Source organism: Phaeobacter porticola (assembly GCF_001888185.1).
Lineage (GTDB): Bacteria > Pseudomonadota > Alphaproteobacteria > Rhodobacterales > Rhodobacteraceae > Phaeobacter > Phaeobacter porticola.
Genome location: NZ_CP016365.1, coordinates 1 through 115343 on the forward strand (window position 1 = coordinate 1; position 115343 = coordinate 115343).

Genomic DNA, 115343 nt, shown 5'->3' on the forward strand with positions numbered 1-115343 from the left:
TCAAGACAGAATCGTTAGCATTTCTACATCCGCATCGATGTCGTGACAGGCAGCTAGCAATCTCTCTTGCAGATTTGCGGTAACATAGTTGGCGTGGAACCGACTGGGCGCGCGTAGAATGAGACGGCCTCCCGCCCTGCTCTCACGCGTGAGAGCCTGTATCCAGGCAGTGTACGTCGCAGCGTCCTCTTGATGTAATACAGTCTTTGCAAGGCTCCATTCGCTGCCATCACTAATGTCCGGCGCAGCGGCTTGGGTGCCGGTCATCAGAGGGACCACATTTTTCTCGGGTGCGTTGTTGCTACCGCTCATCCTGTGATCAAAGTCAGGCCCGACAGCAGCCCAGCAACTGCGGGTGTCCGCAAGGATACGTTCCAGATCAAATCCATATTCCGTCACTCGGCCACGGGCACCTTGCCGTTTCACCAGCAGCCATCCTAGTGCGCGCAACTTTGCCATCTCACGCTTGACGGTGCGTTCATCGACAGACCACATCCGGGCGATTTCACGTTGGCCGACGGCCAGCTGGTCCCGTTGCCAATTGTAGCGGGCTGTCATCAATGTCATGAAGCGCAGGACCAGACGTTGGGGTCCCTTTTCAAGAGATAGCGCATAGGTCCCCATTGCTGTGAGGATATCATATTTTAATGCCGGAGCTTGACGCCCGACGGGTTTGCTGGCGAGCATGGCTGCCCTCTTGTCTCCATCCCTTTTTGGATGGCTGCCTCGGTCGTCTCATGTTTGCCATGAGATCCTGTTGGTTTTTCGTTGCGGATCCTGACGAGTCATCATCGTTGGTGTTTCGGCGATATTGACCCGGTTTCGATCCAAACTCAACGTTATTGGGTTTCTCTACCTGATTTGCGTCCGGATACCCGATTCTGTCAAGGGTGCTATTGCCAGAGACCAATCCTAATCCCATTTTTGAATCAAAAATTGGTATTCAAGGTATTGGGTGACAGTATGGATGTCCCCTATTTCGGAGAAAATGTCCCCCAATATGCAGTAGGTCCCAATATTGTGTCACCCCATATCAGCCTCTTGTACCCAGGTTTTTATCCATTTTTCGGCGCTCACTTCGAATCGCCGCGACCCTATAAACAAGGGCTTTGCCATGTTATCGCCGGGAGCGTCCCCGTGGGGACAGGACGCTTATTCTAATGATATTAGGTTTTGCGTTTTTTGCAAATTCCGCGTAAACGAGTTCCCAGGTAGGAAAAGCGTCCGCTGAATCAATAAGGACGCGCTACAGAGCATGAGGAGCGGAGATGTTCACCCATCAAGACCTAGCGAAAATGCAGGCACAATCCCTAAAGATGCAGAGTTGGATCCGGCAGCAGACCTTCTCTCCCAAGATGGAGAAGACGCTGCGGCGGTTCTCCAGTTGGGAAGTTGCGGAGTTGATCTTTAAGGTCAATCAATCCACGCTGCGTGGCCGTCTGGCTGCGGACCCCAGCTTGCCTCAGGGCCATGTCGAAGAAGATGGTCGCCAGCGTTGGTACTCTCTGGAAGAGATCAACGAGCTGCGCCGCCGGCTGAAGGTAAACCGCAAGTCGCTGATGCCAGAACGCCCGGCGGGCAAACGCGCGCTGCGGGTTGCTATCTCAAATTTCAAAGGCGGTGCCGGCAAATCCACTGTTGCGCTGCACTTTGCCCACGCCGCCGCGTTGGATGGCTATCGCGTGCTTTGCGTTGATTTCGATCCGCAAGCGACACTATCGCATTCCATGGGGCTGAGTGATGTTACCGAGGACTACACGGTCTGGGGCATCATGGCACGGGATCTGGTGCGCGAAACCGAACGGATGAACGCCAGCGCCCGTGGTGCGGAATCAGGGGCTGCCCTGCCCGAACGTCGGCTGCCCGAAGCCATCACGGGTATGGGGTTGCAGGATCTGCGCATCAGCGATTTTGTAAAGCAGACCAGCTGGCCCACCATCGACGTGATCCCCAGCTGTGCCAACGCGGCCTTTGTCGAATTTGCCTCGGCGCAGTATCGCCATCTTAATCCTGAGTGGTCGTTCTTTGCAGCGGTGTCGCGCTACCTGGATCAACTTCCATCTGACGATTACGATATGATGATCTTCGACTGTCCGCCCGCGATTGGCTATCAATCGATGAATGCGGTTTTCGCGGCTGACATGCTCTATATCCCGTCCGGTCCGGGCTATTGGGAATACGACAGCACCACGTCGTTCATCGGCCAGCTCTCCGAAGCGTTGGAGGATTTGTCGGCGTTTAATGGTGTTGTCCCCGCAGGGACGTTCAGTCTGCCAAAAGTGTTCCAAGAGGTGCGTTTTCTGCTGACACGTTATGAATCTGGCAATGATCTACACAGGGCCATGCGCGATGCTTTCGTGAATGTCTTTGGCGAACGTATGACTGAACATCCAATTGAGATGACCCGCGCGGTCGAGCAATCCGGGCGGTTCCTCAGTTCCATCTACGAAATTGATTACCGCGATATGACAAGGGAAACTTGGCGACGGGCGCGGGCGTCCTTTGATCAGGCCTATGTCGAGTTTAAGGCCAATGCCCTGACCGCATGGTCCCAACTGGAGGATGAGGCATGAGCAAGCGTCGTGTTTTTGACATCAACTTTCCATCTGATCCTGAACCGACAGCGGCAGCGGCCCCCTCCCCTGCTGCATCACAGCAGCCTGTGCATGCGCCAGAAACCAAATCCGCGATCCGATCGGGCGAACCGCGTCGTGGTCCGATGGCAACCGCGATCAGCGAGAATGCCGACGCACTGCGTACGCGGGCCGAGGTGGAGCAGAATATTCGTGCCGAGAATGATCGGTTGGCGCATGAGTTTGTACGTCTCAAGATGCTTGGCCTTGTGGTGGACCGAATTCCGCTGGATAAGATTTCGACCAGTAAACTGATACGAGACCGGGCTGTTAACCGGGACCCGGAATTGGGTGAGTTGACGGAGTCCATTCGTGACCTTGGCCTGTCAAACCCGATCCGTGTCGAAGAGGACGGCGACGGCTACCAACTGGTCCAGGGGTTTCGCCGCCTCTCGGCCTATCAGGCACTATATGACGAGACAGGTGACGACCAATATCGGTTGATCCCGGCGGGTCTAGTAGCCCGAGGTGAGACGCTTCAGGGCCTATACAGACGAATGGTCGATGAAAACCTTGTGCGCCGGGATATCTCCTTTGCCGAAATGGCGCAGCTGGCGCTGTCTTATGCGCAGGATCCAGAAACGGATACCGGCTCTGTCGAAGACTCTGTTGCGGTGCTTTATGCCTCTGCCGGGCGTCAAAAGCGCAGCTATATTCGCCATTTCGCGGAGCTACTGGAAATCATCGGTTCCGACCTCTGCTTTGCCGAGGCTATTCCACGCGCTTTGGGTTTGGATTTGAAGAAACATCTTACAGAGGCACCTCAGGCGCAGGAACAATTACGGGCCGCGCTGCGTGATCGCAGTTTCTCGAACGCCGAGGAAGAGCTTTCAGTGCTGCGTCAGGTGTTGAAGATGTCATCGGCAACCACAAGCGAGGCGAGCGTGAGTAGTCGCGCTGGAATGGCAAAAACGACGCTGCGTTGTGCTGTCCCTGCAGGGACAGTGCGTTGTCTTGCACGCGACGGTCGGATCGAAATGGCGATGGAACGTGATTTTTCTGCCGTCGATCAAAAGCGACTTGAAACTGCGATAGCGGCCTTTTTTGAGGCTTTGGATGGCGATTGAGGCCTAGCTTGGAACAACATGAACAAAAAAGGCCGTCCTGTTGGGGCGGCCTTTTTTCTGGCTATGGCATTTCGATTGTGACTAGATGTTAACCATGTTCTCATGGCAGCGATGAGGGACTACAATTTGAAATGTCCCTGCGGGGACATCTACTGCGACATGGTTTGCCGTCGGGTGATCCCGGTTGGCACATTGGGGGATGTGCTGTGTCGTCGTGCCTTGGCTGCCTATTGGACTGGTCTGAACTGCCTTGGCAATTTTGCTAAAAAACAACCCTCTAAAACTGTTCTTGAGTTTGCGTTAAACTGTATGAATGGGGCATTAATGCGCGATAATTAGGGCACAATCCTGCCATCGTTCGCCCCGACAACCAAACCCAAGACAACGCCGTCCGAGAGCGGCACAAAGGTTTGGAGTGATCAATATGACGTCTACCGACACCGCACAAAAGACAGCGACCCCGGCGGTGGATCTGCGGGTTCCAGGTCAGGTACGCGACAGCGACGATTGGTTGGTGTCAACGTGGAACGCGGGTCAGTCCAGCGACACCAAATGGTCTGCCGACAATGTTCAAATCAATGATCATGGTGCGGTGGAGCTTCATCTGACCTCGGACAATGGCGTGGGTGATCGCAGCTTTATCGGCGGCGAAATGCAGTCTGAAGCGGCCCATGAAACGGGCAGCTGGAGTTGGACGGCTCAAGCCCCGGAGATGCAGGACGGCACGGTCTTTGGCATGTTCCTCTTTCAGGAGGACTATCAGAATGATCGTTGGTTGGAGTTTGATTTTGAATTTGTAGGTGCCAATACCAGCCAGGTGCAGCTGAGTATCCACATGGAGACGGATGACGGCAGCCGTGTTCGATTGGCTGATGGCCCCGCGGGGACACTGGTGGTTGATCTCGGTTTTGATGCGGCGAAGGGGATGCATGTCTATGAAATCGAGCTGACCGGAACCAGCGCGATCTTTCGCGTTGATGGTCAGGTGCTGGCAGAATTAAGCGGTGCCGATATGCCAGGGGGGCTTTGGTATTCTGGTGCAGTGAAGAGTTTCGCCGATCTCTGGGCGGTGTCTGAGAAACAGGCAGGATGGGCGGGCTCACCGGATCCCGACGCGCCACCATTGGTCGCGGTGATTGAAGATGTGTCCCTGCCGGGACAGTCCGTTCCGCAGATACCTCATTTCGCAAGAGAGCTGACCGGTACGGATCAAGCCGAAGACCTGTTTGGTGGTGATGGCGCCGATCTGATCCATGGTGGAGCCGGGGCAGATCAGCTGGTTGGAAACTTGGGCGCGGATCACCTATACGGCAACAAAGGGCGGGATATCCTACGGGGTAAAGGTGGGGACGACTTTCTATTCGGCGGGCATGGCAAGGACAAGCTGACGGGTGGCGGTGGCGATGACCATCTAGATGGCGGCATTGGCCGTGACCAGCTTCGTGGCGGGGGCGGTGCGGATGTGTTCATTTTTAGCAGGGGCGGGCCTGCCGACCGGGTCAGCGATTTTAACCTGTCCCACGGGGACGCGCTAGATCTGACGGGATTTCAACTGCACGGTGCCGAGCAGCTCCGCTGGCTGGACGCAGAGCGAGGACGTGGGACACGTGATTTATTGCAGGTCGAAGGCGAGGATGGTTGGATCAATGTTGCGGTGATTGACGACAAGGCAGAGGCGCTAAGTCTGGATCTGCTGATCGCTCAGGATGCAATTCTTTTCTAGACATATGTGTACATTAGGTGTCATTGGCATGTACTGCGACCCAACTGTCCCACGGCAGACTGTCTCGCCGCAGTAGGGCGGGCAACTGACGGAGATCTTCTGCGAAATAGGCGCGCAAATTGGTTATGTCAGTGTCTGAGAGGGGCGGAACTACCTCGCGCATATTCTGGCTGTTGGCGCGCAATATTGCTGAGACTGGACCCGTGGTTTTTAGCCGTGCCAACGTATCCTCCAAACCTGCCTTGCGCAGATGATCGCCACCTGCGCGCAGCACCTTGCGCAGGGCAGGAAGACGGGCGCGATCACTTTCGTTGCGTCGCTCGTGCAGCACCGGTGAAGTGTGGTCGTCGTCAAGCCCGGCAAAGCGATAGACCTGCTGTGCGGCGCTTACGGGATCAGCGCTGATTTCCTCTGCCAGCATCACCAGAACACGATCTGGTCCTACGGCTGCAAGCCAACGCCCCAGATGACGGCTGTACAGTCCCTGCTCCAGATAGGCAGGATTGTCGGCAACCGCGTCGCAAAAGGGCAGGGGGGGAATGTGCCCCTTGATCACTTCGTGCAGGTGATTGGAATAGGCGCGGGCCACGGGGTCACGCAGCAGGCAGATAACTTTGATTGATGGATCAAAGGCGTTCAATCGTTCTGGGCAGCGGGGGTCATAAAAATAAGAAGGGGAGGCCTCAAACCTGACGGGCTTGTCGGCACCATGGGCAAAATGGCTGCGATACCACTGATAGCCGCGATCAAAATAGGCGCTGAAGAAATCCAGTTCTTTGGGATCTGAAACAGCTGCATCCGGGTGCGCCCCAAGGGCTGTGTGTATAAAGGTGGAGGCGCATTTCTGCGCACCGATACCTACCAGTGTGGGACCAACCTGCGTATGTGGGTTTAGCGGCAGGGTTGAGGGCGTGTCGGACATGATCTGACCTTTCATTACGGTACAAAGCAGGCTGCACCTCATGCGAGACTCATATCAGTTTGCCCCTGTCACGCCACGGGAAATGCCAGAACGGTGATCTGTTGATCGGCGGCTGTAGGGATCTGGTCTCACCCCGGTGGCCCATGCTAGATCTGGTTCAAATAGAGCGGGCGAGACGATGCAGGAACCGGTGGGGCAGGGGCCGTTGATTTCGATCATCATGGCCAATCATCAGGGTGCGGCCTATCTGAAGGCAGCGCTGCATTCGGTGCTGGCGCAAACCTATGCCAACTGGGAATTGATTTTTGCGGATGACGCGTCTCGGGATGGATCGCAGGACATCATGCGGGAGGCAGCCAAACGTGACAATCGTGTGCGTGTGCTGTTGCATGATAGGCTAAGTGGCCCGGCGGCGGCGCGCAATAGGGCGCTGGCTTCCGCGCAAGGTGATTGGTTGGCGATATGCGATTCCGATGATGTGATGCACCCGGACCGACTGCGGCGGTTGGTGGCCGCAGCGGAGAAGCTGGGGGCGGATGCAGTTGCTGATGACATGATACATTTCGCGACGGAGCCGCTGGCTACGCCGCGTAGTGTCCTTGGTACGGATATGCCGGATCAGCCGCGCAAAATCGGCCCCGTTGACATGCTGCGCGTGCCGGAACCTGGGGAGCGTAGCGGGCAGCTTGGATATTTAAAGCCGTTGATCAGTCGATCCGCGCTGGGGGCGTTACGATACGACGAAGGGTTGCAGATCGGGGAGGATCAGGACCTCTATCTGCGGTTCCTAATGCAAGGCGCGCAGATGTGGGTGTTGCCAGAGGCGCTGTACCTCTACCGTCGCCACCCGGCGTCACTGTCCTATCGTTCAAGCCACGCACAAGTGGCAGCGGCAGTGGCCGCGATGGAGGCGTTGCGTGATCGGCTGATGGGTGAACAAGATGTTGAAATTGAAAAGATATTGCTAAAAAGGCATAGAGTTTTACAAGGGCGGCTACGGTTCGAAACTTTGGTAGAACACCTGAAAAAACGTCGCTTTGCCGTGGCTGTTCTGCAGTTGTTGCGGCGTCCCTCACTGATCCTGCGATTGGCCCAGATCATCACAGTCAGGGCGCGTGCCAAGGCGGCTGGGGACGGCGCGCGCAAGGCCAGTAAGCAGGCGGTGGAGGTGGTGCATCTTGTTGGCCCCAACGGCGTCATGCCCAAGTGTGTTAGCGGTCGTTGCATGGAGGTTCCGGATCCAGTCGCAGACGTTGGATACAGTGATCTCTGGGCAGAACTGTGTCAGCTGGCATCTCGCACCACGCTGACACTTACCTATGGCGATGCGGCTGGGCTGTCAGCGGCCTGGCGGGTTCCCGCCGCGGTGCATATACTTGCGCGCTGCAATGTGGCGTCAGAGCTGCCACCTCCGCCACAGGTGATTGGTGATGACTAGCGCCAAGCGGCCAATGATCTCGGTCATTATGGCAAATCGAAACGCGGCCGCGCATCTGCCCTTGGCGATCCGCGCCATATTGGCGCAGAGTCTGACGGATCTGGAGCTGATCATCATTGACGACGCGTCACAGGACAACAGCTGGGACGTGATTGCAGCGGCTGCGACGGCTGATCCGCGTGTTCTGGCGCAGCGGCGGGAGACACCCGGTGGCCCGGCAGTTGCCCGCAACCAAGCACTGGCAATGGCGCGGGGAGAGTGGTTGGCGATTTGCGACAGCGATGACAGCCAACACCCCCATCGACTGGAGGCGATGTTGGCTGCGGCCGAGGATTTGGGCGCTGATCTGGTTGCAGATGACCTGATCCTGTTTTCGGATCAGCCTATGGCGCGGGCTGAGACGATATTGGGTTCGCACGCCCCGCAGGCACCGCGTCTTCTGACCCTGCGCGATGTCATGTTGAGCGGTGTGGATCCGAAAGGGATCACGCATATCGGATATTTGAAGCCATTGATCCGGAATAGATTTCTGGGAGATCACCGTTATGATACCTCGTTACGAATTGGCGAGGATCACGACCTTTATCTGAGGCTTGTACTGGCTGGCGCGCAGATGTGGGTGCTGCCAATGGCGGCCTATCTTTATCGACGGCATCCGGCGTCGATATCATACCGCAATGTGCCGAGAGACCTTACGGCGCAGATTCAGGCGCTAGACGCGCTGGCTGCGCGGGTCAACAACGATGATATGCCGTCGTTAGCGGCCGTTCGGCGGCAGGCATTACGACGTCGGCACGCGCAGTTGAAATTTGCCAAGGATGTGCGAGAGGACCGCCTCATGGCTGCGCTGATACGAGGGCTGCGGCGGCCGGATTTTCTACCTTGGCTGGTATCGGTCCTGTGCAATCGCTTGGAGCAGAGAATGCAGGCTGCGATGTCTCGCCTTTGGCGCAGGCCAGAACACTGGCAGTTAAATGCAGATGACGCGGATAGGGCAGATGATATCACAATTCCTGTTGGTGCAGCTGGCGAAGTCGACCTCAGCGCCAAGGCAGCGCCACGCTGGGCGCGGCTTTGTGCTGAGGTGTCTCGCAGGGAAATCCATTTGCAGGTATCGGGTTCTCTCGGGACCTCAGCCGTTTGGATGTTACCCGGCGCTAGCGTTACGATATCGGGTGAAGCCGCTGTTGCCACGGAGACGGGCGTGCGCAGCACGAATTCACCAGAGTCTGGATTGGTGGATAGGAAGGGGGTAGCCGTAAGTGAACCCTTGGATCCGAGATCTGGCATCGGGTCATGGGCCACGACGGGGGAACGAGATGACACTGACGGTTGACCCGGACACGCCTCCACCGCGCACCCGGCACTCTGTGCTGCGACGGCGGATGTCCGGTGGCTGGTGGTTGACGCGCGGCCATCTGCATATGGCCTATCTGATTTTGGCGGCGATGTCGGGCACCGGGGTGGTCTATCGGCTGGGGTTTCAGTCCCCGGGCTGGATGGCGCTCTATGCGTTGACGATCCTGTGGTATCTGCGCGACTGGCGGCAGAGTGCTGCGATCCTGTGGCAAGCCTGGCCGGTGCTGATGCCCTGCGTTATTGCTATGGCCTCCACCCTGTGGAGCGTTAACCCGCCAGTCACCGCCTACCGCAGTTTTCAGCTGACGATGACGACGTTGATCGCGGTGCGCATCGCCTCTGCCATTCCAGCCCATCATACGATGATTGTGGTCAGCCTGACCTCCGCCGTAGGGGTGGCCCTGTCCTATCTGAATTCCATCGTGACGTTTCTGTCGCCAGCGTTTCATCCCAATGGGGCGTTGAAGGGCATTTATATGCACAAAAATTCCCTCGCCAAGGCGACAGTGAATGCGGCGCATGGGCTGGTAACGCTGGGGTTCTACTGGCGGCTGTCGATATTGGGCATGCTTGCGGCGGCGCTGATGATCCCGGTGCTGGGCATGGCACAATCAGCGGGGGCCTATGTGACCTTTGCTATCCTCGCGATCTATGTGCCGGTGCTGTGGATCCGCCGCTGGGGCGGGACAGCGCGGCGGGTTGCGCTGCTGTTTTCGCTGATGGTGCTGTTTCTGGTGCCGCTCGCGATTTATATCTCAGGCATTGACGCGCTGGGGCTGCTGCTGGAGCGTTTGGGCAAGGACAGCACGTTGACCGGGCGCACGGTGATCTGGGCCTTTGGGCTGGAAGAAATCGCCAACGCGCCGATTGGGGGCGTTGGGTTTGGGGCCTTCTGGTCGGTGCCGTCTTATGCGCGGCTGTATATTGAGGCCTATGTTGACGAAGGGCTTTATTGGTTCCACAACAGCTATATCGAGCTGATGGTCGGCAATGGCTTACTGGGGGCGGTAACCTTCTTTGGCCTGCTGATCGCCGTCGTGATCCGTTGTTTCCGCTGGTACTTGCAGGACGGTAGCGTGACCTCCGGGTATTACCTGTTCTACGTATTGATCAATCTGGTCGCGGCGCTGTCTGACAATGTGATTTATAACGAACATTCCATCCGCCACATGCTGATCGCCATGGCCTGGATTTATGCCGGGCGGGCATTGGGACGCTGGCGAGATGTGCCGCCTCGGATCTGATCAGGCCCGTATCTTAATATAAAACGCGTTAAACGACGGGCTCAGAGCCAAGCGGCAGACCCATCGCGGCCTCAAGTTCTGGATCAAGTTGAGCAGTGATCCAGGCGCGGTCGTCCGGTGTGATCAGGCGGCCTGGCGTTTTCGGTTTCACATCGCGATTGGACCATGACCAGCCATAATGCCCCTGCGGGACCTCCAGCCGCGTGTTACGGGGCACCGGGCTTTCGGCAGCGACGCGGGCGATGATCTCTTCCGGGTTTTGGCTGATGGCCGCGTGGGTGGTGTAGAGCACGCGCGCGCCGCGCTGTGGCAGGGACAGTAGTGCCTCGGCCTTGGCCTGCCGCAAGGCCAGCAGATTGGCAAAAGGCGCGCCGGTGATCGGGTGCAGATCCTGATTGAGCGGCTGGCCTTTGCAGGGGCTTGTCTTTGGCAGATCGAACCATGCAGGCACGTCTATTTCGCTGCGCCATTCGGCGCGGATGAACGCGGAGAAGGAGAGATCGCGAAGCTCAGGCACGCTGTGCCAGGGCTTGCCGTACATGCTTTCGAGCCACTGGAACGGATCACGGAAGACCACCACATAGAGCACATCAGCAGGCAGCGCGATGAGGTTGGGGAACGCGTGTTTCCACATGTCATAGCGCGGGCGCGCTGCCGCGAAATTTTGCTGGATCAGCTGGTCAAGGAAATTGGTGCCGGAACAGCGCTCACCCAGAACCTGATAGTTCAGCACCGGCTGGCTGAAGCAGCGGCGGCGGGCAATTCTGACTTTGCGTGTGAGCGAGGACAATCGCATTAGGTGGTTTTAGCCATGGTAATAGCGATCGCGCGAACGTCGCGTTGCGCCATAAAGCGGCTTTGCCGTGGTCTTGACCTTGGTCAGCACGATACCATCCGGGCTACGCCCGCCCTGTTCCAATTGACGCAGGGCATCAACAAAGACGGACTGTCTAGTGGTGTTCCACTGCGCCAACAGGATCAGTAGATCGGCATGGTGACCGATGATCCGTGCATCCGGCACGACCGAAACCGGCGGTGTGTCAAAGATGATGATGTCCCAATGGGTGCGCGCCAGCGCCAGTAGTTCTGTCAGACCGCCTTGGCTAAGCAGATCAGCGGCGCTGCCCGAAACCGTGCCCGCAGGTAGAATATCAGCCTGTCCAAGTGCGCCGGGTAACACCGCATCGGCCAGCGAGGACTGGCCTATCAACACATCAAACAGTCCCGGTTTGCTGTTGCCATCGGCGAGTGGGTTGGACAGGTAGTGGCGGCGCAAATCGCCATCAACCAACAGCACGGACTTGCCGATCTGCGCCATATTATGCGCCATTGCAGCCGAGAGTGTTGATTTGCCATCGCCGCTTTCGGCGGAGGTGAAGACTACAACCTGTGGTGGGGCGTCTCCCTGTGCCATCAGGAGTGAGGTGCGAAGATTGCGAATGGCCTCGCCATCGCGGGTCTGAGGTCCAAGCGCGCTGGCCTGTTCCGGTTTTATTTTTTGCGAAAACTGGTCGAGCACCGCAATCACAGGCACCGTGGTCAGCCCAGCGATTTGCGCGGCCGAGTGCAGGCGTGCGCGAGAAAGTTGTAGAACAACCACCAGAACGGTGCCAAGAAACCCACCGAGAAACACTGATATGACAAGGATTTGCCCTTTGTTGGGCAGGGCCGGGCGGTCGGGCGGAAAGGCGCGGGAAATCACGCGGCTGTCGGCGCGTTGTAGGCCAACCTGCATAGAGGTTTCGCGTAACCGGTTCTGGAAGTTCTCAAACAGCAGGCGGCTGGCCTCAGCGTCGCGCTCGGCCTGGACGACCTCTGTCAGGGCGTCGCTTTGGGTGGCGATGGTGATTTCCAGATCCGCCATGGACCGGCGGATGGCTTGTTCCTTTGCCTCTGACTCGCGCAGATCCCGGGCGGCTTGTGCGAGCACTGCGCGCCAACCGGCTTGCGGATCTTCGGCACGCGATAGCAGCGGGCCATAGCCGTAGCGCCGCGCGGCCGCGCGTTGATCTTCTTCGGTCTGCAAGGCGCTGAGGCTGGCTTGTTTGGTTTTTTGCAACGCGACATCTTCGGCGCGTTCTGCCAACGCGCTACGCAGCGAAATCAGCCGGTTTTCCAGACCAATCAGCTGCGCCGAATTGGTGACATCGGCCTGGGCGCGGATTTCGGCAACCCGGCGTTCGTTGGTCTCTAGTTGACTGCGCAGCTCGGTGACCCGTTCGGCGAGCCACCCGGTGGCCTGTTCGGTCACGTTCAGTTTCACGGCCACCTGATTTTCGATGTACGTATCGGCAAAGGCATTGGCAATATCCGCCGCCTTAAAGGGGTTTTCGCTCAGCACCCAGATCGAGAAAATATAGGTATCGGGGATGTTCACCACATTGGTGTTGGCGAGCAATGTCTGGATCACCTTTTCCCGCAGGAAAGCAGGATCAGGCGTCGCATTTAGGTCATAGATCTCCATTCCCAGAATACGTTTGATGGTGTTTTTCAAGCTTTGAACCGGGCTAAAGCCCGGATCGCGCAGCATTCTGTTGAATTCGGCGTCAGAAATCAGGTTGAGCCGGTCAACCACCTGCCCCCCCAGCTCCCGACCGCCAAGGATATGGACCTCGGTACGGATCACCTCATCCGTGGCGGACAGGCTGCTGACCACGCTTTCGATATCCACCACCTTTTCGTCGCGGGTGTCGAGCACCAGTTGCACTTCTGCGCCATAGAGCGGGGTAGAGGCGATATAGCCGCGCCATATGCCAAGGATGAGACCCATCAGAATGCAGGCACAGATTAACCAACGGCCGCGCCAGATGATTGCAAAAATGGCCCCGAGATCGAGCACCTCCTGGCCGTCATCTGCGGCAAAGGACGTCTTAGGCGTGGACACGTTGGTTGACCCCATCGTTGTTGGTTTGCCCACGGCCGGCCCCAGCGCTGCGCGATGCCGCAAAGGGTGGCAAGTAGGTGGCAGTTCCAAGTTCATCAAACCGCGCGCAAAAATCAATCTGTCGCAGCATAATCAGATCCGCTAGACAGGTCCATAACACGGAATGGAACAAAGACCATGGTCACGAGCGGGCAGAAAGGCAAACCCGGTGCTGGGAGCAGCGCTGCTGTGATCTTAGATGTGACCGACGTCCATGCGGCCGGTGAAATAGGCGCGGAGCGCATTCTGGTTGTGATCCCGACTTTGAACGAGGCGATTGCGATCCTGCCCTGCCTCAAGAGCCTGCAGCGGGATCCGGTGTTGCGCGACCCTGGCCGCTGTACTGTTGTGGTGGTCGATGGGGGCAGTGAGGATGATACGGTCGCAATTGTGCAATCCTATGCAGAGACTGCGCCCTGTGCCATCCACGTGCTGCACAATCCTGACCGCATTCAGTCCGCAGGCATCAATCTTGCTGTTGCGGAATTTGGCACCGGGTTTGATTTGCTGCTGCGCTGTGATGCTCATGCGATTTATCCAAACGATTACGCAACGGCATTGCGGACTGCGTTACGTGCGGACGACGACCGTGCGTCAGTGGTGGTGGCGATGGATTCAGAAGGGCGCACAGATTTTGGCAAGGCCGCTGCCTGGGTGGTTGACACCCCGCTTGGATCTGGTGGCGCGGCGCACCGAGGTGGCACGCGCTCTGGCTATGTTGATCATGGTCACCATGCGATGATGGATTTGCAATGGTTTCGCAAAGTGGGCGGCTATGATCCATCGTTCAGCCACAACGAGGATGCTGAATTGGACTGGCGGCTGAGTCAGGCCGGTGCCCGGATTTGGTTGGCAGGGGAGGTGCGGCTTGGCTATGTTATGCGGGACACCGCAGCTGCGCTATGGCGGCAGTATCTGAACTATGGTGCCGGTCGGGCAGCAACCCTGCAAAAACACCAGATGCGCCCACGGCTGCGTCAGATGGTGCCGGTGGTGAATTTGATCCTATGTGCCTTGGCGTTGCTGCTTGCGCCTGTCTGGCCGTGGGTATTGCTGTGGCCTGGCGTCTATCTCGGTGCCATATTGGCCGTCACGGCGCTGGCCTGCTTGCAGCTGGGCGCGGTCGGGCTTTGGTCCGGAGTGGCGTTGGTGGTGATGCATATGGGCTGGGCCACCGGGGTGCTGCGGTCGGCTGTGCGATATGGTTTGCGCAACGGTCAGAACCCAAGCGGCGCGACACAGCGGGACGGAGGCTGAACAGATGGCACAACGGATTTCTATTCTTCTGTGTACGTTCAAGCGACGCAGCGTAGGGCGGACGCTAAAGAGCCTAGCGCATCTACGTGCGCCAACGGGCTATGTGATCGACATTATTGTTGCGGATAATGATGCCACGCCGTCGGCCGAACATCGGGTGCGCAGCTGTGTCGCCTCATGGCCGGTCAGCTATATCCACGCACCAGCGTTCAACATTTCGGTGGCGCGCAATGCCTGTCTGAAAATTGCGCGTGCGCGGCGCTCTGACTGGGTGGCTTTTGTTGATGACGATGAAGTGGTGCCCGTTGATTGGATTGAACGGTTGATCAGCTGCGCGGTCAGCACCAGCGCGGATGTCGTGTCGGGGCCAGCACGCGCACGTTACCCCGAAGGAACGCCGCGCTGGATGGTCGAACAGGATTGGCACAGCAATTGGCCCGAGCTGCGGGGCATTGGTCAGGGCGTTGCAGGGCAACCACAGACTGCACATAGCTGCAATGCGCTGATGCGGTTGGCAGGGACGCGGTGGGAGAGCAACGACTTTGAGCTGGATCGCGGTGTCAGTGGTGGCGAGGATACGGCTTACTTCTTCGCCCTGTCGCGCATGGGTGCGCAGTTTTCCATTTGCAAAGAGGCTCAAGTTTTTGAAGAGGTCGCACCCGAGCGCCTGAAGCTACGCTGGTTGGGCAGGCGCCGGTTCCGTATGGGGCAGAGTTATGCAGCCAGTGCGCCTGGGTTTCTGGCGCGTGTGCGGCTGGCGGTGATGGCGCTGGCCAAGGTGGTTTACTGTGCGGTGGTGACCCTATCCGTACTGCCATTTGAGGCGCGTCGCAATTTCTGGTTGCTGCGTGGGGTGCTGCATCTGGGGGTTCTGGCGGGGTGTTTTGCGCTGCCGCAACCACAGATCTACGGTGCCGCTGTAGATGACGGTTACCCGCCACAGCGGGCTAACGGATAAGTCATGGCGCGGTTGGTCTGCTTTGCCTCTGACCTGACGGATGTGGCGCAGCTGCGTCGGTTGGCGTCTTTTCAGGCGCAGGGCCATGAGGTGATCTCGGTTGCGTCGCGCAAGGGGGCCATGCCGCCGATCAGTTGGCAGAACATTGATCTGGGGGAAATCGGCCAACATGGGCTGTTGCAGCGGGGTCGCCTGGCGCTGATGTCGGCTCTGCGGGAACCGATATTGGTACCGCTTGTGCAGCAAGCAGATCTGCTGGTCGCGCGCAATCTCGATATGCTTGCTCTGGCGTCAGCCCTGCGGCTGCGTAGCAAGAGCCAGGCCGCGCTGGCCTATGAGGTGCTCGACATCCATTCGCTGTTTGAGGGCGCGGGCGCCAAGGCCAAGCTGGCTCGTTGGGGTGAACGCCGCCTGATGGCGGGGGCGGCGGTGCTATGGGTGTCGTCGCCGGGATTTCATTCCGGGTATTTCGTGCCAGTGCAGGGGGTTACCGGTCCCTGGCATCTGGTGGAGAACAAGATGGTTGTGCCCGCCGACATGTCACGGCCGATATCAGCCAGTCTGAGCGGTTCACAGTCCAAGGTGCTGCGGGTGGGTTGGATCGGTGCCATCCGCTGCCGGCCTAGTTTTGAGCTGTTGCTGAAGGTTGCCGCGTGTATGGGTCCGGCCGTCGAGTTGCATATTCACGGCACGATTCATAACCATGTCCTGCCGGATTTTCACACCCGGATCGCGACGATGAACAACGTGATCTTTCACGGAAGCTACCGCTATCCCGATGGGTTGGCAGCGTGTTACGCGACTTGCGACGTGGTTTGGGCACAGGATCTCTGGCAGTCGGGGGGCAACTCGGATCTGTTGCTGCCCAATCGGATCTACGAGGCAGGCTGGCATGGCTGCCCAGTTGTCGCTGTGGCAAATACCCAGACAGGCCGCAAGATCGAAGAGATGGGGCAGGGCTGGACCGTCGCGGAAGCTACATCCGCGGCCCTTGTTCAATTGTTGCAGACATTAACAGCCGAGCAGATCGCGGTGTGCAGAGCGCAGATCGCGGCGCTGCCTGAGGCGACGTTCCGTCAAAGCTCTGACGATGTGGCGGCCTTGCTACTGTCAGCGGGGATCGACCCAGTCACCCCCGCCGAGACAACCCCGTCACAAAGTGGTGCATAGAGTGACATGAACCGTTCCGCGCCACGTCGCAGGGATAGATTATCGAGCACGTAGTCACGGGGACGGTAATCGGGCAGCGCCGCCCAGAACTGGTCGAGCTGTTCTTCGATGTTGGCCAATTTGAAACGCAATCCACAGCGCTCGTCGAAATATGGCACAGCGCTGGGGGCAACATCCCCAGTTGCCAAAGCGCGCTGTGACGGATCAACCAGCTCTCCCTCGTCCCAGGCCAGCACTGGGAGATTGGCAGACATGGCCTCTTGATAAGCGAGGCCCTGCGTTTCATGTTCGGTGCAAAAAAGTACCGCACGACTGCGGCTGACCAAATCGCGATATTGCGCAGGCGTATGGCTGCCGTAATTCAGTTCCTGCCAGCTCAGGCCGCGGGCGGTCAGCATATTGCGCAGGGGCTGGATCAAATCCGTCTCACGTTCCGCTTTGCGATGCCAACGCACCTTATTATAAAGCAGCAGGTCGATGGTCTTGGGGTGTCTAGACATATCAGGCCAGGCGTCGGTGTCGATGCCGACAAACATAGGCGAGAACTGAGCGCGGGTCTCTATAGGGTTGAGCTGGATTGGCCAGGCCGATGGGTAGGTCAGGACCTGTAGGTTCAGCTTGCTCCGCAAACGTGTGAGATCCTTTGGATCGGGCACCCGACCGGGACCGTAAATTGCAGGATTTCGCAGCTCAAAGCGTGCCAGCGGCGGTAGATATCCGCTTAGCCCGATGGGGTGATCCGGATTTCTGCGCGCAAAAGCAAAGTCATTTATCAGCACTTCATGGCCAATCGTCTCTAGGCTTTTGGCGAGATTTGTAAATGCGGTGTAAAACCCGGTACGGGGCTGCGCCCCTTTTATCAGCCGGTAGCCATAACGGATCCGTTCGCGCAGTTGTGAGAGGGATTGCCCGCCCGGGAAATCATAGGCCTTGAGGTCGTAGCCATCAAAGAACAAAGGGATTTTCACGAATTCAAGGCTCCCGATGTCCGATCCGGTTTTGGTCGCAGCGACGTTATCATCTGCCCGTCAGCCCGTCGATGGATATCGGCGCGAACCTCTACCGGACGTCACCGCGAGAGCCAGCCTGCGATCAAAATTTCATTAAAAGACTGCCTAGTTTTTTGGTCGGTTCTCTTCGCAGTTAGGGGGTTTGTTAATCGCTGGTGGTCAGGGTTTCCGTTGTATTCTCGAAGGTGGAGTAAGTCGAATGTTGTTACGAAAAGTTATTACCACTGCCGCACTTGCTGCAGTGTTGCCAACCCTGGGTTTGGCAGAACAAGGAGTGACTGAGACAGATGTCACCTTCGCTCAAGTTGCCGCACTTGATGGTCCAGCGGCCGCGCTGGGGCAGGGCATGCAACTTGGACTGCAAGCCGCCTTTGCCGAAGCTAACGCAGCAGGTGGAGTTCATGGCCGCACACTTATCCTTGACAGCATGGATGACAGTTATGAGCCTGACCGTTCGGTTACGCTGGTCAAAAAGGTGATCGCCGATAATCAACATATTGGTTTGATCGGTGCTGTTGGCACGCCGACCGCGTCGGCGACGCAGCCGATTGCGACCGAGGCAGGCTTGCCATTTATCGGGCCCTTCACCGGGGCGGGTTTCCTGCGCGACGCCAGCCATGGCAATATCCTGAATGTCCGCGCGACCTATGCTGCGGAAACAGAGGCCTGGATTGCCCATCTTGTGGATGAGCAAAATATGAAATCCATTGCACTGCTATATCAGGATGACGGGTTCGGCCGTGTTGGCCTGTCGGGGGTCACCGCGGCGCTGGAGAAGCGTGGTATGACATTGGTCGCCGAAGGCACCTATACACGCAACACCACAGCGGTGAAAAAGGCACTGCTGACGATCCGTAAGGCCAAACCCGACGCGGTTGTGATGGTTGGCGCATACAAGCCGGTGGCCGAGTTCATCAAACTGTCGCGCAAGCTGAAATTCAACCCGACCTTCGTCAATATCTCCTTTGTGGGCTCTGATGCGCTTGCCAAGGAACTAGGCGATGCAGGGGAAGGTGTGATCATTAGCCAGGTTGTGCCATTCCCGTGGGATCAGTCAATTCCTGTGGTCGCGCAATATCAAGCAGCGTTGAAGACTGTGAACGCCGACGCTGCCCCCGGTTTCGTGACCCTTGAGGGGTATCTGACCGGGCGGCTTGCAATCCGCGCGCTGGAAGACGCCGGTGCCGATTTGACTCGCGAGAGCTATCTCGCGGCGATGGTCGGATTGCGTGATGTTGATTTTGGCGGCGTGTCGATGACGTTTGGTCCGGACGACAACCAGGGCATGGATGATGTGTTCCTGACTCATATTACCAAGGATGGCGGGTTTGAACCGGTCGTTAGCGGCGGCGAATCCTAAGGTTCGCCCTGGGTTGAGGCGCGGTTGGTGCCTCGACCTTCCTGTGTCTGTCCGGTCACCGGGCAGAGTCTGGTAGTTTAAATGACTTATAGGAATAACCATGAAGACGCAGACACGTAGACGCGCGACGCGACGGTGGAATCCCCTGTCCAGTATTCGTGCCAAGATGTTTCTTATCTTGCTGGCCATGGCAGGGACGTCGGCGGCCATCGGGTTCGCTGTGATACTTGCGTTCGAGCGCGTGTCTGCGGAGATGCACACGCTGTCCGAGAAAAAACTACCGGAGTTGGAACTGAGTGGCCAGATGACCGCTGCCGCAAGCCGTACCAAGGATGCGATGGTTGCTGTGATGCTTGCTGATACGCCCGGTGCATTGGATTTTGCCGAAAGCGATGTGGCTACCGCAGTTGCGGCACTGGATGGGGCTGTCAGTAGGCTGCCAGAAACCCTGCGCGATGAATTCAAACCAGATGTGATTATGGTGCAAGAGGCACTGGACGCCTCTATCCGGGCGCGGACCATTGCCTTTAAGAATGCATCAGAGGTGATCGCGCGAACCACGCAGCTGCAAGAGCTGAGCAGCGCATTGCAGGCTACCCTGGCGGAAATGGCTGACGAGGCCTATTTGAATTTGACCACGGGTGGGGAGCAGACGATGTCAGCGGTTGACGCCACGCTGGTTGATCTGGTCGAAGTGAAATTCGCAACCTTGCAGGCGTTGTTGCAGGCGCGTGCTGAAATCAATCTGATTTCTGGTATCGCGTTGGCGATTGGCGAGACGGATGATCGTGCAATGCAGTCTATTCTGACCGATCTTGCCAAGGCATCGGATGGTCGCTTGGCTGAGGTGATCAATACGCTCGAGGTCGAAGCGCCGGGTGTCGTTCCTATCTTTGCCATTCGCGATGCTGCAGCAACCCTGCAAAATGCGGTCTCACGTGGACGACTCCAGTCCAACGCCATGCGTCAAGATGTGCTGAGCGCCCGCCTGTCTAGTGATACTGAACTGGCAACGGCTGTTGATGACATGGTGTTTGAGGTCACACTGGCTGCCGAAGATGCAAGCACCGACAGCAAGAACGCAATTCAGGGGCTGCTGACCAATGAAGTCGGGTTTCTCAACACGCTCTTGGAGATCAACACCTGGATTAGCAATTTCCAAGTGGCAGCGTTGGATGTGGTAACCGCACAGGGCGTTCTGCAAACTCGTGCCGCTGCCGAAGCGATGGAACGCGCTGCCGCAGCTCTTGCCGACTACAAAACATTTGATAACGGCAGACTGGCTGCCCAGCTGGAAAACATCATCTCGCTGGCGCAACCGGATCAGGGCTTGGCGATTTTTCGGATTGCCTCGCTCACTGCGGATGCTGACGCAACAAAGGAAGCGAACGCCACCGCCAATGCTGTGCTACAGATTGCCAGCCGCGCATCACTGCTAGGCTCGGGCAGCCGAGGCGAGATTGCGTATATGGCCAGCGACATTGCAGCCGCGGTTGATGCCGCCCATACCAATATAGAGCGATTGCTGATGGTGGCCGGCGCGCTATTGGTGGCGGCATTGTTGCTGACACATTGGTTGGTTCAACGGCCATTGAATGCCATCAGTCGCACCACCGAAAGGTTGGCAGATGGGGATCTGAGCCCAATCAAGGGGTTTAAACGCACAAGCGATGAAATTCATAGAATTGCCCAAGCCCTGACCGTTTTCCGGGACGGGTTGGTTGAGAAAGAGACGTTGTCCAAAGCCGCCGAGGAAGAGCGCGCCGCGCATCAGGCCGAGCAAACGGCGGCTGTCACGGCAATTGGCAACGGGTTGGCGCGACTTGCACAGGGGGATCTTTCGGCGCGCATCAACGAAGAATTGACTGAAGGCTACGCGCAGCTGCAGGCCGATTTTAACCTGACGGTTGAGACGCTGAACAGCACGGTGGGTGACATGGTTGATGTGGCGTCCTCTATCCGCAATGGCGCCGATGAGATCAGCCAAGCCTCTGATGATCTTTCCCGCCGCACGGAAAGCCAGGCTGCGACGCTGGAAGAGACTGCCGCCGCGTTGGACGAGCTGACAGCCAGCGTTAAATCCGCCGCTGAGGGGGCTCGATCTGTGGAAACCACAACACAGGACGCCAAGACTGAGGCAGTCAAGAATAGCAGTGTTGTTAGCAGCGCGGTATCGGCAATGACCGAGATCGAGGAAAGCTCCAAGCATATTGCGCAGATCATCGGGGTCATTGACGACATTGCGTTCCAGACCAATCTGCTGGCGTTGAACGCAGGGGTCGAGGCTGCCCGTGCCGGTGATGCCGGTCGTGGATTTGCGGTTGTTGCATCAGAGGTACGCGGGTTGTCGCAACGCACATCTGAGGCGGCGATGGAGATCAAAACGCTCATCAGCGAAAGCTCCAAGAAGGTCGACGATGGTGTTGAATTGGTTGGCAAGGCCGGTGCCGCGCTTGGCGCCATTGTGGAGCAGGTCGGCCAGATATCGCAGCAGGTTTCTGGCATCGCTGACGGAGCTGCATCGCAATCGACAGGCCTGCATGAGATCAACATCGGCATGTCGCAGTTGGATCAGGTGACTCAGCAAAATGCCGCGATGGTTGAGGAATCCACGGCCGCCAGTCACATGCTGCGGGGCGATGCGGCCAAACTGGCCGAACTGGTGTCCAATTTTACCGTGGCGACGATGGGCTCTGCGCCACCAGTGGAGACAGCAGATGCGCAGGATGCCGACATGGATGACTGGGAGATGTCGGCCTAGCCATCAATCTGCAGATACACCTTGATACTTCTATGATCGTATCGGCTAGCGCCGATGCGGTCATCCGCGTTTTGGCGGGTCAAAATACATGCTTAATCAGATGATTACGTAAGAGAGCACGGCATAGCCCAATACTCCGCCGATCATTGTCCAGATAACATCGTTCGTCAGGAGGGCGATACCTAAGGCAATGACAGCGGCGCCCCAGGTCAGAGGTGGTTGATTGGCCAGGGATGCCGCCACGAGCGAGATAACGATCAAACCCGGCAGCTCAGTTAGGAGCGACGCAAAACGTGACTGCTGCAACCGATCGCCGGCCACCAGCCCAAGCAGCCGGATACCAAAGGCAGCGACAGCAAGCGCGAGGATCATGCCCCATTGTTCATATGTCATTATGCTGGGACCTTGCTACTGGGACGGAAGAGGACCACGGCGACGCCAAGCAGGGCGCCGAGTACGATGGCATAGGCGGTCGGCAATCCGACGCTCGCCAATCCAAAACTGGTGGCAAAGCTGGCCAACCACGGTGCCAGATCTCCGGTTCCTTTCCACAACCCGCGCGCCATGGCGATGAATGCGGCGGTAAAGGCAAAGCTGAGACCGAATTTCTCCAGGTCGCCAACTGCCGATCCGACCAATGCCCCAAGAGCCGTTGAAGCGGTCCAGACGGTGATCATCACGCATCCGGATCCAATCAGGAAACCAGCGCCAATTTTCGGGTCCTTGGCGCGCCGCGACATGGTCAATGCCCAGTTTTCATCACCGGTCAGGTGAATCGCGAGCAGCTTTGTCGCTAGTGGCTGACCGCGCAGAAGCGGTGTCAGAGAGGCGACGATGCCAATGTAACGCAAATTCAGGGCACCACCCGCCAAAACTGCGCCTAACACGCCAGACCCGCTTGAGAATTGTTCTGTCGCAATGATCTGAGATGATCCTGCATGAACCAGGCCGCTCATCGTGGCAATACCCCACCAGGGGAAACCGATCTGTGCCGCGAGCACACCGAATGCAAACCCGTAGAGGGCTGCCCCGAATGCCAGTGGCAGGATTGCGAGAGCACCCTTGCCCAATGAGGTGGTCAGTCGATGAGCTTGTTGATCTGTCATGACAGAGTAGTAGCAAGGCCGCGTGATTGACGGAACAATGCATTTAGGCGCATATTGATCGCACTAAGTCACATATTTGGAAAATATGATGCATAGCAGTCAGGTTGATACAGCAGATCGTGCGCTATTGGCGCAATTGCAAAAGGATGCGCGTACCACCGTGCAAACGATGGCGGAGAAGTGCGGCCTGTCAACGGCGTCGGTTCAGCGGCGATTGCGGCGTTTGCGCGAGAGAGGGGTTTTGCAAAGAGAGGTCGCCCTTGTCGATCAGCACATGGTCGGATTGGGGGTGACGGCCATTGTCTCGGTCGAGTTGGAGCGTGATCGGCTGGACCAAATCGATGCGTTCAAACGCAAGGCGCGGGTCGATCCGCAGGTGTTGCATTTCTATTGCATCGCTGGTGATGCCGATTTTGTCATGGTTGTGGTTGCGCCTGATATCGCAGGCTATGAGGCCTTTACCCACCGCTTTTTCTTTGCCGATAGCAATGTGCGTAAATTTCGCACCTCGATCGTCGTCTCTACCGAGAAAAGCACGCAAGAGCTGCCACTGGACCTGTAGAGATGTCCAGAATTGCGGAGCTTGTGATCAGGCTTGTTCACGGCGTTAATGAAGATCATCGGCTACTGCTGGGTGGCGATGAAGTGGACCATGGCCATGGGCCGCCAGGTGTGGGTGATCTGCGGGCAGGTCCGGATGCTCATGTGGGATGGCCTCGTCAAGAGCGGTTGGTGTCTGATCGCTACGCCAGAGTTTTGCCGCCAACAATAATCCGCAAAGGGCAAGCGCTCCCAGCAACAGAAAGGCAGTGTCGAAACCGGCTTGGGCACCGATTTGCCCCGCCAGCGGGTAGGTCACCAGCCAGCAAGCGTGGCTGAGTGCGAACTGTGCCGCAAATAAGGTTGGGCGATCCGCTGGCACAGCGGAGCGACGCAATAACCGCCCAGTTGGGGTTAGTGCCAAGCTAAAACCAAAGCCCAGCACCGCCCAGAGTATAGTCAGCAGAAGAAAACTGTTCGCCAATGGGCCAAGCAGTAGTCCCAAGGTCAAAATAGCACCACCTGCCAGCATAGGCGGGCGATCCGGTAAATGATCCAGAACGCGCGGTAGCAGCAGCGCGGCACCCATGGAACCACCGCCAAAAGCGGCCAGAGCGATTGCGACCTGCGGTTCAGCCAGCTGTAAACGGCCCTTGACCATGACCACCGTGTTGACGATGACCATTGAGGACGCCGAGGCCACAACGATATTCAGGGCAAGCAAGCCGCGCAGTCTGGGCGTTGCAAGATAGAGGCGAATGCCTCGTGTGGTGCGATCCCAGATGCTGCTGGGTTTGGTTGATTTTGGTGACGGAATCGAAACGGAAACCACCAATAGGGCCGAGGCGAGAAACCCGATCACGGTGCCGCCAAACAATACCGGAAAGCTAACAATCGTTAGCAACGCAGCCGCCAACATTGGCGACAGCAGACTTTCCAGATCATAGGCCAGCCGCGACAGCGACAGGGCGCGGGTATATTGCGCCTCGTCCGGCAGTACGTCAGGGATAGTTGCCTGAAACGTCGGGGTAAATCCGGCAGAGGCCGCTTGCATCAGGAAAATCAGGCAGTAGATTTGCCAGACCTCGCTGACAAAGGGGAGCGCCAGGGCAACACAAGCGCGAATTATGTCCAGGGAAACCAGCATGGTACGACGCGGCAACCGGTCAGCCAATGCTGCAGCGATGGGGGCCAATCCGACATAGGCCACCATCTTGATTGCCAGCGCGGTTCCAAGCACAACGCCGGCGCCCGCGCCCGCGATCTGCCAGGCGAGCAGCCCAAGCGCGACCGTTGCCAGACCCGTGCCAACGAGGGCGAGGACCTGAGCGGCGAAAAGATGGCGATAGGTGCGATTGGCCAGCACTGACAGCATGGTGCCTATTGTCCCGTGGCTAGAGCGCATAGGTCAGCAAAAGGTACTGGATCCATGCGGCTGCTTGATGTCCCGACGCTACCTGTGCCACGCCGATCAGGCAACCGTGTGAAGAGCGGTGCCTGAACCTGCCTGTGACTGTAGCCAGGTGACGAGGTTGCTGACCTCAGGTCGGTGGCTGTTGCGATCTGAGGGAAGGACCAGATAATGTCCGTGCTGGGTCGACAGTGCCGTGTCGCTGGCACGTATCAATGTGCCACGCTCCAAGTAGGGGCGGGCAAAGACATCAGCGATTAGCGCGATCCCTAGACCCCGGCTCGCCAGTTCAAGTGCGATCAGGGATTGATCGACCTTATAGGTGGGCTCCGGGATTGTGACTTTTGGGTCATGTAGGGCAAAAAAATGCCGCCACGTGTCCACGACACCCGTCATTTCGATCATGGGCAGATTGTGTAGGTCAGAATGCGGGACAGAGCCGAGTAGGCTGGGTGGCGCAACGGCGATCACCTCGTTGTGCATAAGAGGCAGAACCGCTCCGTCCGGCCAATTGCCGTCGCCATAGCGGATATCAACATCAATCGATTCTCCTAGGGACGGCTCGCTCCAGGACGAGGACAGGACGCGCAGACGGCTGGCTGGGAATTGCGCTTTGTATTCTCCGAGCAGTGGCATCAACCAAAGCAGGTTCAAAGAAGTGAGGCAGCGCAGAGTTACCTCTTGTTCGAACCCTTTGCCAAACAGGTTCCACGTGGATGCGTCGATATCGGCAAATGCCTTGGCGACCACAGGCAGGTAGGCATGGCCCAATCGAGTGAGGTTGAGCAGTTTATGTTCGCGGCGGAATAGCTTGTGCCCCAGTTGCGCCTCAAGTCCGCGCACCTGGTAGCTGACGGCGGACGGCGTGAGGCCAAGCTCTTCGGCGGCAAGGGTAAAGCTGCCGTGGCGGGCACTGGCGTCAAAGGCGCGAAGCCAGTTCATCGGAGGAAGCTCGCTATACATGGGATCAGTATAGGTTACCTGCGAATTTTTTTAAGGTAGCGACGAATTATTTTTCGTTTTTAGAATTGGCGCCAGCTTTGTAACGCTTTGGTGAAAGAAATACAGTGGGCGTTTGGGCAAGTGACGACATTTGACTACATCATCATCGGAGCCGGGTCTGCTGGCTGTGTGCTGGCAGAAAGGTTGAGCCGGTCTGGTCGCCACAAGGTGCTGATCCTAGAGGCCGGTGGTCGTGGCCGTTCCCCTTGGATCGCGTTGCCTTTGGGCTATGGAAAGACATTCTTTAACCCGGCAATGAACTGGAAATACGAAAGCGAGCGCGAAGATACGCTTAATGGGCGCAAGGGCTATTGGCCGCGCGGTAAGGGGGTTGGTGGATCGGGTGCGATCAATGCACTGATCTATGCACGGGGCGTGCCGCAGGATTTCGACGACTGGGAAAGTGCTGGTGCCACCGGCTGGGGTTGGGACACCGTTCGCCAGACCTATGAGGCGATGGAAACTCAGACCGCCCCAGACGGCCAGAGGCGGGGCAATGGGCCACTACATGTGCAGGATGTGTCAGACCAGATCCACCCGGCGAACCGACATTTCTTTGCGGCGGCGTCACAGCTGGGGCTACCCAGCACAGCGGATATCAATGACCCTGACAGTGAAGGCGCAGCAGTTTACCGCATCAATACCAGTGGTGGCCGACGCATGCATTCGGCGCGGGCTTTTCTGTCGCCTGCGCTGAAGCGGCGCAATGTTACGCTGATGACCGGGGCGCTGGTCGAGCGGATCCTGTTCGAAGGTCGACGGGCCTCCTCGGTGCAAGTGCGACGCGGCGGTCAGTCCAGCCTCCTTCATGCAGGACGCGAGATCATCCTATCGGCGGGGGCTGTCGCGTCGCCATGTTTGTTGCAGAAATCCGGCATTGGGCCCTCAGGTCTGTTGCGGGAGCGGGGGGTCGAGGTTGTCCATGATATGGCCCAGGTTGGGGCCAATCTACAGGATCACCTTGGTATCAATTATTACTTCCGCGCCACTGAACCGACGTTGAACAATGTGCTGTCTCCGCTATCGGGCAAGATCCGCGCGGCTCTGCAATATGCGGTTCAGCGGCGGGGTCCTTTGGCGCTATCGGTAAACCAATGTGGGGGGTTCTTTCGCAGCGCGCCGGACCTGGGACGACCGGATCAGCAGCTCTACTTCAACCCGGTGACCTATACGACAACGCCGCAGGGCAAACGCGAGGTGATCCAGCCGGATCCTTTTGCGGGCTTTATCCTTGGCTTCCAGCCCGCGCGCCCGACCAGCCGTGGCCGGATTGATATTCGCAGCACCGACCCGGAAGCCGCGCCTTTGATCCGTCCGAACTCGCTGGCGACTGAGGAGGATCGGGCGCAGGCAGTTGCTGGAGGGCGTCTTTGCCAGCGCCTGGCGAACACGCCCGCGATTGATGGGCTGATTGAAGCAGCGATGGATCCCGATCTAAGGCGGATGTCCGATGCAGATATCCTGGCTGATTTTCGTGAGCGCTGCGGCACGGTGTTTCATCCCGTCGGCACCTGCCGCATGGGTGCTGATGCTGCCACCGCCGTTGTCTGCCCAAAGCTGAAGCTGCATGGGCTGGCAGGTTTGCGCGTCGTGGACGCCTCTGTTTTCCCGAATATCACCTCTGGCAATACCAATGCCCCTACGATGATGCTGGCCCACCGGGCAGCTGATCTGATCCTGGAGAGCCTATGAGCACACCATATTCCGCTTCTGGCGCGGTGCCAGTCAACCGTGATCGTGGACAACAACATGATACCGGGCCGCACATCCGCCGGATTGAGACGTTTTCCACGCCGTTGATTGGTTTTGTCCGGGTGACATCCGAAGATGGTCAACAAGGGTGGGGTCAGGTTTCTACCTATAACAGTGATCTGACCTGCGAGATCCTGCATCGACAGGTTGCCCCTTGGGCGCTTGGACGGGGCATGGATGCGTTAGAGGCGGTGGTTGCCGAAATCCCGCTGCGTGAACATAAGTATCCGGGCACCTATCTGCGCCGGGCTATGGCTGGGCTGGACACGGCGGTCTGGGACTGGCGCGGGAAGGTGGCTGAAAAACCGGTAGCTGAAATCCTGGGCGGGTCTGCCGGCCCAATTCGCGCCTACGGGTCTTCGATGCGGCGCGACATCACTCCGCAGGCCGAGGCGGACCGACTGAAACTCTTGCGCGACACACACGGGTTTGACGCCTTCAAGGTGCGGATCGGTGCTGAATGCGGTGAGGACCGGGATGAATGGCCGGGCCGAACCGAGGCGATTATTCCGACCATCCGCAGAGCGCTTGGCGATCAGGTGGCTTTGCTTGTCGATGGCAATTCCGGATTTTCACCCCAACGCGCGATTGAGCTGGGCCAGCGGTTGCAAGATCACGGATACGAACATTTCGAAGAGCCTTGTCCCTATTGGCTGTTGGAGCAGACGGCAGAGGTCACCCGTGCGCTGAACATAGATGTGGCGGGCGGAGAACAGGATTGGGACCTGCAGCAATGGCATCGCATGATCGATATGCGCGCGGTTGATATCATCCAGCCTGATATCCTCTATCTGGGGGGCATGACCCGCAGCATGGAGGTGGCGCAGTTGGGGGCGTCAGCGGGGCTGCCCTGCACACCGCATTGTGCCAACCTGTCGCTGGTGACCCTGTTCACAATGCACATGTTGCGCGCGGTCGATCGGCCGGGCCGCTATCTCGAGTTTTCGATTGAGGGCGATGACTATTACCCGTGGCAGCGCGACCTGTTCGTGAACGACCCGTTCCAGATCATTGATGGGCACGCCACGGTCACGGATCAGCCTGGTTGGGGTGTTGAGATACGCCCGGAATGGCTCGCTAAATCCAAATACACGTGCAGCGAGGACGCGCAATGACTGCTGATCAATTGATTGCTACTTATTTTGAAACGGGCAGGCCTCCTGACCTGCCGAGGGACCATTTTATTGATGGGCGACCAGCCGTGGCAGAGGCCGGTGATCGTATGGAGAGCTTTGATCCCGGTCGAGGCGTTGCGCTTGCAGATTTTGCTGTCGGCGATGCGGCGGACGTGGATCGGGCGGTGACCAGTGCTGTTGCAGGATTTGGCATCTGGGGCGCGACACCACCAGCCCAACGCTGTGCCATTCTGAATGAAGCCGCAAGGCTGATGCGAGCAGAAGCGGAGCAGCTTTCAGTTGTAGAGGCGCTTGACAGTGGCAAGACTCTGAATGAGGCGCGTGACGACATAGCTGGATCTGCGCGCCTGCTGGAGTATTATGCTGGCGCTGCCGATAAACTTGACGGGCGCAGCGTCAACCTGGGTAATGACAATGCGGCGTTTACCCTTCGCGAACCGGTTGGGGTGACGGCGCATATCGTGCCGTGGAATTACCCAACATCCACTTTGGTGCGTGGAATTGCGCCAGCACTTGCTGCGGGGTGTTCGGCAGTGGTGAAGCCAGCGGAGACGACGCCGTTCACCGCCTTGATGATTGCTGATCTATTGGTCCGCGCTGGATTGCCCGCCGGGGTGGTCAATGTGGTGACGGGCACAGGTATCGCCGCCGGGGCGCCCTTGGTACGTGATCCGCGGGTTCGACATGTAACAATTACCGGTTCGGTGGCGACCGGCGTCGGTGTGATGCAAAGCGTTGCGCCCAATGTGACGGGCCTGACGCTGGAATTGGGCGGAAAATCTCCGCTCATCGCCTTTGGTGACGCGGATGTGGACAAGGTGGTTGATGGGGCACTTTGGGCGATCTTCTCCAATGCGGGGCAGATCTGTTCGGCCGGATCGCGATTGCTGGTGCATCGGAGCATCCATGCCGAGGTTCGTGACAAGCTGGTGATCAAGGCTCGTGCTCTACGGATCGGCCACGGTCTGCGCAATCCAGACATGGGGGCGATCAATTCGGCCCGGCACCTGGCGCAGATTGCAGACCACGTTGAAAACGCCCGGAAAAGAGGTGTGGAAATCGTCTTGGGTGGTACAAGGGTTGTAGATCCTGACACCGGTGAGGGCTGGTTCTACGCGCCCACTATACTGGATGATTTGCCCGAGTCTGATGATGCTGTGTTGCGAGAGATCTTTGGCCCTGTTCTGGTAATTCAGGTGTTCGATGACGAAGCGGAAGCGCTTACTCTGGCCAATGGTACCGAGTTTGCGCTGGCCGCCGGGATCTATACGAAAGACATCTCGACCGCCCTGCGGATGGCGCGCCGGGTTGATGCGGGACAAGTGACCGTCAACGACTATTGGGCGGGCGGTATCGAACTGCCATTTGGTGGAAATCGAAAGTCTGGCTTTGGACGCGAGAAGGGACTGGAGGGGCTAGAAGCATATACCCGGTCCAAGGCGGTGACGCTGGCGGTGTAGCCATGAGGGCTGCGTCGGTTGCAGAGCAATGAGAATTGGAGCAATACCTGCCGGGTTGGTTGTGTAACCCTCCGCGCCGCCCCATCTTTGAGTAACGCAATAGGTTCAAGATGCCCAAAACACCAAGCCCCTGTATCGACGTCTGCAAGTTCAAACGTGAAGGCCACTGTATTGGCTGTTCAATGACCAAAGCGCAGAAATCGCTCTTTAAGGCGTTGAAGAAGGACAGTCATCGGCGCGCCTTTGTCAAAATGCTGACCGCGCAGCAGGGGCAATTGGGTAAATACACCCATTGGGACATTGCCTATCGTAGAAAGCTGATAAAACGAAAAATCGCGGTCGAGGATGTCCTCTGACCGCGATTTATATGGCGACCCTGGTGGGCTGATTCAGTCAAACTGAGCCTATGGCGAATTAGCCCGCTAGATGTGAGCGCAGGAACCACGCGAATTTTTCGTGTGTCTGTCCACGCGCAATACACAGATCTTCGGTCAGCGTATCGCCATGATCGGCGGCCAGCGCGCCAGTGCCTGCCAGGGTTGCGGCCAGCGTTTCTTGCGCATTCATCATGATACGGATCATTTCCTGATCGGTTGCGTGGCCATCGTGTTCGGAGACCTTCGACCGTTTCAGCATACCCGCCAATGTCCCCTCAGCGTGGACATCAAGCGCGCGCACACGCTCAGCCAGGTCATCCTGCCCGATAAAGTGATCTTCGTAGATCTTTTGGAACAGGTCGTGCAGGGGGCCAAATGCCATCCCTTTGACATTCCAATGAAAGTTCTGGGCCAGCATGGTGGTGACAGCGGTCTCTGCGACCGATTGATTTAAGGCATCGGCGATTGCGGTTTTTGCATCGGTCGATAGTGCGGCAGCAGTCTGTGTCATCGTATTCCCCATTGTTCCATTCCAGAGATAGCGGGCTGGCGAAAAGCTGGCTTGCTGTGGGAACATCATAGCCAATACGATGTATAGATCAAGCGCATTTAGAATTGTTCTAAGTTAAGATTGAATTGTCTCTGAAATACGCCCCAGTAAGAACCCGATATATCGACGTTTTGAAGGTTCAATGCGCGATGCGAGAAGAAACTTCAGACTGTCTAAATCCTCGTCCGCAATGCGGCAGAGGCAGCGCAATACCCAAGCTTCATCGAACGAGATCTCTACTGTCCCAGGGCGGAACCATTTGATTCGGCGTGTCAGTGCCTCGGGCAAGCACTTCACAAGGGTATCCACATATGTTCTCTTTGCGTCCTCTCCATCTACAAAGAGCAAAGCGCAGGCCTCAAACAGATCGGTTCGCGAAGCGACCCGGCAGTCCAACGCAGCCAGCCGCAACACATTGAGGATATTGTATTCTGCTGTGTCGAAGAGGGGGGCGCGGGCTGGGCAATCATGAATATATGTAGTCGTTGGGGATAGCGTCTGCATGGGTATCCTAAAGGCGGGTCCGCTGGGGTAGGCGCGCGTTCTTCGGCGTCCGGGTTAATTCCTGACTAAATACATAAGTTATTGATGCGCGGCAAGACTGACAGCGGTGCACTTGACCAATTCTGTACGTGCTATTGGCAATCGGGGTTTGGTTGGTCCATCCTGTCGTGTCGTCGGCGCGCGCCCGGTTCTCAGCGTCTAGGGTCAGGAGTTCTTCCTTGGTGCGTGAGATATGTTGGGTCAGTGCGGCGCAAGCATCATCAACACAACGTGCCTCCGCGAGGGTGAGCAGGTCTCGGTGCTCGAATTTGGCGGGTTCGCGGAGCGAGTTTTTTGTGACTGAGGCCCCGCGGTTGGTCGCGACCAGAACCAGACCCTCGGTGTCCAATCGTTTCAGCGCCTCGCGGATCGGCAGGTGGGACACATCGTATTCCTCTGCAAGCGCTTCCTGCCGGATCGCCTCGCCCTCGGCCAACTCACCACTGAGAATACGCTCACGCAGGTCATCTGCGATGCCATCAGCTAGAGAGCTGCGGGAGATGGCCGTTTGTCGACCATTTGCGCCTCGTAAATATGAGGGCTGCTGCTGATAGTGGCGCGTCTTAGTTCGTTTTAAGTCCACGGGGGGCCGGTGATTAACCGCAGTCGGTTGTCAGGCTCCCCAGGTGCCGCTGAGGCGATAGCCGCTTGGCCAATGCGAGACAGGGGTGTCTCTCACCGCGCAAGTTGGATCACTCGGATGTTTCTGATGTAGCATTACAATAAATATTAGTATACTTTTCTTGATGTTGTTTGGTCCAATCCCCACTCGACAGTGCGCAAACTGTGCTATGCGAGCGGGATGACGATGGTTCAGGTCGCTGAAGAAAGTGAGCTGACACCGAGTTTCATTTTGCAGGTGGAGCTCTGGTCAGTACCATGCCCATGAAGAACGCCAGCCACTAGTGCTATGTCTGCGTTTCGGGAACCGTTTGCGGCGGATCGGTAAACCTTACAATCCTGTCGCTCTTGTTCCTGGCATGGTTGTGTCAATTGAGCCGGGATACTACGAGGCAGAGCGTTTTGGTATTCGTATTGAGAATGTCTTTGAGATTGTGGAGAAAGTCGGCGGGTTCCTTGCATTCAGAAATATGACGCTGGGACCCATTCAAGCCGAAATGTTAATTCCTGCCAGGATCTCCGGCGTTGAGCGGGCCTGGTTGAATGCGTATCATGATGAAGTGTCACGCAAGTTGTGGCCATTATTAAGCAGGCAAGCCCGACACTGGCTGTCGTCTGTGACGGCGCCGGTTTAGTGCTGTCTACGTATCTAAAGCCTGTTGTGCCGCCGCGAGAAGCGGTGGAGATTTTCGTGTTAATCTGAGTGAAATTTAGCGGGTAATACCGTTATGATGCGCGTTTCGAAACGGGTGATCAACACTTTGTTCAGGCGGATATGAGAAGGGTTGGTGATTACGAGCCTTCCAAGTGGAGATATCAATGCCAGCTCTGTTCAATACCATTTCAGGCAAGCTTCTTGCCGCGACCACGGTTGTCATCACCGGGTTGATGCTGTGCTTCAGTGTCTACACTGCCCTGAATGAATCCGCGAATGTCAGGGAGCGCGTGCTTGATGGGGCGTCACAACGCGCATCAGACGTTGCCCAAAGTCTGTCGTCACAATTGATCGAAGCAACTTCGGCTGCGGCGGCACTGGGGGGGGCGCTGTCTGGATATATCGAAGATGGGGACGCCTCTACCGCAGATCTGATCAAGATCATGGAAGGGGTGCCCGGTCGATACGATCTGGTGTTTTCCTCCTGGATGTCTGCCATCCCCGATGGAGCGACCGAAGACTTCATTTCTGGCCCCGACGGCCGAAATGCAGACGGTATCTTCGCGGCATATTGGACCAAGAACGATACTGGTGGTTTGAATTTCGAGACTTTCAATGTGGACCCCACTGATACATCGGAATGGTATCGCCTTCCCATCGATACTGGTGAAAGCGTCATTACCGAACCCTATCTTTCCAATGAAAACCGCTTGCTGACATCTGTATCGGTCCCTGTAACGGCGAAAGGGCAGATTGTCGGCGTGGCGGGTGTGGATATTGTGCTCGATAACCTCGGTGAATTTGTGAGTGGGCTGTCTGTTTACGATGGCGGGCATGTGATGCTGCTGGGTCAAGGTGGTAAATGGTTGTCACATCCAGATCCAGAATTGCTGATCCAGGATTTTGAAGGTGACGAAGTCGCGAAATTTCAGGCGGCGATCGAGACTGGTGACACACAGATTGTTGCTGATCGTGCTGATGGATCCACCCGGCTGTTCTTTCCGTTCACTGCTTACGGCATGAACAAGACCTGGGTGGTTGTTCTGGACGTGCCGCGCCACGTTTTTGTCAATCCGGTGAAGGAGAGCATTTATGAGCAGTTGATCACCAATGTTCTGCTGCTTGCGCTGACGCTTGCGACCATCTTCTTTTCAGTGCGTTCTCTGGTGCGCCGCCCTCTGGGTAAGATGCTTGGCGTCATGAATGATTTGTCGGCTGGCAAAGTACATGATCCTGTCAGTATGCCGAAACGTAAGGATGAAATTGGCGCGATGGCCGTTTCCATTGAAACTCTGCGCCAGGGGCTTGCAACCAAGGAGGAGCTTGAGGCAACCCAGCTGCGTGAACAGCAACAGCAGGAAGACGTTGTTCGCACACTTGCTCAGAATCTCCAGCAGCTTGCAGGCGGCCGCCTAGACGTAAAAATTCACGACGAAATGCCAGGGCAATATGAGCCGCTGCGCCAGGATTTTAACAATACTGTTGAACAGTTGAGCAAGCTCATCACAGCTGTGAACGACTCCGCAGGGTCGATTGATACGGGGCTGACAGAGATTTCGTCGGCGACCAATGACCTTTCTCAACGAACCGAACGCTCAGCGTTGCAGCTTGAAGAGACAGCAGCATCGCTAAGTGAACTGACGCGAAACGTACAGCATGTCGCCAGCGGCGCGCGCGAAACCGAAGCCTTGGTCACATCGGTAAGCCAGAACGCGACAAACAGTGCTGCGGTTGCACGCGAAACCGTAGAGGCAATGGACTCGATTGCTGCAACGTCGGAGCAGATTACACGGATTACCGGGATGATCGACGATATCGCTTTCCAGACAAATCTGCTCGCCCTCAATGCGGGAGTGGAAGCCGCACGCGCAGGGGAGGCAGGTCGTGGCTTCTCTGTCGTCGCTGCGGAGGTTCGTAGTCTAGCGTTGCGTTCGTCTGAATCCGCTCTTGAAATCAAGACGTTGATTACATCCTCTGGTGCACAGGTTGCACATGGGGTCGATCTTGTGGGCCGTACCAACGACTCCCTCACAACAATCATGGACGCAATCGGCAGCATCTCGGACCATGTGGGCAATATCGCCAAACAGGCAGATGAGCAGTCCAGTGGCATCTCTGAACTGAATGGCGCCATGAGTACGTTGGAAGCGGCGCAGCAGCAGAACGCAGCCATGTGCGAAGAGACCGCTGCGGCTTGTAGTTCGCTGGATCACGAAACCACGAACCTGTCGAGGTTGGTTGCGGCATTCCAATCAGGTGATAGTCGCCAGCCTAACCAGGCCTCACAGCAGGCCAACTATGTGGCGGCAGCCTAGCCTTTACGAGATCACTGGGTATCAACGTCGCAATGACGTAGGTATTGGGCGACGACGAGTTCGGTTTTTTATATCGTTGTCAGGAGCGGCACGTCGTTTGGCGTGCCGCTCCTTGGCGATGTAACGTGCGTTTTGTGGGCGCGTTCACTCTAGATACCGTTGTTACGACCAACCCGATGGGTGGTTTATGCTAGGTATTGACCGCATGGAAACGTTGAAAACCTTGTTGCGTGTCAAATTGACCAAATATTGAGGTTGGTTAGATGCATGACGTCCGAACCGGGGGGCGTCACTCTATTAGTGCTTGATGACTGGGTCGATGCAAAGTGAGTGATCTGCTCTGGGCAAATTCTCTCACCGTGAAGAAGATTCTGGCCAACCGATTTTGGAGCAGACGAATGCGTAATAGCCGTTTCACCGAGGCGAAAATCATCGGGATGATCAAAGAGGAGGAGTTCAATCGCTGTGGAATTGATCTAGCAAATCAATTGTAGTGCCGAACGGGATACCGACAACTGAGGTGGCCCGTCGGCGAGCCGTGGACTGAGCTCGATAGTATCGCTCGAACGCGCGACTATCCCTGCATGGTGGTCAGCGACAATGGGACCGAATTGACGTCGAATGCCATTCTGAAATGGCAGGAAGACCGGAAGGTCGAATGGCATTACATCGCGCCAGGCAAGCCCATGCAGAACGATTTTGTCGAGAGCTTCAATGGCCGCCTCCGAGACGAGTGCCTCAACGAGCACCTGTTTGCCAACCTGCGCCACGTCCGAGAGCTGATCGCGGCCTGGCGTGACGATTACAATCACCATTGCCCCCACACGAGCCTCGACGGGCTCACTTCGTGGGAGTATCACCAACGGTCAATAGAGGACCAAAGACTGAACAGAGCGAACTAATAAGCGCGGACTCCAAGGGGAGCACGTCTGGGGAACAAAATGCCAAAGCGAACGCGCTAGGCGCTTGAGATGTTTGAGGACTCAACGCCTGCTGCGCTTGTCAAGCCCGAGGCCGACGACCAATATAAAATCAAACCCACGGATCCCTCGTCACGAACGAGGGGTCCGTGGGCGGCAGGTCATGAGCGGGCATGCCCGAAGATGTGTCCTGCTGTTTGGTTGACTGCAAACTGGCACGCTGCTTGTAAGTCCCGAGCGAAACTTCGCTTTGGATTCCTTCCATAATCTAGGCCAACTGGGAAGGCGACGCTTAGGTCTCGTGGACTGCCGTGCCGAATGAGCAATACGCTTTAGGGCATCAGGGATCTTATTCTCAGGGAGCACCCCGATTGCTGCTACCGCGAATTCTAGCACGGATTTGCTGCAGGCGATCGCCACCGACCAGAAATATCATTATGAGATACGTTGGGATGGAAACCGCGAACTGCGCCAAGAGCTGTGGCGTGCCGTACATGGGGGGACCTAGTTCACGCAGGGCAAAAAGCGCTATTGCCATCATCGAAACCGAAATTAGGGCAGGTCGCAAGGCGTCGAACAGATAGGTTGCGGCTGATATTTCAAGGATTTGCAATGTTTTGCGCGTCGCAATCGGCCAGAGTAGGAAAGAGATCCCGACCAGTGCAGTCATGATCTGGTTGAGCCCATCGGGTGCGAAGATCAAAATCGCGGCGAAGCCAGAGAGACTGACCACGAGCTCGAAACCGAACCACCACCCAGCATGGCCGGAAAATCGGACCAACGAGGCCTGCATGACCCCAATGCTCATAAGTAGACCCAGCATTGAAAAACATTGGAGTGGGTAGATCGATGCCAGCCATTTACTACCAAAAACAAACGGGATTGCAGTTGGTGCCACAATGATAAATCCGATGAACAACGGAAAGGCTGCGGTCGCGGCGGCAAAACTGGCGAGGATAAACGCTTCGCGTCGCTGCTCTTTCTCGGCCTGTAGGCTTGCAAACAACACGCGTGTCACCGGCAGAAGGGTGCCAGTGGTCAGTTCCTGAAGGATTTCGTTGATACGGCGTGCAAAGAAAAAGACACCGAGGACAGCAGGACCGGCAACGATTCCAAGAAGGATTTGGTTGATTTTGGTCGGTTCAATCATGCGCCCGCCCATGGTGAAAAGGGTAAAGCCGCGCAAATCAGCCAAAGCATTCCGCGACAGTTGCAGGCCAGGACGCCAGTGGGCTGTCGAAAAGGATACAACGCAGCCCACGACGGCCGTGATCACTTGCGCCATGATCAACGCCCAAATCGCATAGCCTTGCAGAACGAGTAACAGACAGCCCGCAGCACCCAACCCATTGGCAAGCGTGGTTCGCAGTGCGATTTTGCGAAACTCCATTCGGCGATTCACCAGCGCGGCGGGGATGTTTCCGAGCGCGATGAACAGAATACGGAGCGATAGAACTGGTAAAATAATTGCGAGGCTGCTGAGGTTGGTCCAGGACGCGATCAGAGGAGCGCCGAACACCAGCCCGCCAATGCAAGCCAAAGCGATCAACATGGTTAACCAAAAAGCACTGTCCAGATGGGCCTGTCGCAGGTCACTGCGTTGTATGATTGCGTCACCGAGTGGCAGTGGCACCAGCGTCATGACCCAGATTACGATAGAGGTGGCAAGCGCCACCGCGCCAAAATCGGCAGGCTCGAGTAGCAGCGAGGTGACGAGAAACACGACCACGGTCAGACCATTGCTGACCATGATATTGACGAACGACCAGAATACGCCAATCAACGCGAGACGGCCGCGGCCCTGCGAGATATGGCTATGTGTCGACGCGTCAGTATTGCTGTCGTGCATTATGCATCTTCCCGGTTTGCATTTAGGGACTGCGATCTTGCGTGGGCCATATGTAGATGGCACCCTCTGTTCCCTCGACTTCTTGGGGATGGTATAGCATAGCTCTTAACGCGGTCTTTACCGTCCGGTGCGCCCGACAACAGATAGGCCGGTGAGAAGGATCAGTTTGATATCAAAACCAAATGTCTGTCTTTGTTGATAGTCGATATCAAAGGATACCCGATCTTCATAGCTTACGTCGTTGCGGCCCGACACTTGCCACAGGCCGGTGATTCCGGGCCTCTGGCTCAAGTAGACTTTGGCGGCCGGGCCGTATTTGCTCAGTTCACATCGTACAATGGGCCGTGGACCGACAAAGCTCATATCACCACGCAACACGTTCCAAACTTGCGGCAGCTCATCCAGACTGCTCCGGCGCAGGAATTGACCGAAGCCGGTGATACGCGGATCGTGGCTGAGCTTGCGATCACGGGCCCATTCCAGAGCGGCAGTGGCATCGGTTTTCAGATGGTCTGTCAGGATATCTTCGGCACCGTGGATCATGGTCCGGATTTTCCAACAAGTGAAAGGGGTTCCATCTTTGCCAATCCGCGTGTGCCCAAAAAAACCAGGGCCGCCATCTCTACGACTGAGCAACCAGAGGCTGGCGATGACCGGTGCCAGCATCGGCAACAGTGCCAAGGCCAGCACGATATCCAACAGGCGTTTCCCGACCGTCGCATAGACGCCGATGCGATCCTGAGCATTTCCACATCCACCGGTTGGCGGGCGCAGGTGGTCCAGATTTGCGAAATCGCTCATGTCTTACCTCAGTCATTTGCCTCGTGGTGCCGACATTCGTGTCGACCGGGTCATCTGTCGTCTTGTGTGACTGTGACCTCTTCCGCTTTTCCTAAGATTTGATTTAAATTCGTGGCAAGAATTTGTCTTAATCAGAGTATTGCTAGGGCTTTGTTGGAAAGTAGAAGCAAATTTCGATCATTCTTTTCGATGCGTTTTGTATGTGTCATGGCAAGATTGGCGTTGGACAGCTGGTTCCCTGCATGGCTCCACCCATTCATGGGTTTGGTAGTTCCTGCGTCGAAAAACAGGATCGTTTGATCGGGAATTGACAGTTTCCGGTCAGCATATTAATTTGAATGATGAAATAAATAATCTGCAAGACACCCGGGATTTTGTGACAGAAGGATTCCCCACAATGTCACCGCCATGTCCAACCCCACCCACAACGCTGCTACAACATTCTCATTTACCTAAAGATGCAGCCCAGCAACTGCGTTGGCTGGACTTGCAAAATGACCACTTGCGGATGCGAGTTCTAAACTTTGGTGCAATCACTGCGCGATTGGATTTACGAAGCGAAGATCATTGGCAACCCATGGTGCTGGGGTATCGTGATGCGGCGGCATACCTTGGCGATCCTTTCTATCTGGGCGCAATCGTTGGCAGGTTGGCCAACCGGGTTGGTGGAGCAAGCTTTCATGTACTGGATCAGCGAATTAGCCTAGATGCGAATGAGGGAACCAACCAATTGCATGGTGGTACAGCAGGTTTGGGGCGCGTATTTTGGGATATTCAGCAGGCAAATGAGGATACCGTTGAGCTGCGGTATGTGTCCGTGGCTGGTGAAAATGGGTATCCTGGTCGGGCCGAGATTATGATGCAAATCAAGCTGTCAGAGAGCGGTGTCACCTATGACATGTCGGCCACTGTTGATCAGGCCACTCCGATCAACCTTGCTCAGCACAATTATTACACGCTGGGCGTCAATGGGGATATCTGGGGGCATCGACTTTATTGCGAGGCTGAACATTATCTGAGACTGCGCCAGGATGGGACACCCACAGGTGAGATGGCGTCAGTTGTGGGTAGCAGGTTTGATTACTCCACGGGTCGAAGCTTTGGTCGGCTGGATCCCATGCGCCAGGGTACGGATACTCATGTGATCTTTCCAAAAGCCGCTGTCAGTACAGGTGCGGATCAGCAGCGCGAAGTCGCCCGTTTGGTTGCTCCGAACGGGATGGGTCTGCGGGTCTGCTCTGACCAGCCTGGGGCGCAGATCTACACCGCCCGTCATTTGGATAGCACGTTGGCTGCGCAGGAACAGCAGCGTTTGCGGCCATTTTCAGCAGTCTGCATCGAACCTCAGGGGTTTCCTGATGCCGTCAATCAGCCTGGTTTTCCTAGCGTTATGGTCCACCCGGATGCGCCTTATCGCCAGAGCCTGACATTGACGTTCACCCAAGGTGAGGATGTGCAGAATGATTGAGCGTTTGGCCATGATCGGGGTGTTTAGCGGTGTGTTGATTTGCGTCAGTGGCGCAGTCGTGGCTGATGGCAGCAGTCAAATTCCAGACCTGGGGCCGCGACCGGAGTTTGCCCCGGTTGATCCGGTGGCGGCGGAGTTGGGGCAGTTGTTGTTCTATGACCCGATCCTGTCAGGCAATCGCAATATCAGCTGTGCCAGCTGTCATCATCCACGATTTGGGACGGGCGATGGGGTGTCGCTGTCACTGGGGGAAGGTGCGGCTATTCTGGGGGCGGGTCGACGGGTGAATCCTGACAACGTGCCTGAACAACGTATACCGCGAAATGCGCCAAGCCTGTGGAATTTGGGGGCCGAGGGAATGAACGTCATGTTCCATGACGGCCGGTTGGAGGCCGATCCCGCCTATGAGGCAGGCATTCGCACCCCGCTAGAGGGCGATATGGTTGCCGGATTTGATTCCGCGCTCTCGGCGCAGGCAATGTTTCCGGTGTTGTCGGCTGATGAGATGGCTGGTCACTACGGAGAGAATGACATTTCGCGCGCCGTACGGCTCGGACAGCTAAGCCATCCGGGCGGGGCTTGGGATCTTATCGCCGCACGGGTCGCTGAGGTTGCCGCGTATCGGCAACGCTTTGACGAGGTGATCGGGACAAATGAACCGATCCGTTTTACCGATATCGGCAATATGCTTGCGGCTTTTATCCGCTTCGAATGGCGGGCAGATGATAGCCCCTTTGATCGCGCCATGATGGGGCATGGGGATCTGCCGGTTGCGGCGGCGCGTGGGCAGGCGTTGTTTTATGGCGTAGCTGGTTGCAGCGCATGTCATTCCGGCTGGTTGCAGACAGACAACGCGTTTTACGCCATCGCGATGCCACAGCTTGGGCCGGGAAAGGCCGCGCGTTTTGAGACACATGCCCGTGATGACGGGCGCTTGCGGGTGACTGGGGATCCTGCTGATGCCTATCGCTTTCGTACGCCATCGCTGCGCAATGTGGCCTTGACGGCCCCCTATGGTCATAGCGGTGCCTATGCTACGCTAGAGGCCGTGGTGCGTCATCATCTCGACCCTGTTACTGGGTTAGACGCCTATGATCGCAGTCAGATCGTTCTGCCAACGCTTGCAGGTGCGTATGACTGGGTGGTGATGGATGATCAGGTCGAGCGTGATCGCATTGCTGCCGCGAATGATCTGGCACCTGTTGTATTGAACGAGAGGGATCTGGCTGATCTTGTGGCCTTTCTTGGGGTGCTCACTGACAGCGCTGCCGCAGCGGGGCGGCTAGGGGTGCCGGAAACGGTACCCTCGGGATTACCGGTGGAGCATTGATCTTGCGGCGCAGGGGCTAGCGTGAAAGCGCGATGTGCTGGTTGGCGGAGATGGTCTGCCAGTTGGTTGTCACGCCGTCGGGCCAGATGATCCGCAGTCGGAGCGTGTGTGCCTGACCCAAACCAAAGTGCAAATCCCCAGCGGATCCACCGGCATGGCCGCCACCAACGGTGATCTCGCGAGTCTGTGTCCGAGTGCCATCGTCCAGCTCAACAAAGGCACCAATGGCTTGGGTGTTTGGCGCAGGGGCGCGCAAGGCGAGGGTGAGCCAGGCCCCGTTCGATGGAGTTGTGTTTTCAAGCAATTCCAACGGTGCACGGCGATTTGAAACGGCCAGATCAAGACGGCCATCCAGATTGAGATCGCGTAAGACGGCCCCGCGCGAGCGCGCCATGCTGGCGATGCCTGCTGTCGCCCCCATGTCAGAAAACCGCCCCTCGACGTCCTGAATCAACAACGTATTCGGATCACGCATCGCGGCGTCTGGCATCTGTTCGACATTGCCCTTGGCCACAAAGATATCATCGCGACCATCGTTGTTCACATCACCAAAATCCGCATGCCATCCGGTTGAGGGCCTGCCATCGCCACCGGTTGTCGGCCGATGCGCGGTGGTGCCGTAGTCATAGGTGACATCGCGGTAGGCCGGACCGCCGGGGCTTGGGTCAAACAGCTGAAATTTTTGATCGCCCATCGACGTGAGATAGACGTCTGGGAACCCGTCACCGTTGATGTCACGCGAGGCAATGCCCATTCCCCAGAGGTGATAAGATGCCCAGCCGTCTTCTGGCTGGTATAGTGCTGGGGGGGTGGTCATCTGCCACATCTGTTCTTGTCCGTTGCGTACATAGTAGTGCCTGTCATTGCTGATGCGCAAATCCGCACGACCACGCGCTGGTCCCTCTGTGGCGCGTTGCCAATTGGTAAATAACATGGACAGTGCACAGTAGCCGGGTTGCAGCCGGGTGGGCGGCGCGTACCGGTTGCCGTCTGGTCGGTAGAGCAGCGTTGCGTCGCAGGCCTCAAACGGGCCATCGGGCTTGCTTCGATCAACGTAGGTGCCAAACGCGAGGGTTGGCAGGCTTTGCCCTGCTTCCCAAGTGGCAGAAAAGGCGGTGGTCCAGTGATTGCCGCTGACAAAGTCAAGAGTATCAAAAGGTTCGAATTGGCAATCGCCAACCCCGCGCAGCAGCTGATCCGGGCCGACACGCAATAGGGCCAGGTCCAGCAGGCCATCACCATCGATATCCAGTGGGTAGGCACCGGTTACACCCATCTGCGCCAGCGTTTCGGGTGTCTCGGCGCGAAATGTCAGCGGCGCGCCAGGGCCTGCGGTACGGTTGACCATCAGTTGCACCGGATTGCTGCCACCTGCAGCGATCAGATCGGGCAGCCTGTCGCCGTTGCAGTCCAATGAGGCAAGGCCGCCCCCGACGAAATGCTCCCATCCACCGTCGTAGACGTGTTTGGGGATAGGGCGTTGCTCAAATAGGGGTTGCTGGGGATCACTCGCCAGGGCGATTTGAGGGAGGGTGACAATAGTCGCAATAATGAGCAAAGCTCTAGCTGACATGGCTGGCCACCTCGCGGATGGTCAGCGCAGATACTTCTTCGATTGCATAAGCGGCCGCGCCTTTGGCCCACATCTGGTTGCCCCAGCCATGCACGCGGACCTCGGGTAGGGGGCCATCCACCTGAACCACCCAGCGGCGCATTTCCTCCACCACTTTGTCGGAGGACAGATAGCCAAAGGCCAATTGCGCCCCTGCCAGAACAATCATCTGGGGATCAAAGATATTGACGATGTTCGCCAGCCCCATCGCAAACATGCGCCCGGCGCGGTCGAGGATGGATTGTGCCATCGTGTCCCCATCGGCCACTGCCGCATATAGCGAGGCAAGATCCTTGTGACGTTCGACGCCGCTGGTGATATTGGCTTCGCGCAATAGCGCGTAGTCGCCGACATAGGCCTCTAGGCAGCCGCGTTGTCCGCATTGGCACAGCGCGCCTTCAAGCTGCACCTTGATATGGCCAAACTCTGCACCGCAGCCGCGCGCGCCGCGATAGATCTGATTGTCGATTACAATGCCCATCCCCACACCATGCTCGACCGTAACCACGACGAAGTTACTGCGGGTGTCGCCTTCGCCAAAAAGATGCTCGGCCTTAGCGACCAGATTGGCATCATTGTCGATAAAGACCGGCATGGTCAGAGAGCGACTAAGATGGCTGCCAAGATCAATGTTGCGCACATTGAGGGACGACGACCAGTAGATGAAGTTGCGTTCCGCATCCATCACACCTGCCATTCCAATGCCGACGCCAGAGATCTGATCACGGGCGAAGCCACCTTTGGCGCAGCTCTGATCCAAGGCCGCAACGATTTTTTCACATAGAGCATCTGGCGACATTTGTCCGCCACGTAGGGGCATCTCGTGGCTGACCAGTTCGGTGCCCTCAAAATCGGTGATCAGTGTTGTAATCGCATGATGGGACAGCTTCAGCCCAGCAATGCGGTGTGCGCTGCCGCGAACCCTAAGCGCGACACGAGGGCGTCCACGTTTGGCGTCGCGGGCGAGATCGGGGCTGACTTCCTCAATCAAGCCAGCCGACAAAAGCTCGGCGGTGATGGCGGTGACTGTCGCAGGGCTGATGCGAGTGATTCGGGCGATGTCGATTCGGGCGATCTGGCCCGCGGCACGAATGGTGTCGAAAACTTGCAAGCGACTGCTTTCGCGCAACTCGTCCGAATGTGAAAGCCTAGCCGATTTTGCCACTAAATTTCCTCCATGTTGTCAGGCCAGTTATCGCGTGGCGCGTCCCGCCGACAAGATATCCATCCGCATGATACATTATTTAATTTGAGTTTCAAAAAAAATAATGTTAGAGATAGCAGGACGGACATGCGGCACGGAGGCACGTAAGTGTTGCAGCAGTCCGCAACGATCCGAGGGAGGAATAACAATGAAGTTTCTGAGTGGAATCTCCGCGATCGCCTTTGCCGCGACAGCTGGCATGGCCTTTGCCGAGGATGTGACCGTTGGCGTGAGCTGGTCGAATTTTCAGGAAGAACGCTGGAAAACTGACGAGGCTGCTATCAAGGCTGCGCTGGAAGCCAAGGGGGCAACTTATGTTTCTGCTGACGCTCAATCATCGTCGGCTAAGCAATTGTCGGACATCGAAAGCCTGATCGCACAGGGAGTTGATGCGCTGATTGTTCTGGCGCAGGACGCCCAGGCTATTGGTCCGGCGGTTCAGGCCGCAGCTGACGAAGGCATTCCGGTTGTCGCATATGACCGCCTGATCGAAGACGGTCGCGCGTTTTATCTGACCTTTGACAACGTCGAGGTGGGCCGGATGCAGGCGCGCGCGGTGCTTGAGGCGCAGCCGAGTGGCAACTATGTGATGATCAAGGGTTCGCCAACCGATCCCAATGCTGATTTCCTGCGCGGTGGTCAGCAAGAGATCATTCAGTCTGCAATCGACAGCGGAGACATCAAGATCGTTGGCGAGGCCTATACTGATGGCTGGCTGCCGGCCAACGCACAGCGCAATATGGAGCAGATCCTGACAGCGAGCGACAACAAGGTTGATGCCGTTGTTGCCTCCAATGACGGCACTGCCGGTGGTGTTGTTGCTGCGCTGACCGCGCAGGGTATGGAAGGCATCGCAGTCTCGGGTCAGGATGGTGATCACGCAGCGCTCAATCGCGTTGCCAAGGGCACACAGACAGTGTCGGTCTGGAAAGATGCCCGCGATCTGGGCAAGGCTGCGGCTGAAATCGCGGTCGAGATGGCCGAAGGCGCCTCAATGGGCGACGTTGCTGGTGGTGCCGCATGGACCTCACCCGCGGGTACCGAACTTACGGCCCGCTTCCTAGAGCCGATCCCGGTCACGGCTGGCAATCTGTCGGTAGTCGTTGACGCAGGTTGGATCACCCAAGAATCACTGTGCCAAGGCGTGACCAACGGTCCGGCGCCATGCAACTAAGCAACGGCTAACCTGCCACTCGCTTTGTTTTAAACCAGCGCGCGCCCGTGAAAGGTCCAAATGGGGCCGGGCGCGCGTCCCCTTCAATACCGCTGATCACTGGAGTTCGGATATGACCGAAACCACGTCTCAGCCGATCCCCAAATACAGCAAGCGTGGCCTCTTCCAGCAATTGGAACTGGACGTCCGCCTATTGGGAATGATCGGTGCCTTTGTCATTTTGTGCGTTGGATTCAACATCCTGACGGATGGTCGTTTCCTAACGCCGCGCAATATCTTTAACCTGACCATCCAGACGGTTTCGGTGGCGATCATGGCCACGGGCATGGTGTTTGTCATCGTGACGCGCCATATTGATCTGAGCGTCGGGGCGTTGTTAGCAACCTGTTCTGCAGTGATGGCCGTGGTGCAGACTGATGTACTGCCGGATATGCTGGGGCTTGGTCTCAATCACCCGGCAACCTGGATCATAACCATGGCGGTTGGTCTGACGGTCGGCACGCTGATTGGCGCCTTTCAGGGTTGGATGGTTGGTTTCCTGACCATTCCGGCCTTTATCGTGACCCTTGGTGGGTTTCTCGTTTGGCGCAACGTTGCATGGTATCTGACGGACGGGCAGACGATTGGCCCGCTCGACAGTACGTTTCTTGTTTTTGGCGGCACCTCAGGAACGTTGGGCACCACGCTCAGCTGGGGGGTAGGTATCGTCGCAACCATATTGGCGTTAGCCGCCTTGTGGAGCAGTCGCCGTGCAAAGCAGGGGCATGGCTTTCCGGTGAAACCCGCCTGGGCCGAAGCTGTGATTGCCGGTACTATTGCGACCGCGATCCTTGGCTTTGTGGCGGTGTTGAACGCCTACCAGATCCCTGCCCGCCGTTTGGCACGGATGTTGGAAGCACAGGGTGAGACGATGACTGAGGGTCTGGTCGTCGGCTACGGCCTTCCGATTTCAGTGTTGATCCTTATTGCGACTGCCGTTGTAATGACCATTGTCGCGCGCCGCACCCGGTTTGGGCGCTATATTTTTGCAACTGGTGGAAACCCTGATGCGGCAGAGCTATCGGGCATCAACACACGCCTCCTCACAGTGAAGATCTTTGCCCTGATGGGTTTCCTTTGTGCGTTGTCGGCAGTTGTAGCTTCGGCGCGATTGGCCAACCATTCAAACGACATCGGGACATTGGACGAGCTGCGCGTGATTGCGGCAGCCGTGATCGGAGGCACCGCACTGTCAGGCGGATTTGGTACCATTTATGGCGCTATCCTTGGCGCACTGATCATGCAGAGTTTGCAATCAGGTATGGCTATGGTTGGCGTTGATGCGCCGTTTCAGAACATAGTCGTCGGCACTGTGCTGGTGGCTGCTGTCTGGATCGACATTTTGTATCGCAAACGTGTGGGGGCCCGGATATGAACACTGCAAAAGAGCTGCGCGCCTCGGGCGCTACCCCGCTTGTCGAAATGAAGGATATCTCGATCTCCTTTGGCGGCATCAAGGCTGTGGACCATGTCAGCGTCGACCTATACCCGGGTGAAGTCGTCGGGCTGCTCGGCCATAATGGCGCTGGAAAATCCACCTTAATCAAGGTTCTGTCCGGCGCCTACCAGATGGACGTTGGTGAAATCCGGGTCAATGGCGACAAGGTCGAGATTACCAATCCGCGGGATGCGCGAAGCCACAACATCGAAACCATCTATCAGACCTTGGCGTTGGCAGACAATCTGGATGCGGCATCAAACTTGTTTCTGGGCCGTGAGCTGGTGACACCGTTCGGTCTTGTAGACGACTCCGCGATGGAGGCCGAATGCCGCAAGATCATGAACCGTCTGAACCCTAACTTTCAGAAGTTCTCAGAGCCAGTGTCTGCTTTGTCAGGCGGGCAGCGTCAATCGGTAGCCATCGCACGGGCGGTCTATTTCAACGCCAAGATCTTGATTATGGACGAGCCGACTGCAGCACTGGGACCGCATGAGACGCAAATGGTTGCAGAGCTAATCCAACAGCTAAAAGCGCAGGGGATTGGCATCTTTTTGATCGACCATGATGTGAATGCGGTGATGGAGCTGTGCGACCGGGCCTCTGTCATGAAGAATGGCCAGCTGGTCGGTACCGTCGAGATTGAAGATGTGACCGATGATGATTTGTTGAGCATGATTATCCTCGGCAAACGCCCGGGCGAAGCGGCAGCCTGAACCGACAAGCAGACGAAACATTTCTGCAAGGGGCTGTCGTTGGCGGCCCCTTTCCTGTTCCAGATTGGTTGTCCTGATCAACACTAAAACCTACATAAGATGTAGATTTTGGAGAGATTGTAGATGCTGACGATTGGGACATTGGGAAAACGGACTGGTACCAAGGTACAGACCATCCGCTACTATGAGCAGATTGGCCTGATGCCAGAGGTTGGGCGCACGGCTGGCGGGCAGCGCCGCTATGATGAGAGCGAATTGGACAGACTGTCGTTTATTCGGCATGCAAGGCAGCTTGGGTTTGGACTGGAGGCTATCCGCGAGCTTCTGGATCTGACAGATCATCCGGGTCAGTCTTGCTCACATGCGGATTCTATCGCGCAGCGTCAGCTTAAGGACGTCGCGGATCGGATCGTCCGGCTTGAAGCGTTGCAAACCGAATTGCAACGGATGGTTGCTGATTGTGCAGGCGGCACAGTTGCTGAATGCCGGGTACTGGAGGTGCTGCGCGATCATTCGGAGTGTCTGACCAATCATCAGGAAATTGGCGCATGATCAGGGGGTTGTCAAATCTTGATCAGGCTTGAGCGCGCGTAACAGCATTCTTCGCTGATGATCCTGCCCGCCAAAGAATACAGCCAGTACACGCAGGCGTTGCGCCGCATCGTCTAGATCAAAGTAGAAAATTGCCCGACCTTTGGTGACACTGCGAAGACCGGTGGCGATGTCGGCGCGTAGGGAACCCTGGTGAGGCGCTTTGCCAAGCGCCTCCATTGCAGTGTCAATTTCGTTTAGGCGTGCAGCGGCGCGGTAAAACGCAGTCTCTCTATCCTCGCCAAAACGGAGTGCCGCATCGAATAGAAAATCGAATATCGCCTCCAGATCACCATCGATCGCTTCAGCACGATCAACTTGGTAGATCATGTTCCGCTCGTTTTTTGGCCAATAGATCGGCTGTCCGATTTGGGCCCTCAGCGGCGCTGACAAAATCACCTGCACGTCGATCCGCGATCAATGCGCGCAGGGCGGCCGTGTCAGCTGCGCGTGCATCAGTCTCTTCGCGCAATAATTCCAATCCTTGTTGGAGTACAGCACTGAGGCTTGCATACCGGCCTTCGGCTACCAGCGTGCGGGCAAAATCATCCTGTGCATCGGTCAAGGAAATCGAGGCTTTGACGCTCATAGTTGGACCTTGTCAGGTTGTTACGTTCAATATGAAGTATATGCTACTGAGTAGTATTTATCAATCCGGCGCCAAACGCGCCGCGCAGCGCAAGCAGGATCCAGCCAAACCCTGCGAGTGCCAGGATAACCCAGTTGCCGCTGCCCCATTGGTTGATGATGATCCCACCCAGTGCCCAGCAAATGGCGATGGTATAGGTCCAGGCTGTCGGGCTGCGTGATTGGACCATCAAGGCCACCGCCAGCGCTGCAATAAGGCAGAGGATTCCGGCCAGCTGTGCATTGACCAGACCGTAGCCGGGTGCCACGACGCTGACCGAAACAGCTGAGGCCGCAGTTAGCCAGCCGGCATACAGGCCAACCGGCCCGCGCTTCCAGATCCGCAAATGCCCGTCGGCGCGGTGCGTTGCTGAGATTGCGGTCACAGCCATGGCAATGATCATCACGGTGGCAAGGATTGGCGATGTGTTCGCGGCCCATAGCCAGAAGACCCCCAATGCTAGGCTGATTGAAAGCGGTTTGCGCATTGCGTGCCAAACTGGTCTTTCTGGGGCCTTGATCGCACCGAACCCAGACCCGACAATCAGCCATAGATAGATCACGCCCCAGATCGAAAACGTGGCCCCGATGGGTTGGATTACAGGATTTTGCTGCGGGTAAGGCAGTTGATCAGCCGTATAACCCGTAAATGGTTGCGTGATCAGCGGCGCTGCGGCGAACGCAACGGCAAGCGCTAGAGTAAGGTAGGCCAGTAGTGGTTTCTTCATGGGTATCACGACGTGCTTTCATTGAATGCAAGATGTGCTGGTAGTACAAAATTCTGGTATTTGATTTTCATATCAAAGTGTTAAAGGAAGTTTTCCAACTCCTCCAGCGATCCCGCTTCTAACGCTGGTTTATCGGTTCTTATGCGATTGATCCGTGGAAATCGCATGGCCAATCCACTTTTGTGGCGGCTGGATTTATTCAGGCCTTCAAAAGCAACTTCGAGCACCAGCTCGGGTTTGACAGCGCGCACCGGGCCAAACCGATCTGTGGTGTTGTTGCGTACAAAACGATCCAGTTTTCTCAGCTCTGCATCCGTGAACCCGAAATAGGCCTTGCCCACTGGGACCAGTTTATCGCCGTCCCACACACCGAAGGTGAAATCAGAATAGTAGCCCGAACGCTTGCCGTGCCCGCGCTGTGCATACAGCAAAACCGCGTCTACCAGCATCGGGTCGCGTTTCCATTTGAACCAGTGCCCTCGTTTACGTCCAGCGATATAGGCGCTTGCGCGACGCTTTATCATGATACCTTCGATCACACTATCCGGCGGATTGGCGCGCAGTTGTGCCAGATCTTCCCATGTGTCGAAGCGCAGCTGGTGGGACAGGTCAATGCGCGGTTCATTCAGTGCTGTGATGCAATCGTGCAGGGCGGTTTGGCGGTCGCAGAGTGACCGGCTGCGCATGTCCTCGCCATTCCAAATCAGAAGATCATAGACCCGCAGCGCGGCTGGATGGCTTGCCAACATGGCTTTACCGACTTTCTTGCGGCCCAGGCGTTTTTGCAGGTCTCCGAAGGGAGCAACATCATCGCGACGTTTGACCAGCAACTCTCCGTCAAGCGTACCGTCGAAATTCAACGCATCGATCACATCGGGAAAGGAGGCTGAGATATCTTCACCGGTGCGGGAGTAGAGCCGTCGAGTACCGTTGTCATTCACGGCCTGCACGCGAATACCGTCCCATTTCCATTCAGCGATAAAGTCAGCAGGTGCCAGGCTGGCCAGACCGTCAAGATCGGTGGCTGTTGATAACATGACCGGGCGGAATGGGGCAGCTGCAAGATTGACAGGTTTGTCGCCACCTTCGAGCCAGCCAAATAAGGGAAGATAGGGCGCCGTCAGTCCGTGCCATAGCTCCTCAATCTCGGTGACATCGACGCTGCCGAATTGCGCCAGGGCGCCGCGCGCAAGTTTAGCTGACACGCCAATCCGCAAACCGCCTGTGGCAAGCTTAAGATAGGCGTAGCGCTGTGATGGCGTCATTTGGGTGAGCCGCTGTGCGATAAGTGCGGGAAGCTGTGTCTTTGCGGTGGTTGCTAGTTCATCAACAGCTTCGCTCAGCTTAATAGTCGCGGACAGGCTAGAATGCGGCCATATGAGAGCAACGGTTTCCGCGAGGTCGCCGACGAAATCATAGGACAGGCGGAACAGTTCGGGGTCGGTTTCTTCGGCCACCAGCCCGCTCAGCAACGACGGTGTCACATTGCGCAGGACGAGGCCCCCGGTCAGCGCTGCAAGCGCATATCCACGTTCCGGGTCGGGGGTGGTTCGAAAAGCGCTTACCAGATGCGCGATTTTGCCATTTCTAGATGGGGTAAAAGCAAGTTGTTCGAGTAGATCAGCGAAAGCCTGCATCAATCGGCCTCCTCTTCATAGCCAACCAATCGTAGGGGGCGGGCGGCAATCTGGTTCAACTCACACCAACGAACTAATGCATCCTCGCGGCCATGGGTGACCCAGACCTGTGTTGGCGCCAACTCTTGGATGGTCCTGGTTAGGTCCGACCAATCCACATGGTCGCTCAGGATCAGCGGCAGTTCAACTCCGCGCTGGCGGGCGCGGGCACGAACCTGCATCCAGCCGCTTGCGAAGCAGATCACGGGTTCGGGAAACCGCTGCGCCCAAGTCGCGGCAAAGGCTGACGGCGGGCCAAGAATGATCTGCCCCTTAAAGGCGGCTTTGCCGTCCTTGGTGGTGGCGGGGCGCAAGTCGCCAAGATCAACCCCCTGTTCGATGTGGTAGTCGCATAGTCGTTGCAAAGCCCCATGGATATAGATTGGCTGATCCCATCCTGCTTGTCTGAGCAAGGCGATCACCCGTTGTGCTTTGCCCAGGGCATAAGCTCCAACGAGATGACACCGCTCTGGCTGGGCGGCGACGGAGCGCAGGAGTTTGTTGATCTCAGCGCGGGGCGAGGGGTGGTTGAAGACGGGCAGGCCAAAGGTTGCTTCGGTCACAAAGACGTCACAGGGGGCAAGCTGGAACGGCGCGCAGGCCGGATTGTCGACGCGGGCATAGTCACCAGATACTGTGATGGCTGTATCGCCATCATCCACCGTGATTTGGCACGAGCCCAGCACGTGGCCAGCGGGTGTGAAGCAGGTCTTTATGCCAGAAACCATGGTGCTGTCTTGCACCGGGATGCGGGTGTCGCAGAATGACTCGCCGTAGCGGATCGCCATGATGTCCAGAGTTTGTGGGCTGGCCCAGACGGTGCCATGACCTGCTCTGGCGTGATCTGCGTGCCCGTGTGTGATCATCGCGCGTGCTACCGGGCGCACCGGATCTATGTAGAAATCGCCCGCCGGACAGTACAGCCCTGCGGGCTGCGGATGCAGCAACTCTTCTGGCAGGCGGGGCGCTGACACGGGGTGTGCTCCTTCACAGCATTCGTAGGTATGTCGCAAAGAAATTAAGGCGCGCAGGGGTTTGGACAAGGGGGCGAAGGGGGAAGCAAACCGATGTCGCGGCATTTCCTGAAAATAGGAACCTTTGAACGTCTCTGAACGTTTCCACCTCTGGGGTGCGAACAACACAGCGAAAGCGCCGACCACCGAAAATAAGGAGATTGCCTGTGGCGCGGATTGATTTGACGCAGGGACCAGTCTGGCGTGCACTTGCAACTGTATCGGCCCCTATGTCGCTTGGCATTTTGGGGGTGCTGAGCGTCGGGTTAGCGGATGCGTATTTCCTTGGTCAATTGGGAGAGGCGCCTCTTGCAGCTGTGGGGTTCATTTATCCCGTAACAACCGCGGTGACATCGCTGTCAATCGGGCTTTCGGCCGGGGCCAATGCGGCGATTTCCCAGAGCGTCGGTCGCGGTGACAGCGAAGCAGAAACAAACCGTCTGGCTGTACATGCAATCTTGCTTGGAGTAGTGATCGCGTTGTTGGTCGCGCTGATGTTTCACCTCGGCGCAGGGGCATTGTTTTCGCTGATGGGCGCCAAGGATGATGTTCTGAAGGAGGCACAATCCTATGCGCCGTTCTGGGCGCTTTCCTTTCCCTTTTTGGTTGGTATGGCCCTGCTGAATGCGGTGTTTCGCGCGCATGGTGACGGTGCAACCGCAGCCGTAATTATGCTAATCGCTGCGCTTCTCAATATCGCCCTGGATCCCATTCTTATATACGGGCTTGGTCCGATACCTGAGATGTCGACTGCCGGGGCTGCGCTGGCGACTGCATTGGCACGTATCTTCACTCTTGTGGTAGCGTTCATCTACGCGTTGCGCGTCGGAGCGATCAGCCGGCCCAAGATATTACTTGATGGGATCGGCAGCTCCGTCTGCGAGGTGATCCGTGTTGGCTTGCCTGCGGCATTTTCCAACGCGATCAACCCGGCCGGCATGGCGATGGTGACCGCGGCTGCGGCCACATTGGGAGACACCGTCGTGGCCGGGCTTGGTGCCGCGCAGCGTGTGCAATCGGTTGCTCTGGTGCCTCTGTTGGCTTTGTCAGCTGGAATAGGGCCAGTGGTGGGGCAGAATTGGGGAGCGGATCAAAACGGACGCGCCCGTATTGCGGTGTTGCGATCCTGGCAATTCTGCTTGTGCTACGGTCTTGCTGCAGCGGTAGTATTGACCATATTTGCACCACAGATTTCTGGGTTCATCGCCTCTGATGTTGCCGCTGCTGACAGGGCAGCACAGTATCTGCGCATCGTCAGTTGGAGCTTTCTAGGCTACGGCGTCCTAGTGACTGCGAATGCTGCTATGAATGCACGTTCGAAGGCGGTCTGGTCCATGGGGTTGAGCCTGGCGCGGATCTTTGTCGTCTACGTCCCATTGGCCTGGCTGGGGGTTTGGATGTTTGGCTATCCGGGCATCCTTGGGGCTGCTATTGCGGCCAATTTTGCTGCCCTGCCCGGTGCCTATTTCGCGGGCCGCAAAACTGGGTTGGTCGGGGAATGATACGCGCTCGTCGGGACGTGGCGGTTGGACAGCACGTATGTCGAAGATTGAGGTATTCAGGGGCCTGCTCTGCCCGCCAGCCAATGTCTCATCTGAGTATCTGGATCGGCCCGAAACGAATTGGCCGCCCACGAGAGTGGACGGCCAATCACCTGCTAGCTCATCACCATGATCGATTTCACGTTCACGAACTCTTTCATGCCAAATCCACCATGCTCACGCCCATAGCCAGAATCCTTGACACCACCGAAGGGCATGTTGGGGATCGCCAAGCCAAAACCGTTGATAAAGACCATGCCAGTGTCGAAATGGTCGCGCGCCAGCGCGATTGCCTTGTCAGTATCTGTTGTCATAATGCCACCGCCGAGGCCAAAACGGCTGTCATTGGCGATACGCATCGCATCATCGGCATCCTTGGCACGGATCAGCGCGGCGACTGGACCGAACAGCTCGTCATCGTAGGCGGGCTGGCCGGGGGTAACGTTGTCCAGGACAGTGGCGGGGTAGAAGAAGCCGTCGCCGATGGGTATTTCGCCACCGCAGAGAATTTTGGCACCAGCCCCGACGCTGTCTTCTACCTGCTGATGTAACTCTTCGCGCAGATCTTCTCGGGCCATGGGTCCAATGTCAGCCTCATCTCCTGTAGGGTCGCCGGGTTTCAGATTTCTCATCGCCTTTACGAAGGCATCGCGGAACGTATCGTAGATCGCATCGACTACAACAAAGCGTTTGGCTGCAATGCAGGTTTCACCGTTATTGTAGGTCCGCCCGCTGACGCAGGTTTGAACGGCGGCCTCGATATCGGCGTCCTCTAAGACGATGTATGCATCGTTCGAGCCCAGCTCCAAAACGGTTTTCTTGACCGCTTCGGCAGCCTTGGCACCGACCTTGCGGCCAGCGCCGTCACTGCCGGTCAACGTTACGCCGCGTACAAGATCGTGGCCGATCAGATTGTCTGATTGATCATGCGAGATTACCAGAGCCTGAAACAGCCCCTTGGGCAGATCTGCGGATTCGTAGATTTCTTGTAGCAGCTGGCCGGAGCCTGTCACGTTGGAGGCATGTTTCAGCAGCACCCCGTTGCCCGCGATTAGGCTGGCGATAGAAAAGCGCACAACCTGATAGGCCGGAAAGTTCCATGGTTGAATGCCGTAGACAATACCCAAGGGCGAGTAGTAGATATGCCCCGTCTTGCCGCCTTCGATATTACGCTCCTCAGGGGCAAATGCCTTTGGCGCTTCCCCGGCACTGTAGTCGCAGATTGCGGCGCACAGGTCGATTTCCTGATGGCTTTGGGTCAAGAGCTTGCCCATTTCATCGGTCATCAGTTCCGCAAGCTCTTCCTTTCGCTCGCGCAGGGCTGTTCCGATTGATTTGATAATCTCGGACCGCTCTTCTACCGGGGTCTGGCGCCAGACCAGAAAGGCCTTGTGGCAGCTTTGTACAGCATCTTCTACAGCGTCGTTGCTCAGAATTGGGTAGCTGTTCAGAGTTTCACCTGTGGTTGGGTTCACTGTGGTGACGGTATCAGACATGATTGGCCTTTCCATTTGGCGGCAGAGGAGGATGCCTTTGCCTAATCTCATGGGCACAACGTGAGGTGGCTGGCAGAGTTCCCGAAAATCGCGAAGACGTGAGGTCGTCTGATTTTGCCGCCCTAATTGTGCAACCTGCGCACGACCAAGGATTGCGTTGCTGATCGCGGGAACATATAGTGAACAAATGACAAAGCAAACACTGGATCAGAAGCTCGCCATATTAAGCGATGCCGCTAAATACGACGCGTCCTGCGCATCGTCAGGGTCGATAAAACGTGACTCTCGCGATGGTAAGGGGCTTGGATCAAACGAAGGTACGGGTATCTGCCACGCCTATGCGCCCGATGGTCGCTGCATCAGTCTGCTGAAGATTCTGATGACGAATTTCTGTATCTATGACTGCACTTATTGTGTAAACCGAGTGTCGTCGAACGTACCACGTGCACGATTTTCCGTGGATGAGGTGGTGAAGTTGACCATCGAATTCTACCGGCGCAACTATATCGAAGGGCTGTTTCTCTCCTCTGGTATCATCCGCTCGCCGGATGCCACCATGTCGGATATGGTGCTGATCGCGCGCAAGTTGCGGCAGGAAGAGAATTTTCGCGGTTACATTCACCTCAAAACGATCCCGGATGCCACGCCTGAATTGATCGCTGAGGCAGGCCTGCTGGCGGATCGGCTGTCTATCAACGTCGAGATGCCAAGCGATGCAGCCGTGCGTGAACATGCGCCGGAGAAGGATCCAAGCCAGATCCGCAAGGCGATGGGTGATGTTCGTCTGCGCAAAGAGGCGGCAAACGATAAAAGCCATACGGGCAAACGCCCGCCGCGTTTTGCGCCGGCGGGTCAGTCGACTCAGATGATTGTGGGGGCGGACGGGTCAAACGATGCTCAGGTTCTGGGCCAGTCCACCCGGCTCTATTCCAGTTACAAACTAAAGCGGGTCTATTATTCTGCGTTTTCTCCGATACCGGACAGCTCTGCCAAACTGCCTCTGATTTCGCCCCCGCTGCAGAGAGAACACCGGCTGTATCAGGCAGATTGGTTGTTGCGGTTTTATGATTTCCAACTGGATGAGATCACATCGGTCACGCCAGATGGCAATCTGGACCTGGATATCGATCCGAAGTTGGCTTGGGCCTTGGCGCACCGTGAGATGTTTCCGTTCGATGTGAACAGAGCGAGCCGGGAAATGTTGCTGCGGGTGCCGGGGTTCGGGGTAAAGACCGTAACCCGGATCCTGACCACCCGACGGCACCGAATGCTGCGCTACGAGGACCTGATCCAGATGGGGGCTTCGATGAAAAAGGCGCGGGCATTTGTGGTGGCGGGCGGTTGGACACCCGGCACGCTGACCGATAGCGCCAATCTGCGTGCACGGTTTGCGCCGCCGCCGGAGCAGCTGGCATTATTCTAATGTACCGTGCGGAAATTTCATCCATCGGAGCGGCGATCGCCTGGCGCAAGGCGGCACGTGGGTTCCTGTCAAATGCAATCCCGCCCGAAGAGATCCTATGGGGAGAGGGTGCGGTCGTGCCTGACCTTTTTGGACAGGAGGCTACAGCGCCACCAATAGGCGAGTTCAAGGTACCACGAAGCTTTGTCGCGTTGGCGGATCATGTCGTTTGGCACAGCGATCCCAGCCGCTTTGCGCGGCTATATGCGTTGCTCTGGCGCATGAGGCGCGAGCGCGGCCTGATGAGCGACCGCGGCGACAGTGAATTGGCGCATCTGCGGCGTATGGAAAAGGCGGTTTTGCGCTGCAAACACAAAATGAAAGCCTTTGTTCGCTTTCGTGAGCTGGGGGATCCCGAGGCAGCGCGCCGGTCCTTTGCGGCCTGGTTCGAACCTACGCACCACACCGTAGAGCCTACAGCCACTTTTTTTGTCCGCCGCTTTGCCGATATGGATTGGCGCATTCTTACATCTGATGTGTGCGCGATCTTTGAAAGCGGTGACTTACGGTTTGAGCCGGGGCGCCCGAAACCTAACCTGCCCGACGACGCCAACGAGCAGCTTTGGGTCACGTATTTCCGTAATATTTTCAATCCGGCGCGTCTGAACGTACAGGCGATGCAGTCGGAGATGCCTAAGAAATACTGGAAGAATATGCCTGAGGCGGCTGTCATTCCCGATTTGGTCGCCTCAGCGCCTGCGCGGGCCCGCGCTATGGCTGAGGCGGCACCAACGCTGCCACCGCTCCGCGCGGCACGGGTACAGGCGCAGTTGCCTGCAGCCAATCCGTGGTGGCAGGGCACTGTAGGAGACCTGCCAAACGCGATTAATGCGTGTACGCGCTGCCCTTTGCACGAAAATGCGACACAGGCAGTACCAGGCGAAGGCCCCCCAAGTGCAGATCTGATGATTGTGGGTGAGCAGCCGGGAGATCAGGAGGATCTTATCGGGCGTCCATTTGTTGGGCCTGCGGGACAGCTGTTTGACCAGCTTGCGGCTGAGGTCGGCCTGTCAAGGACAACCGCCTATGTGACCAATGCCGTGAAGCATTTCAAATTCACTGCAAAGGGACGTCGACGACTGCATCAGCGTCCTAATGGGGCGGAGATTGCTCATTGTCAGGTGTGGCTGCGAGCTGAGCTGGAACAGGTCCAGCCAAAACTGATCCTGGCACTTGGAGTAACTGCTACCGAGGCGTTGCTTGGGTCAGGCGAGGATATCCTGCGGCGACGAGGCAGTATCGAATATCGCGCCGACGGGCAACCAGTGCTGATTACGCTACACCCATCTTATATATTGCGGCTGCCTGACCCAACACTGCGGGCCCGTGCAATCGAGAACCTGCGCGCAGATTTGCGACTTGTGGACGGCTGGTTGGCAAAGTCCGTTTCCGACCAACAAAAGGCGACGGTGTAGTAAGCTAGTCGGTGCTGGTTGTGCTTGTCGATCCAGACGAGCCGATCCCCGCGATCAGTGCCAACCCGAACAAACCGATTGCAGGCGCAATCATTGGCGCGAACTGACCTGCGACGGGTTCTATAAGCAGGAGACAATCCTCCTCTTCTGCGTTGCTGTCGTCGTCACAGTCAAACTGGTTGTCTTGTCGCTGCGTGGTCTGGGCATAACCTGTCTGTACAGCGAGACCTAAGGCAAGCATGGCGACGATGATGCGGCGCATGGAATATCCCTTTCTGTTCAATCTGATTAATTGACCGCTGCTGCAACTGGTGTGGTGATCAGCGATGGTGTGATCTGGCGCAGCGTGCGGCCCCATTTGGTCACTGGGTTTTCGGCAACAAAAACAACGTCATCAGGGCGCAGTTGAAACTTGGTTGCAAGAGTCAGATTGGCGGCACTGCTTGCATTCAAATGCCACGCGGTGACGGCGCCGAATTCGCGCGGGTCGCTGGAGGCGCGCAACACGTAGACCTGAGAAACATCACCGGTTTCCCGCGCAATTCCGCCACCTGCATCATACAACGCATCGGCAAGAGAGGCCTGACGTTCGTAGGGCAGTGGGTAGCGGGTTTGGATGTCGACCTCGCCGGCGAGATAGACAAAATCGCGATCATTGGCGCCGAGCGTCTCGCGCGCTTCGAAGGTGCTGCGCTGCTCGGCATTATCGTTTCGGCGCAGGGAAATCGCGGTGTTCAGTTCGCTTAACTCCTGTGCCCGTGCCGCTAATGTGGTCTGCTTCAGCCGAATCTGCTGCTCAAAGAACCTTTCGGCTCGGTTGAGGTTGAAATCCGTGTCCACAAACACCGCATCTCCCGATACCAGACGGGTGTTCTGAAGATCGGGGCTGGCGTAGAAATCTTTCAAGGGGATCTGGTAAAGCGTGCCGTTCCGAAAAATCCGTACCGAGCTGACGTCGGTATCAGAGACCGACACGCTGCCTGCGGCGGCCAAGGCCTCGCTCAGGTACAGCGGGGTCAGCGTGATAGGCAAGACGCCAGGCTTGCCGACAGCACCGCCAACAGACACGCGGCGTGAGTTGAATTCTGCGATTTCCAGGCTGAAGGTGGGATCGAACTGTGCCTCTACCAACTTCTGAAACAACAGCTCTTCCGCATCTTCGATAGTCAAGCCGGCAATGCGCACACGTCCGACATCGGGAATATTCACGGCCCCATCATCCTGCACGGTATACCCATTGCGGCTGTTTTGGGCAGCCAGCAGACCTGACAGTTCCTCCAGCGTGTTGCGGGTAGACGGGGTCGCCAACATCACGACATCCCCAACTCCGATGCTATACGGCATGGCGGGTGCCTCAGGCGGGCGTTTCAGTACCAGCTGTTGGTTGCGGACACCGACCTGCGTTGACGGTGCGTCGGGCAGACGGCCGGAGCCGCGAACAGATATACCGGCTCCAGTTCCGGCAGAACGCGCATAGGCATCGGGCAGCGACTGCGGTGCATACGGCGCGCGATTTGCTTGGATTACCGTCTCACCGGTTAGCGGTATAACCCGGACCTGCGTGCCATCACCCGCGCCGGGGATGACATCAGAGCTGCGATAGACGGTCGAGCATCCTGCCAGCGTAAGCGTGGCGCAGCAGATTATGGAAATCAGGCGCAAGGTCTTTCCTCCGGTCGGGGTGGTGGTGGCGCGATGGGTGTCGCCTATGGCACAGCGGGTCATCGCGTCACCCGCAGTCTGGTCGTCATATTTCCCAGGAATGGCCCAGTCCATTGGCGGCTTTGGATCAATGTGTTGTCACGGGTTCGCAGCCAATAGAGGTTGAGAAATCGCTGATCTGGATTGATGCAGGTCTCAGCCATCAGACGAGTCGTGATTTCCATGCCATCAATTCTCAGGATCCGCGCTCCGCGCGTTTCTATGTCACAGTGGTAACTGCGGGTCTCAATTTCATTGTTCCCAGTGAGATAGCTGTGGAACCGCTGCGACGATCCTAGATCTTGTTCAAATATTCGCTGTCTGGACTGATCCAGATCTACTGCCATCAAACCCGCACCAAACCCGCGCGTTGCGCGCAGTAGGCCGCGGTCGGTTTGCAGGCTTGCGCCGTCTGATGACAGCCAGGTTACCAGACCGGCGCGGTGTGTTTCTGCAACCATTGTGCCTGCGATACCGGTTTTGATGAAACTGACCTGCATTTGCGCGGCGCCATTGGCCGCAAGTGCCGTCATGCGGGTCATCGAGGGGGCTGCTGGCGGTTGGACGATCTGTTGCAGGCTGACGATCTCACGCTCGTCATTGGTGCAGCCCGCAACCATCATACTGACCATGACCGCAAGAGAGGTCGCAATTCGGCGGTGTTGTCGCAGAGATGTCATCTGGCGTACCGACCCCACTGTGCGGCAAGAGCGCGACCACGATTGTCACGCACTTTCTCATAAAGACGGTTCTGAACGTTGAGCCGCGCGCCACCATCACGCAGAACGGGGCGGATCACCTGGGTAATGTTGCGGCGTGATGGTGTTCCAGTGAGCCAAGACAGCGGAACCTCAACACGGATCCCTTTATCGAAGGAGCCTTCGCCGAACTCTTCGTAGGAAACATCGGTCAGGGTTGCAAATGCACCTACCTTGAAACCGTTGTTAAATTCACGATCGACAGTAACGGTGGTGCCCCAATCCCCTGCAAGATATCGGCCCATGTCGACCTGAAAATGATAGTCGCCACGCGTTTTGTAATAGACCGAAGCATGGCCTGTCACCACATCGTAGTCCTGGAATCCAAACTGTCCGTCGAAATCGCGCTGTCGGGCGTAGTTCAGCTCTGCTCCCAATGCGAGGCTATTGCCAACAGGGAACCACAATAGTTCTGCCGAAACGCCGCCAAACATCTGTTCGAGGTAACCAGCCGTTACACGGGCAAACAGATCCTCACGGGGGCGCCAGGCATATTCTGCAGTGAGATGGCTGAGACGAAGATCGGATTCTGACGCGTACCGCGCCCAGTCGGAACGAACTTTTGGCAGGACAGAGTTGGATGGACGGGCGGTTGCGTCCAGGTTCCCCACCACAGGCTGACGCAATTGTCCGGCAATGGTCAAACCTGTCGTCGGCTGATACGCGGCCTTAAGCTCAGCGCCGACTTCATAGCGGAGTGGTTCATCCGGGTCGAAAAATGATAGCTGAGTGTACGGCCCAAATCGGTAGGTTAAGCGCGGGAAAGCATTGATGTTTTTCGCACCGGGGATGACTGCAGGAGCGTCTTCGACCTGTGCGCGGGCCAGGCCGCGCCAGGCACCGTCCAGATCGTCTTCCAGTTCATATAAGTCGCTGCGCTGGCTTTTGATGCGAGTGGTCGGCAGGCCATTTTCGGCTAGCGTGACCTCAAACTGTTGAAGCTGTTGTGGCAGCGTATTCGCCATCACGCGCGTGGTACGCCCAACGGCCTGAGCGGCGGCACCGTAGCGCAGATTCTCGACAGTGATCCGCGCCCGGCTGCCTTCGCGTTCAAAACCGATAAGGCGAATGCCCTCGGCTGCGAGTTGGGTGTTCAATACATCATACAAACGGGCGGGTTCTGGCGTGGCGTTGTTTCCCTGCGCGAGGTTCCAACTGGACAGGGCTACTTGTTCTGCGGGTTTCAGGGCAGGGGCAGCAGCCCCATGGCCAGCTGGTGATGCGGCGCGACGTGGGTCGAACGCATAGCTGAGCTGTACAGCAAGGGCGGAGCCGTTTATGTAAGAGCCGCCCAGCGTTACACCATTGTCGAAACGATAGGATGTACCGATGTTGATAGGTGAGTCTACATCCGTCAGCCCGCGCTGCGTTTCAGCGGTGTAGGTGTCAGAGGAATATTCAGCCATTACCGACCATTGCGGCGTCACATTCCAACGTAGTCCGCCGAACAAGGCAGCGTCGCCACGAAACCAGTTACCAAAATCCAGCTGACCGGTGGTTGAAATCCCGCCTGCGTTTGAATCTGCACGGGTATCGAACCGCCCATCAACGACAGTGAGCGGGTTGCGCTGTCCACCCCGTCCCGCAAGTCGCCCCCAACCAATCCCACCGGTCACAGAGACGTTTGGTGTTAGATGTTTCGTTGCGACGAGGTATTCGCTTGCATAGACGCCTGTTCCACCGAAATCACGTAGACCAAGGGCAATGGCCGGTCCTGCCGGAGTTTCTCTGCGCAGCTGGAAATGAACGTCAAAGCTACGGTCATAGCGGCTAAGACCAACTCCGGCATCAAAATCCCGCAAATAGCTGTATCGAAAGCTGCCATAGACACTGGGCAATAATTGAAAGGTCAGAGTGTTTCGGCTGGTGTCTTTAAAATTTGACGTGGTCAGTGCCAGGGTGCCATCCGGCAGCACCTCGGCTGTGGGAATGTCGATCAAACCGGGCGTGCCATAGGTTGACAGCGTTTGGGCTGGTGCCTGCATGGCAACCAGCTGGCCACTGAGCGCACCCAGGCAGCCAATCATAAGATATGCGTGTACCCGCATTCCCACCCAGCCTCGTCGTGCCCACCTTTTTTGGTGGTGCGTTATTCACACTGCGCCTAACCCCGCCTAACACTACGACAGCAAAGCGGTCGATTGAAAAGCGTCAGGCCCCCACGGAGCAGTGATTATGTTCAAAAGGTTAATTACCAGATTTTGGCGGAAGCGGCAAGATTTCGCAGCTATCGACCCCGGATTGCGCTTTTATGTGATAGGTGATGTCCACGGATGCGACGACCTGCTAGCGCAGCTATTGGAACAGTTGGACCCGGGTGTTCCCGTGGTTTGCCTGGGGGACTATGTGGATCGTGGTGAGCAAAGCTCCGCGGTACTGCGCCGCCTAATGGCGCAGCCAGAGGTGACGGCACTGATGGGTAATCACGAGTCCATGCTACTGGATTTCCTACGCGACCCGAGTGCCAACGCCGCTGCCTGGCTGCGCAGTGGTGGTCTGCAAACACTTGCAAGCTTTGATGTTGGTGGGATCTCTGAGCGTTCATCTGAGATGGCTTTGAAAAAAGCCGCAGATACTCTGGCAGATGCGATGGGGGGGGAGATGATCGAATGGCTACGCAATCTGCCGTTGTCCTGTCAGTTCGGAAATGTCTTTGTTGCACACGCAGGGGCGGATCCGGGTGCGCCTGTTACGACCCAATCTCGTCAGGCCTTGTTATGGGGGCACCGGGAGGCGCGGCTGACCCCCCGTAGCGATGGTGTTTGGGTTGTTCATGGCCACTGGATCGTATCCGAACCCATAGTCGAAGAAGGGCGTATCGCGCTCGATACAGGGGCGTTCGCGACAGGTCGTTTGACGGCGGCAGAGCTACGTCCCGGTAGTGTGCAGTTCATTGGCATGTCGCGATAACAATTCTACAAGGTCAGCCCGCGATCTTGCGCATTGCCATTTCGATGGGGCCGTGTTTCGCCCAACGCGACCACAGGAGCGCATAGACCGTTGCAAAGGCGCAGAAGATGAGAGCTGCCAGAAGGGCCGTTGCGGCCGTCTGCCCGCCCAATAGACCCAATTCTTCAAGCGTACCCATCCCGATAAGGATATGCGCGATATATAGCGTCAGGGTCTGCCGCCCTGCTGGGACCAAAAGCTTTGCAATGCCAATGCGTTGCAGCACAGGTGCTAGCAACAAACATGTGCCAATCACAATGCTGGCAGCTGACAACCCGGCAATCATGTACAGGGGCATTGGTGGGATTGGCAGTGTCGTCACCAGTTGAGCCAGCTCCAGGTTGATATCGCTTAGACGCCTGACGGCCAGCTGACTGAGCCCCCCGACACCCAAATAGATTACCAAGCCAAATAGGCTAAGACCGACCTGAAATTTCCATTTTTGGAGCGGTAAGCGAGACAGAATGATACCAAAAAGCAGGAACGCAAACCAAGGTACTACCGGATGCCATCCATTGAACAATAGGTGTCGAAGAAAGCCACTGAACGTCCAAAGATCAGAGTAAGTGTAGAGTTTCCAATCCCAGCCTGCATCATAATCCAAAGTGAAAATCATCACGGGGAAGGTCAGGATCAATGTGACAACCAGGGCACTTAGCTGTTTTGTCGACGCTCTCAAAAGGAATGCACCAAGCAGAAAGTAGATCGCGTAATAATGCAGGATATCTGCATCGAAGATCACCATGTTGACCAGGCCGAGAGCCATCAGAAATGTAGCGCGACGTATGGTAGTCGAGATGGTACTTTGTTCGGATCGTCTGGCCGCGAGTCCTAACCCTATGCCGGCTAAAACGACGAAACAGGCGGCGGCCCGCCCTTCCAGCGCAGTGGTGAATGCGACGATAAGGCCGGTACCTCCTTCCGCACCCATAGCAATCTTGAAATTGACAATGACCATTCCAGCAAACGCAATATAGCGCGCAAGATCAAGCCCTTGTAGGCGGACGGTGGAGGTTTTGGGGTGCATAATATTTCCTATTGAATGAACGTCCGTTCATTATATGGAAGCTTGCCAAAATTATTCAACACAGATTTACGCAAAGCCTCGGATGCGTAGAGATCAGGCCACGCGTAGGTTTGTTGATCGCTCGCGACCTCTTGATGTGGCAAAGCGTGCTACATCACCTGAACGGAGTAGCAAAACAGGCTGATTTCGCACGAATGATACGTCATTTCGCCTAGCAATGTTGCATGAGTGGCTGTTTAGATTGAGCTGTGCTGACTGCAGCAGCCTGGCAAAAGTTGAATAAATCGCTCCTTGACTAAAATTTTGGTGACATCCTATCGTATGATTTATCGGTAACCTAATGGTGGGTTTTTCTGGTTTTGCCCAGTACGGGCGGCGCCGAATTGGCGATTGTGGAGTGATTGGTAGATATGCCGAATGCTGTTTTGAACGATGTGTTGGAATTGGAAGATTGGCTCGAATACATCGGGGGCGCTGTAGCTTATAGTGGTAATACGGATTTGTTGGCCGCGTTTAACGCGAGTAATGTAACGCAGCTGACGGTAGGGGAGTTCCTTGCGATCATTGATGCCGCGGAACAGGCGATTCTCGCGATAGATTGGCAAGAAATCGTGAGCCAAGTTGCGGCGCTACTGGAGACGCCGATTATTTCAGAACAACTGACAGCCGTGGAAAAACAGGCTATTCTTGATGCCATCGCACAAATTGAACCCAGTGATATTACCGACGGTTTCGACCTATTGCGCACGGAATTCGCAGGGATCGAAACAGGAACCCTGGTTGTCGATGCACTGAATATTGTCGGCGTAGAGACACCTGTTGGGACGGCCGCCAACGATGTGCTTACGGGCACCGTTGGTAGTGACGACGTCGGACTGGCGGCTGGAGATGATGTCTTTGTCGCCGGGCAGGGCGACCTTGGTAACGACACGATCCGGGGTGGCGCCGGGAATGACACAATCAACGGGGGCTCTGGGCAGGATGAGCTGTTCGGTGGTAGTGGTGAAGATCTGCTACGAGGCGGTTGGGGATCCGACCTGATGAAAGGCGGTCGCCAAGCTGACGTGCTGAATGGCGCGCAGGGTCGCGATACCATCTATGGTGAAGGTGGAGCTGATCGCCTTGACGGTGGGTCAGGAAATGATCGGCTGGTTGGTGGTGCGGGTCATGACACAATCCTCGGTGGAAGCGGTATTGATCGACTGTTTGGTGGCAGTGGTAACGACAGTCTTGTCGGCGGCGCACAGGCAGATTACTTTATTTTCCGTGGTAACTTTGGTGATGACACAATTCGTGGCTTTGCAGCGCGAAGTGATGCAGAGAAAATTGACCTGAGAGCGGTTGCGGCGATCTCTGATCTCACTGACCTTCGGGGCAATCACCTCTCACAGGACGGCAACAATGCAATAATTGAAGACGGTCTTGGCAATACGATCACGTTGCTAGGCGTTGACATAGATGACCTAGGTACAGGTGATTTCTTGTTTTGAGGTATAGTGCAAATTCCGGCCGCGCATTACGTTGCGCGGCCCAATTTCTTTATGGCAACGGCCGAGATATCGGACCACTCTGGCAGTCTTTGGTCATCTAGCCTAGGTCGCGCAACAGCGCCTGCGAGGGCGTCCCGGTAGCTGGCAACCCACGACTTTGCTGGTACGAGCGGATTGCCTTTTCGCTATTGGGTCCAATCACGCCATCTGCGCCATCAGTGTCAAAACCCTTTGCGGTCAGGCGCTTTTGTAGGGCGATGCGATCGTCCTTGGTCAACCCATTGGCATCTGGAGGGAAGTTGCTGTGCAGAGGCCCTGCGCCACCAATACGATCGGCCAAATGGCCGACGCCAATCGCATAAGCGTCTGAGTTGTTGTAGCGTTTGATGGCGCGGAAATTTTTAGTCACGGCAAACCTTGGTCCGCCGGATTGTGGCTGGATCACACTGCCGCTAGCGGGTGTAGAGCCGACCACTTCTTGTCCCCAACGTTGTCCTCGGGTCCAGCCATTGCGGGCGAGATAGGCGGCGGTTGAGGCGAGAGCATCGCTGGGATCTTCGGACCAGATGTCGCGGCGTCCGTCACCTGTAAAATCGACGGCAAATGCCTGATAAGACGTCGGAATGAACTGGGTATGGCCCATTGCACCGGCCCAGCTGCCCGTCATTCGCTCGGCGGTTATGTCGCCGTTCTGCAGAATCTTCAGCGCAGCAATCAGTTGTTTTTCAAAAAACGCGCCCCGGCGGCCATCGAATGCCAGTGTTGATGTCGCAGAGATCACCGGTACGTCGCCGCGGCGTTCCCCAAAAAAGCTCTCTAGCCCCCAGATTGCAGTGATGATTTCCGCATCGACACCATAGGTTTTCTCAAGCGTGGCAAGCGTGCTGCGATGGCGGGCAAAGGCGGCACGGCCCTTGGTCACCCGTTCGTCTGAGGCTGCGATCGAGAGATAGTCTTCCAGGCTGCGCTTGAATTCTGTCTGATTGCGATCACGCTTGATCACGCCCGGCAAATAGCCTGCGCCGCGAAATGCTGTGGAGAGTGTGCTACTGGAGATGCCGTTAGCAGCGGCGCGCTGACGGAAACTGGCAACCCAAGCGTCATAGGCGCTGTTCGGCACCGGGCGTAGATCAGCGGGCAAGCCACCGCTCTGGACTGAGGGGGCGTTGTTGCCCGTGACCCCGCCACTACAGGCCCCAATACCAAGCGCCATCAGGCCAAATCCAAAGCTGCGTCGTGAAATTGTCATCTGCCTGCCTGCTTTTCGCTGCCGTTTTTTACACAGTAGCGGATCGCTGCTGCCCTGCAAGGTGAGGCAGGCAACAATTCGCCAATGTTTCTAGGCATATCTTATTCTATGGGATCAAGGCTCGTGGTCAGACGATAAAACTCCCGCTCCTCTGACGTCAGTAGGTAGATCTCATCTGCGGGTGTTACCAGTGCATGCTGCATCAAGAGCGGGTCGACCCCCATATCCTGTAGGTAGCGCATGACATCGCCCTGGCCGCGCTGGATTTGTTCAACTGCGACAAAGGCAGGCAGCACAGTGTTCTGACCAAAGTAGTGCTGGTGAACCCCAACCATGGCATCCTGGTCAGCGTAGCGCGCCACCCCAGCGGCCAGTACATAGGGGCACGCCGATAGGCAAATATCGCTCGCGCTCATCACGGTATTCATTTTGCGCTCGCGTATTGTGCGACCGATGTCCAGTGCGTCACGCACGGATCCGCCCGGACTGTTGAGATAGACCAGTGTGGGCGGGGTATCCTGCGTTGCAAGATATTCAGTGAACCTGGTCGCGTCACCTTCGGCGATACGACCGGTAAGGGTCAACACTGTCTTGCCCTGCCACTGTGGCGTGGCAAAGGACAATCGGCTTGGCATGTCATCTGTGGTCGGCAAGGGGCGGCTGCCGGGTGAGGGGGCACGGGCCGGCAGCCGGTCAGGAGTGAAGCGTCTGGTCTGATCTCCGGGGCCGATTGGATCTGTCAGTCCCGGCGCGTTCGACGGCCAGGCGAGACGGGGCAAGACCTGTGCCAAGTCAGTGCCAAGTAGGGCGGCAGCAAACCCCAACTGTACAGCCAGCGCCCAACGCAGCACGCGCCAAGTGTCTGGACGTTTTTGGCTGCGCGATGCTGAGATCGGCCTAGGCTCGCGACGTTCAGTCGGCACGGCGCTGATCGTCCAGTTTGGCAATATCAGCGCCTTGAATTTCGGCTGACGGATTGTTGTCCGGTGCTGTCGAGACTTGCTGACTGGGCGTGACAACAGGGCCGACGCGATCCAGCGAGGTGTCGATATCGCGGATTGCAGCCACGGCTGCGCGCAGCTCTGCCAACGTCATCGTATCCTCGGTTGTCGCGCCCTCGCGTCCGGCACGTATCGCGCCCTGTGTGATAGCAACGATCAGGACCAACACGGCTGGCAAAAGGTCAATTGCGATGGCGCCAGCCCAAGACGGAACAAAGTTGCCCGCATAGAGAATGACCGCGTCGGCGGCAGAGACGGGCGTGTAGGTCGTGTCGCGCGGCGGTGTCATGCTCAGTACCGATGCGGCTGCCGCGCCAAGGCCATCAGCGCGTTGGGCCAGAACACGGCGGACGCTGTCGATGGTGGCTTGCTGACCCTGCCGGGTCACCGCATCGGTGCCATCCAGCTCAGGTGTCACGACGCTATCTGAGAGATCCCGCGCAGCCCGCTGAACCAGGGGGGCAACCGACAGTTGACGCAATTGCGTGATGACATTGGCAAGGCGCACGGCCTCTTCTGAGAATAGTACTGAACGCTGTTCGACTGGGCCTTGTTCCACCGTGAGTGCCCGCATTCGGGACAGAATGACGTTGCCCTCGTCAAAGGCTGCCTCGACAAGCGGTTGCTGGCTGGTGATTTGGCTTTCAAGTGCGGCCAGTTCATCCGACTTCTGGCGTAGCAGACGAAAAACTGCACCTTGGCCGGCAAATCCGGACAACTGACCGGTTGCCTCCTGCTCAGAGAGGTCCACAAAGGTCTGACGTACACGCGCGACATCGCGTACAAGGCTTTGACCACTTTGGGTAATTTCGTCCGCTCGTTCGAGTGCGGTTTGATAATCCTGCACGGTTTTGGCCAAATGCTGCTCCACAGCGGCGGCGCCTGCGAGTGCGGCAGCATTCAGCCAGGATGACATGGCGATGATCGCGACCGAGCCAAGGGCCATAGAAAGCACCAGTCCAATCCGGGCTGCCACGGTGCGCACGGCGGGAACCAGCCGCATCATATAGGACCAGAACACAAAAATGCCGACCGACACAGCAACAGAATAGGCCAGCGCCGCGATCACGGAGAACGCTCCAGTATCATCAAGCAGCGAGGACACGCCGAGATAGGTGTATATTCCGGATGCAACCGCCAAGACACCAAGAGCGGTGCCGGTGATATTATCCAGCCAGCTCAGGTGATCCTCTAGGTCGCGCGCATTTCTGGCGGCACGGGCTTCGCTGCGGCTTAGTCTGGACTGCGGTCCCGATGGGTGACCTGAATGGTCCGTTGTCATACGCGATGCTCCCTGTTGATTGCCCCAAGATATGGTGCATCGACGCGGATGCAAATGTCGTTCCGGCGTTCATCGGGATTTTGCGTTTTGCGTGATGTGCGATCATCGGTCGTTTTTTGCGTGCTGTTTCGTGTTTTTAGGGTGGAGCCTGCGTTTCAGAACTCCCCGCACAATGTTCGGGCAGCACAGCAGAGACACGTTATCGAAAGCGATAAGGGCTGCGATTTCTGACTCCGATATCGAAACGTTCTTCGGAGCGAGTTACAAGTGGAAAAGCTGATGTCGCGATACGATCAATGGTGCCTATCATTAAATGATAAAAGGGAAATTTATGTGTATCCGCGACGGCATCGTAAAGTCCCTGTTTACAGTGGGTGCTGAGTGGCGATATCAAATCGAGCAATCAAGCAGAGCACTCCGGGTCAGTTGACACCGGATCTCCAGCCCAAATGAGGTAGAGATGACTGAAACCGCGACTGAAACTGTGCTCACAATCCTGCAAAACGATTTTGAAGAGATTGTTGATGCATGGATCTCCACTCAGAGCGATGAAGGTGTCCAACGAACTGACCTGTTTAGCCACAAGGAAGGCCGCGAACAAACCAGTGCGCTTGTGAGGGCCTTGGTCACCGGCATCGAAAAAGGTGCGACGGGCGACCGTTTCGACCTGGCCAGCGATGCTTGGTCGGAACTGCGGAATGTACTGGTTGATGTGACACAAGAGCGCAGCGAACGCGGGGTTACACCCAGCGATATGGCTTCATTCGTATTGGCGTTGAAAGCGCCGGTGTTTTACCGGCTCAAGGATCGGCTGGCTAAGTATCCTGCCAACCTGGTTGAGGAAATCTGGCTCTTCACCCGCGTTGTTGATGCGTTTGCCGTTTATTGCACAGAGGTGTTTATCGCCGAACGCGACCGCATCATTGAACAGCAACGCGATCAGATGCAGGAGCTGTCAACGCCTGTGGTGGAGCTGTGGGATAAAGTACTGACCCTGCCATTGATTGGCACGATGGATTCCGCCCGTGCTCAGGAGGTGATGGAAAACCTTCTAGAAACCATTTTACAGCGACAAGCCGAGGTTGTGATTGTTGATCTCACCGGGGTGCAGACCGTCGATACTCAGGTGGCACAACATATGTTGCGCATGGCAGCGGCAGTGCGCCTGATGGGAGCAGAATGTATCATCAGTGGCATCAGTCCGACCATCGCCCAGACCATGGTTCAGCTGGGTGTTGATGTTGGCGAGGTTACGACACGGTCGACCATTCGTAACGGCCTTGCCGACGCGTTGAGCCGGATCGGCTACGAGATCACTAAGAAAAAGGATCACTGACATGTCCAGCGCATCGGCCATATATCTTGTCGAAGGTGTGCTGTTGGTGGCAATCCAGGAAGATATCTCAGACACTGATATTCTGGACTTGCAAGAAGCCCTGTCAGAACGTGTGGTTGATGAAGCGGCTCGCGCTGTCGTGATGGACATCAGCGCGCTGGAGATTGTTGATACCTTTGTCGGACGTATCTTGGCACAGCTTGCCAGTGTCTCGAAGCTGTTGGATGCGCAGACCTATGTGGTGGGGATGCGACCGGCAGTTGCCATGACATTGGTTGAGCTGGGTATGGATTTGCCAGAAAGCAAGACCGCACTTAGCCTGACGCATGCGCTAAAGGACTTGCGAGGCGAGAGCAGGGGATGATACCCACGGACGGTGTTCTGGTTGGTGTGTATGCGCTGATCAGGGATCGCGACGTCATTCAAGTACGTCGTATTGCCGGGCATCAAATGGACCAACGTGGTGCCCGCACAGTTCAGAAAACTCGTTTTGTCACAGCTGTCAGTGAGATTGCCAGAAATGTCGTGATGCATGGTGGTGGAGGCGAAGCGCGTATCTATATCCACAGTGCCCCATCCGCGATCAGTGTGATTTGTACCGACAACGGACCCGGGATTGCGGATATGCAGGCGGCGTTCAGAGATGGGTTCAGCACGGCGGGCAGTATGGGACGCGGCCTTGGCGGCGCAAAGCGATTGAGCGACGAATTGGAGTTGGTCAGTGAGGATGGCAAGGGAACACGCGTGACAATGATGGCCCGGATATGACTCATTGGTTGCCCATCTCAGACCCGAGCGATGTATCGGTCTGTCGCCGCTACGTGCGCCAGTTGGCGCGGGCCGCAGGGTTTTCGAATGCCCGCACGGAAGAGATCGCGATAGTCGTCAGCGAAGCTGCGACCAATGTGCTTCGCTATGCCAATCGTGGCCGCTGCTTATTGCAGGTGATGCCGGGCGTGCGTGGAGCGCGGCTGGCGCTGATCGTATTGGATCGTGGTCCCGGCATTAATGCCCTGGACAAAATGATGCGGGATGGCGTCAGCAGCGAAAGCTCTGCCGGTCTGGGCCTAGGCGCGATGCAACGACTTTCGGATCGGTTTGATATTTATTCCAACAGTGAGGAGGGTACCGTGGTCGCCTGCGAATTCCAGGTGACGCCCTATCAACCACCGGTGATGGATGTTGCGGGCCTGTTGGTTACCCATCCAAGCGAGACATGCTGTGGGGATGCTTGGGATATGGCCTGCGTGACGCGGACTACGGTGCCCGATGGGCGACTAGATGTTATCCTTTGCGACGGGCTGGGCCATGGCCGACGGGCAGCAGATGCGTCTGAAGAGGTACTGCGTGGTTTCGCCCGCAAATCTGGCCGCAGCCCGGCTGCGGCGCTTTCGGATATTTCTGTCGATATTGCCGCAACACGGGGGGCGGTTGCGGCCTGTGTTGCCGTAGCGGCGAGCGGGCGGCGGATGTCCTATGCCTCGGTCGGCAATATTGCGACAATCAGGACCCGCCTTGGAGAGACCAAACGATTTGCCACCCGTGATGGGCGGCTTGGGGCGGCGCGGGTCTCGCCTTTTTCGGATGAGATCGACCTGATACCGGGTGATGTCGTCATTCTGCACAGTGATGGTCTTGTGACTCTGCGCGACCTTCATGAAAAGCCCGCATTGCTGATGCGCTCAGCTTTGCTGATTGCGGGAAAACTCATGGCCGAAAATTTCCGGGGTCGTGACGACGCCGGACTTGCTGTCATCAAAATTGCGAAAGAGACCTGATCCGGTGTCAACGGCTCTGATAACTTTAAAACTTGAGACAGAACAAGACGTTCTGCGGCTGCGCTTTACCGCGATGGCGATTACTAAGGCGCTGGGGTTTAGCACCTTTGCCCAGACGCGGGCGGTGACCGCACTTCTGGAGGCGGCGCGAAACGCGCAACAGCATGCCACAGTCGGGCGTGTCAGACTTAGTCTACACGAAGACGCCGACAAAGTAGCCCTACGCGCCATCGTCACGGACCAGGGCGCTGGCATTGAGAATCTTGAGGATATCATGAGCGGTCGGCACGCATCGACGGCCTCGGATGGGGCTGGTTTGGGCTTGGGCTTGGGGTTGCGGGGCTTGTCGCGGCTTGCCGACCGTCAGTCCATTCGCAGCAGTGCCGAAGGAACTGAAATTGAGTTGCTTTTTCGAACTCCTTTGAAGAGCGAGGCCATGATCACTGCGGTTCGATCCGCCACCGACGCGATTAGCAAAATCCGCAATGCCGACCCGGTTACAGAGCTGACAGAACAGAACCGCGTCCTGATTGAAGCGCTCACAGAACGGGACCTGTTGATGAAAGAGGTGCACCACCGCACCGGTAACAATCTGGCTCTGATCGGTGCGCTGATCCGAATGAGCCGTAGAGATGCTAAAGCCCCCGAAACGGTATCGGTGCTGTCGGATTTGGAAGCGCGTGTGCAATCTATCATCCGCGTACACGAACAGTTGCAACGCTCTGCGCGTGTTGATCATTTGCAGGCGTTGCCGTTTTTGCGCGAAGTTGCGGCCAACGCTGAAGATGCCTTTAACTCTGGAGCCTTGAAAGTTTCGGTCTCGGTCAATGGTGATGACCGCGAAATCCCCAGTTCGATGGCCATTGACCTTGGCTTGCTGGTGGGTGAGCTTCTGACCAATGCCTACAAACACGCCTTTGTCGGACGATCCGAAGGGTCGATTTCAGTTGAGTTGACGGAACAGGACGATGCTTTGCGGCTGGTTGTCGCGGACGATGGCAGAGGTTTGACCGAAGGCGATGCACGCCCGGAGCGGTCCGGTTCGCTTGGCTGGCGGATGATCCGCAGCATGGTTGGCAAATACGCAGGCACCACCGAGGTTGACGGCACAGACGGGATGCGCGTCCAATTCATTTTGCCAATGCACCAAGTGTGATCAGCCCGATTTTGCCAATGCGCACCAATAGGCGATCCCGCTGTCGATTGCCTCGTCGTTGAAATCATAGCCGGGGTTGTGCAGTGGCATAGCATGGGGGCCGTGAGTACCGTTGCCCATCAACACAAATGCGCCTGGACGGTGTTGTAAGAAGGCTGCAAAATCTTCGGAAAACCCAACTCGGCCGTACTCCGCGTCAATATTGCCGATTTCTTTGGCTGCACGGACGGCCATGGCCGTGGCGTCCAGGTCATTGACCAAGGGTTGAAAGGACGTTGAATAGTGGACCTCGCAACTGGCGCCCTGTGCGGCACATATACCGTTTGAAATAGCACGCATTCGGCGTTCGATGGTATTGGAGACATGCGCCTCGAACCCGCGACAATCGCCTGAAATGAAGACGTTGCTTGCCAGAATGTTACGAGCACCGTCTGTTTTAAAGTCGGTGACCGAAACGACGCAATGATCGCTTGCGGACACCGACCGCGAAGTGATGGTTTGTAACTGGGTCACGATCGACGCGCCGGTGACGATGGGGTCCACGCCTTTTTCTGGCATAGATGCATGACCGCCAAGACCTGTGACACGGATCTCGAAGTTATCCTCAAAGGCGCAGAACGGACCGACTTGAGTGGCAAAACTGCCAATAGGCATTCCGGGCATGTTGTGCAGGCCGTAAATGCGGCTGATGGCAAAGCGGTCGAACAGTCCATCCGCAATCATTGCGGCCGCACCGGTGCCGTTTTCCTCATCTGGCTGGAATAAGAAATGAACGGTCTGGTCTAGGTTCGGATCCTGTGCAAGGCGTAGTGCTGCACCCAATAACATTGTGCTGTGGCCGTCATGGCCACAGCCATGGAACCGGCCAGGATGGCACGAACGGTAGTCAAGACTTGTGGCCTCCTCAATAGGCAGCGCATCCATATCCGCGCGCAGGGCGACCCCTTCGGCATCCTCACCCCTTCGCAATGTCGCGACGATCCCAGAACCACCAATGCCGCGCGTGACCTCCAGCCCGCCACGTTCCAGCTCTAGCGCGATTGCGTTGGCGGTGCGCTTGAGGTTGAAACCCGTTTCAGGATGGGCATGCAGATCCCGGCGAAAGGCAACAAGGTCTAGATCAGGCATCGGCAACGGCGCCTTCCGACAGGATCACAAGCGGACGCATGTCTGGATGTATGCCTGCCTCAATATCCTGAAGCAACGCGGTCAGCCCAGCAGCGCCCGACGGCGTACTCGCAATTCCAAGCGTTGCTGCTGTCGCAACGCCATCCAATGCAGCGCTGTCAGAGATGGCGATATAGCGATCTGCGGATTTAGACAGGATGTCATAGGCCAGCATGGATGGCGTTTTGCAATCGAGCCGACCCATGTTGGAGACGGGTCCCTCGACAGTGACTATTTCACCCGCCTCGGCGCTGTGCTGAAGGCAGGGCGCGGCATCCGGTTCCACAACGATGATTTCTGGCTGAACGTCCCAATTGGTGCGTATCATATAGGCCATCGCACCCGCCAAGCCACCCACACCTGCTTGGAGATAAACATGCGTAGGCCATTGGCCAGAGCTGGCAAAAGTGTCGCGCATTTCTTGAGCGATAACGGTGTATCCTTCCATCACCAGACGAGGCGGCTCGGTGTAGCCGGGCCATGATCCATCTGCGAGATGAACGGCGCCGCTGTCCTCGGCGTCCTTGATTGCGGCGGCAATACTGTCCTCATAGGTGGCACCGGAGCGGACCACTTCTGATCCTTTGGCACGCAGCCGCTGAACAAAATCTTCGGGAACTGTTTCGGCCAGATGGATGCGGCACCTGGCGCCAAACAGCTGCGCTCCTGCAGCGACGGCCATCCCGTGATTGCCGGCACTTGCACAGACGAAGGTGACGTCCGATGCCGCCGCACGCCCGGCATCACTGCCGAGATCCGCCTGCTTAAGCCCAGTCTCATGCAACAGCAGCTGGGCCACGGCGTAAACACCTCCCATGGCCTTGAATGCGCCAAGACCCATGCGGTCGGTTTCATCCTTGATCCACACCTCTTGGCCATCAACCATATGCGGCGCAAGCGGTGTGGGGCGATAGGCCGGGCAGGCGTGCAGCATCTGCTGGGGTAGGGCGGGGTCAAGCGTGACATCTATTTTGTTCATAGGTATAGTCTAAATAGGAAATTTGCGGTGTTCTGATCAAAGTTGAGCAAATAGTGAGAAAATATTTCGTTTTGATAAGATGTTATGGGTAAAAATCTCGACAAGGCGGACATCACTCTGTTGACGCTATTACAGCGCAACACCCGTTTGGGGCTTGAGGCTTTGGCGGCGCAAGCAGGCTTGTCAGCGGCATCTGTACAGAGACGGCTAAAGTCTCTACGTGATCGAAAGGTTATCACCGGCGAGATTGCGCTGGTAGATCCTGCCAAGGTCGGCATGCCAATGACATTCGTGGTTATGGTTGAGCTGGAACGTGAGCGTTTGGACCAAATTGATGCCTTTACCCGACGGGCAGACGCTGAGCCTATGGTACAGCAGTGTTACTATCTAACCGGTGAGGCGGATTTTTGTCTGATTTGCACGGCATCGGATATGGAGGCGTTTGAAGAACTGACAAAGCGTTTGTTCTTTGAGGATTCTAATGTACGCCGTTTTCGTACATCCGTTGTGATGGGGCGCAAGAAGGTCAGCCTGGAAGTGCCAGTTGCAGCAGGCTGATGTCCAAACGGCAGGTGTGTTTCTAGTAACACCACCTCGCTACTTGAAAATCTTGATTGGCTGGAGTGTTCATCATGCTATTGCGTCTGCTGTATCTTCTATTGTTTTGTATCCTGCCAATTGGGCCTGTAATCGCCTTAGACCGCGCCAAGGTGGAGCGCCAGTTTCAGGGCTGGCTGGTGCAGGAAATTTGGCCCGAAGCAAAGGCTGCTGGTGTGCGGCGTGGTACGTTTGATGCCGCGTTTTCTGGGGTCAGTTTAAATTGGAAACTGCCTGATTTGGTTCCGCCAGGTAGCAGCGGCACCGCGCCCCGTCGCCAACGGCAGGCAGAATTTGGTGCGCCCGGGCGTTACTTCAACCGAGCTTCGGTTGATGGCGCAGCAACTATGGGACGCCGGATGGCCAAGCGGCATGCCGCAGTCTTGGCGCGGGTTGAGCAGAAAACTGGTGTACCGGGGCGCATCATTCTTGCGATTTGGGGACGTGAAAGCGGGTATGGTCAGGTTGCTATCCCGCACAACGTGTTCGAGGTTCTTGGCACCAAGGGGTTCATGAGCCGTCGCGCAGATTACTTCCGCAAAGAGCTGATTGCCGCATTGCAAATCGCCGAGGCCGGACACGCCCCCAAAGCGACAATGAAGAGCAGCTGGGCCGGGGCGTTGGGGCAACCGCAGTTTATGCCCACCAGTTTTCTTGAGTTTGCGGTAGATGGGGATGGTGATGGGCGCGCCGACATCTGGCGTTCGGAGGCTGATACCATTGCTTCCATCGGTGGGTATCTGGCCCGCCATGGCTGGGATAAAACACGTGATTGGGGTTTCGAGGTTCAGGTGCCCGCGACGGTGTCCTGTGCATTGGAAGGCCCTGATCAGGGGCAAAGCATCCGCAAATGGGAAGCGTTGGGGATCACTCGCAGTTCTGGCCGACCCTTCCCCGCGCACGAACGGGTCGGCAAAGCCTATCTGATGATGCCAGCCGGCACCAATGGTCCGGCATTCTTGGTGACACCTAATTTCTCTGTGCTGAAAGAGTACAACAAGAGCGACCTATATGCGCTGTTTGTCGGCCATGTCGGAGATCGCATTCAATTTGGTGTCAAAGATTTCACCGGACGTTGGGGCAAGGTGGACAGTATGTTACGGTCCGATGTGGCAGCGATGCAGCGCGGATTGGAGGCCTTGGGTCATGATGTTGGCGGGGCAGATGGGCTTGCCGGCTTCCGGACGCGTCGCTCAATTGGTCGCTGGCAAGAGGCAAGCGGACGGGCCGCGACCTGTTTTCCAAGTATGGCAATGCGAGACGTATTGGCGCACTAACTGTCCTGCTAGGCGTTGGCTTGCGCTGATGCGGCTTTTGGTTCCAGGGTGGTATCAGCCTTGATATCGCTTAAACCATCGAGCCAGAGAAAATAACCGGAAATCAAGTCAGTAAGATCGTAGTGCATCGACGCGAGACTGTTCCGCCTTGTGAAATCAAAGCGCGTCGGCGGAGCGATTTCTGTTCCCTTGGGGGCAGGCTCCGGCAAGGCCACTTCGGGTACGAATTGCGCGATCTCATCGTAAATTTGCTGCCAGCTCCAACTGTTCGTTACTGCGAAATAGCGTCCGTCGGCTTTGGAGTTTTCCAGCGCGGCCATGCAAAGGGTGGCCAGATCCTGTGGGTGGATCATCGACATGGATCCGGTAGGCGTTCCGTGATGCCATGGTTGCGCTTTTCTGGCCATATTGCGAAGACGGCCAAGAATATGGCCATTCTGGTGGTAGGGCAGAACACCCGGCCCCACGATCATTCCCGAAAGCAAGATCACCAGCCGCAAACCGTGTTCTTCTGCCAGACGGGTGGCGGCGAGCTCCATCGCGGTTTTCTGCGCGGCAATGAACTTACCCTGTCGCAACTGGCTCTCAAGGTCAGAATGATGCCAAAGCTCATTCTTGATGGTTGGAGCTGTCTCTGGCTCGGCAGAGGCCGTACTGGACAGTAGCACTATATCACTTAATCCGCTGCGATAGGCGGCTTCTATCAAGGTGCAACAGGCGGATTGTGCAGGGGCCACGCAATGCGACAGGCCGCTTTTGTAATCCAACTCTGCGGCGGGCCTCCCATCGGGAGCGTTGCGAATGGACGGCAAGCAGGCGATCACTAGGGCGTCGGCGCCATTCAGCGCCTCCACAAAGCTCTCGGGGTGATCGGTGTCCGCGGCGGCAAGGCGCAATCGCTCATGTGCGCCCGGCATTGCCATCAAGGGTTTCGTTTTGTTGGCATCGGAAAGATCTCGCATGGTTCCCGTCACTCGCCAGCCCTGCGCAAGAGCAGCACGCGCGATATGGGCCCCTGCCAGTCCAGAAATCCCTGCCACGCAGAGATGCCTTGGATCGGATGCGGTGGCCTTATATCGCCCAGGGCGATGTGTTTCTGAAGCATGGGGCGTCAACTTGGGCTCCTGATGTCAGCTTCGTTGTGGAAGACGTGGGCGTCGGATCATTTCGCGGTCAGAGAATTTATCCCTAAGCTCGCAGGGATCAGAGGCTATTGCACATCGAAAATTTTGAAAGCTGATCCCCAATACATTGAGGGCTGCGCCTGTATCGGGCCTCAGAAATCCTGAGGCGCTGATTTCAAAGTTTCGATTGGATGTGTGTCTCGGTTTGCATGAGACCTGAAGGCAGCTGGACGACAGCGAACCCAAGAGGATGCGATGCGCCGCATGAGCAGGGCCACTGGCGGATCAGCTGCACCATTCGGCCATGCAACAGCAAGAGGGCTTTGAATTGACTGATCCTGTACAACGACCCCGCCTCCTTCAAAGCCTGATCGCCAATCAATGGTCTCACCACGGTGACCAAACACAGACGCTTTGTAATGCGGTAACGGAACAGCCTGGTGCTGAGTTGGCCTTTGGGCGCGCTGACGCGTCAAGGGCGGTGGACTACGCACGCACAATCGCTGGGCCAGCACTGCGCTGCATGGGTTTTCATGACCGGGCACAACGGTTGCGCGCTCTGGCCCGCATTCTGAGAGACAATCGAGCCGCGCTCTATCGTGAGAGTTTGACTGTCGGCGCGACCCGGCATGATTGCCAGCTGGATGTGGACGGCGGTATTGCACGCCTGTCTGCAATGGCGGGCCAGGCGCTGAAATCCCTGCCAAATGCCCGCATGTTACATCTTGAAGATGGCAGCCACCATGGTGGGGCAACCGGAAGCCAGCAGATCCTAGCGCCTCTGACGGGGGTCGCATTGCATGTCACTGCAATGGACAATCCGGTTTCGGGCTTGCTGGAACAAATTGTGCCTGCGTTGATCGCGGGGGTTCCCTGTGTCATTCGGCCTGCGCGTGACACGGCCGCTGTGAGCGAGCGCCTTGTAAAATTGATCCATGAGAGTGACATCTTACCCGATGGTACCCTGCAGCTGATCTATTGTGACATAATGGATGTACTGGATCATCTGTCCGCTGGCGATGCCGTTAGTTTTTCTGGCAGCCGCACCGCAGCCCAGAAAATCCGCCAGCATACTGTCGTTTCGTCAGGTCTGGTGCGCTTCCAGTCTTGCGAGACCGGACTGTCGGCGGCGATCCTGGGCAGCGATGTGGTGTCCGGCAGCCCGGAGTTCTCGTTTTTTCTACATGAAATTCGCAGTGAAATGACCTTGAGAGCCGGCCAGCGGCGACATGCCGTGCGACGTATCCTGTTGCCACGTTACCGTGAAGCAGAGGTGGTAGACCACTTGGCGAAAGCGCTGTCAGAAACGGTGATCGGGTGGCCAGATGACCCTGCCACACAGATGGGCACACTGGTCTCGCGCAAGCATATGGAGACTGTGCAGAACGCACTGAGCGGGTTACAGCGCGAGGCGGATGTGGTTTCTGGTCCCGTGGAAGTCGCCGCCGAAGGTGCGGGTGCCTTTCTGTCGCCTGTTTTGCTGCACTGTGAGCAGCCCGCCTATGCCAAGTCCATTCACCATACCCTTGCGCAGGGTCCGGTTGCCACGGTGATGGCCTATGACAGTCTATGTGATGCCATCGCTATGGCCAATCTGGCACCTTGCTCGCGGTTTTCAAATGTATTCACCAATGACAGCCCGCTGGCGCAAGAGGCTGCGGCCTGTCTGACATCGGCTGAGGGTCAGGTTCGGATCTGCGGCAGTGATATGGCACGACAGGCGCTGGAACTGGTTCCTGATCGGACAGTGCCACGCCTGTTTGCCACGGCTCATAATCATCAGGTCTGTGGCGCGCAGGATATTCGCCGTTCTGTCGCTGCGTATATGATGCGAACGGAGATTCATGCGCCGCCACAGCTGCTGACCGCGTTGACGGGGCGCTGGGTGGAAGGAGCTGAAACTCGTTGCAATGGGCATCCGTTTCGCAAGTCACTGGAAACACTGCGCATTGGAGATCAACTTATCACAGCGTCGCGACGGATCAGCGAAGAAGATGTCGAGCAATTTGCACATTTTACCGGCGATGTGTTTTACGCACACATGGATCGCGAAGCGGCACGGGCGCATCCGTTCTTTGATGATCGGGTAGCGCATGGTCAGCTTGTGGTCTCTTTTGCCAACGGGTTGCTTGTGGATCCTGCGCCGGGCCCTGTTCTGGCCAATATCGGTTCTGACAATCTTCGGTTTCACGCACCGGTTTATTTTGGCGATTGCCTGCATGTCCGGGTCACTTGCAAGGAGATAAGTCCGCGTGCATCGGCCCCATTTGGTGATGTGCGCTGGGATTGCTGTGTTTTGAACGCCTGCGGTGCGGTGGTGGCGCGTTTTGATCTGCTGACACTGGTGATGAAAAGCTGGCCGCCATTGCCAACAGAGACAAGCCCAGCTGCCGGGGCGGTACAACCGGCGACGCAAATCGCAGCAACGGATCAGGTGGCGGTCACCCATCCGGCCGAATAGGCCAATCGTAAACAGCTGATAATAAGGATATCTTTCATGAATAACCTCGACCCCGATTTTTCAACACGTCCTCGCATTCTGATTGGGGTGACAGGTTCGTTGGATGCAACCATGCTGCCGCTTTATCTGCGTGCCATCAAAAATGAGATCGATTGCGACCTGTCTGCGCTATTCACGCCAACTGCGACGAAATTTGTGAATATGGATGCGGTGGCGTTGTTTCTAGATCGGGTGATAAGCGGGGACAATCCTAAGGACTGGCCCACAGACAAGCCTGGTCGCATTGTGGCGGATCACGATATCCTTGCCATCTTGCCAACCACGGCCAACACGCTATCGGCAATTGCGCATGGCTCCTCTCAAAACCGTCTGACGACTGTAATCTTGGCAGCGACCTTTCCGGTGCTGTTGTTTCCCGTCATGGGCGGACCAATGTGGGAAAAACCGGCTGTGCGTCGTAACGTAGCCCAGCTGCGCGAGGATGGCTACGAGGTGTTCGAGCCGGTCTGGCGTGAGAACTATGATCCGCTGCTGAAGATCCAGCATGGTCATCACTCTTTGCCGGACCCTGAGCAGGTGGTGAAAATTTTGCAAAGCCGCCTCCCATCTCCGCGCTGATCCTCGATCAGAGGTTTGACGTGCTGCGGCGTAGTTTCACTGCGCCGCATATTTGTTGGGCTAAGGAATCTGCAACGTAAGTGACTTGGAAAACATCCCTCCGCTAGGGCTCGCTAACACCCTGTGATCCTGCGCGCGCAATGAGACGGTGATCTGATGCGATCCTGCGGGTAGGTGCCCGATGAAGACATCAGGGTGATAGGCGGTTGCGATTTTTTGCAAACCTAGGTGGACATGGGCATGGCCCAACGCGGTGGCATTGGCCTTGCTGACGCAGAGTTCGGTGAAGGCAAAATTCTTGACTTCTATCCGCAGCCACCATCCATCAGATGGGGCGAATTCGGCGAAGATCTCCAGCTCTGGACGGGGCTGGCTCTTAGGTATTGTGACAAACAAAGCCGATGGCAGCGCATCAACTTTTGAGATCATCGGAAGGCTGGCACAAATCGCAATCAGCGGGGTCGAAGCGATTAAACTGAGGTAGAGAATAGACCGCAGCATGAGTTCAAACCGTTTGTATGTCGCCAAGGGGCTGTGGCTCTCGACGTCGGATGTCTAACGGTGCGCCACCATGCAGCAGAAAGAATAGGAACACGCCGTAAAGATTGCCATGCAGCAAGGGGGACTCTTGCAAGCTGACGGCGAAGAATGTGAAGGCAAACAGCAGGAACAGCGAAATCGGGCGCACCAACTGTCCAAGGGCCAGCAAAACGCCTGCCAGGAGTTCAACAGCCATCATGATCAGCGCAACCATGGGCAGCGGGATACCTAAGAAGGATATATCGCCGTGTTTTAGGATCGCGATCAGCAGTGTGGGTTGCAGGAATTTCACCAAAATAGCGATAATGACAAAGGTGCCACCAATGGTAATCTGCGCAAGGCTCCAGACGAGAGTTGGGGTGTTGGGCAACAGGGGCGGAATGCTGACCGAGAGCAAACGATCAAAGCTGAGCGCCCCGCCTCCATAATGCATGAGCAACAAGGCAGGTGCTGCAAAATGCAGCCCGTAGTATGCAATGAAATCGAGGGAAAAGAGACAGCTGCCGAGCGCCACCAGACCTAAGAGGCCCATGGCCGCAATGCGGGTTGCAAGCCCAAGCGTTAGAAACGCCGATATCATCAGCGCAGGCAACGCCAGCCAATCCCAACCTTGGGTCAATGTCAGAGGCATATCAGGCACAAAGAGTGTTGGCGTACTCCAGATCTCTGTGCCGTGACGCGGCAATCCGCCAAGCGCGTTCAATCCAATGGTTAACCCCAGCCCAACTCGTAGGCAAAGCGGTCCCCAATCACGGCTTCGTTTGTGCAAGGGCGCACAAAGCCTGTCTTCCCAAGGGCGGATCATTTGTCCAGAAAAAACTGTTGTAAAGACGATCACGCTGCAGATTGTTGCGAACCCGATCAGCAGGACCGGATCGCGAAACAGATCTGGTACTGAACTCTGCGACAGAGTTTTAACCTCGTCAGGAGTTAGTAGCCAGGGTTCGTGTGAGTGGGCCGTCCCGCTGCAAAAGCAAAGGAAAGCGGTCAAGCTGGCGGTTCGGCGTGTATGGGGACGCAGCGCCATGGCAAACTCCTTTGCACGGGGGCGGTGCACTAGAACAGGCTGGAAGAGGGCCCCGCGACAGGCAGGATGTGCCGCGGGGCATTCAAGTTTACTGCGAGAGTTCGGTGGCCAATACACCCGCACAATCAGCCGCCATATCGCTCAAGCTGGTTTGCCCCGGAGACCGCGGCGTGAGGAAGGCCGTACTGATGTAACTGCCAATTTGATAGCCAAGCATGTCACCGACTGTGTTGGAACGCCGATAGTGGACGCCACCAATGACACGTGACTCTGCTTCCTCCTCGGCAAACTGGGCAAAGGTCTGATAGCTGCGGCGATACCCATCTTTTCCCTCAAAGCTGAAGGTAAACTCGTCCGCACCAAATACGGTTTCCATAACCTGCTGTGCGGCGCTGCCACTGGTACAATGCTGGCAAGGGTATTCGGGGTGCATTGGCGCCGCCACTAACGGAGTCCAATCTTCCATCGGTACCAGATCAGGATGCTCATATCCTTGTCCGAGAGCAGCGATCGCCGTTTGTGGGCGCCAGAACTGGTAACTGTATTTGGCGTTGAACCCGGCGACCAACGCGTCGGTCAAAGCGATGTTCAACAGCGCCAAGGTCCGGGCTTCCTCGACGAGGGGAAGTTCACAGGCGCGACTGCTATCGCGCGCTATCTGGTTCCAGGCACCGGATCCCGAACCGGCGTGCAGCTTAGCAATCGCAATCAGTTCGGGATCGGTTTGCGACATAGCGCCGCCCAGCTTGGCAACTTCGGCAAGGTCGCGTTGGAATTGCAGGCTATCAAGCTGTGGCGGCGGAGGGACATCAAACTGTTTCGCGGAAGCCAGCGCAAAGGGTTGCATATTTCGGATCTTCGGGGCGACCATCGCGCGCTGAGAGGTTGGTTGATAGACGCCGTTGTCAGCTGGGCCGGGGGTGAAATCACTGGCAAAATCCGCGCCATCAGCAGCGCGTTTATTTAGTACTGCCTGAGCTGCAGCGCTGCCAAGCCGAATACCCGCCTCACGTGCGTCCGCATCGTTGATTTCAGCCAAATTCCGCTCGGCTGCGGCCGCAAGATCTGTCTCGCGCTCAGGCATCAGAGCCTGCATCACGGTCCGTGCGGCCTGCGTCACCGCCGCGCGTCGATCAGCCGAGGGATCCTGTGGACCGTCATAGGCGTAGGCGCGATAGGTTCCATCAACAGCATTCGCCGCATCGAACATGGCTGCGTGCAAAAGTGCCAGCGTGCGCTGACGTTGCGCGCCAGGCCATTTCTCTTCTACGACCAAACGCATTGCTGTTTCCTGCCAGTCGGCAGCAAGTTCGGCCTGTACGGGTGCGGCCAGAAAAATAGTGGCGGTCAGGCCGGTAACGCATGTGCTGGAAAGTAGGCGGCGTGCCCAAGGGGTCAGGGTCAACATCGGAATACCTCGTCCGTAATAATTGCAGCTACAGGTAGAAACGCTTTGACTGTTCGCACAAATCGAAAGTCCCGAAGGCGACCCTCAGCTTTTCTTCTGGGGGCCTTCGGGTGAGGCATGATTGCCGGATTAGAACATGCCCAGCAGGTGCCACCACAAAAGATCAAGTGGCGCGAGCAGCAGCAAACTGATCAGGAACAGGCTGAGACATAGGCGGATAACTGCGCGTGCCGGCAAATTTCCAGCTTGGATCGCCGCGACCAGTGGAGGGGCCTGGAACGGCAGGAAAACGTTGGAAAAGGCCACGACCTGCGTCATAAGAACGGTTTCCAATGGTAAGCTGGTTGCCTCTGACAGCTCACCTGCGAGTGGTGTCATCACGGCAGGAACGCCTGGCAGGTTGGTGATCATGGCTACCAGTGTCGACAGGCCAATCAGGATAGATGTGTTCCAAATCGGCCATTCCGTGCCAAAAGCCACGGTGCCAGTGATGGCGTTGACCACGGCCTCACCCAGGCCGGCAGATGAAATGACTGCCCCTAGCCCCATAATACCTGCCACAAACAAAAGCGCGCCGTAGCTGAGATCGGTGTTGATGCAACCCTTGCGGGTCAAATCTGCACCTGGCAGTAGGCAAATCAGCGCCGCCGCCATGCCAACCCAGGCAGGGGATACCATATGGACCTGATCGGTCAGCCAGAGCAGCAAGCAAAGCCCTAGTACCAGGCTAAGGAGTTGTTCCTGCCGACTGAACGGCCCGGTGGCCTGTGGGGGCTGCACTATGCGGGTAGGAATGCGATCAGGGAACATCACCATGGCCAGACCGACGAGAACGACGGATTTCAGGACGCCAAGCACGGGAAAATGTAACAAGAGGTAATCAAAATACGAGATTTGCACTCCGTAAATGGTCTCAGCCATGCCAACGAGGATCATGTTTGGGGCGTTTGCTGGCAGGATTGTGAAAGCCGGTGCAAACGTGCCAAAGGTGGCCACAGCCAGCATTCCTGTGCGGCCATTGGAGGCTGCGCCAAATCCCACACGCTCAGCTAGTGCCGAAATAACTGGCAGCAGGATCATGATACGTCCGATGGAGGATGGCATCACAAAGGCCAGCGCGACTGAAAATGCCACGATGCCCGATAGCAGCCCACCGTAGCTGCGCAAGGGAAGAAGCGCTAAGATACCTGCCGCACGTTTGTCGAGTGTGGTGTGTTTGATTGCCGCCCCAAGCACCAATCCACTGAATAGCAACCAGAACGTGGATGAGTGGAATCCAGAGAAGATCGTTTCCGGTGCGGCAACGCCTAAGACAATTGCAACGAGGAAGAACGCCAGAGCGGTCCAATACTCTGGCACTAGCCCAGTCGCCCACAGCCCGATTGAGGTGACAGACAAGGCCGCCACAATTGCTAAGTCTGGCGAGAGGTAGATTGATGTCGCCAGCGCTACTAGTGCGGCGCAGCCAAAGATCAGGAACAATGTCCACAGCGAGCGTAGGTTCCAGAGGGCCTGGAACCAAACCCGACCTTTGCGCAGCAGTTGCGGTTTGGATGATGAGGCGGAATGGCTTTGATCGGTCATGCGTCTGACGGTCCTCTGATCACATATGTGGGATTGGTATGGGACCGCCAACGGCAATGAATCCAATCGATTTATCAGAGACGGGGCCTCATGAATTCCAAAGGCTCTATCTGCCTCAGGGCTTTTGAGATCACTGCCTTATACCTCAGAAATACTGAGGTCTGGCATATGGCTTTCTGATTTTACGCTGCCAGCATAGCGCCATATCACGGGGTAACCGCTTGACGGTGGCCCGCTACGGCCTGCCCGCGCAGGATGAGCCAGCCCTTAGCCTTCCCTTAGATTTTTGTGAGAGATCATGACCGACGCCATGCAACTTTTGACATTGCCGACAGGCACGTTTGAGATCACTCCAATTGGTGTCGTGCGAACAGGGTTTTCCGAAGTGAGCGATTGTCCGATGTCAGGTCGTCGAAATGCCACTGCCAGCCGGATCGAGATCGCGCCGGAATATCAGGCGGCGTTGCATAATATCGCGTTGGCCTCACATCTGTGGGTGCTTTACTGGCTGCATAGATCCGATCGCAACGCACGGGTCCGTCGGGCGCGGGGCAATCAGGTGGCGCGAGGTGTCTTTGCCAGCCGGGCACCAAACCGACCGAACCCCATTGGACTGAGCGCGGTTCAGCTGCTGGATCACACGGACGGCATCCTAACGATCAGCGGTCTTGACTGCATTGATGGGACACCCGTTGTCGATCTAAAACCGGTGGTTCCTCAAGAAGATGCCCGTCCGGACGCCACAATTCGTTGGTAACCCATGTGCAGGATGTCCCGTCCTGCCCTTAGTAAAGGTACTGTTTATGCTGTCGTTGCATGCGTTCAATCTGGCCAAAATCTGGTCCTGCAGAGTGGCTGTCAGTCTCGCAATTGGGAGCGCAGTTTGTGGCGCAATCCAACCTGACGCGCTTGCGGCGGAAGAGGACCGGCGCGTGCGACAACTGGTGATCACAGACAGCAAAGGCGACCGGGGTTTGCTGGCCCCATATGTGCATCGCAAGAACGGCGTCAGCTATCTCTATACGACGTATGTTTTTGACACGCTTGTCAGTCAGGATGCTGATGGGAACCCGGCGCCGGGTTTAGCACGTTCGTGGCAACGTGCTCCTGATGGTCTGAGCTATGCGATACAGCTGCAGTCAGATGCCAAATGGCATGATGGTAAAGCAGTCACTGCAGAGGATGTCGCTTTTACCATGCGCTACATGTCTGAATATCCTTACGTATTTGGCTCTGTGAAATCAATCGAGCGGGTTGAAGTCGAGGGCCCCTATGACCTTAGGGTCTACGTCAAACGCGCTGAAACTGGCCTTGTTGAAGGCGTTTTTTCTGCGATACCGATCCTGCCTGAACACGTTTACTCAAGGATTGAGGATCCGTTCCGTTTTGCCTCTCTGGAGGCTGCAATTGGTAGCGGGCCTTACCGGTTGGCGGCATATGACAAGGCGCAGGGTCGCTATCTGCTAGAAGCAGTTACGGATCACCCACTAGGGCGGGCGCGCTTTGAGCAGATCCGGATCGTCAAGATGAACCCGGATGCCGCACTTCAAGCGATGAGTGCTGGCGAGGTTGATATCATTTCTTACTTGCCAGTGGATCGGGTCTTGGCGGCTGAGGCCGAGGGTTTCAAAGTAGAAGTCGCACCAAGCCACCATGTCATGCGCCTGGGTTTTAATCATCGCGGTCGCTTTGCTCTCCGGGAACTGCGTCAGGCAATCGCCTATGTCATAGATCGCAAGGCGTTGTTGGATACAGCTTTTCCTGGCACGGCGGAGTTGGCCCAAACGGGTTATTTCCAACCGGGATCGCGTTGGTGGAATGAGGACGACAATCCGACCTACGCCCATGATCCAGCAAAGGCCCACAAATTTCTAATCAATGCTGGTTGGGCGCAAACCGCAGCTGGACGTTGGCAACGTGAAGGTGACGATGTTTCGCTGCGGTTGATCACTGATGGTCGCAGCGTGAAATCAGCACGCGTCATTACTGAACAGCTTGAGATATTTGGATTTTCTATCGATCTACGGGTGATGGAACTAGGGGCGCTACGCAACCTCGTGGCGGAAGGAGCGTATGATTTGACGCTGTTTTCTTCTAGTACATTGGGTGATCCAAGCAACATCGGCCGCCGGGTTTTTGGCCGGGGTTGGAACAGTGATCGCTTTCCGGCCGATCCTGAAATGACAGGGCTGATCAGGGCGCAAACGGTTGCTTCCAGCCATGCCGAGCGTGTTGAAGCGCTGGATCAGTTTCAGCGCCTTTATGCTGAAAACTTGCCGTCATACATGCTGGTCAATCCCTTAATGGCGACGACCTTCAATGAAAAGCTATCAGCCCCGTTTATGCCGGGTGGTGTCGCGGTCGGCATACCCTCGGCACTGCATAAATCCATTTTCCTGGAGTGATCCGGTGACAGATACGTCAGTCGTGTCGGTGGATCGGGAATTGTCGGTTGCCAGGGGTTTTCGATCGGTACCATTTGCCAATTTGGTACGGTTTGCAAGTGGACTTATTCTGCGGTTATTGGTTTTTGCTTCTATCGTCGCGATCTGCGTGGTGTTGCCCCGGCTGATGCCCGGAAATACGCTTGAAATCATGCTATCCACCGATCTTGCGCGGGGACTAACCCCCGCAGAGGTTCGTGACTTGCAAGAGAATATGGGGCTAGGCGGAGATCTCTTTGGGCAGGTTCTTGATTATACTGCGAATCTCCTAAACGGGGACTTAGGTTATTCGATACCCCACGCGGCCCCAGTTGGGCAGCTGTTGATCGCGGCGTTCCCATGGACCGGATTGCTGATCCTAGGTGCAGCGCCAATCTTTCTAATCGGTGGTGCCCTCGCCGGGATCGAAGCGGGCCGCATGCCGGGGCAGGGTGTGGATCGCTGGAGTACACCGTTGATTACCGTGATGGCCAGTCTGCCGCCTTTTGTGGGCGCTGTACTGCTATTACTGGTTTTTGGTGTCCTATGGCCGATCCTGCCAACAAGTGGTGCCCAGCCATTGTTCCCAGCAACCGAAACCCTGAGCCACGCGTTTGATATTGCGCGACATGCCGTATTGCCGTCGCTGGCGCTGGCCCTGCATGAATTGGCCCGGTTCTTTTTCCTTGCCCGTGCTGAAACAATCCACCTGGCACAGCGTGATTTTGTAGTGAACGCGCGTGCGCGGGGCGTGTCGGTATGGCGCATCCGCTGGGTTTACATCGGGCGCAGTCTGGTGCCCGCTTACCTTGCGCGTCTGAGTGACACGATGACGGGTTTGATCAGTGCAGTGTTTTTTGTCGAGATCGTTTTTTCCTATCCGGGCACTGGATACCTAATCTACAGCGCAATTCTGGAACGGGATTATGATTTGTTGCAAGGTACAATCGTGTTTGTCGCCGGCTTTGTTCTGTTGGTGAATTGGTGTGTTGATGGGCTGGCAACCCGCCTTGCGGAGCGTGGGTGAAATGGCTGCTGACATTCCCGTTGAGCCGGGGCTGCGTAGGGTGCCCAGACAGGGGTTGGTGTTCTGCTTTCTCGTGGCGTTTTGCATTGTCATATGGCTAACCGCGCAGACTGGGTGGCTGGAGCACGGCAGCAGCCGGGATGTTTTGGTGGCACCGGGAATGGAGCACTGGCTGGGGACCAATGAAATTGGTCAGGATGTTCTTGTCGGGCTCATCCTTGCCACGCCAACCACGCTGGCATTGGCGACTGTGACTGCCATACTTGCCGGGGCTCTCGCGTTGAGCGCGGCCAGCCTTGTGGTTTTAGGTGGACCACTGGTTGCAGGGGTGGTGCTCCGAACCGTCGACGTACTGCAAGTCGTCCCGTCGATGCTGCTCTTGCTGTTTGTCGCGGCTTTGGTGAATCCTGGTCTCATCGCATTGGTTCTGCTGTTGACTGTCACCGGCTGGAGCGATGATGTGCGCATTGTCGTTGCTGTACTGCGGCGTGAGGTCCGCCGGGAGAATATACTATATGCCCGTGCCATGGGGGCCGGATGGATCTATTGTTGGCGCTGGCATCTGCTTGCCGCATTGCGCCCGCTTGTCGGTGTTGTGATCGTCCAAAACTTACGGCAAGCCGCTTTGAAATCTGCGGGGCTGGGGTTTCTAGGTCTGACTGATCCGCGATTGCTGACGTGGGGAAGCATGATGCAATCTGCTATGGACCAGCTCTATACCGGGGCGTGGATCTGGCTGTTGCTGCCGCCAGCATTTCTGTTGTCGCTATTCCTTCATTGGATACTGAAGCTGAGCGATCCGCGCGTACAATCCGGTTTGGAATTGGAACAACGATTATGATCCGTGTAGATGATCTTTGCCTATTCCATAGTGGTCGGCCACTTCTGCAAAACATCTCCTTCAACATCTTGCAGGGGCAGACTCTTGCGCTGATAGGTGCGTCGGGCAGTGGCAAGACGTCCCTTGCGCGTCTCCTGCTTGGTGTTCTGCCCGGGCGTCCCTACGATGCGCAAGAGGCGTCGCCCCAGGGTGCACGTGGGTTCCGTTGGTCCGGGCAGGTCAGGGTTCTCGGCGTTGATATGCTATATGGATCAACAGCGGATCGGCGCAAATTGCGTGGAGATGGGGTCGGATTGGTGGTGCAGGCATTGGCGGATGCGCTGAACCCACATCAAACCGTCCTACAACATATTCTGGAGCTGCTGCCACGCGCTAGCAATCGTCAAGAACATGCCAAGACGCTTTGTGCACAATTCAATATCCCCGATTGGTTGCTGCATCGTTACCCCTCCGGTCTCAGCGGTGGAGAGATCCAGCGCGTGCTTACCGCGTTAGCTATGGCGCGGGATCCTCGTGTTCTGATCTTGGACGAGCCAACAGCAGCGCTGGATCGCGTCAACCGTACGCGTGCAATTGCTTTGCTCGAAAAGGGTCGGTTGCAGCGCTGTCAATTGCTGATCACCCATGATCTGGATTTGGCCTGTCAGATGGCGGACCAGATGGCGATACTACATGAAGGAAAGTTAGTCGAAGACGGACCGGCAATCGACATGCTGCGCACCCCTACAATTGAAGAACCAGGCAAAGCCCTGCAAGCCGGTCGCCGACATCGCCGATGCTTGGACAATCACGGTGTCGCGCCACTTGTGCCCAGCCCACGTCCACCGCAAGTCAATCCATCTGGTCTGATCCTGCGAGACATTTCGCTCCGTCGCGGTGATCGACTCCTGTTGAATGGTGTCTCAACTGTCTTACCAAGAGGGGAGTGCCTGGCGGTTCTTGGACCTAGCGGATGTGGAAAATCGACGTTAGCGCGCCTGCTGGTCGGGTACGATCCAATGCAGGCAGGGAATATCTCATGGCGGGAAAGGCCAGGGGACGCTCCCGTACCCTGTTATCCTCACGATCTGGCGCTGGTGCCACAGCATCCCCATCGTGCAATTGCGCGTCATATGACAGTTGCGGAGGTCCTGGAGGACGCAAGACGGCTCAATCGTCTTGCCGGTAGGCACCGCAACACAGATAGGGCGGTATCGCTGCTGGAGAAGGTTGGCTTGCCGCAGGTGAGGTCATTTCTGGATCAGCGCGCAGCGGATCTTTCTGGGGGGCAGGCCCAGCGGTTGGTGATTGCCCGCGCATTGTCTTCGCAGCCGCGGTGCCTGATCGCGGATGAACCAACGGCATCGCTGGATCGTGCTGCCCGGAATCAGGTTTTGCAACTGCTTAGGCAACTGATGGTCAGAGATAAATTGGCGCTGCTGGTGTTCACCCATGACCCCAAAGTGGCTGGGGCCCTGGGTCATAATATTCGGTTTTTGTCAGACGGTCAGCTGCGGCTGAGCCCGTCGCCTGCGGACATGTCCATAGCCTGATCTGTCTGGAGCGTGCGCACTTGGTCCGATAGCCAATCGAGGTTTTCATCAGCAATGCCGAGTGCGCGCAGGTGGTCGGCTGTGTTCCAGAGATAGTCGCAATTTGGACCACGTTCACCAGCGGCATGGGCGATGATCTCGGCTTGCCGAGACAAACTGTGATTGTCGTATTGTTCGTGGTCGCGGTTGACCACATAGGTGAGCCCTTCGATCTCGCGACCGTCTGCGAGCGTCAATGGTGTGGTGATTTCGCGGTAGGCCGGATTGAACAGCTCACGGGCGCGCAGATATTTGAGAACTTCGGTCTCTTGACCTTCTGGTATCGCCAAAGCGACCCCGTTGCAGGTGGCATCCTTAGCGGCATCAAGGGCCAACACCAGTCCCGGTTGGGAGAACGTGCCGCGATAGCGCAGGGAGTTCAGACAGAACCGACGTTGGTAACCGGTGAGCCGTGCAGGCAGCTGTTCTGCGGGGCTAAACCCAGGATCCCAGATCAGCGATCCATAGGCGAAAACCCAAAGCGTGTTGGACATATGACAGCTCCGTTGTGCATTCATGGGCGGTGCCCGTATCCCTTGACAAAAAAATGGCGGAAGAGGTCAGGGGCGCCTCTTCCGCCTTGCAGATCAGTCCGTCAGCTGGCGATAGGAGGCCATCAAACTGCTGTAAGGGGGTACAAAGACTGAACGCGTCTCCTGTCCGATCTGGACGGTTTCCTTGACATCAAAGTGCAAGTGGATTGGCAACTCAGAGACCCAGCTATTGGAAACTTTCCCCAGGCGATCACCTTTGGATACTTTGTCAAGCGGTGTAACAGCGAGATCTTCCATGTTCATGTGAACATAGCGATAAAGCGTGCCCGAAGGCGTCTGCAAAGTTAACGCAAAGCGACCAACATGTGCAATGACGCCGTCCTCGACCGCGACCGCCCAATGTGTATCAGCCTTGCAGGTTGCAGGTCGGATGTCTTGGCCTTGATGACCGCCCGACGCACATACGGGTAGATCAGAACGACGTAGTTCGCAGAAATTGTCGCGCCAAGGATAATTGTAGTTGACCGTGTCACATTGACTGCCGCCGCCGCCTTTGAACCCTCCCGGTGCGTAGACATGGGAGTTGGCATAGGCCGGCCCGCTTTCGAGAGGAAAGCGCATATCGGGATAGAGTATAGCACTGATAGACAAGCCCACGCCGGTGTCTTTGACCAGATCACCGGGGGGGCTAAAACGCTCGTCCGCATTCGCCGGAGTGATGCAAAAAAGCGCGATGGCAGTGGCCGCAACTAGGGTCAACGTGGTGGCGTGTTGCGTCATTGCTCTGATCCTTTGGCAACGGTCAATGTTTGCGCAAGCTCGGCCAGATAGCTGGGCTCAATGCAGCGGGTGTCTTTGGTTGGTGCGTCGCATGTGATCCGCAACGTGTAGAACGCACCAAAGCGATTGAACATGTGATCGGCTCCGTCACCCGTGGATTCATATGTGCTGGCGTCGTGTCTGAAAGACAGGCCGGGTACATTCACCAGCAGAGTTTTCGCCCCCATAATGCTCAATTGGGCACCTTCAAGCACGTAATATGCGGTGTAAGCGTTGCCCTGGCCCTGGAAAGCTGGGAGATCAGCCTCGGCATTGGCGCCGAGGATCATCACGGGCAGCTTCATTTCCGTAAGGCCTGCGGGATCCCTGGCGATAAAAGCATTGATGATCGCCTCGTCTTCGTCATTTGCGCCGGCCCTTATCGAGCGGGCCGCGTCCCAATCAATGGTGCTGATTGCGCGGGTCGGGGCCTGATTGACCGGCTTATCAACCGCAAAAGCAGGTCCCGCCACAAGCGTCAGAGTAATTGCCGTGGCCAACAGGGCGCTCCCGACGGTTGCAGGGATGGATGAGGTCATAGTCTCTCTCCGAATTCGTGTAATTGATGTGTGATTGGCCCTAAGCGGGCTGCAAATCCTTTTGAATGGCTGGGCTCGCTGTTTTTTTGGACTTGGCGTGCAGCCGTGTCATTTGGCCAAAGATGTTGCGGCGATGCATTTCTTCGGTCCCACCGACGCTGCAGAATGCCAGGGCATCGCGCAGAAAAGTCGTGATTTCTCCCTCATGGTACCCTTTGCTGCCATAGAGCTTCATCAGGTCCATCGCGCCTTCGACAATGGTTGCGGCTCCGGTGAGTTTAGAGATGGAACAGGTCATCGCAGCCTCTGGCGCGCCGCAGAGCAGTTGATGCAGGGCGGCATAGGACACCCATTTCGCACTCTCCGCGCCGATGCGAATGTCGGTCAATTTCTTCTGAATGTACTGATGTTCGATGATTGGCACATCAAAGGTTGTACGTTTTTGGGAGAAGTCAAAAGCCTCTGCCAACATAGGTTCAATCAACCAGGCGGCCACCAGCCCATAGTACAGCCGACCCATGGAAACGATATTGACGAGGTTGCGCAGACCTGCGCCGGGTTCACCTAGCAAATGCCCGTAGTGCAAGGGCACATCGTCAAAACGCATCTGCCCAGTTGGCAGGTCAAGATTGCCCAACTTGCGATCTTGGGCGCCAATAGTCAAACCGGGACTATCGGCATCAAGAAGAACCAATGAAATCCCCTCGCGCCCGTGATCACTCAGTTTGCAGACCACCAGAATGAAGCTGGCAACTGGTGCGTGAGCGATATTGTATTTCACGCCATTCAAGCGGAAGGTTTCGTTCGGGCCAGGTGTCAGCAGGGAGGATGTGGCACGAACGTCTGTCCCAGTGTCAGGGTCGGCAATGGCGGTGGCGCTCAGCTCGCCATTGAGGATGCGGCCCAAGTATTCGCGTTTTTGGCTATCACTGCCATAGAGATCCAACGCGCGGACCATACCGGCCTGAGCAATCACTGAGAGCAACAGCCCAGGAGTCCGCAAAGTCGCGGCGAGGCCTTCGAGCGCAGCTGTAAATCCCCACCAGTCGCGCCCGTCGCCCCCAAATTCGCGCGGTACAATCATACGCCATAAACCGGCAGCGCTGAGGCGATCCCAGGTCTGCTGGTCAAAGGCGCGGCGGCCCAGCCGCAGTTCATCCCGATCAGCCATTTTGCCGATAGCGGCAAAGGCGGTGCGGGTTTGCCGCTGCTCCGGGGTCCATTCCAAATGCATCTTGTCGTCCTCGCAAACAGGGGGTCAGGCAGTTTCCTGGTAGGTGGCGATGGCTTCTTTGAAAGAGTCCGGCACCGGGTAGGTGGCCTGTTTGTCGTAGTCGAACATCACATGCACCGACTTGGCATTTGCAACGATGCGGCGGTCGGCATCATCGATATGCATCACGTGCTCCATCTCAAAGCTCTTGCCACCGAAACTAACAACACGGCTGCACACGACCAGATTGTCGCCATAGAGCGCCTGTGAGACATAGTCACACGATGTCTTGACCATGATATGGGGCAGCTTCTCAGACTTGGGCAGCTCCAGTAAGTCATGCATGTATTCAAGATAAGCCGACTGCATGTAGTCGTAGTACACTGGGCTGCTGACGTGGCCCATGGAATCGGTATCGCGGTAGCGGATTTCGATGTTGGTCTCAAAGGCTTTGTTGGACATGTTATCTCTCCAGTAGTGATTTGTTGATGTTGGATCAGGCGTGCTGCGTGCAGTCCTGGCAGGCCCGTTTTTCCAACGGGCCATGGATGGTGAACCCCATCGGAACGGGGCCAAACTTGCGCAGGATCGGCAGGCCGAATTTCTCAGCGGCGCAAAGCGTTGTGATACAGCCATCGGCATGCCCCTCGGCACAGTCGCGGGCAGCGACCACGTTGCTGGAAACAAAGCGCCGCTCGACCTTTGTGGGGAGCAGTTTTTCCGGGGCGGGATGTGTGGCGCAAGTCAGTGGCTCTGCGCCGGTTCGGGATGCCAGCACCATGTTGTCGGTATTCATGATGAACACATCCAACAGCTTCATCTTTTGGATATGCGCGTAAATGATTGAATGTAGATGGGGGTAGGCAACAACCCCGACCAGCACAGCACCGTCTTGGCATGCGACGCTATCTGCAGCCTGCTCCATCGTCCGGTGTAATTTGACAGAGGCATTCTGGCATCGCCGCAAGGCCCAAGACAATGCCGCCCGCTCGCAATTGGTACCAGTCGGGCCCAGCGTGTGAACCTGTTTTACCCAGGCGAACGTTTCGGCATCTGGAATATAGCCAACGTCGCTATTAGTTTCGAATTGAACGTCCATCATCCGTCTCTTCTGCTGGATTTTATTGAAGTCAAATTTTAATTGCGCAGGGGCGATAGTTTAATCAAGAGGTTTATCTTGATTATAAAATTGACGACAGTAAGTTAATTTGGAGATACGTGCGGTGTTTAATTTTTTTCTGGCTTGGGCCCCAATTTGCGGCAATCGGTATATTGCGAATCTGATCTGTTGACGCCATGGAACCGGGAAAGTTATTTTTGAACAATTCAAAAAAGCTGATGATGTTCCTCAGCTATGATGAGGAGCTATCAAATAATCTGATAAGACAGGTGAAACATGGGAAATTGTACCGGCGAGCTTCAAACGCGACCTTTGGAGACGCGTCACGCAAGCGGATATTCGCTCAAGGATTGTGCAAGAATAGAGGGGGCCTGAGGTGAGGCAGCGCGCGCCCGCTGCATCTTTGAGGGGCGCGTACAAGAATCGCTGTAGCGATTTTTCATGCAGTCTGCGCTGACAATGGGTACATTGTGCAGGGGCAGCCAGCCCCTGCTATATCCCCAATAGAGTGTTTTTGTCAGCTGGAGCGGGCAGGATTACGCCCAACTCCGTCGTAGAGATCGAGGCAGCGATCAAACCAAGACGAAACAGTATCGTCTTTAGTAAATAGAGTGTTAGGGGAGCACACATTGCACCACTGTAGCGTCCCAAACAGCGTGTAGTCGGCATAGGCGGGGGTTGCACCTGACACCCACGCCTGATGGGTTAGAAGGTCGCGAATAGGGGCCAATTTGTCAGGCAGCGCGGCGCGTTCTCGGTCGGCACCTTTGGCCATTTCCTCTAACGACATCCCAAATCGGCGTTCGCGGGCAGTCCTGAAATAGACTTGGTCATCGGGCGACATAAGGTTGTGCATATCCATCACCGCAATGGTCGCAAGGCTGGGGTGAAGAACGGTCTTACAGTAGCTTTCGACAAATCGTGTTAGCGCCATCGCGCCTTTGCCATCGAATAGAGCTGGAGCCTCTGGATAGGTCTCGTCAAGGTAGCGCGCTATATCATAGCTCTCACCAAGGACGGTTTCCCCGTCACGTAGAACAGGAACACTGCTGTACGATCCGTCCTCAATTTCAGAAATATCCTCAAATGAAACTGGAGTAAGAGAGTATTCTAAACCCTTATGCTCCAAAGCCATAATTATCTTCCAGACATGTGGCGAATAGTGACGTATCCCATCCTCGCCGCAGAGACTGTAGAGTTTACGCGTCATCAGATGCCTCCTGATAAAATTTCATACGGATTGAAACGAGGTGAGTTAAGAATCACCACGTTTAAATTATGTGGGAGAGTATCTTCATATTTTAATTCATCAATGCTATACTTAAATATTCGAAAATTTCTGCCAGAAATGCTGAGGCAAAAATTAGTCGCAAAAATGATTGGCGCGCGGGCTGGGCTACCTGGCTGGCGAACCGGCTGATTGGCTCAACATTGACTTAGGCTGGCACCGCCGTCATATCGCTGTCCAACAGCTCGCGTACGGCGCTGATAATTGGGTCTTTTGATCTGGTAACGAGATGGGCAAACAATACGCGTGTAGATTTGCGAACTTCGCGTAGTAGTGAAATATCACCGCCGACGGGATCATCTCCGGCACTGCTCATATGAACCAAGCCAATCCCGGCACCGCTGGCAATCAACGTTCGTGTGATGGTCTCATCGTCTACGTTGATAATCCGAGCCGGTTTAATGTTGTTCTCCTTGAACAAGCGCTCGGCGATCCGCCCACAACACGAGCTATAGGTAGGATAGATCCAAGGCAGCTGTTCCAACTTTGCCCAGTTGAGTTCTGGCCCCTCGGGCACCAAATCCGGTGCTGCGGCAAGATAGACGCTGAAATGTGAAATCTCGAGTGTCGCCAGATCGGTATGCGCCTCGTCAGGGTCGATGAAAAAACCCGCATCCAATCGTCCGCTGCGAATGTCTTCCAATACGCTGGATGAGGTGCCGTGTTGCAATGCGACTTCTAAGTCCGGGAAGTTTTTCGACAGGCTGGCTAGCAGACGGCTGACTTCGGTCGACCCGAGATTTCGCCCTGCACCAACACGCAATTGACCTGCCAGTCGCCCGCGCAAGCGAGAGGCTTCTTCCAGAAATTTCTGATGGTTGTCCAAGAGTTGCCGTGCCTCGATAAGCAGTCGTTGGCCGTCTCCTGTTACGCTCATACCCCGCGGTGTGCGCTGAAATAGCGTAAGACCCAGTGTGTCTTCCATCGTCTTGATATGTGCGCTGACAGCAGGTTGACTGCGGAACAACAGTTCCGATGCGCGTGTGATGCTGCCTTCTCTTGCCACGGTGACAAAGGTCTTGAGTTGACTGATGTCCATAGTTACCCCTTCAAGTGCCGTAGGGCGCTAAACGTGCTGCGCCGCTATTTAAAAAGCGCCACCACCCCTGGCCAACGCTCCAGGGTTTCTTTTATGCAGCTGGCAGGATATGTCAAAGCATTCGGTTCACCCTATAAGGGTATTTGGCCGTATTCCGCTTGTTACTTATTGTCCATACGAACGTCAGACAGGTCTAAGCACCCCAATGGTTGAAGCCTCAATGGGAACAGATATGGGTTAATGGTAACGTCGGGGTGACGGGCAAGCGTTTTGCTATCAGTCGATGACAATCGCGCCGTTGCTCATCTTGCGCCACAGATTATTCAATGTGGGTTTTGTGTTTTCGGTCTCGCGATAGAGACGTACCGAAAGCCGGGTTACAAAGGCATCCCCACCGGCAATCGTTAGACGACCGTCGGCCAGCTCCGCCTCACATAGTTTGCGCGGCAACCAACCAAGTCCGAATCCTTCCAAAATCATGGCTTTGACTGAATTTGCGAGAGAATTCTGGTTCACGACCAATAGGTTGGGCGGCGAGATCTGCTGGCGCAATGTGTGATCCAATACAGATCTCAGGGCTGAGGCACTGCCATAGGACAGCAGCGGCACCTGCCGCTTCGGATCACGGCGCAAATCAAACAGTGGAGCGCCATTCGCATCGGTCTTTGACACAGGAACAAACTCATCCTCGGAGAGGGTGAGATGGTCGCATTTGCTCACCTCAAGTGGTGATAAGAAATCCATCGCAGGATGCCAGTAGGTAAGAATTACATCACAATATCGCTGCTGCAAGGCGGTGACGAATTGGTCCGCCGCCCAGCTGGTTGAGTTCAGATCAACATCGAGCCCGCCTGCCGCCATCAGGGGTTCGATATGGTCGCGGAAGTGGGTCATGTACAACGACTGAGATGACGCAAAACGAATGACGTTCTCGCCGGCGGCATCAATGGTTTGGCAGCGTTCTAGTGTTTCTGAATACGTCCGCAAGATGATCTTTGCTTGCGAGAGGAACACGTCACCCGCAGGTGTTAAGGACAGAGGAAATGTCTGTCGGTTTATCAACTTCACACCTACCTCATCTTCCAAGGCGCGAATGCGCCTTGAAAATGCAGGTTGACTGACGTTTCGCTCTTCCGCTGCACGTGAAAAGTTCTTGTGCGTCGTGAGCGCCTCGAAGTCTCTGAGCCAGATAATATCCAAATTGCCTAGGTCCGTTCTGGTTGCGTCCAGTGGGCCGGGGTCCCGTGTGGTCAGCCGTCCAGTCTGTTTTCTTCCACCGCATGACAGGCCACCGTGCTTCCATCTGCTTGTTGGAGCGGGCGGGGTCGTACCTCGCGACACCTAGCATTCGCAAATGCGCAGCGGCTTTGAAAGGGGCAACCTAGGGGTAGGTTGATTGGGGTCGGGATTTCGCCCTGTAGCCTGATATGCCCTGGCCCATCGTCGTTTAGTTTAGGCACCGCCGACAAAAGCGCTCTGGTGTAGGGGTGTTTGGGGTTTTCAAAAAGGGTTCTGGTATCAGCCAGTTCGCAGAGCGTCCCAAGATAAAGAACGGCTACACGGGTACCGAAATGCTCTACCACGCTCAGGTCGTGGGTGATGAAAAAATAGGTCAGGCCGCGCTGGTCTTTGGCTTCCAACATCAGGTTCAATACCTGTGCCTGGATTGAAACATCCAATGCCGATATGGGTTCATCAGCGATAATGAACTCGGGATCCACGGTCAGAGCACGCGCAATGGCGATACGCTGACGCTGACCACCCGAGAACTCATGCGGGTAGCGGCTTGACCAGCTGGGATCGACCCCGACCGACTGCATGACCTCGGCGACTTTATCACGAACTTCCCCGCGCGACATCCGTGGATTGTGATGCCGAACGGGCTCTTCGAGCGCCTGCTGGATGGTCATGCGTGGGTTAAGCGAGGCATAGGGGTTCTGGAAGATCATCTGCATCTTTTTACGCAGCGGCAGCATGGCTGCGCGCGACCGGTTATCGATCCGCTCACCGTCGTAGTTGATTTCGCCGCCGCTTGGCGTCAGCAGACCCGCGACAAGCCGCGCAACGGTAGACTTACCGCAGCCGGATTCCCCAACAATGCAAAGCGCCTCGCCGCGATCCACGCTAAGCGAGACATTGTTGACCGCATGTACTGCACGCTTCTCGCGGGTAATACGGCCACCGCGCAGTTTCACAGTTTCAAGAAATCCCTGATCAAGGTCAAAGCGTTTTTCCAGGCCCTTCAGCTCGAGCAGGGGGTTGGTGGCTTGTGTCTGCGTGCTCATGCGCTCGCCTCCTCAAGATTGGCGTTCTGCAGGCGATTGACCTCGTGGCAGGCCACTTCAACCTGACCGTAGCGCACAGTCTCTGGCAGCACCTTACGGCAGTGATCAATGGCGTATTCGCAGCGGGGACTGAACGGGCAGCCAACAGGAATTGCGGTAAGACCGGGCATGTTTCCGGGGATCTGCTTCAGCCGCTGACCCGGCAGCGTCTGTTGCGGCAGCGCATTGATCAGCCCTTGGGTATAGGGATGCTGTGGATCGTTGATGATCTCACGGGTTGGACCGGCCTCGATCAGGCGGCCGGCATACATCACCAATGTTCGCTCAGTCATCTGGCTAACAACGCCAAGATCGTGGGTGATCAGGATCAGGCCAACCTTGTTGGATTGGCACAGCTCCAACAACAGCTCCATGATGTCAGCCTGGATAGTCACATCCAGAGCTGTTGTCGGTTCATCCGCGATGATCAGTTCAGGGTCCAACAGAAGCGCCATCGCAATGATGATCCGCTGCCGCATACCGCCCGACAACTCGTGCGGATACTGGTTTAGACGTTCCTCCGGCGAGGGGATATAGACCTCGCGCAGCTTCAGGATCGCGATCTGCTCTGCCTCGGCTTTGCTCAGCGAACGGTGCGCCTTAAGTGTCTCAACCATCTGCTGGCCAATGGTTAAAACCGGGTTCAGCGTGACCATCGGATCCTGAAAGATCATCGCCATGCGATTGCCGCGGATCTTGCGCATCTCGGCGTCAGATAGCGTGACAATATCCTTTCCACCAAAGAGGATCTGACCGCTGTCAATATAGCCGGGGCGGCTGAGCAGGTTCATCAGCGAAAAGCCGGTGATCGACTTGCCCGCGCCAGACTCGCCAACAATGCCCAGACGCTCGCCTTTGCCGAGGTCAAAGGAAATTTGGTTCAATGCCGTGACGGTGTGATCACGCATCGCGAATTTGACCGTTAGGTCGCGTACGGAAAGCAACGACATCGCTTTTATCCTTTGTAGAGTTTTGGGTTCAACACGTCGCGCATCCAGTCACCCAGAAGGTTGATAACCAGAACAAGCAGTACCAGAACCACGCCGGGGATGGCCGTGATCCACCAGCTGCCCGAGAAGATGTAATCAAAGCCCGAGGAGATCAGCGATCCCAGAGAGGGCTGGCTGGGCGGCATGCCCAGACCAAGAAAGCTGAGCGACGCCTCAGAAATGATGGCATTGGCGACCTGCACGGTAGAAATCACAAAAATCGGCGACAGGGAGTTGGGCAGGATATGCCGCACCATAATGCGTATCGGGCCAAAGCCCAAAACACGCGCGCTGTCGATATATTCTTTCTTCTTTTCGGCCAGCACAGTTGCCCGAACGGTACGGGCGTACTGCGGCCATTCCGCGACACCAATGACCGCGATCAGAAAGTAGACTGCGTATTGGTTGAAGGTCTCGCTGCCAAATATCGCCTGTGTCACGGCCAGGAAGATGATCGCCACCATCAGGGTGGAGAACGACAACTGAATATCAGCAAAACGCATCAGAAGACTATCAATCCGACCTCCGACATAGCCGGCAATCAGGCCAATGGAGATCCCTAGGAAAGCTTGGAGCGCAACGGCACAGAGGCCAATCAGCAGCGACAACCGGGTGCCATAGAGAATGGTGGACCAAAGATCCCGGCCCTGATCGTCAGTTCCGAAGATAAACTGCGGGTCCGCGCCATCAATCCATGTCGGCGGGTACTCGCTGTTCATGATGTCTATCTGCGACGGATCATAGGGATCAAACGGTGCTAGAAACGGTGCCAGAAGGGAGGCAATCGTAATGATCAAAAACACCGCAAAGGACACCATGGCAACGGGATTGCGACGGAAGCTGTAGCCCATGTTGGAATTCCACAGGCGGTTGAGCCGCGAGGGCGTGACTTGGTTTGTGCTGAGACTGTTCATGCGCCCATCCTCGCCAGATTAACAGTTGGATTGACGAGCCCGTAGATCAGGTCAACAATTGTGTTGGTGACCACAAAGATGAAGCCGACAACGATGAGATAAGCAACGATCAGCGGGGTATCGACGCGATTTACGGCCTCTAGAAACATGAACCCCATGCCGGGCCACTGAAACACGGTTTCGGTCAGAATGGTGTAGGCCACCATGGTGCCGATCTGCACACCCCCCACGGTAATTACCGGCAGTAGCGTATTTTTCAGGGCATGGACAAAATAGATACGGAACGGGTGGATGCCTTTTGCACGCGCATATTTGACGTATTCGCTTTGTAGCACTTCCATCATCTCTGCGCGGATCAAACGCACGAACAGCGGCAACATGATCGAGGCAAGCGCGATGGAGGGCAGCAGAATATGAGACCAGCCATCGACAGTTGCAAAATTGGTATCCCAATAACCAAAGACATGCACAACATCCCCACGTCCATAAGATGGGAACCATCCAAACTCGACGGAGAAGACAAAGATCATCAGGATGGCGGTCAGGAACACCGGGATCGAGATGCCAACAATCGACAGGCCCATGATCAGGCGGCTCAGGATGGAGTTGGGCTTAATGGCCGTGTAAACCCCAAGTGGCACTGAGAATCCGACAATGATCAATGTCGCACCCGCGACCAGCTCCAGCGTTGCGGGTAGCTTTTTCAAGATCACGTCCAGCGCGGGTTCCTTAAAGAAATAGCTGGTGCCAAGATCGCCCTGTAAGGCGTTGCCCAGAAAGCGGACATACTGGGTTAAAAAACTGTCGTTCAGGCCAAGTTCGTCGCGCAGCTGCTGACGGACCTCTTCCGAGACGGATTGGCCGACCAGTTCGCGTAGCGGATCGCCGAGATTGTCCTGAATAGCGAAGCCGATCACCGAGATGGCGAACATCACCGCGATAGCCTGAAACACACGTTTCACGAGGTAAGCGAGCATATTGGGGTTACCTTGTATCAGTCACTTGTTGATAGGCACAAAGCCGCAGTCACCCGTGGGGCGGCAGGGTTATGCCCACAAAGAAGTGGTGAAAATCTGGGGAATACCGAAAAAAGGCCGGGGCAGTCAGGCCGCCCCGGCCGGATGAGTATCAGTCGACTTTGAGGTCGCCGAAGTAAGGGAAGTTCAGAGCGTTCACGATTTTCTCAGCGTGAACACCATCGCGAGCCCCCCATGCCAGGTTCTGCCAGTGCAGCGGAATGAATGCCGCATCTTCATAGAGGATGCCTTCAAGCTTGCTCAGCAGTTCGCCACGCTTGGCAGTGTCGGTTTCTGCATTGGCTTCGGCCATCAGCGCATCCGCTTCGGGGTTACAGTAATTACCCGAGTTGTACTGACCGTTGCCGGTTGCTTCGTCTGGGCAATGGGTTAGGAACTGATGGAAGTTGGCTGAGTCTTCGGTATCCGCATGCCAGCCAATCATCATCATGTCTGCGGCCCGTTCGTCAAAGGCAGGCCAGTACTGCGCTTTTGGCATGGTTTGCAGATCAACCTTGATGTTGATTTTTGCCAGCATGGAAGCCACGGCCTGAGCGATCTTGTCATCATTCACGTACCGGTTGTTCGGCGCCATCATCGTAACCGAAAACCCGTCTGCATAACCAGCTTCGGCCATCAGCGCCTTGGCTTTCTCGACGTCAAACCGCGCGGTTAGGCTCTCATCATAGCCGAGATAACCAGCAGGGCTTGCCTGCGCACCAACGGTCCCGAAACCACGCATGATACGGTCTACAATGCCTGCATTGTTCACGGCGTAGTCGATCGCCTGACGAACGCGTGCGTCCTTGAACGCATCCACTCGATTCTGGTTCAGTTGGAATGTAATGATACGGGTGCCCGGCTCGGTGATCAGGTTGGTGCCGTCGTTCTCTTCGACACGCTTCAGATCGGTTGGCGGAACCGGCGCGATAAAGTCGACATCACCGGCAAGCAGAGCTGCAACGCGGGTAGGATCTTCTTTGATTGGGGTCAGGATGATCTTGTCGACGTTACCCTCGGACGCGGTGTCCCAGTAGCCATCAAAGCGATCAAAGACGACTTTTACGCCCTGCTCACGTTCGGTGACAGTGAAAGGACCGGTACCGGACAGGTTGCGCGAGGCAAAACTGTCGCCATGCTTGACCAGCTCGGCCTTGTCTTTGCCATCCTCGGTGGTGCCGGTGTAGAACTGGCTGTCCATCGGGAAGATGTAGGTCGCAGTATGCAGGACCAGCGGATAGGGCTCAGAGGTTTTCAGGTCGAAAGTTAGTTCATCGACAACTTCCACGTCGGTGAAGGCTGCAAAGATACCCTTGAAGTCCGGGCTTTCTTTCAAGCGGTCAAACGTCCAGTCTACGTCAGCGGATGTCAACGCATTGCCACTGTGAAAGGTGACGCCGTCGCGCAGCTTGAAGCGCATGGTGGTTTCGTCGATCTGCTCCCAGCTCTCGGCCAGACGCGGTGCAAATTGCAGGTCTTTGGTCCAGCGGACCAGCGGATCAAAAACCATGTGTGACAGTTGCAGTGTGCCACCGGACAGCTGCTCATGCGGGTCCAGAGATACCGGATCCGCATCATAGGCAACCTTCACGGTCACCTCAGCCATCGCGGCCGTTCCCAGCGTCGCCGTAAGCGTGGCAACCGCGAGCTTGCTCGCAAAATGTTTCATTTTTAGTCCTCCCGTTACTGTATTGTTACTTTATCGGTATCGTAGCGATGCCGAACAATCCAATGCCGATTGCAATGCCGCTATGCAAAATGAGTATAGCTAATATAGTTGTTATTTTTCAAATAATTAGGCGAAGAACCTCTTTCTTACTGGTGGTTAAGGCGTCTTTTCATAGCGATCAATCGACAGGGCATCCGCCAATATCTGCTGAAAGGAGGTTATGCCTGCGTTCGTGCTATGCCACCTCACGCCCGCTACGAATGTCAATCAAGCGGAAGGCCAGTCGATCAGCAATCAGAGGCGAAACACGTTGAACTGGAGAATCGCTTAATTCCGAGGATGAGGGGATTGACGCACCATAGTCCCCGGTTTCGAAACAGTTCGTCACGAACCGCGGGTTTGTGCGTCCTTTATGCCTGTTAATCACATGTTAACCATGTTGAGGGTTCGAAAATTTGCGAATGATACAGAAAAAATCTATCTGCTTTTACTCAACTTATTCCATTCAATGCAAAGAGAACCCACAATGGCAAATGTATTCGTTGCGTCGTTTCCAGGCGTATCCTCGCTTAGCAACTACCTCGCCTTCGACGGATTTGAAACGTCGCGCGCCTCATTTGATACCGTGATCTCTGCTACAGAACTGGAACAAACCGCCGACGATGGCTCGGTTCTGCGCATTGGTGGCGACTTCTCAAGCGTCGACCAAGCTACCTGGCAGATTTATTCCATCGACCATTCCCTAAATGGTGCGCCAATCGTATCAATTTCGAACATCTCCATGAGCTTTGACCGTTTTGCGTCCTTGCCGGCAGGTGATCTGGCACGTGCGTTCTTGTCCGGTGATGACGCAATCACAGCTCTGCTCAATGATAACGTGACCGAAATCCAGACATTTGGTGGAAACGACAGAGTTTCGCTTGGCGCTGGTAACGATACGGTGGCTGGGGGTGTGGGCAGTGACTTCATCACCGGCGGGCTTGGTGTAGACAGTCTTCGCGGCGGTCACGGGGCTGACACACTGCATGGCAACGGTGGCGACGACATCCTGCGCGGTGGTGTTGGTCGTGACTTACTATTTGGTGGCATCGGAGATGATATCTTGGGCGGCGGCAAAGGGCACGACCGACTGATCGGCGGATCTGGTAACGACATCATCCGTGGCGGTGCAGGTGTTGACCGTCTATTCGGCGGGACGGGCGACGACATTTTGAGTGGCGGAACCGGGGCAGACATCTTTGTATTCAATCAGGGCGACCACACTGATCGGATCACCGATTTTGAAATCGGGATTGACCGGATCAAACTGGGTCGGGGCGCCGAAGACATGGGTGATGTTGATTTTGGGCAGGTCGATGACAATGTTGCGATCTACTTTGCCAATGTGACTGTTTTTGTCGAAGACATGACAATTGCGGATCTTCAGAACCCTGACCACTTTCTCTTCTGATAGACTGATGCTGTGGCGGCGACAGTTCACCAACGGCCGCAACAACTCCGCTTTCGAGCGAACACGACCGGATAGCCGGTTTAGACAAGGGGGTACAGAATGACTACTACCAGCCAAAACTTAGTTGCCGTCGCACTTCTTTGCGCTTTGCCCACGGTCTCTGTTGCGGATCCTCTGCCGCGTAGTGCAAAGGTCGCCAACCCGCAGAAGATTGCCAAAGTTTACTCTGGCAAGACGGAACTCTGGACGAACAATTGCGGAGGGGGCATCTATTTCGCCCCTGGTGGGCAGGCCCGCGCTTGGTGTGCAGATCAAAGCGATAATCTTGGGGCCGGAACCTGGAGCGTCGATGCCAGCGGTCGCATGTGTCAGGATCTGGTTTGGTACTACCCGAGCGGCCGCCGTGCCGGTGCCAGCGTCAGCGAGAAGTCCTGTATCAGCCACGTTGTAGATGCCTGGGGTGTGATGTGGCGCAGCTGGCCCAATGATTCCGAATGGTGGCCAATGGGCAAAGATGCAGGCCTGGTACGGGGATACAAATTCCAAGTACAGGTGCAGCAGAGCCGCTCCAAACTCGGTTTCTGAGTAGCGTGAGAATGCAATCTTGGCCGATACGACCGGGCGCTGGTTTTTTGCCCGGTCGTATCGCTTTTACACTTGCACCCGTGCGCCGCTGCGCATAAACCCCGCCACAGTGGACCGATAGCTCAGCTGGATAGAGTACTTGACTACGAATCAAGGGGTCGGGGGTTCGAATCCTCCTCGGTCCGCCACTATTTCCTTGTAAAACGCCAGAGATGTTTGACTTTTCCGTCACAACATTGACCCAACAGAGTCCAGGCCGAACTCTTTCGCCGCAACATTCACCCAGCATCAGAACACTGCCCGCTGGCGTTCCGTGTTGTCCAAAAATTTGCGTTGCGTCATTGTGTCAACATGCGTCAGCCCACAAAACAACATTTGGATCGACATGAACGCCTCAAGGCCGATCTTCGATTCCGGGGAAGCTCTCTCGCAAAGATCGCCCGCGAATTGGGCGTGACTGACTCTGCTGTCACCTTGGTGGGCAAGAGAATGTGCCGGCTGCAAAGATCGAGCAGGCTTTGGCCGAGGCTTTACAAACTACGCCAGAGAAGCTTTTCCCTGATCTTGGCGAAAGAGGACAAAGAGCCCACAGCGGAAATGTCAGATTTGTGCTGCGTACGCTCGTAGCGCGGAAATTGCTGCAGCGGGAAGACCGGTCATTCATGTGTGCCGCAGCGGAACGTCATGCTCAAGGATCATGTCGCGGGACCGAGTCGACTTTCGCTGCGGCTGCGCCAATGACGGCTTCGCCTAAGCATTGATCCTTGACAAACTTTGGGAACTACCAAAAATTCTCAATTTTCGGCGCAGAGAAAGATGAGATGATTATGACAAAGAACTTATGTTTGACTTTTTGTGCCTTTTTGCTTTTTGCATGCAGCAGCGGAATTAATCCTTATGATGACAGGATACGAAACTTCACGGAAACAGATCAAAGCAAGATCAAAGCACTCTTGCAAGATCCTGACCAGCTGAGGCGCTTTCTTTCAGGAACAACCAAGCGTGCGCCACACCCGAGTTTTACGCAGATTGGTTATTTTTCACCAAGCGGTCAGTACTTTCTTGCGTATCCAGGCAATACCAGCGTGGTACAGGGAAGATGGTCAGTCTCTGAACGTGGCAGACTTTGTTTTTCATATTGGAACGAACCTTGGGATTGCTCTCACATACAACCTGACTTGACCGCTGACACCGCACAAATTGTCGATGGCGACGTTCTGAATTTAAGTCGGCGGAAAAATCTACCACGCCCGATTCCAAGGAACAGGGGAATGACAATTGAGGAGGTCATGAGTTGGTTCGGACTAAAAAGTCGCAATTTAGTCAATAAGGTAGGCTGGAATCGACGCAGATAAATCGGAACATACACGACATTGCAGACATCTATTCTGTCCGCAGCATCAGTTACTTTGGGCTCTCTGCTCCCCAATGCCAGTGCGGCGTGATCCAGGTTGAGGGCGGATTGGAACCTGCCGTTCGCCTCCCAGTCTAAGTTGCTGAGACTCTGCGTCTCCATTTAGTGCGCCGACATTGGTGCTTCCATAGCCAGCCTTCGGCCAAAACACCGAGAAATCGGGCTGCGAGCCCTCTTTGTACTATTTCTGCGCTGCGCTAATGTTCGCTTCAAAACTGGCACCACCCGTTACATCCGAGGCAAGGAGGTGTGGACGGGCCTGCATTGTTGATGGCATGTAGTGTCTATGGTCGCTTAGTTTACGCAATATGCCGCGTGCTTTTTTAAGTCTTGCATTGCAGACATTGCGGGCTTCGGCATGAAAAAATTTGAGAAGGCAGTTCGGCCCCGATGCAGATTGTTGACGACATAACCACCCTTGACGGGACGGATTTTATTTCATGTGAATTTAGACTGCTGCGCTTTGATGGCATGGACCTTTCACAGTATCGATTTGAGAGTTGCGTCTTCCATGATTGCAGTTTTGTCAGCGCGCTCATGGAAGAGTGCACATTTTTGAAGTGTAAGGCGCTTAAGGCTGATTTTAGCTATTCTCGCCTATCTGACGCCCAATTTGAGGGGTGTAATCTGTCCCTCACAAACTGGTCAGGGGCAGACGTATCTGGCTCAATATTTCGGGATTGCAAGTTAACCGGTGCCGACTTCAAAGATGCTCGCGCCTTAGGGGTGGACTTCAACGGTTCCCTTCTCTCGGGTGCGTTTCTGCGTAAGATGAACTTTCGAAAGTGCCACTTGGATGGCATCGACTTTACCGAAGCAGACCTTGCTGGCTGTGATTTTCGTGATGCGACCTTTGACAGATGCCGTTTACAAGCCGCGCATCTTGCCACCGCACGTTTTGATGGCGCGGATTTGCGTTCGGCTGACCTCGGGATTCTGACGTTCTCTAATGCGACTTGCTTTAGGGGCGCGATCATTTCCAAAAATCAGGCAACCGAATTACTGCATGGATTGGGCTTGATGGTTCTTTGATATCGCTATGATCACCAGATGGTTCTTTCGAAATTTAACTCATATCGTGCTCGAATTTAGGGTTCACTCGAAATCGGCATATTACCACTGTTCCACCGCAATTTTCCCGATTCTTGCAAGCAGCCATTGAGGCGTTAAGGCTCAAGGTCGGGATGTCCGGCGACCTTCGCGTACATCAGCCATGCGGCGAAAGAGCGGTTTGGATCAGAGTTGTCGAACAACGTTTGAACGGCTGCTATGGCGACACTTGCTGTGGCGCCGCAGAAACGGTGCCGCACCTGCAAGAGGATGCTGCGTCGGCGAAGGCGAGAAAACGAATGACGGCTGAGTCCCGTCTGTACCTTGGCCTAGCTCGCGATTAAGCTCCAGTTTGGGTCAAAAATGCTTGACGTTTGGGTCAGCATTGCGTGACGCGGCCCGGTGATAGGATTCAGAAATCTCAACGCATCGAGTCAAAGATGCGAGACGTTCCACAGCGAATGTGTAGAACGTCAGGGATGTTTGACTTTTCCGTCACATCATTGATCCAACAGAGTCCAGGCCGAACTCTTTCGCCGCAACATTCACCCAGCATCAGAACACTGCCCGCTGGCGTTCCGTGTTGTCCAAAAATTTGCGTTGCGTCATTGTGTCAACATGCGTCAGCCCACAAAACAACATTTGGATCGACATGAACGCCTCAAGGCCGATCTTCGATTCCGGGGAAGCTCTCTCGCAAAGATCGCCCGCGAATTGGGCGTGACTGACTCTGCTGTCACCTTGGTGGGCAAGAGAATGTGCCGGTCTGCAAAGATCGAGCAGGCTTTGGCCGAGGCTTTACAAACTACGCCAGAGCAGCTTTTCCCTGATCTTTGCGGAAGAGGACAAAGAGCCCTTTAGCGCGCTTTTGCATCGCGGCTAATGTCTGCTATCGTGGTGGGGGAAAGAGCGTTCAACAACCACTTTGGTTTTGAACAGGGTTTGTGGAGGCAGCAATCTACGACTTTTGCGGACATTCCAAAAAGGAGCGTTTTTGGAATAGCTCATGAAGGAAAAGGTTTACGATGTTTAGGTTGAGAACGCCGCAAGCACGCGGACTTGCCGTGGCGGCGCTGATCATCGGTTGTGCTGTATCGGCTTGGCGCTACACAGAGGAGCCGCCTGGTCATATTATCAGGGCCGCTGCCGTCACTGAAAGAGTGCCAAACTCACGAGCCGCCTTTCCGTTTTTTCCTGATACTCGAACAGAGGAAGAGAAGGCAGACAAGAGTTGGCATTTCGATATGTCGTTTCATACTTGGGTGGAACAGTGCGGGGTTAATCCCGTCAAGCCAAGAAGCTCTTGGCCGCAAGGTGTGCCACGTTCTATCGTCCACTGGGGTGTTTCTCTGTGCAACAACGCACAAGCACCAGAAGAATTTCTCAATGAGATGCGCCCATATCTGAGAGATGCTGCTATACGTGATGTCAAAAGTTTCACCATCAGGGTAATGGCTATCCCATTTTATGGCTTCCTTGCAGCGGGAGTTTTTCTTTTGCTGGTGCGCGGAGGCTTGCGAATTAGCCGCTGGATACGAACTGGATCCTAGATGGTAGGCTAATTTCAGTGTGTTGATGCGCTTTTTGTACGAGGATTGTTATCCCAAAATGATCGTTTGTCGAACGGTTTACCAGATCGGACATTGATGCAAGCGCAGCGACTGTCTGCAAAATCCGCTCTGTCGACCTTGGCCTAGCTCGCGATTAAGCTCCCGTTTGGGTCAAAAATGCTTGACGTTTGGGTCAGCATTGCGTGACGCGGCCCGGTGATAGGATTCAGAAATCTCAACGCATCGAGTCAAAGATGCGAGACGTTCCACAGCGAATGTGTAAAACGCCAGAGATGTTTGACTTTTCCGTCACAACATTGACCCAAGCGCCATTTTGAATTCAATTGGGCTTAGGCTGGCCGCTTCATCTTGGCGGCTAACACTACGCTCGGCTTTGTGTATCGGGCAAATCTCAAGACCTTACTTGGACAAAGCAGCCCTTGAAAACGGGCGCTTTTCGAGCGCTCGAGAATGTCAGAGTTTCCCTGTGCCGAGTGCAGGGTGTGAATCGGCATGCGAAATTGACCCACTTAGGTGGGTTATGAGCGAGTAAAATTGACCCACCTGTTTCGTTAACATCCGCGCTTCAAGTGCGGAGGAAAGAGCAGGTGTTATTGATGGAAAGTGTATCGAAGATCCGTCTGTGGGTGCTGGTTGAAGGGCGCAGTATCCGGTCTGTTGCGCGGGCGACGGGATTATCGCGCAACACGATCAAGAAGTATTTGAAGGATGAGAGCCCGCCGAGCTACCAGCGCCAGGCTCCACCGGTTCGGCACAAACTGTGCAACGGGTTTGATCTCCGGCTTCAGGAACTGTTCGATCAGGACCAGAAGCGACCACGTCGGGAGCGGCGAACGGCCCAGAAGCTTTATGAGCAGCTCGTGGTGGAAGGCTACACCGGGTCCTATTCTCCAGTTCAGCGATTTGTCCGCGATCTGAAGCGGGCTGGCGCCGGTTCTGGCGATGCTTTTATCCCCCTGCATTTTGCTGCTGGTGACGCCCTTCAGTTTGACTGGAGCGAAGAACGGGTTGTCCTGGGCGGCGTTGAACAAAAGATCTAGGTTGCCCATTTCCGCCTGTGCCACAGCCGCAAGCCTTTGGTGATCGCCTATCCCGGCGAAGCCCAGGAGATGGTTCTGGATGCTTTTGTGCAGGCACTGTCTTTCTATGGCGGGGTTCCACGACGGGTGATCATTGATAACCCCAAGACCATGGTGACCTATGTGTCCCGCTCGAAGGACCGGATATTCCATCCCCGGTTCCTGGCTCTGATGAACCACTATGTGATGGAACCTGTTGCCTGCACGCCCGCAGCGGGTTGGGAGAAGGGGCAGGTCGAGAACCAGGTCCAGTTTTTGCGCGGCCGGTTGTTTGTGCCCAAGCCTGCCTTTGAAGATCTTGATGCGCTGAACAACTGGTTGCGCCTGCGCTGTGAAGAACTGGCCAATCGTCCCCATCCCGAACAGCAGGATCGCACGATTGCCGAGGTGTTCGAAGACGAACGCGCCGAGCTGCGCCCCTTGGGTCGGCCTTTTGACGGCTATGTTGAGAAGACGGTTCGTGTCCGATCCACTTGCCTGGTTCAATATGCCAGCAACCGCTACAGCGTCCCGTCCCACTTTGCCGGTCAACATGTGTCGCTGCGCGCTTATGCGGGCCGGATTATGCTGGTGTCGGGCCAGGATATCATCGCCGAGCATAAGCGCCGCTTCACCCGCAACGTCAGCTACTTTGAACCCTGGCACTATGTTCCTCTGCTGGATCGCAAGCCCGGCGCCCTACGCAATGGCGCACCCTTCGTGGACTGGCAACTGCCTGAGGCCATGCACCAGATCAGGGAACATTACATGGCAGACAAGGGCGGGGATCGGGAGTTCGTTGATCTGCTTCTGCTCGTCCAGGATCACGGGATCGAGGTTGTCGAGATGGCTTGTGAACTGGCCGTGGCACAAAACACCCTCCGCCTGCCCGCCATCATCAACCTGATTAACCAGTTGGTGGAGCCGGTCATCACGCCGCTCAGCGAAGCCTATGCCTATCCGCAACTGACCCTGCGACCCGAGGCCGACTGCAAGCGCTATGAGATCCTGTGCTCGACTGAGGAGGTTGCCGCATGAACGCCCTGATCGACCAACTGACCGCCCTGAGGTTGCACGGAATGGCAGCTTGCGCACATGATTTGCTGTCCGCGCGCAAGCCACCAAGTCTGACCACAGCGATAAAGCAACTGATCGACGCGGAGACTGTAGAGCGGCGGGCGCGCTCTATCCAGTATCAAATGAGGATCGCGAAGTTCCCCCATCATAAGGACTTCGCCACCTTCGATTATGGTGCTGCCGCCATCACCCAGACCCAGATCGAACCGTTCTGCACAGGGCAGTTCACCCAAGAGGCGCACAACCTCATCCTGGTGGGCGGAACCGGCACCGGCAAAACCCATATCGCCATCGCTTTGGGCACCACCCTGATCACCAACGGCAAGAAGGCACGCTTCTTCAACGCCGTCGATCTGATCAACGCCCTGATCAAGGAACAGGCCGAGGGCAATGCCGGGAAGATCATCCGGCAACTCTCGGCTCTGGATTGCGTCATCATCGACGAGCTGGGCTACATCCCGTTCCCCAAGTCTGGCGGAGCATTGCTGTTCCATCTGATCAGCAAGCTCTACGAGAAAACCAGCGTCATCATCACCACCAACCTGGAGTTCGGAGAGTGGGTCTCGGTCTTTGGCGATGCCAAGATGACCACCGCGCTGCTGGATCGCGTCACCCACCATTGCGCAATCATCGAAACCGGCAACACGTCCTATCGCTTTGCTCAGAGCAAAAGCCGCAGAGAAAAGTAACCGTCCCGAAAGCAAAGCCCCCAGACGGACTCGCTATATGAGGGCGGCCCGCCTGGGGGCTTTGCGCCACATGGGGTGGGTCAATTTTAAATGCTGAAACCGGGTCAACTTTGAACGCTCATTGACATGCAGTGCGATACACGCTTTCAGCCATTAATGGCGTCGCCGCTTCCGGACCATTGGCAGACTGGGAGCAGTACGTTGCTGCATACTCCAAAGCAGCCGCTGGCGCCCTACCTACAATATGCAAATTCTGAAGGA

103 protein-coding genes, 1 tRNA gene and 2 pseudogenes are annotated in these 115343 nt (G+C 56.2%); 55 read left to right on the forward strand and 51 right to left on the reverse strand.

What is annotated here, in order from left to right; translation table 11 throughout:
- Positions 1-687 carry a DnaA N-terminal domain-containing protein gene (locus tag PhaeoP97_RS17530; protein WP_072506560.1) on the reverse strand — a complete coding sequence of 229 codons (687 nt, stop codon included), beginning with the start codon at positions 685-687 and terminating at the stop codon, positions 1-3.
- A gap of 581 nt (positions 688-1268) precedes the next feature.
- On the opposite strand from PhaeoP97_RS17530, the gene PhaeoP97_RS17535 reads away from it, so the two are divergent.
- The 3 genes from PhaeoP97_RS17535 to PhaeoP97_RS17545 all read left to right on the forward strand — a co-directional run bounded on the left by PhaeoP97_RS17535 (position 1269) and on the right by PhaeoP97_RS17545 (position 5423).
- Positions 1269-2573: an AAA family ATPase gene (locus PhaeoP97_RS17535; RefSeq protein WP_072506561.1), complete on the forward strand. Its 1305-nt coding sequence runs from the start codon at positions 1269-1271 to the stop codon at positions 2571-2573.
- Positions 2570-3700, forward strand: a complete 1131-nt coding sequence (locus tag PhaeoP97_RS17540) for a ParB/RepB/Spo0J family partition protein (RefSeq protein WP_072506562.1) — start codon at positions 2570-2572, stop codon at positions 3698-3700. Before PhaeoP97_RS17535 ends, PhaeoP97_RS17540 begins: the two co-directional genes overlap by 4 nt.
- 424 nt (positions 3701-4124) lie before the next feature.
- The gene (locus tag PhaeoP97_RS17545) at positions 4125-5423 is read left to right on the forward strand and encodes a family 16 glycosylhydrolase (protein ID WP_072506715.1); all 1299 of its coding nucleotides are present in this window, start codon (positions 4125-4127) and stop codon (positions 5421-5423) included.
- A 13-nt stretch (positions 5424-5436) separates the two neighbouring features.
- On the opposite strand, the gene PhaeoP97_RS17550 is transcribed toward PhaeoP97_RS17545, so the two are convergent.
- On the reverse strand, positions 5437-6345 hold the full coding sequence (locus PhaeoP97_RS17550; protein ID WP_072506716.1) for a sulfotransferase: 909 nt from the start codon (positions 6343-6345) through the stop codon (positions 5437-5439).
- Positions 6346-6523: 178 nt separating this feature from the next.
- On the opposite strand from PhaeoP97_RS17550, the gene PhaeoP97_RS17555 reads away from it, so the two are divergent.
- From PhaeoP97_RS17555 to PhaeoP97_RS17565, 3 genes are read left to right on the forward strand one after another with little or no spacing between them, the layout of a single operon-like run.
- Positions 6524-7783, forward strand: a complete 1260-nt coding sequence (locus tag PhaeoP97_RS17555; protein ID WP_072506563.1) for a glycosyltransferase family 2 protein — start codon at positions 6524-6526, stop codon at positions 7781-7783.
- Positions 7776-9119 carry a glycosyltransferase family 2 protein gene (locus PhaeoP97_RS17560; protein WP_072506564.1) on the forward strand — a complete coding sequence of 448 codons (1344 nt, stop codon included), beginning with the start codon at positions 7776-7778 and terminating at the stop codon, positions 9117-9119. Before PhaeoP97_RS17555 ends, PhaeoP97_RS17560 begins: the two co-directional genes overlap by 8 nt.
- A complete protein-coding gene (locus PhaeoP97_RS17565; RefSeq protein WP_072506565.1) occupies positions 9103-10386 on the forward strand; it encodes an O-antigen ligase family protein in 1284 nt (427 codons plus the stop codon). The genes PhaeoP97_RS17560 and PhaeoP97_RS17565 overlap by 17 nt, the downstream gene beginning before the upstream one ends.
- Before the next feature lie 28 nt (positions 10387-10414).
- On the opposite strand, the gene PhaeoP97_RS17570 is transcribed toward PhaeoP97_RS17565, so the two are convergent.
- Both PhaeoP97_RS17570 and PhaeoP97_RS17575 read right to left on the reverse strand, forming a co-directional pair.
- Positions 10415-11182 carry a hypothetical protein gene (locus PhaeoP97_RS17570; protein ID WP_072506566.1) on the reverse strand — a complete coding sequence of 256 codons (768 nt, stop codon included), beginning with the start codon at positions 11180-11182 and terminating at the stop codon, positions 10415-10417.
- Between the two features lie 9 nt (positions 11183-11191).
- Positions 11192-13270, reverse strand: coding sequence for a GumC family protein (locus PhaeoP97_RS17575; RefSeq protein ID WP_237029036.1), 2079 nt, complete (start codon positions 13268-13270; stop codon positions 11192-11194).
- Between the two features lie 177 nt (positions 13271-13447).
- On the opposite strand from PhaeoP97_RS17575, the gene PhaeoP97_RS17580 reads away from it, so the two are divergent.
- Genes PhaeoP97_RS17580 through PhaeoP97_RS17590 form a run of 3 tightly spaced genes read left to right on the forward strand, consistent with a single transcriptional unit; the run spans position 13448 to position 16694 of the window.
- Entirely contained in the window at positions 13448-14566 is a 1119-nt protein-coding gene (locus PhaeoP97_RS17580) for a glycosyltransferase family 2 protein (RefSeq protein ID WP_072506567.1), read from the forward strand.
- A 4-nt stretch (positions 14567-14570) separates the two neighbouring features.
- The gene (locus PhaeoP97_RS17585; RefSeq protein ID WP_072506568.1) at positions 14571-15524 is read left to right on the forward strand and encodes a glycosyltransferase; all 954 of its coding nucleotides are present in this window, start codon (positions 14571-14573) and stop codon (positions 15522-15524) included.
- Positions 15525-15527: 3 nt separating this feature from the next.
- Positions 15528-16694 carry a glycosyltransferase gene (locus PhaeoP97_RS17590; protein WP_072506569.1) on the forward strand — a complete coding sequence of 389 codons (1167 nt, stop codon included), beginning with the start codon at positions 15528-15530 and terminating at the stop codon, positions 16692-16694.
- Here the strand turns inward: PhaeoP97_RS17590 and PhaeoP97_RS17595 are convergent.
- On the reverse strand, positions 16601-17662 hold the full coding sequence (locus PhaeoP97_RS17595) for a glycosyltransferase (RefSeq protein WP_072506570.1): 1062 nt from the start codon (positions 17660-17662) through the stop codon (positions 16601-16603). The genes PhaeoP97_RS17590 and PhaeoP97_RS17595 overlap by 94 nt on opposite strands.
- A 241-nt stretch (positions 17663-17903) precedes the next feature.
- On the opposite strand from PhaeoP97_RS17595, the gene PhaeoP97_RS17600 reads away from it, so the two are divergent.
- Together PhaeoP97_RS17600 and PhaeoP97_RS17605 are read left to right on the forward strand one after the other, a co-directional pair.
- Positions 17904-19064, forward strand: coding sequence for an ABC transporter substrate-binding protein (locus tag PhaeoP97_RS17600; protein WP_072506571.1), 1161 nt, complete (start codon positions 17904-17906; stop codon positions 19062-19064).
- Positions 19065-19164: 100 nt separating this feature from the next.
- Positions 19165-21825 carry a methyl-accepting chemotaxis protein gene (locus PhaeoP97_RS17605; protein WP_072506572.1) on the forward strand — a complete coding sequence of 887 codons (2661 nt, stop codon included), beginning with the start codon at positions 19165-19167 and terminating at the stop codon, positions 21823-21825.
- A gap of 96 nt (positions 21826-21921) precedes the next feature.
- Here PhaeoP97_RS17605 and PhaeoP97_RS17610 read toward each other — a convergent pair whose 3' ends face one another.
- A complete protein-coding gene (locus tag PhaeoP97_RS17610; protein ID WP_072506573.1) occupies positions 21922-22218 on the reverse strand; it encodes an AzlD domain-containing protein in 297 nt (98 codons plus the stop codon).
- The gene (locus PhaeoP97_RS17615; protein WP_072506574.1) at positions 22218-22931 is read right to left on the reverse strand and encodes an AzlC family ABC transporter permease; all 714 of its coding nucleotides are present in this window, start codon (positions 22929-22931) and stop codon (positions 22218-22220) included. The genes PhaeoP97_RS17610 and PhaeoP97_RS17615 overlap by 1 nt, the downstream gene beginning before the upstream one ends.
- 88 nt (positions 22932-23019) lie before the next feature.
- Between PhaeoP97_RS17615 and PhaeoP97_RS17620 the strand changes: the two genes are divergently transcribed.
- On the forward strand, positions 23020-23493 hold the full coding sequence (locus PhaeoP97_RS17620; protein WP_072506575.1) for an Lrp/AsnC family transcriptional regulator: 474 nt from the start codon (positions 23020-23022) through the stop codon (positions 23491-23493).
- 45 nt (positions 23494-23538) lie between these two features.
- Here the strand turns inward: PhaeoP97_RS17620 and PhaeoP97_RS17625 are convergent, their stop codons facing one another.
- Positions 23539-24846: an MFS transporter gene (locus PhaeoP97_RS17625; protein WP_072506576.1), complete on the reverse strand. Its 1308-nt coding sequence runs from the start codon at positions 24844-24846 to the stop codon at positions 23539-23541.
- Between the two features lie 96 nt (positions 24847-24942).
- A complete protein-coding gene (locus PhaeoP97_RS17630) occupies positions 24943-25824 on the reverse strand; it encodes a LysR substrate-binding domain-containing protein (protein WP_237029037.1) in 882 nt (293 codons plus the stop codon).
- A 141-nt stretch (positions 25825-25965) separates the two neighbouring features.
- Here PhaeoP97_RS17630 and PhaeoP97_RS17635 point away from each other — a divergent pair, with 141 nt between their 5' ends.
- The 4 genes from PhaeoP97_RS17635 (at position 25966) to PhaeoP97_RS17650 (ending at position 30588) form a co-directional block, all read left to right on the forward strand.
- Positions 25966-27576, forward strand: a complete 1611-nt coding sequence (locus PhaeoP97_RS17635; protein WP_072506578.1) for a GMC family oxidoreductase — start codon at positions 25966-25968, stop codon at positions 27574-27576.
- Entirely contained in the window at positions 27573-28751 is a 1179-nt protein-coding gene (locus PhaeoP97_RS17640) for a mandelate racemase/muconate lactonizing enzyme family protein (protein WP_072506579.1), read from the forward strand. The genes PhaeoP97_RS17635 and PhaeoP97_RS17640 overlap by 4 nt, the downstream gene beginning before the upstream one ends.
- Positions 28748-30232 (forward strand): aldehyde dehydrogenase family protein, encoded by a 1485-nt coding sequence (locus PhaeoP97_RS17645; RefSeq protein ID WP_072506580.1) that lies wholly within the window; start codon positions 28748-28750, stop codon positions 30230-30232. The genes PhaeoP97_RS17640 and PhaeoP97_RS17645 overlap by 4 nt, the downstream gene beginning before the upstream one ends.
- A gap of 110 nt (positions 30233-30342) precedes the next feature.
- Positions 30343-30588 (forward strand): DUF1289 domain-containing protein, encoded by a 246-nt coding sequence (locus tag PhaeoP97_RS17650; protein ID WP_072506581.1) that lies wholly within the window; start codon positions 30343-30345, stop codon positions 30586-30588.
- Between the two features lie 58 nt (positions 30589-30646).
- Here the strand turns inward: PhaeoP97_RS17650 and PhaeoP97_RS17655 are convergent, their stop codons facing one another.
- From PhaeoP97_RS17655 to PhaeoP97_RS20915, 3 genes are all read right to left on the reverse strand, one after another.
- Positions 30647-31120: a Dps family protein gene (locus PhaeoP97_RS17655; RefSeq protein WP_072506582.1), complete on the reverse strand. Its 474-nt coding sequence runs from the start codon at positions 31118-31120 to the stop codon at positions 30647-30649.
- Between the two features lie 114 nt (positions 31121-31234).
- Positions 31235-31663: a hypothetical protein gene (locus PhaeoP97_RS17660; RefSeq protein WP_072506583.1), complete on the reverse strand. Its 429-nt coding sequence runs from the start codon at positions 31661-31663 to the stop codon at positions 31235-31237.
- Positions 31664-31670: 7 nt separating this feature from the next.
- Entirely contained in the window at positions 31671-32285 is a 615-nt protein-coding gene (locus tag PhaeoP97_RS20915) for a GntR family transcriptional regulator (RefSeq protein WP_072506584.1), read from the reverse strand.
- A 322-nt stretch (positions 32286-32607) separates the two neighbouring features.
- Between PhaeoP97_RS20915 and PhaeoP97_RS17670 the strand changes: the two genes are divergently transcribed.
- The 3 genes and pseudogenes from PhaeoP97_RS17670 to PhaeoP97_RS17680 form a co-directional block, all read left to right on the forward strand.
- Positions 32608-32958: a M24 family metallopeptidase C-terminal domain-containing protein gene (locus PhaeoP97_RS17670; protein WP_072506585.1), complete on the forward strand. Its 351-nt coding sequence runs from the start codon at positions 32608-32610 to the stop codon at positions 32956-32958.
- 463 nt (positions 32959-33421) lie between these two features.
- Positions 33422-35293 carry a methyl-accepting chemotaxis protein gene (locus tag PhaeoP97_RS17675; protein WP_237029038.1) on the forward strand — a complete coding sequence of 624 codons (1872 nt, stop codon included), beginning with the start codon at positions 33422-33424 and terminating at the stop codon, positions 35291-35293.
- Positions 35294-35838: 545 nt separating this feature from the next.
- Positions 35839-36195: pseudogene (locus PhaeoP97_RS17680) on the forward strand (integrase core domain-containing protein); the annotation flags it as partial.
- A gap of 373 nt (positions 36196-36568) precedes the next feature.
- On the opposite strand, the gene PhaeoP97_RS17685 reads toward PhaeoP97_RS17680, so the two are convergent.
- Together PhaeoP97_RS17685 and PhaeoP97_RS17690 are read right to left on the reverse strand one after the other, a co-directional pair.
- Entirely contained in the window at positions 36569-38062 is a 1494-nt protein-coding gene (locus tag PhaeoP97_RS17685; protein ID WP_072506587.1) for an oligosaccharide flippase family protein, read from the reverse strand.
- Positions 38063-38179: 117 nt separating this feature from the next.
- Positions 38180-38863, reverse strand: a complete 684-nt coding sequence (locus tag PhaeoP97_RS17690) for a sugar transferase (RefSeq protein WP_072506588.1) — start codon at positions 38861-38863, stop codon at positions 38180-38182.
- A 397-nt stretch (positions 38864-39260) separates the two neighbouring features.
- On the opposite strand from PhaeoP97_RS17690, the gene PhaeoP97_RS17695 reads away from it, so the two are divergent.
- Entirely contained in the window at positions 39261-40331 is a 1071-nt protein-coding gene (locus tag PhaeoP97_RS17695) for an aldose epimerase family protein (protein WP_072506718.1), read from the forward strand.
- On the forward strand, positions 40324-41661 hold the full coding sequence (locus tag PhaeoP97_RS17700) for a cytochrome-c peroxidase (protein WP_237029040.1): 1338 nt from the start codon (positions 40324-40326) through the stop codon (positions 41659-41661). The genes PhaeoP97_RS17695 and PhaeoP97_RS17700 overlap by 8 nt, the downstream gene beginning before the upstream one ends.
- Positions 41662-41677: 16 nt before the next feature.
- Here PhaeoP97_RS17700 and PhaeoP97_RS17705 read toward each other — a convergent pair whose 3' ends face one another.
- Positions 41678-43234, reverse strand: a complete 1557-nt coding sequence (locus PhaeoP97_RS17705) for a CRTAC1 family protein (RefSeq protein WP_072506590.1) — start codon at positions 43232-43234, stop codon at positions 41678-41680.
- Positions 43224-44438, reverse strand: coding sequence for an ROK family protein (locus PhaeoP97_RS17710; RefSeq protein WP_072506591.1), 1215 nt, complete (start codon positions 44436-44438; stop codon positions 43224-43226). The genes PhaeoP97_RS17705 and PhaeoP97_RS17710 overlap by 11 nt, the downstream gene beginning before the upstream one ends.
- 187 nt (positions 44439-44625) lie before the next feature.
- Here PhaeoP97_RS17710 and xylF point away from each other — a divergent pair, with 187 nt between their 5' ends.
- The 4 genes from xylF (at position 44626) to PhaeoP97_RS17730 (ending at position 48396) form a co-directional block, all read left to right on the forward strand.
- Positions 44626-45651: a D-xylose ABC transporter substrate-binding protein gene (xylF, locus tag PhaeoP97_RS17715; RefSeq protein ID WP_072506592.1), complete on the forward strand. Its 1026-nt coding sequence runs from the start codon at positions 44626-44628 to the stop codon at positions 45649-45651.
- Positions 45652-45763: 112 nt separating this feature from the next.
- Positions 45764-47065 (forward strand): sugar ABC transporter permease, encoded by a 1302-nt coding sequence (locus PhaeoP97_RS17720; RefSeq protein ID WP_072506593.1) that lies wholly within the window; start codon positions 45764-45766, stop codon positions 47063-47065.
- Positions 47062-47844 carry an ATP-binding cassette domain-containing protein gene (locus tag PhaeoP97_RS17725; protein ID WP_072506594.1) on the forward strand — a complete coding sequence of 261 codons (783 nt, stop codon included), beginning with the start codon at positions 47062-47064 and terminating at the stop codon, positions 47842-47844. The genes PhaeoP97_RS17720 and PhaeoP97_RS17725 overlap by 4 nt, the downstream gene beginning before the upstream one ends.
- A 123-nt stretch (positions 47845-47967) precedes the next feature.
- Positions 47968-48396 carry a MerR family transcriptional regulator gene (locus PhaeoP97_RS17730; protein WP_072506595.1) on the forward strand — a complete coding sequence of 143 codons (429 nt, stop codon included), beginning with the start codon at positions 47968-47970 and terminating at the stop codon, positions 48394-48396.
- Here the strand turns inward: PhaeoP97_RS17730 and PhaeoP97_RS17735 are convergent, their stop codons facing one another.
- The 5 genes from PhaeoP97_RS17735 to PhaeoP97_RS17755 all read right to left on the reverse strand — a co-directional run bounded on the left by PhaeoP97_RS17735 (position 48397) and on the right by PhaeoP97_RS17755 (position 52440).
- The gene (locus PhaeoP97_RS17735; protein WP_072506596.1) at positions 48397-48765 is read right to left on the reverse strand and encodes a type II toxin-antitoxin system RelE/ParE family toxin; all 369 of its coding nucleotides are present in this window, start codon (positions 48763-48765) and stop codon (positions 48397-48399) included. It lies immediately after the preceding gene.
- On the reverse strand, positions 48749-49024 hold the full coding sequence (locus PhaeoP97_RS17740) for a ribbon-helix-helix domain-containing protein (RefSeq protein WP_072506597.1): 276 nt from the start codon (positions 49022-49024) through the stop codon (positions 48749-48751). The genes PhaeoP97_RS17735 and PhaeoP97_RS17740 overlap by 17 nt, the downstream gene beginning before the upstream one ends.
- 43 nt (positions 49025-49067) lie before the next feature.
- Positions 49068-49790 carry a tryptophan-rich sensory protein gene (locus PhaeoP97_RS17745; protein WP_072506598.1) on the reverse strand — a complete coding sequence of 241 codons (723 nt, stop codon included), beginning with the start codon at positions 49788-49790 and terminating at the stop codon, positions 49068-49070.
- An 80-nt stretch (positions 49791-49870) separates the two neighbouring features.
- Complete coding sequence (locus tag PhaeoP97_RS17750) at positions 49871-51427, reverse strand: cisplatin damage response ATP-dependent DNA ligase (RefSeq protein ID WP_072506599.1); 1557 nt, start codon at positions 51425-51427, stop codon at positions 49871-49873.
- Positions 51427-52440 carry a ligase-associated DNA damage response exonuclease gene (locus PhaeoP97_RS17755; RefSeq protein WP_072506600.1) on the reverse strand — a complete coding sequence of 338 codons (1014 nt, stop codon included), beginning with the start codon at positions 52438-52440 and terminating at the stop codon, positions 51427-51429. Before PhaeoP97_RS17755 ends, PhaeoP97_RS17750 begins: the two co-directional genes overlap by 1 nt.
- Positions 52441-52646: 206 nt before the next feature.
- On the opposite strand from PhaeoP97_RS17755, the gene PhaeoP97_RS17760 reads away from it, so the two are divergent.
- Entirely contained in the window at positions 52647-53981 is a 1335-nt protein-coding gene (locus tag PhaeoP97_RS17760; RefSeq protein ID WP_072506601.1) for an MATE family efflux transporter, read from the forward strand.
- A 155-nt stretch (positions 53982-54136) separates the two neighbouring features.
- On the opposite strand, the gene PhaeoP97_RS17765 is transcribed toward PhaeoP97_RS17760, so the two are convergent.
- Positions 54137-55516: an NAD-dependent succinate-semialdehyde dehydrogenase gene (locus tag PhaeoP97_RS17765; protein ID WP_072506602.1), complete on the reverse strand. Its 1380-nt coding sequence runs from the start codon at positions 55514-55516 to the stop codon at positions 54137-54139.
- Between the two features lie 187 nt (positions 55517-55703).
- On the opposite strand from PhaeoP97_RS17765, the gene PhaeoP97_RS17770 reads away from it, so the two are divergent.
- A complete protein-coding gene (locus PhaeoP97_RS17770) occupies positions 55704-56939 on the forward strand; it encodes a putative DNA modification/repair radical SAM protein (protein ID WP_072506603.1) in 1236 nt (411 codons plus the stop codon).
- Positions 56939-58393: a UdgX family uracil-DNA binding protein gene (locus tag PhaeoP97_RS17775; RefSeq protein WP_072506604.1), complete on the forward strand. Its 1455-nt coding sequence runs from the start codon at positions 56939-56941 to the stop codon at positions 58391-58393. Before PhaeoP97_RS17770 ends, PhaeoP97_RS17775 begins: the two co-directional genes overlap by 1 nt.
- A gap of 4 nt (positions 58394-58397) precedes the next feature.
- Here the strand turns inward: PhaeoP97_RS17775 and PhaeoP97_RS17780 are convergent, their stop codons facing one another.
- The 4 genes from PhaeoP97_RS17780 to PhaeoP97_RS17795 are packed head-to-tail and all read right to left on the reverse strand — an operon-like array spanning position 58398 to position 62900.
- Complete coding sequence (locus PhaeoP97_RS17780) at positions 58398-58655, reverse strand: hypothetical protein (protein ID WP_072506605.1); 258 nt, start codon at positions 58653-58655, stop codon at positions 58398-58400.
- Positions 58656-58681: 26 nt separating this feature from the next.
- Positions 58682-60055: a polysaccharide biosynthesis/export family protein gene (locus PhaeoP97_RS17785; RefSeq protein WP_192849722.1), complete on the reverse strand. Its 1374-nt coding sequence runs from the start codon at positions 60053-60055 to the stop codon at positions 58682-58684.
- A 59-nt stretch (positions 60056-60114) separates the two neighbouring features.
- Positions 60115-60774, reverse strand: coding sequence for a YjbF family lipoprotein (locus PhaeoP97_RS17790; RefSeq protein ID WP_072506606.1), 660 nt, complete (start codon positions 60772-60774; stop codon positions 60115-60117).
- Positions 60771-62900 (reverse strand): YjbH domain-containing protein, encoded by a 2130-nt coding sequence (locus PhaeoP97_RS17795; RefSeq protein WP_083570439.1) that lies wholly within the window; start codon positions 62898-62900, stop codon positions 60771-60773. The genes PhaeoP97_RS17790 and PhaeoP97_RS17795 overlap by 4 nt, the downstream gene beginning before the upstream one ends.
- A gap of 127 nt (positions 62901-63027) precedes the next feature.
- Between PhaeoP97_RS17795 and PhaeoP97_RS17800 the strand changes: the two genes are divergently transcribed.
- Positions 63028-63762, forward strand: coding sequence for a metallophosphoesterase family protein (locus PhaeoP97_RS17800; protein ID WP_072506607.1), 735 nt, complete (start codon positions 63028-63030; stop codon positions 63760-63762).
- A gap of 13 nt (positions 63763-63775) precedes the next feature.
- On the opposite strand, the gene PhaeoP97_RS17805 is transcribed toward PhaeoP97_RS17800, so the two are convergent.
- The gene (locus tag PhaeoP97_RS17805; RefSeq protein WP_072506608.1) at positions 63776-64828 is read right to left on the reverse strand and encodes a DUF418 domain-containing protein; all 1053 of its coding nucleotides are present in this window, start codon (positions 64826-64828) and stop codon (positions 63776-63778) included.
- Positions 64829-65238: 410 nt separating this feature from the next.
- Between PhaeoP97_RS17805 and PhaeoP97_RS17810 the strand changes: the two genes are divergently transcribed.
- Positions 65239-66318: a calcium-binding protein gene (locus PhaeoP97_RS17810; RefSeq protein ID WP_072506609.1), complete on the forward strand. Its 1080-nt coding sequence runs from the start codon at positions 65239-65241 to the stop codon at positions 66316-66318.
- Between the two features lie 97 nt (positions 66319-66415).
- On the opposite strand, the gene PhaeoP97_RS17815 is transcribed toward PhaeoP97_RS17810, so the two are convergent.
- The 3 genes from PhaeoP97_RS17815 to PhaeoP97_RS17825 form a co-directional block, all read right to left on the reverse strand.
- The gene (locus PhaeoP97_RS17815; protein WP_072506610.1) at positions 66416-67567 is read right to left on the reverse strand and encodes a lytic murein transglycosylase; all 1152 of its coding nucleotides are present in this window, start codon (positions 67565-67567) and stop codon (positions 66416-66418) included.
- Positions 67568-67668: 101 nt separating this feature from the next.
- Positions 67669-68514 carry a COG3904 family protein gene (locus PhaeoP97_RS17820; protein WP_237029042.1) on the reverse strand — a complete coding sequence of 282 codons (846 nt, stop codon included), beginning with the start codon at positions 68512-68514 and terminating at the stop codon, positions 67669-67671.
- Positions 68480-69850, reverse strand: a complete 1371-nt coding sequence (locus PhaeoP97_RS17825) for a hypothetical protein (protein WP_072506611.1) — start codon at positions 69848-69850, stop codon at positions 68480-68482. Before PhaeoP97_RS17825 ends, PhaeoP97_RS17820 begins: the two co-directional genes overlap by 35 nt.
- Positions 69851-70310: 460 nt before the next feature.
- Here PhaeoP97_RS17825 and PhaeoP97_RS17830 point away from each other — a divergent pair, with 460 nt between their 5' ends.
- Genes PhaeoP97_RS17830 through PhaeoP97_RS17850 form a run of 5 tightly spaced genes read left to right on the forward strand, consistent with a single transcriptional unit; the run spans position 70311 to position 74120 of the window.
- The gene (locus tag PhaeoP97_RS17830) at positions 70311-71186 is read left to right on the forward strand and encodes an STAS domain-containing protein (RefSeq protein ID WP_072506612.1); all 876 of its coding nucleotides are present in this window, start codon (positions 70311-70313) and stop codon (positions 71184-71186) included.
- A gap of 1 nt (position 71187) precedes the next feature.
- On the forward strand, positions 71188-71550 hold the full coding sequence (locus PhaeoP97_RS17835) for an STAS domain-containing protein (protein WP_072506613.1): 363 nt from the start codon (positions 71188-71190) through the stop codon (positions 71548-71550).
- Positions 71547-71954, forward strand: a complete 408-nt coding sequence (locus PhaeoP97_RS17840) for an ATP-binding protein (protein WP_072506614.1) — start codon at positions 71547-71549, stop codon at positions 71952-71954. Before PhaeoP97_RS17835 ends, PhaeoP97_RS17840 begins: the two co-directional genes overlap by 4 nt.
- On the forward strand, positions 71951-72964 hold the full coding sequence (locus PhaeoP97_RS17845) for an ATP-binding protein (protein WP_072506615.1): 1014 nt from the start codon (positions 71951-71953) through the stop codon (positions 72962-72964). The genes PhaeoP97_RS17840 and PhaeoP97_RS17845 overlap by 4 nt, the downstream gene beginning before the upstream one ends.
- A gap of 4 nt (positions 72965-72968) precedes the next feature.
- Positions 72969-74120 (forward strand): sensor histidine kinase, encoded by a 1152-nt coding sequence (locus PhaeoP97_RS17850; RefSeq protein WP_237029043.1) that lies wholly within the window; start codon positions 72969-72971, stop codon positions 74118-74120.
- Here PhaeoP97_RS17850 and PhaeoP97_RS17855 read toward each other — a convergent pair whose 3' ends face one another.
- Both PhaeoP97_RS17855 and PhaeoP97_RS17860 read right to left on the reverse strand, forming a co-directional pair.
- Entirely contained in the window at positions 74121-75248 is a 1128-nt protein-coding gene (locus PhaeoP97_RS17855; protein ID WP_072506616.1) for an amidohydrolase, read from the reverse strand.
- A complete protein-coding gene (locus tag PhaeoP97_RS17860) occupies positions 75241-76266 on the reverse strand; it encodes a pyridoxal-phosphate dependent enzyme (RefSeq protein WP_072506617.1) in 1026 nt (341 codons plus the stop codon). The genes PhaeoP97_RS17855 and PhaeoP97_RS17860 overlap by 8 nt, the downstream gene beginning before the upstream one ends.
- A gap of 84 nt (positions 76267-76350) precedes the next feature.
- Between PhaeoP97_RS17860 and PhaeoP97_RS17865 the strand changes: the two genes are divergently transcribed.
- Both PhaeoP97_RS17865 and PhaeoP97_RS17870 read left to right on the forward strand, forming a co-directional pair.
- Positions 76351-76824, forward strand: a complete 474-nt coding sequence (locus PhaeoP97_RS17865) for an Lrp/AsnC family transcriptional regulator (RefSeq protein WP_072506618.1) — start codon at positions 76351-76353, stop codon at positions 76822-76824.
- 74 nt (positions 76825-76898) lie between these two features.
- Positions 76899-78140, forward strand: a complete 1242-nt coding sequence (locus PhaeoP97_RS17870; protein ID WP_072506619.1) for a lytic murein transglycosylase — start codon at positions 76899-76901, stop codon at positions 78138-78140.
- 8 nt (positions 78141-78148) lie between these two features.
- Here the strand turns inward: PhaeoP97_RS17870 and PhaeoP97_RS17875 are convergent, their stop codons facing one another.
- A complete protein-coding gene (locus PhaeoP97_RS17875; protein ID WP_072506620.1) occupies positions 78149-79180 on the reverse strand; it encodes an NAD-dependent epimerase/dehydratase family protein in 1032 nt (343 codons plus the stop codon).
- Positions 79181-79568: 388 nt separating this feature from the next.
- Here PhaeoP97_RS17875 and paaZ point away from each other — a divergent pair, with 388 nt between their 5' ends.
- Together paaZ and PhaeoP97_RS17885 are read left to right on the forward strand one after the other, a co-directional pair.
- Entirely contained in the window at positions 79569-81725 is a 2157-nt protein-coding gene (paaZ, locus tag PhaeoP97_RS17880) for a phenylacetic acid degradation bifunctional protein PaaZ (protein ID WP_237029044.1), read from the forward strand.
- A gap of 36 nt (positions 81726-81761) precedes the next feature.
- Complete coding sequence (locus PhaeoP97_RS17885) at positions 81762-82343, forward strand: flavoprotein (protein ID WP_072506621.1); 582 nt, start codon at positions 81762-81764, stop codon at positions 82341-82343.
- A 60-nt stretch (positions 82344-82403) separates the two neighbouring features.
- Here PhaeoP97_RS17885 and PhaeoP97_RS17890 read toward each other — a convergent pair whose 3' ends face one another.
- The 4 genes from PhaeoP97_RS17890 to PhaeoP97_RS17905 form a co-directional block, all read right to left on the reverse strand.
- Entirely contained in the window at positions 82404-82844 is a 441-nt protein-coding gene (locus tag PhaeoP97_RS17890; RefSeq protein ID WP_072506622.1) for a hypothetical protein, read from the reverse strand.
- A gap of 4 nt (positions 82845-82848) precedes the next feature.
- Positions 82849-83514: a hypothetical protein gene (locus PhaeoP97_RS20675; protein WP_237029045.1), complete on the reverse strand. Its 666-nt coding sequence runs from the start codon at positions 83512-83514 to the stop codon at positions 82849-82851.
- Between the two features lie 484 nt (positions 83515-83998).
- The gene (locus PhaeoP97_RS17900; RefSeq protein ID WP_072506624.1) at positions 83999-85318 is read right to left on the reverse strand and encodes a vanadium-dependent haloperoxidase; all 1320 of its coding nucleotides are present in this window, start codon (positions 85316-85318) and stop codon (positions 83999-84001) included.
- 129 nt (positions 85319-85447) lie between these two features.
- Positions 85448-86902, reverse strand: a complete 1455-nt coding sequence (locus PhaeoP97_RS17905) for an SLC13 family permease (protein WP_072506625.1) — start codon at positions 86900-86902, stop codon at positions 85448-85450.
- A gap of 298 nt (positions 86903-87200) precedes the next feature.
- Here PhaeoP97_RS17905 and tsaA point away from each other — a divergent pair, with 298 nt between their 5' ends.
- The 5 genes from tsaA to PhaeoP97_RS17930 all read left to right on the forward strand — a co-directional run bounded on the left by tsaA (position 87201) and on the right by PhaeoP97_RS17930 (position 92725).
- Entirely contained in the window at positions 87201-87659 is a 459-nt protein-coding gene (tsaA, locus tag PhaeoP97_RS17910; protein ID WP_072506626.1) for a tRNA (N6-threonylcarbamoyladenosine(37)-N6)-methyltransferase TrmO, read from the forward strand.
- 217 nt (positions 87660-87876) lie between these two features.
- On the forward strand, positions 87877-89307 hold the full coding sequence (locus PhaeoP97_RS17915; RefSeq protein ID WP_237029046.1) for an ABC transporter substrate-binding protein: 1431 nt from the start codon (positions 87877-87879) through the stop codon (positions 89305-89307).
- A gap of 4 nt (positions 89308-89311) precedes the next feature.
- Positions 89312-90352 (forward strand): ABC transporter permease, encoded by a 1041-nt coding sequence (locus PhaeoP97_RS17920; RefSeq protein WP_237029047.1) that lies wholly within the window; start codon positions 89312-89314, stop codon positions 90350-90352.
- Position 90353: 1 nt separating this feature from the next.
- Complete coding sequence (locus tag PhaeoP97_RS17925) at positions 90354-91193, forward strand: ABC transporter permease subunit (protein WP_083570441.1); 840 nt, start codon at positions 90354-90356, stop codon at positions 91191-91193.
- Positions 91190-92725, forward strand: a complete 1536-nt coding sequence (locus PhaeoP97_RS17930; RefSeq protein ID WP_072506628.1) for an ABC transporter ATP-binding protein — start codon at positions 91190-91192, stop codon at positions 92723-92725. The genes PhaeoP97_RS17925 and PhaeoP97_RS17930 overlap by 4 nt, the downstream gene beginning before the upstream one ends.
- Here the strand turns inward: PhaeoP97_RS17930 and PhaeoP97_RS17935 are convergent.
- The 14 genes from PhaeoP97_RS17935 to PhaeoP97_RS18000 all read right to left on the reverse strand — a co-directional run bounded on the left by PhaeoP97_RS17935 (position 92680) and on the right by PhaeoP97_RS18000 (position 106188).
- Positions 92680-93258 carry a gamma-glutamylcyclotransferase gene (locus tag PhaeoP97_RS17935; RefSeq protein WP_072506629.1) on the reverse strand — a complete coding sequence of 193 codons (579 nt, stop codon included), beginning with the start codon at positions 93256-93258 and terminating at the stop codon, positions 92680-92682. The two genes, PhaeoP97_RS17930 and PhaeoP97_RS17935, sit on opposite strands and share 46 nt — an antisense overlap.
- Before the next feature lie 93 nt (positions 93259-93351).
- Positions 93352-94038, reverse strand: coding sequence for a M23 family metallopeptidase (locus PhaeoP97_RS17940; protein WP_083570442.1), 687 nt, complete (start codon positions 94036-94038; stop codon positions 93352-93354).
- Complete coding sequence (locus PhaeoP97_RS17945) at positions 94035-94616, reverse strand: hypothetical protein (RefSeq protein WP_072506630.1); 582 nt, start codon at positions 94614-94616, stop codon at positions 94035-94037. The genes PhaeoP97_RS17940 and PhaeoP97_RS17945 overlap by 4 nt, the downstream gene beginning before the upstream one ends.
- Positions 94617-94656: 40 nt before the next feature.
- Complete coding sequence (locus tag PhaeoP97_RS17950; protein WP_072506631.1) at positions 94657-95850, reverse strand: acyl-CoA dehydrogenase family protein; 1194 nt, start codon at positions 95848-95850, stop codon at positions 94657-94659.
- Between the two features lie 24 nt (positions 95851-95874).
- Positions 95875-96291, reverse strand: a complete 417-nt coding sequence (locus PhaeoP97_RS17955) for an acyl-CoA thioesterase (protein ID WP_072506632.1) — start codon at positions 96289-96291, stop codon at positions 95875-95877.
- Positions 96292-96325: 34 nt separating this feature from the next.
- Positions 96326-96928 carry a type 2 periplasmic-binding domain-containing protein gene (locus tag PhaeoP97_RS17960; RefSeq protein ID WP_083570447.1) on the reverse strand — a complete coding sequence of 201 codons (603 nt, stop codon included), beginning with the start codon at positions 96926-96928 and terminating at the stop codon, positions 96326-96328.
- Between the two features lie 538 nt (positions 96929-97466).
- The gene (locus PhaeoP97_RS17965) at positions 97467-98159 is read right to left on the reverse strand and encodes a glutathione S-transferase family protein (RefSeq protein ID WP_072506633.1); all 693 of its coding nucleotides are present in this window, start codon (positions 98157-98159) and stop codon (positions 97467-97469) included.
- A 226-nt stretch (positions 98160-98385) separates the two neighbouring features.
- Complete coding sequence (locus tag PhaeoP97_RS17970; protein WP_072506634.1) at positions 98386-99276, reverse strand: LysR family transcriptional regulator; 891 nt, start codon at positions 99274-99276, stop codon at positions 98386-98388.
- Between the two features lie 276 nt (positions 99277-99552).
- The gene (locus PhaeoP97_RS17975; RefSeq protein WP_072506635.1) at positions 99553-100476 is read right to left on the reverse strand and encodes a LysR family transcriptional regulator; all 924 of its coding nucleotides are present in this window, start codon (positions 100474-100476) and stop codon (positions 99553-99555) included.
- Between the two features lie 50 nt (positions 100477-100526).
- Entirely contained in the window at positions 100527-101561 is a 1035-nt protein-coding gene (locus tag PhaeoP97_RS17980; RefSeq protein WP_072506636.1) for an ABC transporter ATP-binding protein, read from the reverse strand.
- The gene (locus tag PhaeoP97_RS17985) at positions 101558-102550 is read right to left on the reverse strand and encodes an ABC transporter ATP-binding protein (RefSeq protein ID WP_072506637.1); all 993 of its coding nucleotides are present in this window, start codon (positions 102548-102550) and stop codon (positions 101558-101560) included. The genes PhaeoP97_RS17980 and PhaeoP97_RS17985 overlap by 4 nt, the downstream gene beginning before the upstream one ends.
- Before the next feature lie 5 nt (positions 102551-102555).
- Complete coding sequence (locus PhaeoP97_RS17990; protein ID WP_072506638.1) at positions 102556-103503, reverse strand: ABC transporter permease; 948 nt, start codon at positions 103501-103503, stop codon at positions 102556-102558.
- Complete coding sequence (locus PhaeoP97_RS17995) at positions 103500-104480, reverse strand: ABC transporter permease (protein ID WP_072506639.1); 981 nt, start codon at positions 104478-104480, stop codon at positions 103500-103502. The genes PhaeoP97_RS17990 and PhaeoP97_RS17995 overlap by 4 nt, the downstream gene beginning before the upstream one ends.
- Before the next feature lie 151 nt (positions 104481-104631).
- Positions 104632-106188 carry an ABC transporter substrate-binding protein gene (locus PhaeoP97_RS18000; protein WP_072506640.1) on the reverse strand — a complete coding sequence of 519 codons (1557 nt, stop codon included), beginning with the start codon at positions 106186-106188 and terminating at the stop codon, positions 104632-104634.
- Positions 106189-106714: 526 nt separating this feature from the next.
- Here PhaeoP97_RS18000 and PhaeoP97_RS18005 point away from each other — a divergent pair.
- The 11 genes and pseudogenes from PhaeoP97_RS18005 (at position 106715) to istB (ending at position 115082) form a co-directional block, all read left to right on the forward strand.
- A complete protein-coding gene (locus PhaeoP97_RS18005; RefSeq protein ID WP_072506641.1) occupies positions 106715-107638 on the forward strand; it encodes a calcium-binding protein in 924 nt (307 codons plus the stop codon).
- Between the two features lie 99 nt (positions 107639-107737).
- The gene (locus tag PhaeoP97_RS18010; protein WP_072506642.1) at positions 107738-108223 is read left to right on the forward strand and encodes a DUF995 domain-containing protein; all 486 of its coding nucleotides are present in this window, start codon (positions 107738-107740) and stop codon (positions 108221-108223) included.
- Positions 108224-108334: 111 nt separating this feature from the next.
- Positions 108335-108411: transfer RNA gene (locus PhaeoP97_RS18015), tRNA-Arg, on the forward strand.
- 576 nt (positions 108412-108987) lie between these two features.
- Complete coding sequence (locus PhaeoP97_RS20355; protein WP_157891270.1) at positions 108988-109578, forward strand: DUF995 domain-containing protein; 591 nt, start codon at positions 108988-108990, stop codon at positions 109576-109578.
- Positions 109579-110027: 449 nt separating this feature from the next.
- Entirely contained in the window at positions 110028-110669 is a 642-nt protein-coding gene (locus tag PhaeoP97_RS18020; protein WP_072506643.1) for a pentapeptide repeat-containing protein, read from the forward strand.
- A 636-nt stretch (positions 110670-111305) separates the two neighbouring features.
- Positions 111306-111548, forward strand: coding sequence for a helix-turn-helix domain-containing protein (locus PhaeoP97_RS18025; RefSeq protein WP_072506644.1), 243 nt, complete (start codon positions 111306-111308; stop codon positions 111546-111548).
- A 164-nt stretch (positions 111549-111712) separates the two neighbouring features.
- Complete coding sequence (locus PhaeoP97_RS20360; protein WP_157891271.1) at positions 111713-112237, forward strand: hypothetical protein; 525 nt, start codon at positions 111713-111715, stop codon at positions 112235-112237.
- 617 nt (positions 112238-112854) lie between these two features.
- Complete coding sequence (locus PhaeoP97_RS20555; protein WP_217525901.1) at positions 112855-113298, forward strand: hypothetical protein; 444 nt, start codon at positions 112855-112857, stop codon at positions 113296-113298.
- A 12-nt stretch (positions 113299-113310) separates the two neighbouring features.
- Positions 113311-113748, forward strand: a pseudogene (locus tag PhaeoP97_RS20920) (IS21 family transposase); the annotation flags it as partial.
- Positions 113725-114354 (forward strand): Mu transposase domain-containing protein, encoded by a 630-nt coding sequence (locus tag PhaeoP97_RS20925; protein WP_420849006.1) that lies wholly within the window; start codon positions 113725-113727, stop codon positions 114352-114354. The pseudogene PhaeoP97_RS20920 and the gene PhaeoP97_RS20925, both read left to right, overlap by 24 nt.
- Complete coding sequence (gene istB / locus PhaeoP97_RS18035) at positions 114351-115082, forward strand: IS21-like element helper ATPase IstB (protein ID WP_072503358.1); 732 nt, start codon at positions 114351-114353, stop codon at positions 115080-115082. Before PhaeoP97_RS20925 ends, istB begins: the two co-directional genes overlap by 4 nt.
- The last annotated feature ends 261 nt before the right edge of the window (positions 115083-115343 follow it).

Bases quoted from the DNA above. Each gene is read 5' to 3' on its own strand.
- PhaeoP97_RS18010 (WP_072506642.1), top strand. From the start codon at position 107,738: ATGACTACTACCAGCCAAAACTTAGTTGCCGTCGCACTTCTTTGCGCT.
- PhaeoP97_RS17830 (WP_072506612.1), top strand. From the start codon at position 70,311: ATGACTGAAACCGCGACTGAAACTGTGCTCACAATCCTGCAAAACGAT.
- xylF (WP_072506592.1), top strand. From the start codon at position 44,626: ATGAAGTTTCTGAGTGGAATCTCCGCGATCGCCTTTGCCGCGACAGCT.
- paaZ (WP_237029044.1), top strand. From the start codon at position 79,569: ATGCAACAGCAAGAGGGCTTTGAATTGACTGATCCTGTACAACGACCC.
- PhaeoP97_RS17745 (WP_072506598.1), bottom strand. From the start codon at position 49,790: ATGAAGAAACCACTACTGGCCTACCTTACTCTAGCGCTTGCCGTTGCG.
- PhaeoP97_RS17805 (WP_072506608.1), bottom strand. From the start codon at position 64,828: ATGCACCCCAAAACCTCCACCGTCCGCCTACAAGGGCTTGATCTTGCG.
- PhaeoP97_RS17905 (WP_072506625.1), bottom strand. From the start codon at position 86,902: ATGACCGATCAAAGCCATTCCGCCTCATCATCCAAACCGCAACTGCTG.
- PhaeoP97_RS17925 (WP_083570441.1), top strand. From the start codon at position 90,354: ATGGCTGCTGACATTCCCGTTGAGCCGGGGCTGCGTAGGGTGCCCAGA.
- PhaeoP97_RS17615 (WP_072506574.1), bottom strand. From the start codon at position 22,931: ATGACAGATCAACAAGCTCATCGACTGACCACCTCATTGGGCAAGGGT.
- PhaeoP97_RS17700 (WP_237029040.1), top strand. From the start codon at position 40,324: ATGATTGAGCGTTTGGCCATGATCGGGGTGTTTAGCGGTGTGTTGATT.
- PhaeoP97_RS17985 (WP_072506637.1), bottom strand. From the start codon at position 102,550: ATGTCGTTGCTTTCCGTACGCGACCTAACGGTCAAATTCGCGATGCGT.
- PhaeoP97_RS17600 (WP_072506571.1), top strand. From the start codon at position 17,904: ATGTTGTTACGAAAAGTTATTACCACTGCCGCACTTGCTGCAGTGTTG.
- PhaeoP97_RS17945 (WP_072506630.1), bottom strand. From the start codon at position 94,616: ATGACCTCATCCATCCCTGCAACCGTCGGGAGCGCCCTGTTGGCCACG.
- tsaA (WP_072506626.1), top strand. From the start codon at position 87,201: ATGACCGACGCCATGCAACTTTTGACATTGCCGACAGGCACGTTTGAG.
- PhaeoP97_RS17720 (WP_072506593.1), top strand. From the start codon at position 45,764: ATGACCGAAACCACGTCTCAGCCGATCCCCAAATACAGCAAGCGTGGC.
- PhaeoP97_RS17735 (WP_072506596.1), bottom strand. From the start codon at position 48,765: ATGATCTACCAAGTTGATCGTGCTGAAGCGATCGATGGTGATCTGGAG.
- PhaeoP97_RS17800 (WP_072506607.1), top strand. From the start codon at position 63,028: ATGTTCAAAAGGTTAATTACCAGATTTTGGCGGAAGCGGCAAGATTTC.
- PhaeoP97_RS17655 (WP_072506582.1), bottom strand. From the start codon at position 31,120: ATGACACAGACTGCTGCCGCACTATCGACCGATGCAAAAACCGCAATC.
- PhaeoP97_RS18005 (WP_072506641.1), top strand. From the start codon at position 106,715: ATGGCAAATGTATTCGTTGCGTCGTTTCCAGGCGTATCCTCGCTTAGC.
- PhaeoP97_RS17990 (WP_072506638.1), bottom strand. From the start codon at position 103,503: ATGAACAGTCTCAGCACAAACCAAGTCACGCCCTCGCGGCTCAACCGC.
- PhaeoP97_RS17740 (WP_072506597.1), bottom strand. From the start codon at position 49,024: ATGAGCGTCAAAGCCTCGATTTCCTTGACCGATGCACAGGATGATTTT.
- PhaeoP97_RS17585 (WP_072506568.1), top strand. From the start codon at position 14,571: ATGGCACAACGGATTTCTATTCTTCTGTGTACGTTCAAGCGACGCAGC.
- PhaeoP97_RS17970 (WP_072506634.1), bottom strand. From the start codon at position 99,276: ATGGACATCAGTCAACTCAAGACCTTTGTCACCGTGGCAAGAGAAGGC.
- PhaeoP97_RS17790 (WP_072506606.1), bottom strand. From the start codon at position 60,774: ATGACATCTCTGCGACAACACCGCCGAATTGCGACCTCTCTTGCGGTC.
- PhaeoP97_RS17900 (WP_072506624.1), bottom strand. From the start codon at position 85,318: ATGTTGACCCTGACCCCTTGGGCACGCCGCCTACTTTCCAGCACATGC.
- PhaeoP97_RS17870 (WP_072506619.1), top strand. From the start codon at position 76,899: ATGCTATTGCGTCTGCTGTATCTTCTATTGTTTTGTATCCTGCCAATT.
- PhaeoP97_RS17645 (WP_072506580.1), top strand. From the start codon at position 28,748: ATGACTGCTGATCAATTGATTGCTACTTATTTTGAAACGGGCAGGCCT.
- PhaeoP97_RS18025 (WP_072506644.1), top strand. From the start codon at position 111,306: ATGCGTCAGCCCACAAAACAACATTTGGATCGACATGAACGCCTCAAG.
- PhaeoP97_RS17765 (WP_072506602.1), bottom strand. From the start codon at position 55,516: ATGTCTGATACCGTCACCACAGTGAACCCAACCACAGGTGAAACTCTG.
- PhaeoP97_RS18020 (WP_072506643.1), top strand. From the start codon at position 110,028: ATGCAGATTGTTGACGACATAACCACCCTTGACGGGACGGATTTTATT.
- PhaeoP97_RS17750 (WP_072506599.1), bottom strand. From the start codon at position 51,427: ATGCAGGCTTTCGCTGATCTACTCGAACAACTTGCTTTTACCCCATCT.
- PhaeoP97_RS17995 (WP_072506639.1), bottom strand. From the start codon at position 104,480: ATGCTCGCTTACCTCGTGAAACGTGTGTTTCAGGCTATCGCGGTGATG.
- PhaeoP97_RS17570 (WP_072506566.1), bottom strand. From the start codon at position 11,182: ATGCGATTGTCCTCGCTCACACGCAAAGTCAGAATTGCCCGCCGCCGC.
- PhaeoP97_RS17955 (WP_072506632.1), bottom strand. From the start codon at position 96,291: ATGTCCAACAAAGCCTTTGAGACCAACATCGAAATCCGCTACCGCGAT.
- PhaeoP97_RS17930 (WP_072506628.1), top strand. From the start codon at position 91,190: ATGATCCGTGTAGATGATCTTTGCCTATTCCATAGTGGTCGGCCACTT.
- PhaeoP97_RS17865 (WP_072506618.1), top strand. From the start codon at position 76,351: ATGGGTAAAAATCTCGACAAGGCGGACATCACTCTGTTGACGCTATTA.
- PhaeoP97_RS18000 (WP_072506640.1), bottom strand. From the start codon at position 106,188: ATGAAACATTTTGCGAGCAAGCTCGCGGTTGCCACGCTTACGGCGACG.
- PhaeoP97_RS17590 (WP_072506569.1), top strand. From the start codon at position 15,528: ATGGCGCGGTTGGTCTGCTTTGCCTCTGACCTGACGGATGTGGCGCAG.
- PhaeoP97_RS17540 (WP_072506562.1), top strand. From the start codon at position 2,570: ATGAGCAAGCGTCGTGTTTTTGACATCAACTTTCCATCTGATCCTGAA.
- PhaeoP97_RS17965 (WP_072506633.1), bottom strand. From the start codon at position 98,159: ATGACGCGTAAACTCTACAGTCTCTGCGGCGAGGATGGGATACGTCAC.
- PhaeoP97_RS17940 (WP_083570442.1), bottom strand. From the start codon at position 94,038: ATGACGCAACACGCCACCACGTTGACCCTAGTTGCGGCCACTGCCATC.
- PhaeoP97_RS17625 (WP_072506576.1), bottom strand. From the start codon at position 24,846: ATGCTGTCAGTGCTGGCCAATCGCACCTATCGCCATCTTTTCGCCGCT.
- PhaeoP97_RS17810 (WP_072506609.1), top strand. From the start codon at position 65,239: ATGCCGAATGCTGTTTTGAACGATGTGTTGGAATTGGAAGATTGGCTC.
- PhaeoP97_RS17770 (WP_072506603.1), top strand. From the start codon at position 55,704: ATGACAAAGCAAACACTGGATCAGAAGCTCGCCATATTAAGCGATGCC.
- istB (WP_072503358.1), top strand. From the start codon at position 114,351: ATGAACGCCCTGATCGACCAACTGACCGCCCTGAGGTTGCACGGAATG.
- PhaeoP97_RS17885 (WP_072506621.1), top strand. From the start codon at position 81,762: ATGAATAACCTCGACCCCGATTTTTCAACACGTCCTCGCATTCTGATT.
- PhaeoP97_RS17560 (WP_072506564.1), top strand. From the start codon at position 7,776: ATGACTAGCGCCAAGCGGCCAATGATCTCGGTCATTATGGCAAATCGA.
- PhaeoP97_RS17605 (WP_072506572.1), top strand. From the start codon at position 19,165: ATGAAGACGCAGACACGTAGACGCGCGACGCGACGGTGGAATCCCCTG.
- PhaeoP97_RS17775 (WP_072506604.1), top strand. From the start codon at position 56,939: ATGTACCGTGCGGAAATTTCATCCATCGGAGCGGCGATCGCCTGGCGC.
- PhaeoP97_RS17935 (WP_072506629.1), bottom strand. From the start codon at position 93,258: ATGTCCAACACGCTTTGGGTTTTCGCCTATGGATCGCTGATCTGGGAT.
- PhaeoP97_RS17860 (WP_072506617.1), bottom strand. From the start codon at position 76,266: ATGAACAAAATAGATGTCACGCTTGACCCCGCCCTACCCCAGCAGATG.
- PhaeoP97_RS17660 (WP_072506583.1), bottom strand. From the start codon at position 31,663: ATGCAGACGCTATCCCCAACGACTACATATATTCATGATTGCCCAGCC.
- PhaeoP97_RS17780 (WP_072506605.1), bottom strand. From the start codon at position 58,655: ATGCGCCGCATCATCGTCGCCATGCTTGCCTTAGGTCTCGCTGTACAG.
- PhaeoP97_RS17620 (WP_072506575.1), top strand. From the start codon at position 23,020: ATGCATAGCAGTCAGGTTGATACAGCAGATCGTGCGCTATTGGCGCAA.
- PhaeoP97_RS17535 (WP_072506561.1), top strand. From the start codon at position 1,269: ATGTTCACCCATCAAGACCTAGCGAAAATGCAGGCACAATCCCTAAAG.
- PhaeoP97_RS17705 (WP_072506590.1), bottom strand. From the start codon at position 43,234: ATGTCAGCTAGAGCTTTGCTCATTATTGCGACTATTGTCACCCTCCCT.
- PhaeoP97_RS17695 (WP_072506718.1), top strand. From the start codon at position 39,261: ATGTCACCGCCATGTCCAACCCCACCCACAACGCTGCTACAACATTCT.
- PhaeoP97_RS20360 (WP_157891271.1), top strand. From the start codon at position 111,713: ATGTTTAGGTTGAGAACGCCGCAAGCACGCGGACTTGCCGTGGCGGCG.
- PhaeoP97_RS17840 (WP_072506614.1), top strand. From the start codon at position 71,547: ATGATACCCACGGACGGTGTTCTGGTTGGTGTGTATGCGCTGATCAGG.
- PhaeoP97_RS17550 (WP_072506716.1), bottom strand. From the start codon at position 6,345: ATGTCCGACACGCCCTCAACCCTGCCGCTAAACCCACATACGCAGGTT.
- PhaeoP97_RS20555 (WP_217525901.1), top strand. From the start codon at position 112,855: ATGGAAAGTGTATCGAAGATCCGTCTGTGGGTGCTGGTTGAAGGGCGC.
- PhaeoP97_RS17675 (WP_237029038.1), top strand. From the start codon at position 33,422: ATGGAAGGGGTGCCCGGTCGATACGATCTGGTGTTTTCCTCCTGGATG.
- PhaeoP97_RS17530 (WP_072506560.1), bottom strand. From the start codon at position 687: ATGCTCGCCAGCAAACCCGTCGGGCGTCAAGCTCCGGCATTAAAATAT.
- PhaeoP97_RS20675 (WP_237029045.1), bottom strand. From the start codon at position 83,514: ATGCCTCTGACATTGACCCAAGGTTGGGATTGGCTGGCGTTGCCTGCG.
- PhaeoP97_RS17845 (WP_072506615.1), top strand. From the start codon at position 71,951: ATGACTCATTGGTTGCCCATCTCAGACCCGAGCGATGTATCGGTCTGT.
- PhaeoP97_RS17855 (WP_072506616.1), bottom strand. From the start codon at position 75,248: ATGCCTGATCTAGACCTTGTTGCCTTTCGCCGGGATCTGCATGCCCAT.
- PhaeoP97_RS17690 (WP_072506588.1), bottom strand. From the start codon at position 38,863: ATGAGCGATTTCGCAAATCTGGACCACCTGCGCCCGCCAACCGGTGGA.
- PhaeoP97_RS17980 (WP_072506636.1), bottom strand. From the start codon at position 101,561: ATGAGCACGCAGACACAAGCCACCAACCCCCTGCTCGAGCTGAAGGGC.
- PhaeoP97_RS17685 (WP_072506587.1), bottom strand. From the start codon at position 38,062: ATGCACGACAGCAATACTGACGCGTCGACACATAGCCATATCTCGCAG.
- PhaeoP97_RS17630 (WP_237029037.1), bottom strand. From the start codon at position 25,824: ATGAACTGGCTTCGCGCCTTTGACGCCAGTGCCCGCCACGGCAGCTTT.
- PhaeoP97_RS17640 (WP_072506579.1), top strand. From the start codon at position 27,573: ATGAGCACACCATATTCCGCTTCTGGCGCGGTGCCAGTCAACCGTGAT.
- PhaeoP97_RS17545 (WP_072506715.1), top strand. From the start codon at position 4,125: ATGACGTCTACCGACACCGCACAAAAGACAGCGACCCCGGCGGTGGAT.
- PhaeoP97_RS17555 (WP_072506563.1), top strand. From the start codon at position 6,524: ATGCAGGAACCGGTGGGGCAGGGGCCGTTGATTTCGATCATCATGGCC.
- PhaeoP97_RS17960 (WP_083570447.1), bottom strand. From the start codon at position 96,928: ATGGACGTTCAATTCGAAACTAATAGCGACGTTGGCTATATTCCAGAT.
- PhaeoP97_RS17835 (WP_072506613.1), top strand. From the start codon at position 71,188: ATGTCCAGCGCATCGGCCATATATCTTGTCGAAGGTGTGCTGTTGGTG.
- PhaeoP97_RS17825 (WP_072506611.1), bottom strand. From the start codon at position 69,850: ATGACAACGGACCATTCAGGTCACCCATCGGGACCGCAGTCCAGACTA.
- PhaeoP97_RS17730 (WP_072506595.1), top strand. From the start codon at position 47,968: ATGCTGACGATTGGGACATTGGGAAAACGGACTGGTACCAAGGTACAG.
- PhaeoP97_RS17725 (WP_072506594.1), top strand. From the start codon at position 47,062: ATGAACACTGCAAAAGAGCTGCGCGCCTCGGGCGCTACCCCGCTTGTC.
- PhaeoP97_RS17795 (WP_083570439.1), bottom strand. From the start codon at position 62,900: ATGCGGGTACACGCATATCTTATGATTGGCTGCCTGGGTGCGCTCAGT.
- PhaeoP97_RS17650 (WP_072506581.1), top strand. From the start codon at position 30,343: ATGCCCAAAACACCAAGCCCCTGTATCGACGTCTGCAAGTTCAAACGT.
- PhaeoP97_RS17580 (WP_072506567.1), top strand. From the start codon at position 13,448: ATGGTCACGAGCGGGCAGAAAGGCAAACCCGGTGCTGGGAGCAGCGCT.
- PhaeoP97_RS17565 (WP_072506565.1), top strand. From the start codon at position 9,103: ATGACACTGACGGTTGACCCGGACACGCCTCCACCGCGCACCCGGCAC.
- PhaeoP97_RS17950 (WP_072506631.1), bottom strand. From the start codon at position 95,850: ATGCATTTGGAATGGACCCCGGAGCAGCGGCAAACCCGCACCGCCTTT.
- PhaeoP97_RS17890 (WP_072506622.1), bottom strand. From the start codon at position 82,844: ATGCTGCGGTCTATTCTCTACCTCAGTTTAATCGCTTCGACCCCGCTG.
- PhaeoP97_RS17610 (WP_072506573.1), bottom strand. From the start codon at position 22,218: ATGACATATGAACAATGGGGCATGATCCTCGCGCTTGCTGTCGCTGCC.
- PhaeoP97_RS17815 (WP_072506610.1), bottom strand. From the start codon at position 67,567: ATGACAATTTCACGACGCAGCTTTGGATTTGGCCTGATGGCGCTTGGT.